This is a genomic window from Rhizobium sp. L43 (assembly GCF_002531725.1).
Classification (GTDB): Bacteria; Pseudomonadota; Alphaproteobacteria; order Rhizobiales; family Rhizobiaceae; genus Rhizobium.
This window is the reverse complement of the sequence record NZ_NWSQ01000007.1, coordinates 55988-171330: the sequence shown is the minus strand read 5'-3', so window position 1 is coordinate 171330 and position 115343 is coordinate 55988. Positions and strand designations below refer to the sequence as shown.

At 62.1% G+C, this 115343-nt stretch carries 101 protein-coding genes, 4 pseudogenes and 1 riboswitch (2 of these 106 running past the window's edge); of the genes and pseudogenes, 42 read left to right on the top strand and 63 right to left on the bottom strand.

The window, feature by feature from the left end; translation table 11 throughout:
- Positions 1–2325 carry the 5' portion of an adenylate/guanylate cyclase domain-containing protein gene (locus CO667_RS11465; protein ID WP_097618486.1) on the bottom strand. It extends 1203 nt beyond the left edge of the window, so 2325 of the gene's 3528 nt are visible here — the first part of the coding sequence; it begins with the start codon at positions 2323–2325; the stop codon falls past the left edge of the window.
- A gap of 157 nt (positions 2326–2482) precedes the next feature.
- Here CO667_RS11465 and CO667_RS11460 point away from each other — a divergent pair.
- Positions 2483–3113, top strand: a pseudogene (locus CO667_RS11460) (hypothetical protein).
- Between the two features lie 23 nt (positions 3114–3136).
- Here CO667_RS11460 and CO667_RS11455 read toward each other — a convergent pair.
- Positions 3137–4054, bottom strand: a complete 918-nt coding sequence (locus CO667_RS11455; protein WP_097618567.1) for a DMT family transporter — start codon at positions 4052–4054, stop codon at positions 3137–3139.
- 74 nt (positions 4055–4128) lie between these two features.
- Between CO667_RS11455 and CO667_RS11450 the strand changes: the two genes are divergently transcribed.
- Positions 4129–5058 (top strand): LysR family transcriptional regulator, encoded by a 930-nt coding sequence (locus CO667_RS11450; RefSeq protein ID WP_097618485.1) that lies wholly within the window; start codon positions 4129–4131, stop codon positions 5056–5058.
- Between the two features lie 68 nt (positions 5059–5126).
- Here the strand turns inward: CO667_RS11450 and CO667_RS11445 are convergent, their stop codons facing one another.
- Both CO667_RS11445 and CO667_RS11440 read right to left on the bottom strand, forming a co-directional pair.
- A complete protein-coding gene (locus CO667_RS11445; protein WP_097618566.1) occupies positions 5127–5594 on the bottom strand; it encodes a GNAT family N-acetyltransferase in 468 nt (155 codons plus the stop codon).
- A gap of 180 nt (positions 5595–5774) precedes the next feature.
- Positions 5775–6296 (bottom strand): DUF992 domain-containing protein, encoded by a 522-nt coding sequence (locus tag CO667_RS11440; RefSeq protein ID WP_097618484.1) that lies wholly within the window; start codon positions 6294–6296, stop codon positions 5775–5777.
- A 346-nt stretch (positions 6297–6642) separates the two neighbouring features.
- On the opposite strand from CO667_RS11440, the pseudogene CO667_RS11435 reads away from it, so the two are divergent.
- Positions 6643–6885 (top strand): annotated as a pseudogene (locus tag CO667_RS11435) (EF-hand domain-containing protein); the annotation flags it as partial.
- A 124-nt stretch (positions 6886–7009) separates the two neighbouring features.
- Here the strand turns inward: CO667_RS11435 and CO667_RS11430 are convergent.
- The 4 genes and pseudogenes from CO667_RS11430 to CO667_RS11415 all read right to left on the bottom strand — a co-directional run bounded on the left by CO667_RS11430 (position 7010) and on the right by CO667_RS11415 (position 10082).
- Positions 7010–7174, bottom strand: a complete 165-nt coding sequence (locus CO667_RS11430) for a DUF1328 domain-containing protein (protein ID WP_028756510.1) — start codon at positions 7172–7174, stop codon at positions 7010–7012.
- Between the two features lie 101 nt (positions 7175–7275).
- A pseudogene (locus CO667_RS11425) lies at positions 7276–7864 on the bottom strand (hypothetical protein).
- A 103-nt stretch (positions 7865–7967) separates the two neighbouring features.
- Positions 7968–8360, bottom strand: coding sequence for a VOC family protein (locus tag CO667_RS11420; protein ID WP_097618482.1), 393 nt, complete (start codon positions 8358–8360; stop codon positions 7968–7970).
- A 99-nt stretch (positions 8361–8459) separates the two neighbouring features.
- Entirely contained in the window at positions 8460–10082 is a 1623-nt protein-coding gene (locus CO667_RS11415) for an ABC-F family ATP-binding cassette domain-containing protein (protein WP_097618481.1), read from the bottom strand.
- Positions 10083–10226: 144 nt separating this feature from the next.
- Here CO667_RS11415 and CO667_RS11410 point away from each other — a divergent pair, with 144 nt between their 5' ends.
- Positions 10227–10556, top strand: a complete 330-nt coding sequence (locus CO667_RS11410) for a DUF6665 family protein (RefSeq protein WP_097618565.1) — start codon at positions 10227–10229, stop codon at positions 10554–10556.
- Between the two features lie 110 nt (positions 10557–10666).
- Positions 10667–11536, top strand: coding sequence for an aldose 1-epimerase family protein (locus tag CO667_RS11405; protein ID WP_097618480.1), 870 nt, complete (start codon positions 10667–10669; stop codon positions 11534–11536).
- A gap of 39 nt (positions 11537–11575) precedes the next feature.
- Here the strand turns inward: CO667_RS11405 and CO667_RS11400 are convergent, their stop codons facing one another.
- Together CO667_RS11400 and CO667_RS11395 are read right to left on the bottom strand one after the other, a co-directional pair.
- Entirely contained in the window at positions 11576–13165 is a 1590-nt protein-coding gene (locus tag CO667_RS11400) for a DHA2 family efflux MFS transporter permease subunit (RefSeq protein WP_097618479.1), read from the bottom strand.
- A gap of 24 nt (positions 13166–13189) precedes the next feature.
- Complete coding sequence (locus tag CO667_RS11395; protein ID WP_097618478.1) at positions 13190–14374, bottom strand: HlyD family secretion protein; 1185 nt, start codon at positions 14372–14374, stop codon at positions 13190–13192.
- Between the two features lie 133 nt (positions 14375–14507).
- On the opposite strand from CO667_RS11395, the gene CO667_RS11390 reads away from it, so the two are divergent.
- Positions 14508–15155, top strand: coding sequence for a TetR/AcrR family transcriptional regulator (locus CO667_RS11390; protein WP_097618477.1), 648 nt, complete (start codon positions 14508–14510; stop codon positions 15153–15155).
- A gap of 268 nt (positions 15156–15423) precedes the next feature.
- On the opposite strand, the gene uxuA is transcribed toward CO667_RS11390, so the two are convergent.
- Both uxuA and CO667_RS11380 read right to left on the bottom strand, forming a co-directional pair.
- Positions 15424–16611, bottom strand: a complete 1188-nt coding sequence (uxuA, locus tag CO667_RS11385) for a mannonate dehydratase (RefSeq protein ID WP_097618476.1) — start codon at positions 16609–16611, stop codon at positions 15424–15426.
- 45 nt (positions 16612–16656) lie between these two features.
- On the bottom strand, positions 16657–17376 hold the full coding sequence (locus CO667_RS11380) for a GntR family transcriptional regulator (protein ID WP_097618475.1): 720 nt from the start codon (positions 17374–17376) through the stop codon (positions 16657–16659).
- Positions 17377–17524: 148 nt separating this feature from the next.
- On the opposite strand from CO667_RS11380, the gene CO667_RS11375 reads away from it, so the two are divergent.
- From CO667_RS11375 to CO667_RS11365, 3 genes are all read left to right on the top strand, one after another.
- Entirely contained in the window at positions 17525–17956 is a 432-nt protein-coding gene (locus CO667_RS11375) for a DUF2934 domain-containing protein (protein ID WP_179874115.1), read from the top strand.
- A 35-nt stretch (positions 17957–17991) separates the two neighbouring features.
- Entirely contained in the window at positions 17992–18243 is a 252-nt protein-coding gene (locus CO667_RS11370) for a hypothetical protein (RefSeq protein ID WP_097618473.1), read from the top strand.
- Between the two features lie 381 nt (positions 18244–18624).
- A complete protein-coding gene (locus CO667_RS11365; RefSeq protein WP_097618472.1) occupies positions 18625–19899 on the top strand; it encodes an O-antigen ligase family protein in 1275 nt (424 codons plus the stop codon).
- Positions 19900–19989: 90 nt separating this feature from the next.
- Here CO667_RS11365 and CO667_RS11360 read toward each other — a convergent pair whose 3' ends face one another.
- From CO667_RS11360 to CO667_RS11325, 8 genes are all read right to left on the bottom strand, one after another.
- On the bottom strand, positions 19990–21984 hold the full coding sequence (locus CO667_RS11360) for a nucleoside-diphosphate sugar epimerase/dehydratase (protein ID WP_097618471.1): 1995 nt from the start codon (positions 21982–21984) through the stop codon (positions 19990–19992).
- A gap of 122 nt (positions 21985–22106) precedes the next feature.
- A complete protein-coding gene (locus tag CO667_RS11355; RefSeq protein ID WP_097618470.1) occupies positions 22107–22673 on the bottom strand; it encodes a sugar transferase in 567 nt (188 codons plus the stop codon).
- Positions 22674–22843: 170 nt separating this feature from the next.
- Positions 22844–24214: a plasmid replication protein RepC gene (gene repC / locus CO667_RS11350; protein WP_143540713.1), complete on the bottom strand. Its 1371-nt coding sequence runs from the start codon at positions 24212–24214 to the stop codon at positions 22844–22846.
- A gap of 149 nt (positions 24215–24363) precedes the next feature.
- Positions 24364–25416: a plasmid partitioning protein RepB gene (gene repB, locus CO667_RS11345; protein ID WP_097618469.1), complete on the bottom strand. Its 1053-nt coding sequence runs from the start codon at positions 25414–25416 to the stop codon at positions 24364–24366.
- Between the two features lie 42 nt (positions 25417–25458).
- The gene (gene repA, locus CO667_RS11340) at positions 25459–26673 is read right to left on the bottom strand and encodes a plasmid partitioning protein RepA (RefSeq protein WP_097618468.1); all 1215 of its coding nucleotides are present in this window, start codon (positions 26671–26673) and stop codon (positions 25459–25461) included.
- Positions 26674–26981: 308 nt separating this feature from the next.
- The gene (locus CO667_RS11335) at positions 26982–27221 is read right to left on the bottom strand and encodes a hypothetical protein (protein WP_097618467.1); all 240 of its coding nucleotides are present in this window, start codon (positions 27219–27221) and stop codon (positions 26982–26984) included.
- A 131-nt stretch (positions 27222–27352) separates the two neighbouring features.
- Positions 27353–29302, bottom strand: coding sequence for an SARP family transcriptional regulator (locus tag CO667_RS11330; RefSeq protein WP_097618466.1), 1950 nt, complete (start codon positions 29300–29302; stop codon positions 27353–27355).
- A gap of 26 nt (positions 29303–29328) precedes the next feature.
- Positions 29329–29790, bottom strand: coding sequence for a helix-turn-helix domain-containing protein (locus tag CO667_RS11325; protein WP_097618465.1), 462 nt, complete (start codon positions 29788–29790; stop codon positions 29329–29331).
- A gap of 357 nt (positions 29791–30147) precedes the next feature.
- On the opposite strand from CO667_RS11325, the gene CO667_RS11320 reads away from it, so the two are divergent.
- The 5 genes from CO667_RS11320 to CO667_RS11300 all read left to right on the top strand — a co-directional run bounded on the left by CO667_RS11320 (position 30148) and on the right by CO667_RS11300 (position 35146).
- Positions 30148–31350 (top strand): MFS transporter, encoded by a 1203-nt coding sequence (locus CO667_RS11320; RefSeq protein ID WP_097618464.1) that lies wholly within the window; start codon positions 30148–30150, stop codon positions 31348–31350.
- A 342-nt stretch (positions 31351–31692) separates the two neighbouring features.
- Positions 31693–32253, top strand: coding sequence for an FMN reductase (gene msuE, locus CO667_RS11315; protein WP_097618463.1), 561 nt, complete (start codon positions 31693–31695; stop codon positions 32251–32253).
- 244 nt (positions 32254–32497) lie between these two features.
- Positions 32498–33337, top strand: a complete 840-nt coding sequence (locus tag CO667_RS11310) for a MetQ/NlpA family lipoprotein (RefSeq protein ID WP_097618462.1) — start codon at positions 32498–32500, stop codon at positions 33335–33337.
- An 89-nt stretch (positions 33338–33426) separates the two neighbouring features.
- On the top strand, positions 33427–34512 hold the full coding sequence (locus CO667_RS11305; RefSeq protein ID WP_097618461.1) for a methionine ABC transporter ATP-binding protein: 1086 nt from the start codon (positions 33427–33429) through the stop codon (positions 34510–34512).
- Positions 34493–35146 (top strand): methionine ABC transporter permease, encoded by a 654-nt coding sequence (locus tag CO667_RS11300; RefSeq protein ID WP_097618460.1) that lies wholly within the window; start codon positions 34493–34495, stop codon positions 35144–35146. The genes CO667_RS11305 and CO667_RS11300 overlap by 20 nt, the downstream gene beginning before the upstream one ends.
- A 1-nt stretch (position 35147) precedes the next feature.
- Here CO667_RS11300 and CO667_RS11295 read toward each other — a convergent pair whose 3' ends face one another.
- Positions 35148–36506: an LLM class flavin-dependent oxidoreductase gene (locus tag CO667_RS11295; RefSeq protein WP_097618459.1), complete on the bottom strand. Its 1359-nt coding sequence runs from the start codon at positions 36504–36506 to the stop codon at positions 35148–35150.
- A gap of 98 nt (positions 36507–36604) precedes the next feature.
- Between CO667_RS11295 and scpA the strand changes: the two genes are divergently transcribed.
- Positions 36605–38743 (top strand): methylmalonyl-CoA mutase, encoded by a 2139-nt coding sequence (gene scpA, locus CO667_RS11290; RefSeq protein ID WP_097618458.1) that lies wholly within the window; start codon positions 36605–36607, stop codon positions 38741–38743.
- A gap of 81 nt (positions 38744–38824) precedes the next feature.
- Here scpA and CO667_RS11285 read toward each other — a convergent pair whose 3' ends face one another.
- Positions 38825–39985: a fumarylacetoacetate hydrolase family protein gene (locus CO667_RS11285; protein WP_097618457.1), complete on the bottom strand. Its 1161-nt coding sequence runs from the start codon at positions 39983–39985 to the stop codon at positions 38825–38827.
- Between the two features lie 368 nt (positions 39986–40353).
- Between CO667_RS11285 and CO667_RS11275 the strand changes: the two genes are divergently transcribed.
- From CO667_RS11275 to CO667_RS11265, 3 genes are read left to right on the top strand one after another with little or no spacing between them, the layout of a single operon-like run.
- Positions 40354–41364 (top strand): Gfo/Idh/MocA family oxidoreductase, encoded by a 1011-nt coding sequence (locus CO667_RS11275; protein ID WP_097618455.1) that lies wholly within the window; start codon positions 40354–40356, stop codon positions 41362–41364.
- A gap of 10 nt (positions 41365–41374) precedes the next feature.
- On the top strand, positions 41375–42460 hold the full coding sequence (locus CO667_RS11270) for a Gfo/Idh/MocA family oxidoreductase (RefSeq protein ID WP_097618454.1): 1086 nt from the start codon (positions 41375–41377) through the stop codon (positions 42458–42460).
- A 19-nt stretch (positions 42461–42479) separates the two neighbouring features.
- Complete coding sequence (locus CO667_RS11265; RefSeq protein WP_097618453.1) at positions 42480–42890, top strand: VOC family protein; 411 nt, start codon at positions 42480–42482, stop codon at positions 42888–42890.
- Positions 42891–43132: 242 nt separating this feature from the next.
- Here the strand turns inward: CO667_RS11265 and CO667_RS11255 are convergent.
- The 9 genes and pseudogenes from CO667_RS11255 to CO667_RS11215 form a co-directional block, all read right to left on the bottom strand.
- A pseudogene (locus CO667_RS11255) lies at positions 43133–43365 on the bottom strand (amidohydrolase); the annotation flags it as partial.
- A 4-nt stretch (positions 43366–43369) separates the two neighbouring features.
- Entirely contained in the window at positions 43370–43723 is a 354-nt protein-coding gene (locus CO667_RS11250) for a cupin domain-containing protein (protein WP_097618451.1), read from the bottom strand.
- On the bottom strand, positions 43716–44384 hold the full coding sequence (locus CO667_RS11245) for a cysteine hydrolase (RefSeq protein ID WP_097618450.1): 669 nt from the start codon (positions 44382–44384) through the stop codon (positions 43716–43718). The genes CO667_RS11250 and CO667_RS11245 overlap by 8 nt, the downstream gene beginning before the upstream one ends.
- Complete coding sequence (locus CO667_RS11240) at positions 44384–45934, bottom strand: ABC transporter ATP-binding protein (protein ID WP_097618449.1); 1551 nt, start codon at positions 45932–45934, stop codon at positions 44384–44386. Before CO667_RS11240 ends, CO667_RS11245 begins: the two co-directional genes overlap by 1 nt.
- Entirely contained in the window at positions 45931–46632 is a 702-nt protein-coding gene (locus tag CO667_RS11235; protein WP_097618448.1) for an isochorismatase family cysteine hydrolase, read from the bottom strand. The genes CO667_RS11240 and CO667_RS11235 overlap by 4 nt, the downstream gene beginning before the upstream one ends.
- 11 nt (positions 46633–46643) lie before the next feature.
- The gene (locus tag CO667_RS11230) at positions 46644–47660 is read right to left on the bottom strand and encodes a formamidase (RefSeq protein WP_097618447.1); all 1017 of its coding nucleotides are present in this window, start codon (positions 47658–47660) and stop codon (positions 46644–46646) included.
- Positions 47661–47672: 12 nt separating this feature from the next.
- Positions 47673–48599, bottom strand: a complete 927-nt coding sequence (locus CO667_RS11225) for an ABC transporter permease (protein ID WP_097618446.1) — start codon at positions 48597–48599, stop codon at positions 47673–47675.
- A complete protein-coding gene (locus tag CO667_RS11220) occupies positions 48599–49726 on the bottom strand; it encodes an ABC transporter permease (protein ID WP_097618445.1) in 1128 nt (375 codons plus the stop codon). Before CO667_RS11220 ends, CO667_RS11225 begins: the two co-directional genes overlap by 1 nt.
- 20 nt (positions 49727–49746) lie before the next feature.
- Positions 49747–50874 (bottom strand): BMP family ABC transporter substrate-binding protein, encoded by a 1128-nt coding sequence (locus tag CO667_RS11215; RefSeq protein WP_097618444.1) that lies wholly within the window; start codon positions 50872–50874, stop codon positions 49747–49749.
- Positions 50875–51211: 337 nt separating this feature from the next.
- Here CO667_RS11215 and CO667_RS11205 point away from each other — a divergent pair, with 337 nt between their 5' ends.
- Complete coding sequence (locus tag CO667_RS11205) at positions 51212–51886, top strand: GntR family transcriptional regulator (RefSeq protein WP_097618443.1); 675 nt, start codon at positions 51212–51214, stop codon at positions 51884–51886.
- Positions 51887–52155: 269 nt separating this feature from the next.
- Here the strand turns inward: CO667_RS11205 and atzF are convergent, their stop codons facing one another.
- The 8 genes from atzF to CO667_RS11165 all read right to left on the bottom strand — a co-directional run bounded on the left by atzF (position 52156) and on the right by CO667_RS11165 (position 63076).
- Complete coding sequence (gene atzF, locus CO667_RS11200; RefSeq protein WP_097618442.1) at positions 52156–53967, bottom strand: allophanate hydrolase; 1812 nt, start codon at positions 53965–53967, stop codon at positions 52156–52158.
- 3 nt (positions 53968–53970) lie between these two features.
- Positions 53971–57510 (bottom strand): urea carboxylase, encoded by a 3540-nt coding sequence (uca, locus tag CO667_RS11195; RefSeq protein WP_097618441.1) that lies wholly within the window; start codon positions 57508–57510, stop codon positions 53971–53973.
- 3 nt (positions 57511–57513) lie between these two features.
- Positions 57514–58164, bottom strand: coding sequence for an urea amidolyase associated protein UAAP2 (locus CO667_RS11190; RefSeq protein ID WP_097618440.1), 651 nt, complete (start codon positions 58162–58164; stop codon positions 57514–57516).
- Between the two features lie 12 nt (positions 58165–58176).
- Positions 58177–58998, bottom strand: coding sequence for an urea amidolyase associated protein UAAP1 (locus tag CO667_RS11185; RefSeq protein ID WP_097618439.1), 822 nt, complete (start codon positions 58996–58998; stop codon positions 58177–58179).
- Positions 58995–59825: an ABC transporter ATP-binding protein gene (locus tag CO667_RS11180; protein ID WP_097618438.1), complete on the bottom strand. Its 831-nt coding sequence runs from the start codon at positions 59823–59825 to the stop codon at positions 58995–58997. Before CO667_RS11180 ends, CO667_RS11185 begins: the two co-directional genes overlap by 4 nt.
- On the bottom strand, positions 59822–60640 hold the full coding sequence (locus CO667_RS11175; RefSeq protein WP_097618437.1) for an ABC transporter permease subunit: 819 nt from the start codon (positions 60638–60640) through the stop codon (positions 59822–59824). Before CO667_RS11175 ends, CO667_RS11180 begins: the two co-directional genes overlap by 4 nt.
- Before the next feature lie 63 nt (positions 60641–60703).
- Positions 60704–61777, bottom strand: coding sequence for a putative urea ABC transporter substrate-binding protein (locus CO667_RS11170; RefSeq protein WP_097618436.1), 1074 nt, complete (start codon positions 61775–61777; stop codon positions 60704–60706).
- Positions 61778–61851: 74 nt separating this feature from the next.
- A riboswitch (guanidine-I (ykkC/yxkD leader) is annotated at positions 61852–61960 on the bottom strand.
- Positions 61961–62158: 198 nt separating this feature from the next.
- Positions 62159–63076, bottom strand: a complete 918-nt coding sequence (locus tag CO667_RS11165) for a helix-turn-helix domain-containing protein (RefSeq protein ID WP_097618435.1) — start codon at positions 63074–63076, stop codon at positions 62159–62161.
- Positions 63077–63162: 86 nt separating this feature from the next.
- On the opposite strand from CO667_RS11165, the gene CO667_RS11160 reads away from it, so the two are divergent.
- The 5 genes from CO667_RS11160 (at position 63163) to CO667_RS11140 (ending at position 69353) form a co-directional block, all read left to right on the top strand.
- Entirely contained in the window at positions 63163–64437 is a 1275-nt protein-coding gene (locus CO667_RS11160) for an extracellular solute-binding protein (protein ID WP_097618434.1), read from the top strand.
- A gap of 86 nt (positions 64438–64523) precedes the next feature.
- Positions 64524–65384: a sugar ABC transporter permease gene (locus CO667_RS11155; protein ID WP_097618433.1), complete on the top strand. Its 861-nt coding sequence runs from the start codon at positions 64524–64526 to the stop codon at positions 65382–65384.
- Positions 65381–66217 carry a carbohydrate ABC transporter permease gene (locus CO667_RS11150; protein WP_097618432.1) on the top strand — a complete coding sequence of 279 codons (837 nt, stop codon included), beginning with the start codon at positions 65381–65383 and terminating at the stop codon, positions 66215–66217. Before CO667_RS11155 ends, CO667_RS11150 begins: the two co-directional genes overlap by 4 nt.
- A 12-nt stretch (positions 66218–66229) precedes the next feature.
- Positions 66230–67312 carry a sn-glycerol-3-phosphate ABC transporter ATP-binding protein UgpC gene (gene ugpC / locus CO667_RS11145; RefSeq protein WP_097618431.1) on the top strand — a complete coding sequence of 361 codons (1083 nt, stop codon included), beginning with the start codon at positions 66230–66232 and terminating at the stop codon, positions 67310–67312.
- Positions 67313–67349: 37 nt separating this feature from the next.
- Complete coding sequence (locus CO667_RS11140) at positions 67350–69353, top strand: aldo/keto reductase (RefSeq protein WP_097618430.1); 2004 nt, start codon at positions 67350–67352, stop codon at positions 69351–69353.
- 156 nt (positions 69354–69509) lie between these two features.
- Here the strand turns inward: CO667_RS11140 and cydX are convergent, their stop codons facing one another.
- The 8 genes from cydX to CO667_RS34755 all read right to left on the bottom strand — a co-directional run bounded on the left by cydX (position 69510) and on the right by CO667_RS34755 (position 77667).
- Positions 69510–69632 carry a cytochrome bd-I oxidase subunit CydX gene (gene cydX, locus CO667_RS11135; protein ID WP_018069319.1) on the bottom strand — a complete coding sequence of 41 codons (123 nt, stop codon included), beginning with the start codon at positions 69630–69632 and terminating at the stop codon, positions 69510–69512.
- A gap of 13 nt (positions 69633–69645) precedes the next feature.
- The gene (gene cydB / locus CO667_RS11130; protein WP_097618429.1) at positions 69646–70800 is read right to left on the bottom strand and encodes a cytochrome d ubiquinol oxidase subunit II; all 1155 of its coding nucleotides are present in this window, start codon (positions 70798–70800) and stop codon (positions 69646–69648) included.
- Positions 70801–70806: 6 nt separating this feature from the next.
- Positions 70807–72387 carry a cytochrome ubiquinol oxidase subunit I gene (locus tag CO667_RS11125; protein WP_097618428.1) on the bottom strand — a complete coding sequence of 527 codons (1581 nt, stop codon included), beginning with the start codon at positions 72385–72387 and terminating at the stop codon, positions 70807–70809.
- Positions 72388–72463: 76 nt separating this feature from the next.
- Positions 72464–74152: an ATP-binding cassette domain-containing protein gene (locus tag CO667_RS11120; RefSeq protein WP_097618427.1), complete on the bottom strand. Its 1689-nt coding sequence runs from the start codon at positions 74150–74152 to the stop codon at positions 72464–72466.
- Entirely contained in the window at positions 74149–75888 is a 1740-nt protein-coding gene (gene cydD, locus CO667_RS11115; RefSeq protein WP_097618426.1) for a thiol reductant ABC exporter subunit CydD, read from the bottom strand. The genes CO667_RS11120 and cydD overlap by 4 nt, the downstream gene beginning before the upstream one ends.
- Before the next feature lie 4 nt (positions 75889–75892).
- Positions 75893–76471 carry a GbsR/MarR family transcriptional regulator gene (locus CO667_RS11110; RefSeq protein WP_097618425.1) on the bottom strand — a complete coding sequence of 193 codons (579 nt, stop codon included), beginning with the start codon at positions 76469–76471 and terminating at the stop codon, positions 75893–75895.
- Between the two features lie 297 nt (positions 76472–76768).
- Positions 76769–77368 carry a HupE/UreJ family protein gene (locus CO667_RS11105; protein WP_097618424.1) on the bottom strand — a complete coding sequence of 200 codons (600 nt, stop codon included), beginning with the start codon at positions 77366–77368 and terminating at the stop codon, positions 76769–76771.
- A 98-nt stretch (positions 77369–77466) separates the two neighbouring features.
- Entirely contained in the window at positions 77467–77667 is a 201-nt protein-coding gene (locus CO667_RS34755; protein WP_143540712.1) for a hypothetical protein, read from the bottom strand.
- Between CO667_RS34755 and CO667_RS11100 the strand changes: the two genes are divergently transcribed.
- Positions 77666–78697, top strand: coding sequence for a hydroxyacid dehydrogenase (locus CO667_RS11100; protein WP_097618564.1), 1032 nt, complete (start codon positions 77666–77668; stop codon positions 78695–78697). The genes CO667_RS34755 and CO667_RS11100 overlap by 2 nt on opposite strands.
- 82 nt (positions 78698–78779) lie before the next feature.
- Here CO667_RS11100 and CO667_RS11095 read toward each other — a convergent pair whose 3' ends face one another.
- Complete coding sequence (locus CO667_RS11095; RefSeq protein ID WP_097618423.1) at positions 78780–79781, bottom strand: Tim44 domain-containing protein; 1002 nt, start codon at positions 79779–79781, stop codon at positions 78780–78782.
- 98 nt (positions 79782–79879) lie between these two features.
- A complete protein-coding gene (locus CO667_RS11090) occupies positions 79880–80338 on the bottom strand; it encodes a YbaK/EbsC family protein (RefSeq protein WP_097618563.1) in 459 nt (152 codons plus the stop codon).
- Between the two features lie 906 nt (positions 80339–81244).
- Here CO667_RS11090 and CO667_RS11085 point away from each other — a divergent pair.
- The 7 genes from CO667_RS11085 (at position 81245) to CO667_RS11055 (ending at position 88430) form a co-directional block, all read left to right on the top strand.
- The gene (locus CO667_RS11085) at positions 81245–82591 is read left to right on the top strand and encodes an extracellular solute-binding protein (protein ID WP_097618422.1); all 1347 of its coding nucleotides are present in this window, start codon (positions 81245–81247) and stop codon (positions 82589–82591) included.
- 61 nt (positions 82592–82652) lie between these two features.
- Positions 82653–83954, top strand: a complete 1302-nt coding sequence (locus CO667_RS11080) for an ABC transporter permease subunit (protein WP_097618421.1) — start codon at positions 82653–82655, stop codon at positions 83952–83954.
- A 2-nt stretch (positions 83955–83956) separates the two neighbouring features.
- Positions 83957–84799 (top strand): carbohydrate ABC transporter permease, encoded by an 843-nt coding sequence (locus CO667_RS11075; protein ID WP_097618420.1) that lies wholly within the window; start codon positions 83957–83959, stop codon positions 84797–84799.
- On the top strand, positions 84799–85854 hold the full coding sequence (locus tag CO667_RS11070; protein ID WP_097618419.1) for an ABC transporter ATP-binding protein: 1056 nt from the start codon (positions 84799–84801) through the stop codon (positions 85852–85854). Before CO667_RS11075 ends, CO667_RS11070 begins: the two co-directional genes overlap by 1 nt.
- The gene (locus tag CO667_RS11065; protein WP_097618418.1) at positions 85854–86633 is read left to right on the top strand and encodes a glycerophosphodiester phosphodiesterase; all 780 of its coding nucleotides are present in this window, start codon (positions 85854–85856) and stop codon (positions 86631–86633) included. Before CO667_RS11070 ends, CO667_RS11065 begins: the two co-directional genes overlap by 1 nt.
- Positions 86617–87621, top strand: coding sequence for a LacI family DNA-binding transcriptional regulator (locus CO667_RS11060; RefSeq protein ID WP_097618417.1), 1005 nt, complete (start codon positions 86617–86619; stop codon positions 87619–87621). Before CO667_RS11065 ends, CO667_RS11060 begins: the two co-directional genes overlap by 17 nt.
- Positions 87621–88430: an inositol monophosphatase family protein gene (locus CO667_RS11055; protein WP_097618416.1), complete on the top strand. Its 810-nt coding sequence runs from the start codon at positions 87621–87623 to the stop codon at positions 88428–88430. Before CO667_RS11060 ends, CO667_RS11055 begins: the two co-directional genes overlap by 1 nt.
- 52 nt (positions 88431–88482) lie before the next feature.
- Here CO667_RS11055 and CO667_RS11050 read toward each other — a convergent pair whose 3' ends face one another.
- The 11 genes from CO667_RS11050 to CO667_RS11000 all read right to left on the bottom strand — a co-directional run bounded on the left by CO667_RS11050 (position 88483) and on the right by CO667_RS11000 (position 101530).
- Positions 88483–90138 (bottom strand): diguanylate cyclase, encoded by a 1656-nt coding sequence (locus CO667_RS11050; protein ID WP_097618415.1) that lies wholly within the window; start codon positions 90136–90138, stop codon positions 88483–88485.
- A gap of 125 nt (positions 90139–90263) precedes the next feature.
- Positions 90264–91127: a glycerophosphodiester phosphodiesterase family protein gene (locus tag CO667_RS11045; protein WP_179874114.1), complete on the bottom strand. Its 864-nt coding sequence runs from the start codon at positions 91125–91127 to the stop codon at positions 90264–90266.
- A gap of 69 nt (positions 91128–91196) precedes the next feature.
- On the bottom strand, positions 91197–92291 hold the full coding sequence (locus tag CO667_RS11040) for an aminotransferase class V-fold PLP-dependent enzyme (RefSeq protein WP_097618413.1): 1095 nt from the start codon (positions 92289–92291) through the stop codon (positions 91197–91199).
- Between the two features lie 11 nt (positions 92292–92302).
- Entirely contained in the window at positions 92303–93085 is a 783-nt protein-coding gene (locus CO667_RS11035; RefSeq protein WP_097618412.1) for an ATP-binding cassette domain-containing protein, read from the bottom strand.
- Positions 93082–93876, bottom strand: a complete 795-nt coding sequence (locus CO667_RS11030) for an ABC transporter ATP-binding protein (RefSeq protein WP_097618411.1) — start codon at positions 93874–93876, stop codon at positions 93082–93084. The genes CO667_RS11035 and CO667_RS11030 overlap by 4 nt, the downstream gene beginning before the upstream one ends.
- A complete protein-coding gene (locus tag CO667_RS11025) occupies positions 93873–94706 on the bottom strand; it encodes an ABC transporter permease (protein ID WP_097618410.1) in 834 nt (277 codons plus the stop codon). The genes CO667_RS11030 and CO667_RS11025 overlap by 4 nt, the downstream gene beginning before the upstream one ends.
- Positions 94703–95692 carry an ABC transporter permease gene (locus tag CO667_RS11020; protein WP_097618409.1) on the bottom strand — a complete coding sequence of 330 codons (990 nt, stop codon included), beginning with the start codon at positions 95690–95692 and terminating at the stop codon, positions 94703–94705. Before CO667_RS11020 ends, CO667_RS11025 begins: the two co-directional genes overlap by 4 nt.
- 40 nt (positions 95693–95732) lie before the next feature.
- Entirely contained in the window at positions 95733–97343 is a 1611-nt protein-coding gene (locus CO667_RS11015) for an ABC transporter substrate-binding protein (RefSeq protein WP_097618408.1), read from the bottom strand.
- 229 nt (positions 97344–97572) lie between these two features.
- Positions 97573–98970, bottom strand: a complete 1398-nt coding sequence (locus CO667_RS11010) for an LLM class flavin-dependent oxidoreductase (RefSeq protein WP_097618407.1) — start codon at positions 98968–98970, stop codon at positions 97573–97575.
- A 17-nt stretch (positions 98971–98987) separates the two neighbouring features.
- Positions 98988–100049: an ABC transporter permease gene (locus CO667_RS11005; RefSeq protein ID WP_097618406.1), complete on the bottom strand. Its 1062-nt coding sequence runs from the start codon at positions 100047–100049 to the stop codon at positions 98988–98990.
- Complete coding sequence (locus tag CO667_RS11000) at positions 100046–101530, bottom strand: sugar ABC transporter ATP-binding protein (protein WP_097618405.1); 1485 nt, start codon at positions 101528–101530, stop codon at positions 100046–100048. The genes CO667_RS11005 and CO667_RS11000 overlap by 4 nt, the downstream gene beginning before the upstream one ends.
- Before the next feature lie 235 nt (positions 101531–101765).
- On the opposite strand from CO667_RS11000, the gene CO667_RS10995 reads away from it, so the two are divergent.
- Both CO667_RS10995 and CO667_RS10990 read left to right on the top strand, forming a co-directional pair.
- Positions 101766–102812, top strand: coding sequence for a substrate-binding domain-containing protein (locus CO667_RS10995; RefSeq protein ID WP_097618404.1), 1047 nt, complete (start codon positions 101766–101768; stop codon positions 102810–102812).
- 77 nt (positions 102813–102889) lie between these two features.
- Positions 102890–104098: an acyl-CoA dehydrogenase family protein gene (locus CO667_RS10990; protein WP_097618403.1), complete on the top strand. Its 1209-nt coding sequence runs from the start codon at positions 102890–102892 to the stop codon at positions 104096–104098.
- Between the two features lie 267 nt (positions 104099–104365).
- Here the strand turns inward: CO667_RS10990 and CO667_RS10985 are convergent, their stop codons facing one another.
- The gene (locus tag CO667_RS10985; RefSeq protein ID WP_097618402.1) at positions 104366–105583 is read right to left on the bottom strand and encodes an SfnB family sulfur acquisition oxidoreductase; all 1218 of its coding nucleotides are present in this window, start codon (positions 105581–105583) and stop codon (positions 104366–104368) included.
- 322 nt (positions 105584–105905) lie between these two features.
- Here CO667_RS10985 and CO667_RS10980 point away from each other — a divergent pair, with 322 nt between their 5' ends.
- Positions 105906–107240, top strand: a complete 1335-nt coding sequence (locus CO667_RS10980) for an LLM class flavin-dependent oxidoreductase (RefSeq protein ID WP_097618401.1) — start codon at positions 105906–105908, stop codon at positions 107238–107240.
- A 45-nt stretch (positions 107241–107285) separates the two neighbouring features.
- On the opposite strand, the gene CO667_RS10975 is transcribed toward CO667_RS10980, so the two are convergent.
- Positions 107286–107543: a type II toxin-antitoxin system Phd/YefM family antitoxin gene (locus CO667_RS10975; RefSeq protein WP_097618400.1), complete on the bottom strand. Its 258-nt coding sequence runs from the start codon at positions 107541–107543 to the stop codon at positions 107286–107288.
- Between the two features lie 41 nt (positions 107544–107584).
- Complete coding sequence (locus CO667_RS10970) at positions 107585–108628, bottom strand: substrate-binding domain-containing protein (protein ID WP_097618399.1); 1044 nt, start codon at positions 108626–108628, stop codon at positions 107585–107587.
- A 134-nt stretch (positions 108629–108762) separates the two neighbouring features.
- On the opposite strand from CO667_RS10970, the gene CO667_RS10965 reads away from it, so the two are divergent.
- The 7 genes from CO667_RS10965 to CO667_RS10935 form a co-directional block, all read left to right on the top strand.
- A complete protein-coding gene (locus tag CO667_RS10965) occupies positions 108763–109797 on the top strand; it encodes a Gfo/Idh/MocA family oxidoreductase (protein ID WP_097618398.1) in 1035 nt (344 codons plus the stop codon).
- Positions 109798–109808: 11 nt separating this feature from the next.
- Positions 109809–110711, top strand: coding sequence for a sugar phosphate isomerase/epimerase (locus tag CO667_RS10960; RefSeq protein WP_097618397.1), 903 nt, complete (start codon positions 109809–109811; stop codon positions 110709–110711).
- Positions 110712–110773: 62 nt separating this feature from the next.
- On the top strand, positions 110774–112006 hold the full coding sequence (locus CO667_RS10955; protein WP_097618396.1) for a sugar ABC transporter substrate-binding protein: 1233 nt from the start codon (positions 110774–110776) through the stop codon (positions 112004–112006).
- Between the two features lie 171 nt (positions 112007–112177).
- Positions 112178–113080, top strand: coding sequence for a sugar ABC transporter permease (locus CO667_RS10950; protein WP_097618395.1), 903 nt, complete (start codon positions 112178–112180; stop codon positions 113078–113080).
- A complete protein-coding gene (locus CO667_RS10945; RefSeq protein WP_097618394.1) occupies positions 113077–113904 on the top strand; it encodes a carbohydrate ABC transporter permease in 828 nt (275 codons plus the stop codon). The genes CO667_RS10950 and CO667_RS10945 overlap by 4 nt, the downstream gene beginning before the upstream one ends.
- Positions 113901–114971 (top strand): ABC transporter ATP-binding protein, encoded by a 1071-nt coding sequence (locus tag CO667_RS10940; RefSeq protein ID WP_097618393.1) that lies wholly within the window; start codon positions 113901–113903, stop codon positions 114969–114971. The genes CO667_RS10945 and CO667_RS10940 overlap by 4 nt, the downstream gene beginning before the upstream one ends.
- 109 nt (positions 114972–115080) lie before the next feature.
- Positions 115081–115343, top strand: the beginning of a protein-coding gene (locus CO667_RS10935) for an inositol monophosphatase family protein (protein WP_097618392.1). 571 nt of this gene lie beyond the right edge of the window; the window shows 263 of its 834 coding nt (coding positions 1–263); its start codon is at positions 115081–115083; the stop codon falls past the right edge of the window.

Here is a 115343-nt window from a genome sequence, read left to right as displayed (position 1 = left end):
GAATTTGGAGCCGTCAAGACCAATCACCGCGCGAACAAAGGCTTGGGTGTCGGCCGCTTTGCGTGCCAGTGGGGCGGCCAGCCGGTATTTTGCCAGCGAATCCGTCATGCGACCCGCAGCGAACAGAGCGTCGCCGAGTTTCAGGATCGCGGTGAGCAGGTCCCTTTGCCGCTCCGTTCCTTCAGGCAACTGCTCTGCGATTGCCAAGGCGTTCTGGAAATGGTCGACCGCTTCGTAGTTGGCTGATCGTGCGAGGGCGCGTTCTCCAGCCTTCATCCAGTAGGGAAGCGCGAGCTCGATCCGTTGCGCTTTCTCGTAGTGCTGGGCGATGAGCTCGGGCTGCGTGGCAGCGACACCGTCATACTGTTCGACGAGTACCTTGGCGATCTTCTCGTGGAAATGCCGCCGGCGCCGGTTGAGGAGCGATTGGTAGGCCGCATCCTGAATGAGCGCATGTCGAAAAACGAGAGCATCGTGCAAGACGCCGCCTTCGACGACGATTTGGCTGGACTCGAGCTGGTTCAGCGCCTTCTCGAGCGCCCGGTCGTCGACGCCTGCGATCTTCGAAAGAAGGCCGCGATCGAATTCCCTGCCTATGACGGCGGCAATTTGCGCGATTTCCTTGGCGGTCGTCGCCAAATGATCGAGACGTGTCATCAGCGAGCCTTGCAGGCTATCCGGGATCTCTGCGTTGAGCAACGACGGTTTTCCGTTCTCCACGACCGAGCGGGTCAACTCCTCGACGAACAGCGGCACTCCGTCCGTTCGCTCTGCAATCCTTTCGGCGAGCTGTTCGGGAATGCCGGAAGCCATGGATTCGATCAGCTCGCGCATCTGCTGCTTGGTCAGGCGCCCAACGGAGAGCGTCGTCGCCTGTGCCAGTCCGCTTGCCCAGGCCGCGCTCCATTCCGGTCGGTGGGTCACAACGACAAGGGCGGCGGCGCCGTGAAGCCGGCTGACGAGTTCTCTCAGCACCTCGCTGGTGGACGGGTCCATCCAGTGTGCATCCTCGAAAACCATGAGCACCGGTGCGATCCTGGCGGCAAGCAGCAAACGGTTCGCCAATGTGCGAACGAGCAGTTCCTTGCGCTGGTGGGCGGAAAGATCCGGCGGCCTGAACTCGTCGCCGACGTCGAGCGAAAGCAGCTCGGCATAGATCGCGCCAACTTCGGAAGGATTTTCGCCGTAGCGGCGAACAAGGGTTAGAAACTTTTCGACGCGCGTGTTGCGGGCATCTGCCGGCGAAAACGACGCGACCCGGCTCAGCCGCTCGACGATCGGGTAAAAGGCCGAGGTAACGTGATAGGGTGAACATTGCAATCGAATGAGTTCATGCTGTGACCCTTGCAGACGCTCTTCGAAAGCATCGATAAGGCGCGATTTCCCAATACCGGCCTCCCCCGACAGGAAGACCGCCTGGCCTTGCCCGGCCTTTGCCAACTCCCACCGTTCGAGCAGCAGGCCGATCTCACTGACGCGGCCGACAAATTTCGAAAGTCCGCTGGCATGCGCGGCTTCGAAACGGCTATCCACATCTCGCTGACCTTGGACTTCGAACAGCGCAATGGGCGAAGTGAAGCCTTTGAGCTCCCGCGTGCCGAGGCTCTCGATTTCGAACGACTGCCCGGCGAGGCGGCGGGTGCTGTCGGAGACCACGATCTGGCCTGGAGCGGCCGCAGCCTGCAGGCGTGCGGCGAGGTTGGGAGTGTCTCCCGCGATCGATGCGCGTTCCTTCGCGCTGCCGTCGGTGTCGCCAACGACCACGCGCCCGGATGCGATGCCGATGCGAGCCTTCAATTGCTGCGCGTTGGGCGACTGCAGGGCGTCAACGGCGGCCATCGCCTGGAGGCCGGCCCGGATTGAACGCTCTGCATGATCCTCGTAGGCCATCGGCCATCCGAAATAGGCAAGCACGCCATCTCCGAGATATTTGGCGACGTAGCCGCCGAAGCGCGTAACCGCGCCGGCGACGCTATCCTGATAACGGCGGGTCAACTCGTGCATGTCTTCCGGGTCTAGCTGCGCTGATAGCGCTGTCGATCCGACCAGGTCGCAGAAGAGCACGCTAAGCAGTCGCCGGTCAGCCCCAGCTTCGGATACGGCCTCGGTAGGGGCCGACGCAGGAGGCTGTTCGTCGGGACCTTGATGCGCAAGCCGGTCTATAGCAGCCAGAATAATCTTCCGGTGCCCAAGCGAGACGCCGAGCTCATGGAGGTCGGATTCAGCAAGGTGAGGGAGCGCTCTCAGATCGACGTCATTCTCGACGAAAGCGTCGGCGTACTTGCCGAGACCGAGTTGACCTAGCCAATCCTCAATCGTCTGCATCGACGTTGATCCCGCTTTACCGTTCTCAAAAATACCATGAACGGCGGCGTCGTACCACGCTGTGGCGCAGGAGCTGCTTGTTTTGGCGAGGATCGACGAGGTCAGTGTATAAACGTGATCGTTGACTGGGCTGCGCCTTGATCCCATCTCTTTGCGCATGGCGAAAAACAAGAACAATGACACTCCTGGACTGGTCGAAACGTGGCGCTACCGCCCGCGGCCACTCTAGGGTCTTCAGTGCGCGCCAAGGGAATCCTCTTGGAAATCCGTGCGCGTCTCCCGTCGTTCATCCGAAAATCGCTCGACATCCGCGGGACGGTTTCACGCTGACAATGCCTGAAAGCATGAGGAGCGAGTTTCGTCATGCCTCGGCAGTCATTGCGAAATCGATCGAAGGCATCGAAAGCCTGCCGGTCATCCCGCGCGAAATCGAGGACATCCTCACGATCTCAACGACCGAGAGACGTCGCTGGCTGGAGGACGGCCGCCTGCCCAGCGCCGGGACGCGAACGGTGAAGCTTCGGGGGCGCGCCAGGCAGATCACCTTCCACGTCTTCGAACCACGGATGGTCGAGGATCTGCTCGACCGGGGCGCTGTCGAAGAGTGGCGTGAAGAGGACACCGCGGCCGCCACAGACAACAGGCGCAGGGCGGCCTACAAGGCGAAGCTGACGCGTTCACTGACGAAGATCAGCAAGGCGACCGCGGCACCGCAAGACCTCACCGAGGAAGCGTCCGCAAAGCTGCGGGGTTGGGAAGAATTTCGGCGGGACGGACTGCTCCGCTAGGTCTAGAGCCTGCGAATTTATGGCTATCCCTTCCGCATCACATTGACGACGAGCACGCCGAGGATCGCCAGGACGCCGCCGGCCGCACCCAGCACCGTCGGCGTCTCGCCGAGCCGGACGAAGCCGATCAGCGTTGCGACCGGCGGAACGCCGTAGAGAAAATTCGAAGCGCGCGCGGCCGTCAGCCGCTTCAATGCGATCGCCCAGGTGAGGTAGCCGATCGCTGTCGGGAAGATGACGAGATAGGCAACGCCCCAGTTCACGTCAGCCGGTGCGGTCGCTAGCGCCTGGATCGTCGCCGGAATGGCCGGGAACAGCGGCACGGAGCCGATCAGCAGGATCCAGGCGGTGACGGCAAGTGCCGGCAGCCGCCCGAGCAGCGGCTTTTGCAGCACGCTGGCGATAGCCGAGCAGAGCGCCGCGCCAAGGATCATGACCGCATTCGGATCGAGCTTGAAGCCATCATCGGAGGCAACCGCAATCAGCGCCACGCCGCCGAAGGAAACCGCCGTGCCAACCCAGCCCCAGCGGCCGAAGCGCTCGCCGAGCGCGAATGTGGCGATGAGGGCGGTGAAGACAGGCATGGTGTTGATGATGAAACTCGCCGGCCCTGCCGCAACGGTCTGCTCTCCCGTGTTCAACAGCACCGCATAAGCGGCGATGAAGAGCACGGCGGCAACGGAAAGGCGGAAGAAATCTCGTTTTTCCGGCATCGGCCGATAGATGGTGAGGTAGACGAGGGCGATGGCGCCGGCTGCGACATAACGCGCCGTCGCCAGTTCGATCGGTGTCAGCGGTCCGAGACAGATGCGGATGACCACGAAAGAGGACGCCCAGAAGAGGATGGTGACGATGATCGCCGCAAAGGCCACCAGATCGAACCTGCCCTGCTCCTTCGCCGAAACCGGTGTGCTTGCCGCCATACTCATTTTCACCTCCATCCGTGCTTGCGCACAATGGCTTAAGCCTTCGATGCGTGCTTGAAAAGCATCGTAATCGATGATCAAATGTGCCTATGGTTCACAGCTCGCCCGTGCTTCCGCCGCTCGACACGCTCGAGACCTTTGCCCGCGCCGCCCGACTCGGATCGTTTTCGGCCGCGGCCGAGGAAAGCGGCATCACTCATGGCGCGGTGTCGCGGCAGGTCTCGCGCTTGGAGCGCTGGATGGGTGTGCGCCTGTTTGCCCGCGAGGCCCGCGGTGTGCGCCTGACGCCGGAGGGTATGCGGTTTTTCGCGCGGGCGGAGGAAGCGCTTGCGCTGCTCGGCAATAGCGGTGAACGCTGGCTGCCCCGGCCCAACAAAGCGGTGGTGCGCCTTTCGGTGACGCCGTCCGTCGCCTCCTTGTGGCTGTTTCAGCGCCTGGCGAAGCTCGAAGGAAACGAGCTGCATGTCGAATTGACGCTGGAACATCGGCTGGCGGATTTCGGCGAAGGCACCGATCTCGCCATTCGCTGCGGCAAGGGGCCGTGGGCCGGCGTGCGCGCCCTGCCGCTGTGGCAGGAGAAGTCGTTTCCGATCGCAGCCCCGGCGCTGGCGGAGCGGCTCGGGCAGCGCTCCGATGCCCTTTCGCTGCTCGATCTGCCGATCCTCCACGATTCGAATATCGAAGGCTGGCGCCGCTGGCTTTCCCGCGAGGGCGTCGATTATACGCCGCGTGGCCAGGACCGGCGCTTCGAGGACTACAATCTGGTAATCGATGCCTGTGCGCAGGGTCTCGGCATCGCGCTCGCCCGCCCGCCCCTATCGGATGCGGCGCTGGCAGCCGGGCGCGTCGTCGCCGTGTCGGAGCGGACGCTCGACCATCATGTGGCCTTTCACCTGATCCGGCCGGACGACGCGCTCAGAAGCCCGGCCATCGAATTTGCCGGCCGCTTCCTGCGCGAGGCCGGCCATGACGAGGCGACGATCGCCGCCTTTACCGCGCCCGGCCGGGCGAAAGCATAGGCGGCGAAGGCAGCGGCAGCATTCTAAGAACCTGACTCTCTCTGATCCAGGCGCGGCCGAACCAGTCGCTACTGCGTTGGGAACGTCAGGCGCATTTCCTTCGCCAGTTCGAAACCGACAGTGCGATAGACGGGTTCGCCGGCATCCGAGGCATGGAGTACAGCGGTCGTGCAGCCGATCGATTTCAGATAGTCGATCGCCTTGCTGGTCAGCGCCTGCGCGATGCCGCGCTGGCGGAAGGCGTCCACAACATAGACGGACCAGATATAACCGTGCAGCCGGTGTTCTTCCCGAATGACTTCGGGAAACGGCGATTGGTGCAGTTGGCAGGATACGGAACCGGCGATCTCACCGTCGAGGACGGCGAGGAACGTGGTCAGACGGCGCTCCTCGCGGCCGCTCCTGATGAAAGACAATATCCGCGCCGCCGCATCCGGCCGGTAGTGCTCCGGTGGTGTGCCGTAGCTGTCCCAGATCTTCAAATAGTGCCCCACAAGGACCTCGTCCTCGCCGGGCGTTGCCATGCGAATATCCATCATCTCAATCCGGCTAATACGTCCAGCAGAAACGCTCAGCGTTTTGCGTAAGACAAAGAGATAGAGCATTTCCATGGCGCGAATAAAACGGAAATGTTCTCGGCATGCGAGGATGAGAAATCGCGTCTCGGATGAGGTGACGCCCCCGCCGCGGCGCGGCAGGGAGCGTCAAAAGACATGTCAATTCGCTGACGTCAGCGTCATCGATGCGCTGCCGGCGGCAACGTTGAGACCGAGCTGGCCGGTCAGGCTGACCGTCTGCAGATGGATCGAGCCCGAGGTGCCGCCGACCAGAAGATTGGCGCCGACGCCGGCACCGAGTGTCGCTTCGGCGGTGGCGCCGACATAGAGGCCGGCGAGCGACCCGCGGTGATAACCGGCGGTCGGCGCGAACACGGCCCAGATCAACCGGCTGCGTGTGGTGAAGCCGAGGTCGATGCCGAGCTTTCTCACTTCGCCGGTATACCGATCGGAAAGCTCATTACCGACGGTCGACTGGAAAATGCAATCGGCCTCCTTGGATGAACCGAGCACATAACCCGTGCCGCCGCCGATATCGCAGGTGAGGTAACCGATCTTCACACCATTGCGCAGGTCCGGCTCTTCATAGGTCCTGGTGACGGGGTCGGCGGCATTGACCGCCCCCGCGCCGATGAGGCTCAACGATACCGCGGCAAATGCCGTCGCAAAAGTCTTATTCATAAGTGTCTCCTTCTCAAATCGTGACGGGAGCAAAATACCCGGCTACTCGCCACCAGATTCGGCTACAGATAACGGACGGAACCGCAAAACGATCCCGAACCGGCATCCTTTTCGCATCGCCTGTCGAAGCGCATGGGAGGGCACAAGCGACAAGCATGCCTACGGTTCAGCCCCATTGGGACATTTCGAAGGCACTAATTCGCGTCATCCGGTTATTTCATGATCTTGTCAGGAATGGTTGCCGGAAAGGCACGATCCCGCTTGCCGCCGTCTTTCCGGACGAATGGCCGGCGCTTATTGCCTAGGCGATCGATGAACGCACAGGTTGCCACGCGGTCTCTGTAGCAATGCCAGCAAGACGGTCGATCGCGCGGAATACGAAACTTTCATGGGCACGGCCTTCGGAAGTCTCGACAAGAACAAGGACGGCAGTCTGCAATCCGACGAAACGGTTTAAATCCTGACAGTCGAGCAATTCACGCTGACCGACGCCAATCACAACGGCCGCATCAGCCGGAGCGAATTCATGCAGCGGGTCATGGCGGATTTCGCGACAGCCGACCACGATCGCGACGGAAGCCTTCAGTGACGGAGACGTCAAACCGGATGCGACATAAAAACCCGGCAATATCTTGAACCGCCCCCGAAGGTTGACGTCCAACGTTCGGAAGCCGGTTCGATTTCGCCGGGTTTTTATACTTGGTCTATGCGCACTATACTTTTCGCATCAGGCGCATGACGATCGATACGACGAATAGCACCAGGAAAATAAAGAACAAAACCTGGGCAATGGAAGCTGAAGCCCCTGCTATACCGCCAAATCCGAGGACGCCGGCAATCAAGGCTACAACGAGAAACACCAGAGCGTAATAAAGCATCGCAATCTCCTTTTACGTTGCTGCGGAGATAACGGAGGCTACCGCCATTTGGTTCCCTGCCCCTCTCACGGCCGGCACATGCGACGTCGCAGCGGCTTTGTTCAGCCGAAATGCAAGGCGCCTCTATACATTCTGTCGCCTTCATTCGGCTCGGGAGGCTCGGCCGCATCGAGATAGGCCTTGAGCGGTCCGGTCAGTACGAACCAGATGCTTGCTCCCAGCATGAAACAGGCTCCGACTGGATCGTCGATGCGGGCGATGAAGGGTAGGCAGGCGGAGGCGAACAGGACGATGATCCGCACCGACCACTCCGCCTCACGTTTGGCGATGGCGCGCGCCCTCAACGACTTGTATTCCCGGGCGCCATAACCGTCTCCCCTCGCCTTCACCGCCGAAAGCAGTTTTCGTACTGAGGGCAGCGCCAGCATGATCAGTGCGGCAACACTGAGCGCGAAGGGGCTGCCAGCCATGACCTGACCGCTTGCGATCAGGAGAAAGGAGAGCACGACGAGATTCCATGTCGGCTCCAGCAGCTCCGGCGGTTGCCGCGTGCGGATGTGCCAGCCCCGCAGCAAGCCCGCCGCGCCATGCAGCAGCGGCTGATCGATGTAACGATTGATCCAGTCCATGCCGATGCGCCCGCCCGATTGTCTGAAGAGGGCTCCGAACACCACGGAATTTGGTCATCATCGTGGCGATGACCGCCGAATCCGTTCTTTGCGCGAACGAAACTTGCCGAGGCGCATCACAGTCGCAAAATCTGAAGGCGACCTCAGAACGCGGCGACACCAGCTTAGCGCAATTCCTGCGCGACCTCCCAGACATGGCCCGATGGATCCGCAAAGGCTGCCGTGCGGCGGCCCCAGGGACGATCGATCGGACCATTGAGCAACGTGACCCCGAGTTTGCGCAATTCGGCGCAAACCGCATCGACGTCATCGACCTTGATCGTCAGCAGGACGCGCGCGCCGGAACCGAGGGCTGACACCGCCGAAGGTTCGACCAGCTGAGGCGCCTGGGTGGCATCGAGCAGATTGATCATTGTTCCCGAGAATTTCAGAACGGAGGATACCGCGTCCTGATAGACGACGTCGGGCGCAAAGACCTTTTGGTAGAACGCTTTGGCCTCGTCGATATCATCGACGAACAGGGTGACGACTTCGATCCGATCCAACTGCATGGGCATTCATCCTCCGTTGCTTCGAGTGGCCAACCGATATCGCTGGTCGGCTCTTCACTGGTCGTTTCGACGCTGACGGTTTCGACATGCCGGGCAAAAAACCGGTCAGCTTCGCAGACCAGGCGCTTCCTGGCCGGTGCGCGCCACATATTCGGTATAGCCGCCGCCGTATTGATGGATGCCGTCGGGCGTCAGTTCCAGCACCCGGTTGGAAAGTGCCGCCAGGAAATGCCGGTCGTGCGAGACGAACAGCATGGTGCCCTCATATTGCGAGAGCGCCTTGATCAGCATCTCCTTGGTGTCGAGGTCGAGATGGTTCGTCGGCTCGTCGAGCACGAGCAGGTTCGGCGGGTCGAACAGCATCATCGCCATGACGAGGCGCGCCTTCTCGCCGCCCGAAAGCACACGGCACCGCTTTTCGACATCGTCGCCGGAAAAGCCGAAACATCCGGCGAGCGCCCGCAAAGGCCCCTGCCCTGCCTGGGGAAACCGGTCTTCCAGCGATTGGAAGACGGTGTGCTCACCGTCGAGAATATCCATGGCGTGCTGGGCGAAGTAACCCATCTTGACGCTGGCGCCGAGCGCGACACTGCCTTGGTCAGGCTCGGCGGTGCCGGTCACCAGCTTCAGCAGCGTCGACTTGCCGGCGCCGTTGATACCCATAATGCACCAGCGCTCCCGCCGCCGCACCATGAAGTCCAGCCCCTCATAGATGCTTCGGCTGCCGTATTTCTTATGCACGTTCTTCAGGCTGACCACATCCTCACCGGAGCGCGGCGCCGGCTGGAATTCGAAGGCGACCGACTGCCGGCGCTTGGGCGGCTCGACTCGGTCGATCTTCTCCAATTTCTTCACGCGGCTCTGCACCTGCGAGGCATGGGAGGCGCGCGCCTTGAACCGCTCGATGAACTTGATTTCCTTGGCGAGCATCGCCTGCTGGCGCTCGAACTGGGCCTGCTGCTGCTTTTCGTTCTGCGCCCGCTGCTGCTCATAAAATTCGTAGTCGCCGGAATAGGCCGTCAGCGTGCCGGCGTCGATTTCGATGATCTTGTTGACGATGCGGTTCATGAATTCGCGGTCGTGCGAAGTCATCAGCAGCGCGCCCTCATAGCCCTTCAGGAATTCTTCCAGCCAGATCAGGCTTTCGAGATCCAGATGGTTGCTCGGTTCGTCGAGCAGCATGACGTCGGGACGCGCCAGCAGAATGCGGGCAAGCGCCACACGCATCTTCCAGCCGCCCGACAGCGCGCCGACGTCGCCGTCCATCATCTCCTGGCTGAAGCTTAAGCCGGCGAGCACTTCGCGGGCCCGGCCTTCGAGCGCATAACCGTCCAGTTCCTCGTAGCGCGCCTGCACTTCGCCGTAGCGCTCGATGATCTCCTCCATGTCGTCGGCCCTCTCGGGGTCGGCCATGGCGGCTTCGAGCTCCCGCAACTCGGCGGCAACGATGCTGACCGGGCCGGCGCCGTTCATCACCTCGGCAACGGCGCTGTGGCCCGCCATCTCGCCGACGTCCTGGTTGAAGTAGCCGATGGTAACGCCCTTTTCACAGGAGACCTGGCCTTCGTCGGGCTGCTCCTCGCCGTTGATCATCCGGAAGATCGTCGTCTTGCCGGCGCCGTTCGGGCCGACGAGGCCGATCTTCTCGCCTCTGTTAAGGGCTGCCGACGCCTCGATGAAGAGGATCCGGTGGCTGAGCTGCTTGCTGATATTTTCGATACGAATCATGATGCGCGCTGGGTCTAGGGGGAAAGGTTTCGGCGCCCTTATGCCACGCATGGAAATGCCGGGATAGGCCCGTTTCGAACCCTCTCGATCTGTCGAGCCGGATTGGCTAAGATCGTGGCCTACGCCGACAAGGAATTCGTGCCAATGAGCGTTCGTCCGCCGCAGTCCTTCAGACAATCCCAGCAGGATAGAAACGGCTTCAACGTCCTCGAATACGAGCTGATGTCTGAACGCGCCGATTCACTCGGGCGTCACGGGCTGAAGGTGGAGGCGGCGCTCGCCGACCTGAAGGCCTGGACTCCCGAGCGCCAGAGTGCCGAGGAGCGCGAGCGGCTTCTCAATGAAGCGTCCGACGCCGTCTGGGCATTCTTCATCCAGCGCGAGATCTGCGGGCTGCGCAACAATCGCGATGCCATTCAGCGCTACGGCATCCCGAATGAAGTGATCGCAAGATTGGGCGCGATGCGAAAATAGCCTCCGCCCAAGCTTTGATCACCGCCACCACGGCCCTTCCACCTATTGGCTGGAAATCCCCGGTGCGGAAAGGTATGGCTTGATACCAACCAGTGCGAAAGGGAATTGCGATGCCAACCTTAATCCGGATCGGCAATCAGGACCTCACCGTCGACATCTCTCCCCTCGGCGCCGAGATGCAGGCGCTCACATCAAGCGACGGACGCTCCTGGTTGTGGACGGGCGACGCAGCCTTCTGGACCGGGCGGTCCCCGATCCTGTTTCCGATCGTCGGCAAGGCGCCTGACGACAAGATCGCGATCGACGGCACGGTCTATCCGATGGCCCAGCATGGCTTTGCCCGCCGCAGCGAATTCGCGCTTGCCGCATCCACCGAGACGATGTGCCGGTTCGAACTGGTTGCTTCGGAGGCGACGCGGGCGGTCTATCCGTTCGAGTTCCAGCTGGCCGTCGTGCATGCGGTCGAGGGCCGCGCCTTGACGGTGACGGCGGAGGTCACCAATCGCGATCAGAAGCCGATGCCGTTCGGCCTCGGATTCCATTCGGCTTTCGCCTGGCCGCTGCCAGGTGCTTCCGGGCGCGACCATATCGTGACGCTCGACAATGAAGGCGAGCCGGCGCTTGTGCGGCTGGCGGGCGGCCTGATCAACCCGGTGCCTCTGCCCTCACCGTTTGATGCCGGCCGTCTGGTGCTGGATCATACGATGTTCGAACAGGATGCGATGATTTTCCCGAAGGATGCCGGCGAAGGTTTAACTTATGGCGCCGAAGGCGGACCGGCCATGCAGTTCCGTTTCGAAAACCTGCCCAATCTTGCGCTCTGGACCAAGCCGGGTGCGCCCTTCCTCTGCATCGAGCCCTGGCATGGAACGGCCGCGGAAGCTGGAGGGTCGAGCGAGTTGTCGGCGCGGCCGTCCACCACGATCCTGGCGCCGGGTGCGGTGGCCCGCTTCGCCTTTACGGTCGAAATTCCGCAATGAAGAAAGCGCTCGCCGGGAAGCCGGGCGAGCGCTTCTGTTTCAGTGGGCGCCGGCGCCACCACCGGCCCGCGGTTTTTGGGTGAGCAGCAGGGCGACGGCTGCAATGGCAAGAACTACGCCGATGACGGCGAAAGTATCGCTGAAGCCCATGATCAAAGCCTGGCGTTTGACGACCTGTCCCAGCGCCACGACTGCCTTCTGGGCTGCGACGGCATGGTCGGAGACGCCGTGCGACAGGAAGTAGCCGGTCAGCTGGTCGAGGCGGTTGCGGACTTCGTCGCGGCCGAGCGTCACCGACTGACCGATGATGTTGGAGTGGAACTGCTCGCGTTTGGTCAGCACCGTGCCGAGCGTTGCCGTGCCGACCGCCCCACCGAGATTGCGCAGCATGTTGGTGAGCCCCGAGGCGGCGGCCGCATCTGATGGCGCAATGCCGGCCGTGGTGATGGCGGTGATCGGCGTCAGCACCAAAGCTTGGCCGATGGCGCGGACGATATTCGGAATCCAGAACTGATCGCCGGCATTGTCAGCCGACAGCATGATGTTCATGAAACAGCTGATCGCAAAGATCGAGATGCCGAGGAAACCGATGTAACGGGCATCGAAGCGCTTCATCAAAACCGGGACGAGCGGGATGAGCAGGAGCTGCGGCAGGCCGGTCCAGGCCAGCACGTTGCCGATCTGCTCGGCATTATAGCGCTGCACCTGGCCGAGATATTGCGGCAGGATATAGACCGTGCCGAAGAGCGCGACGCCGACGAGCACGTTGACCAGCACGCCGATACCGAAATTGCGCTGCGTCAGCAGGCGAAGCTTGACCAATGGTTTCTTCACCGTCAGCTCGATCCAGATGAAGGCGACGAGAAAGACGAAGGCGACGATGCTGAGCTTGATGATGAAGCGCGACGAGAACCAGTCGTCCTTGTTGCCTTCTTCCAGCACGGTCTGCAGCGCCGAGAGGCCGATTGCCATAGTAAAGATACCGGCCCAGTCGCCTTCCTTCAGAAGATGAAGCTGCATCGGCTGCTTCTCCAGCGTCAGTGCGAGAGCCGCCGCCATAATGAGGCTCGGGATCGTGTTGATGAAGAAGATCGTCTGCCAACCGTAATTCTCGGTCAGGTAGCCGCCGATCGTCGGGCCGATGGCCGGAGCGAAGGTCACCGAAAGCGCGAAGATGGCGAGGCCGAGCGGCTGCTGCGGCTTCGGCAGCTTGGTCAGGACCATGGTGAAGGCCATCGGGATCAGCACGCCGCCGGCAAAGCCCTGCAGGCCGCGCAGCAGGATCATCGTGCCGAGATCATGGGCAAAGGCACAGGCCATCGAGAAGAGTGGGAACAGGACTGAGTTGACGAGGATATAGCGGCGGAACGAGAAGACGTTGCTGAAATAGGCTGTCAGCGGAATGACGACGATCTCGCCGATCAGGTAGGATGTCGAGATCCAGGCGCCGTTGTCGACGCCCGTTCCGATGCCGCCCTCGATATCGAGGAGGGAGGCGTTGGTGATCTGGATGTTGAGGATCGCCATGAAGGCGCCGATCATGCCGGCGAGAACGGCGATCCAGTCTCTGGTGCTTGCCCCGGCTCTTGGCTGCGGAACGGCGATTGCAGTTGCTGTGATGGTGGACATGACACGAACTCCTCGTCCCCCGGCCTAGCTGCGGTCGTTCTTGGTATCGATGCTCGGCTGGACGGACATGCCCGGGCGCAGATCGCCATTTGCGGCGGCGTCGCCGTCGAGCACGATCCTGACCGGAATGCGCTGGACGACCTTGGTGAAATTGCCGGTAGCATTGTCAGGCGGCAGTAGCGCGAACTCCTGGCCGCTCGCCGGCGCAAGGCTGTCGACATGGCCGTGATAGGTGCGGCCGGGGAACATATCGACCTCGATATCGACAGGCTGGCCGGCCCGGACATCGGTCAGCTGCGTTTCCTTGTAGTTGGCGATGACATAGGCAGCCGTCGTCGGCACGACCGACATCAACTGGGTGCCGGTCTGGACATATTGACCGACGCGCAGCGTCCGGTTGCCGACGGTGCCGTCGACAGGGGCTGATATCGTCGCATAGGAGAGGTTCAGCTCAGCCTGATGCTGAACGGCCTGGCTGCGGGCAAGTGCCGCCTTCGCCTGGGCAAGCTCGGCGTTGAGAAGATCGACCTGCTTGACGGCAGCGTCGAGCGAGGCGCTGTCGCGGACGATCGTGGCTTGGGCGGCAGCGATCTGCGAGGCGGCCTGCTGCGCCGTCTGGACCGGGGCATAACCGCTGGTGGCAAGGTTCGAATAGCGCTTGTTGTTCTGCTCGGCGAACGTCTCGTTGGCGCGATCGACGTCGACCGTCGCGCGGGCAGCGGCGATCGTCGATTGCTGGATATCGAGTGAAGCCTGCTTGGCGTTGACGGTGGCTTCCGCGGCGGCGACATCAGCCTTGGCCTGATCGAGAGCCGCCTTGAAGTCGCGGTCGTCGATCCGGGCAAGCGGCTGGCCGGCCTTGACGGTCTCGTTGTCCATGACGAGGACCTCGGCGAGATAACCGGAGACCTTGGGGGCAATCGTGCTGTTGTCGGCCTTCACATAGGCATCGTCAGTTGAGATATGGAAGCGCCCGACCGTCCAGTAATCATGGCCGTAATAGGCGCCGGCGGCGATCAGCACGAGTGCTGTGGCGCCGAGAAGCAGAGAGCGGCCGCCACGCTTGCGGGCGGGCTTTTCCTCGGCAATGGGAGCGGCAGCCTCGGCGATGCGCGGCGGTTGGCCGGCGTCCAGGTTGGCTGGGGCAGCTTCGGCAACAGTTTCGGGAGCAGCGTTGTTGTTGAGGGCATGCAGCGTCTTGATGGTCATTGTCTCTCTCCGGATGACGGTCGCCGTCTCTTGGGCTGCGGCCTCTGAAGTCAGGTGATCCAATTTAGGAAACTTGATATTTTCCAAAATATGCTCTATAAAATGGAAGTCAATGGGAATTTGGAAAATAACGATGGTCCAAAATCAACAAATCGAGAAGAGGCCGAGAGGCAGGCCGCAGATCCGCTGTGACGACGACACCAGGGGCCTGATCGTCAAGGCGGCGAACAGCCAGTTTCACGAGAATGGCTACGCGGCGGCAAGCATCGCCACGATCGCCCAGGAGGCTGGGGTTTCCACAAAGACCCTCTACCGGCTGTTCCCGACCAAGGCCGATCTCTTCGCCAGCGTGATCTCCGAACGTATCCTCGGTTTCCTGCTTGCGCTCGATCCGGCAACGCTCGCCACTGCCGATCTCAGGGAAGGATTGGAGCGCATGCTGATGGCTTACGGCATGCTGTCGCTGTCGGAGGATACGGTCACCATCATGCGCCTCGTCATCGGCGAGTCGGATCGCTTTCCGGAGATCGCCACGTCCTTCTACGAACAGGCGATTCTGCGTACCAATGAGCTGATGGAGGACTGGCTGCGCCGGCAGGTTGAGCGCGGCCTCATTGCGCTCGACGATCCGCATCTAGCCTGCGGCATGCTGCGCGGCATGATGGCCATGGAGCCGCAGCGCGCGGCGATCCTGCGTCAGGAGCCGCCGCCGACGATCGAGGTGATCCAGACGCGGGCGAAGATGTGCGCCGATCTTTTTCTGAAGGGTTGCGCACTCTGAAGCATCGCTCGGGCTTCAGAGTGGGGTGGTTTTTGTTTACGGGCGCGGCTTGCTCCCCCTTCTTCCCCCAGCTGGGAGAAGATGTCCGAAGCGCAGATGAGGGGGCGAGCGACGATAGGAGCGAGTGCGCTGAGCGCAAGCGAAGCGCAATATTGAGCGGTGTGCCGTGTGGCCCCCTCATCGCCTCGCTATCGCTCCGGCACTTCTCCCCGCTGGGGAGAAGAGATTCGTGGCGGCGCCTTGCCCCTCCTCAACCAAAGACAACACCTCAGGTCGGCGGGGCGCCCAGCGCATGCAGGATGCCGCGGAGTTCGGCGAGGCCGCGCATGCGGCCGATGGCCGGGTAGCCTGGGGTGACGACCTTGTCGAGATCGTCGAGCATACGGTGGCCATGGTCCGAGCGGAAGACGATCGTGTCTTCGGGGCCGCGGCGGCGGTCTTCGGCAACCAGCTCGCTTAGAACGGCAACCATATCGACGTCGCCTTCCAGATGGGCGCTTTCATGGAACGTCCGGCCATCGCCTTCACGCGTCGTGGCGCGCAGATGGGCAAAGTGGATGCGCGAAGCGAAGCGCCGGGCGATCGCCGGCAGGTCGTTTTCGGCGCGTACGCCGAGGCTGCCGGTGCAATAACACATGCCGTTCGCCGCCGACGGCACCGCATCGAAGAGAGCGGCATAATCATCGGCCGTCGAGGCAATGCGCGGCAGGCCGAACAGCGAACGCGGCGGATCGTCGGGATGCAGCGTCAGCTTGACGCCGCGAGCTTCGGCGGCCGGGGTCACCGCCTCCAGGAATTCGATCAGGTGCCGGCGCAGCCTTGCCGCATCGATGCCGCTATAGGCCACCAGTTTGTCCCGGAAGGCCGGAATGGTGAGAGGTTCGGTGGTCGAGCCGGGCAGAGCCGAAGTGATGATCCGGGTGATGTCGGCGATCTCGTCGTCCGACATGGCTTCGAAGACGATACGCGCCCGCTCGCGGTCTTCCGCGGAATAGTGCTGCGCCGCATCCGGCCGTTCCAGAATGAAGAGGTCGAAGGCGGCGAAGCGCTCATGATCGAAGCGCATGGCAGTCGCACCCGTCGGCGTCACGAAATCGAGTTCGGTGCGGGTCCAGTCGACAACAGGCATGAAATTATAGCAGACAATCGGGATGCCGCAGGCGGCGACCGCCTCGAGGCTGGCGATCCACGCCTCGATTTCGGCCTTCGCCTCCCCGCCCTTGCGCTTGACGGCGTCAGGGATCGGGATGCTCTCGACCACCGACCAGACGAGGGCCGAACGGTCGCCGGGTGTCGTCTCGATCAGCGACTGGCGCTCGCGCACTTCCTTTTCCGTCCAGGCCCTGCCGATCGGCACCTGATGCAGCGAAGAGACGATGTTGGTCGCACCCGTCTGACGGACATCATCCAGCGTCACCGGCGCTTCCGGCCCGAACCATCTCCAACCTTGCCGCATTCTTCTTCCTTCTCTCGCCTTTTCGTTTCGTGTTCGGTCCTGCCGTCAGCAGAAATAATCGGGGTAGCGCGAGCGCAGCTCGTCGACATCGGGAATGACGGCGCTCAAGTGATGGATCATCGCGTTTCGGGCCGCCGTCGCATCATGGGCGGCAAGCGCATCGCGGATGATCCTATGTTCGTGCACCACATTATCCATCCGCGCCAGCACCGGTAGCGTCAGCCGCCGCGCCCGGTCGATCTGCACCTTGACCGTTTTCAGAATCGTCCAGATTCCGGGATAGCCCGATATCTGTGCGATCGCCTCGTGAAAGGCCTCGTCTTCCTCATGGAAGCTCGAGGTATTGCCGGTCGCGGCATGCGACCGCTGGCGGGCGATGATCGCATCGAGGCGAGCAATGTCTGCAACGGTGGCGATCAGGGCCGCAGTCTCGACGGTCGTGCCTTCGAGCGCCTTGCGCACGACGACCGCCTCGGGGATCGCCGAAACCGGCACGCGCGACACGACGGTGCCCGACTGCGGGTAAATGTCGACCAGTCCGCCTTCGGAAAGCCTGAGCAGCGCTTCACGCACCGGCGTGCGGCTGACGCCGAAATCGTCGGCAATACGCTTTTCCTGCAACAGCATGCCAGGCGGCATCCGCAGCGACACGATATTGGCATGCAGGCGTTCATAGATGGCGCCGGCCGTGGTGACACGACGCAGCCTGCCAATCTCCGGCGAGGCCGGGACGGCCAAAACTTCGGTTTCTGATGCCTGCCGCATAAGGATACCAGCACAATGAGATTTTGAGGCATACTAGTATACCAGTTATTCCACGTTGCCAACGCGGGAAGCCCAGATCTTCGCATCAAGTCACTCTCGTTTGGAACTTAGATCGGCCGAATTGGTTGAAATCCCCAAGGAGACGTTCATGAAAAACCCGGCACGACGCAAGACAAACGAAACCACGGCCGGCAGCGCCCGGCCGGAATTTTCATCTGCCGCGGACGGACGCGGACAGAAGACGGCTCGGCGCGCCGTGAACGAAATCGACGGACAGAATGGCGGATCGCCGGCAGCCACCCGCGAGGAGAAGATCCGGAAAAGGGCATATTCCCTGTGGGAAAAGGAAGGCAGGCCAGAAGGCCAGCACCGGCATCATTGGAGCCAGGCTGAGCATGAACTCGAGGCCCAAGAATTCGAGGCCCGAGAACTCGATTCACGGGGCGAGACCGGCAATCCTCCAAATCTCGCGGCACTGCGAGAGGCCTCGCGCCAACATACCGACGCATTCCTCGTCAAAACCGATCTCGAAGATGCCGATCAACGCGAAGCCTCCCCCGGCACGCGCGAGCAACGTTGAACTCCGCCCCAAGCCATCTCAGGAAAGGTCCCGACATGACCGACAAACAAAACTTGAACGCCGGATTTACCGGAACACCGGCTGAGCAGCCGGAGGGATTGACCAAAGCGGCAAAGTCGGCGGCCGATGGGGTGACGCGTGAGGTCTACGCAGTTGCCTCCGGCGTTCGCGCTCACCCGCACACTGCAAGCGCATTGTTGCTCGGCACCGGCATTCTGGCATTCGGCCTCGGTTATCTCCTCGGTCGATCATCGACCGAAAGTATGACAGGCCGATATTGGCGATAGCGGTGACATTCAAGGAGCGGCTCGCCGAATTAAACATCTGTGGCGCCCCCCAGCGGTCGTCTCGACGCGGCCTATCGCATCATTTCGTCAGTGCTTCGCAGCCGCCCTTCGATCCCCGGGCGTGACACCGCGCTCGGCGAGCTCCTGCCAAAAACACTTGCTCGACGATCAAACCTGCGAGCTAAACCTGCACCTCAGACGTGTTTACTGCTGAAGCTGGCCTTGTGTCGCATCCCGTCCTTTCATAGAACCACGTCCGTCCGAAGATCCTGTTGCTGGAATACCACGACGGATAAAGCCATAGATTGCACGCAATCCCCGGCTTGACAGCCGTGACCACGATCCTTAGCGAGACGGCATCGGCATGGTCAGGATCGGCAAGTGAAATACCTCAGACAACTGAAGATGGTACTGCTTCATCCCGACAGTGGGGCGGGAAGCGCACGCGATCGAACCAACCGCATGGCGGTCTTTGTCTTTGCAATCCTTCCCGGACTTTCGCCGAACTTTAACTCGTTCATCCTTCTGGCATCGATGGTGTGGGGCATCTACTGTCTGGCGACAGGCCGGCTTGCCTTGAACCTGTCGAGATCCGACCGGGTGGTTACCATCGGCATGTCGATCTACCCGCTGGTGATGATCGCAAGCATATTCATCAATCCGCCCTACTCCGAAGAACTGGACTGGATATTCCGGCTGCTGCCGTTCTTTTCGGTCTGGCTGATATTGCCGCGAATGCGCCAATCTCCCGATGGCAGCCTCGTGCCGCTGTTTATCCTCGGCGCCGGTATCGGCATGATCATTACCTTCCTCTTTAGTCTGCTGCAGATCCTGTTTCTGATGGAGAGGGCAGAGGCGGGGACCTCGAACGCTGCACTGCTGGGCGTGATTGGCGTTCTTTTCGGCGGTATTGCGCTTCTGAACGTTCAATCACCCAAGAGTGTCGAGCAAAGAATTGCCATACTGGGATATGCTGCCGGTCTGGGCTGCGTCCTGCTTTCCGGAACGCGCTCGGCCTGGCTGGTCATACCCATTCATATCGTCATCTTTCTCTGGTACTTCCGCAAACACAGCTTCCATCTGAGTTTGCGCAGCCTCGCCATCACCGGCTCTTTGCTGTTTGCCGGGCTGATTGCTCTCGGCAGCGGCCAAATCCTCCATCGCATCGAGGCGCTGCAGGAAAATATGGCATCGCTCGAACGCAGCGACGGCGAAGTCACGTCGCTGAGTGCGCGGTTCGCTCTGTACAAGGGTGCCGTATCGGCGATCAGCAAGGACCCGTTGACAGGGTATGGCCCGCAAAACCGGATGGCTTCGGTGCTGGCAGAGCTGCCCGATAGCATAAGGCCGCAACTGACCTATTCGCATGTCCACAATGGTTTTCTCACCGCAGGAATCGACGCCGGCATTTTCGGCATTGCAGCGCTTTCGATGATGCTCGCCACACCCGTGATAGGCGCGTGGAGAAAGGAAGCTGGGCCGGGCCGGGACTTAGCCATTGCGCTCGCTCTGCTGCTTGTCAGCAGCTATGTCATAACCGGCAGCTTTGGCATCATGTTCAATCAGAAGGCCTTGGATCCGATCTTTGCCTATCTGGTCGCCCTTATTTGCGTGGATCGCGGCAGCACAGGCTTTGCGCCCGTTGTTCGCAACTGACGTTTGGCACCAAGAGCATGATGCCGAAAGTATGAGCGGTTTTCGAACGAGATCCTGGTCTATTGAATTCAGCGCAGGATGATCGATGTCTCAGGCGGCTGTATTGGTTTCGGCGCCGGTGAAAGCGAGATCCGAGACCTCACCCGTTGACGAATAGCCGGAAACAAGCTCCGCCAATGTCGCACGTGCGGCGAGCATATCGTTCCGAGCCAATGCGGCATTGAGCGCGTTGAGCTTTTTCAAAAGCTCCGGCCACAATAAGAAATCTTCACGCGCTTTCATGATCCGGGGATGTTCGGTTGTTTCCGGATTGTCCCCGATCAGCAGTTCTTCATAGAGCTTCTCGCCGGGCCTGAGACCGGTAACGGAAAGCTCGATATCCCCCTCGGGGTTGTTCTCGTCGCGGACGGCCAACCCGGAAAGCTCCACCATCTTGCGGGCAAGATCGGCAATGCGAACCGGCTCTCCCATATCGAGCAGGAACACATCGCCGCCCTCGGCCATCGCGCCTGCCTGTATGACGAGCTGCGAGGCTTCCGAAATCGTCATGAAATAGCGGGTTATGTTGGGATGCGTCAGCGTAACGGGGCCGCCGTCCTTGATCTGCTGCCTGAAAAGCGGCACGACGGACCCGGAGGAGCCGAGGACATTTCCGAAGCGGACCATGGAAAAATTCGTTCGTATTCTGTCGGTCGTCAGGTCTGCTGCAAGCGCCTGCAGAACCATCTCCGCCAGCCTCTTGCTGGCGCCCATCACATTTGTCGGTCGCACGGCCTTATCCGTGCTGATCAGCACGAAATTCGAGACGCCGCATTTATGCGCCGCGCGGGCGGTGACCAGCGTCCCCATGACATTGTTCTTGATGCCTTCCACGGCATTATGTTCGACAAGGGGCACATGCTTGTAGGCGGCGGCATGATAGAGCGTCTGCGGTCGCCAGCTCTGCATGATATGCTCCATGCGATCCTGATCGCGGACGGAACAGAGGATCGGTACGATCTGCAGATTTTCATGTTCGTACAGTTCGGCGAGCTTCCGCAATTCGGCATCGATATTGTAAAGCGCAAACTCGTTCTGATCGAGGAGGATCAGACTGGAAGGCTCGTTGCGCAGGATCTGCCGGCATAACTCGCCGCCGATCGAACCGCCCGCACCCGTGACCATCACCACCTTGTTGCGCATTGCCTTGTCGAGCAGTTCCTGCCGCGGCGCGACCGCTTCCCTGCCCAACAGATCTTCGATCTCCAGCTCACGAATGTCGGAAACGGCGACTCGTCCCTGAGCGAGCGCCGTGAGGTCCGGCAATGTGCGAACATTCACCCTGGCTTTGCGGATATGCTCCAGTATTTCGTTGCGCCGCTGCCGCGATGCCGATGGAAGAGCAAGAAGCACATTGTGCACCCCAAGCGCTTCGGTAAGCACCGGAAGATCCGAGGGGTCGTAGATCGGCAAGCCACCCATGACGCCGCCCTTGAGGCGCGGATCATCATCCAGATAGCCGACGACATTGAGTTCGGCACTGTTGACCAAGGCAGCGGCCAGTTGCCGGCCGGCCTTCCCTGCCCCATAGATCAGCACCTTCGCGAGGGTATTTTTGTGAAGGATCCGCTGGTAGGCATCCCCGAGCCAGTAGCGGATACCTATTCTCGACAGACCGATCCCAATCAGCAGCAGGAAGGGCTGGAGAATACCGACGGTTCTCGGAACACCCGGGACGCTGAGCGCCGTAAATATCGTCATGAAGGCGAAGCCGTAGATCGCAATCGCCTTCAGAACAGTAATGAAAGCAGCGAGATTGGCGTAACGGAAGATCGCCCGATACATGCCCATGACGATGAAGATCGGAAGTGCCATGCACAACGACACGAGGACCGGCAGCCACTGGACGCCGGTCAGCACCGTCCATTCGTTCAGCCGGAAGCAATAGGCCAGCCAGATCGTCAGAACACAAAAGCTGGAATCCACCAGCAAAGCCAGAGCGCGTTTGGCAACCCGCGGCATCGCCAGCAAAGGGGCGACGAGCGCTTGCATCGGCACTAAGAACCATCCTGAGCGCCGTGTCTCAGAGGGAGAATTTTCAGGCATTGCTTACCAGCGTCTCGCAGATCAACAGACAACCACCTTCTTGTCGCTTTCTGCAATGAGCGCAACTGAAATAATCGGAAATCAAGGTCTTCCGCACCGCTTATCTATCAGAAGTAGGTAGCTTAATGCCGTATTCCCTTCCGGCGTATGACCTTCTCTGCGGTCAGAAACAGGATGCGCATGTCGAAGCCGAATGAACGCCGCTCGAGATATTCGACGTCGAATTTCACCTTCTCCGGAATCGGCAACTCGTCGCGGCCGTTGATCTGCGCCCACCCCGTCAATCCGGGCAGGAGCGTGTCGACGCCATGGGCCGTCCGCAACTCTATCAGATCATCCTGATTGTAGAGCGCCGGCCGGGGGCCGACGAAACTCATTTTCCCCTTGAGAATACACCAGAGTTGCGGCAGCTCGTCGAGGCTGGATTTGCGCAGAAACGAGCCGATGGGGGTCAAAAACCGGTCCGGATTTTCGAGCAGATGCGTAGCGACCGTCGGCGTGTCGACGCGCATGCTGCGGAATTTCGGCATCAGGAAGATCTGATTGAAACGGCCGACACGTTTTGACCAATAGAGGATCGGTCCCGGCGAGGTAAGGCGGACGCAAAGAGCGACAATAAGGATGGGAACAAGCAGGATTACCGACGCAACGACAGCCAGAAAAAAATCCACCGCCCGTTTCAACCCCATCTTCCGCAGCTCTTCCCTTGCCTCGCCATCGCCCTGCCGTATCGTCAAAACGCGTTTCGCGTCAACTGCAGGATATCGTGATTTCTCTATAGTCGGGCTTGGCTGATCACCGATCTGTCCCTTGTATGCGCGGTATCTAACCCCGTGATCTCAAAGCGAGAAGCCCCCAATCAGAAGTTATCTCCCCCTTCATTTCCGTTACATTTCATTAACCATGACAGTTTCGTTTGGAAAGATTGCGAAGGTAGCTTCATCCTGTCTTGCCTCTCTGCGGCATTGGTCCGGGCAAGGGCCATCAGCATCGGTCCGATAGCAAATTCCCCTCTTTCGGCACGGCGTGTCAGATCGCGGAGATAACCGCCGGCGGAGTTGATGTGCCCTGCCCTTTCGAGGACACAGGCGATGACGGTGGCGGCATTTTCGGGCCCCATGACCTCGCAGGCCTGCTCATAGGCCGACGGGCTGACGCCGAGCATCGAACGGACGACCACGGCCGCCGCCATCAGATCGCGCCAAGTGCCGACCGAGCCCTGGGGTCCATAGGCAGCGATCTCAGGGCAGGCCTGCAGCACCAGCCCCAGCGGGAAGGATTTCAGCGCGCTATTGGCAGCGGAGGCAGATCTTGCGGCTGGGACATGCCCGTTCTCCTCTTCATTTTTCCCTCCTCGGCCTATCGGCTCGGCCCGATCTGCCGATCGATCATCCACTGTCGCGCCCTGCTTCGGTTCGAAGCTTGGTTCAAGTTCAGTAATGGAATGTGGGTTTGAATTCTGTATGTGCCGCTCAGAATGTTGGGCATTGCCGCTTTGATTTTGAGTTTTAACCTGCATTTCCAATTGATTGACGATCTCCTCGCGCAGCATCTCCAATTCGCCGAGCGCCGCGGCGACCTGTTCGGCGGACGGCGACCGCGGCAACCGCTCAACGACATCGCGGAAATGCAGATGGATCCTGCTCCAATCGCCGGCAGCACCCTCCTCCAATGCCATCTCGATGAGCTTGGCGACGTCGCGCCGGCAAAGCGTCAGGCGCTCTCTGAGCCGTTGCAGATGCAATCGTTCCGCGGCCACTTCCGCTGCCAGCCGCTCGATCTCCTCGGCGCGCGCAAGCAGCGGCGCCAGCGAGAAACCGAATGCCTCGCGGAGTTCGCCGCCCTGCTCCTTGCGGGCGTAACGCTTGCCGTTCGGGCTGTCCTTGCGGATCAGCAGCCCGACTTCGATCAGCGTCGCCAGGTGGCGGCGGATCGTCTGCTCCGCCATTCCATGGGCGCGCAAGGAGAGCTGTGCATTGGACGGAAACACCACAAGCCCGTTGTCCTCGGAGATCTCTCCCTTCGGATAAAAGCTCAGCAAGGCGTTCAGGATGGCGAGCGCCCGATCGGTGACCCCGAGCATCGGCCTAGCCTCGCACAGAGCACGATAGAGCTTCCATTTGTCAATTGATTGGCCGGGCTCGATTTTTCGAGCCGACGCTTGGCTTGCCAACATGCCAAGCGTCATCGGCCGCCGCCCAAAGGGCGTCGTCACACTTCCGCTTTCCATTTTCTTTGCCTTCTTCAAGGCAAAAGATCACGGCTCACCAAATTCGGTGCCAAAGACTCTTGACTATGATTCGCGGAAATGTGATTCTCTGGGTGTCTAGATCAGAGAGGGCTTCCGCGACGGCAACGTTCGGGGGCCTTTTCTTTTGCTTATTGATCTCCGTTCTTCGTCAAATCCTGTGTCTTCTCGAACGCCTCGTAGAGGCGATCCAGATTGCTGGCGATATAGGCTCCAAAGGCCGACGCCTTTTCCGCCTTTAGCGCGATGGTGAACTGTTTCCCGTCATCCTTGATCTTCGCCTTGACCGCGCCGTCCTTGCGCTGCCAAGCGCGAGCTGCGGGCTGAAGCGCGGCTAGGGATGCCGCCGACTGTTGCCTCCTGCCGATGAAGGCGACCAGCATATCGAAGCGGGCATCGGGCTCCGCCGTCTCGAATTCCGCCGATCTGCTGAACTCGATCGCCCGAGCGGAGATGTTTTCGGTCTCGAATTTTACCGAAAGATCGTGCCAACGGTCGCGGCCGGTGGTCTTTGCCGCACCGATCGCCGTCAGGACTTCGGCTGGGATCCGCTTGGTGACGGACAGCATCTTGGAAACCGTCGTCTTGTCGGCGCTGAGCGCCGACATGATCGTTTCCCTGTCGAAACCCAACCTGTCGAGTTTGTCGGCGAACATCGTCCTCTCGATGAAGGAGAGATCGGCGCGCGCCGAATTCTCCTGGCCCTGCGCGATGACGTGGTCGCGATCGTCGAGCTTCTTGACCACGGCGCGGACAGATCTGCCGAGTTCTTTGGCGGCCCGGGCGCGACGGTGACCGAAGGCGATCTGATAGCGGCCGTCCTTCTCAGGATGCGGGCGAACGAGGATCGGCGAATCCTGGCCACGCAGGCGGATCGCCTCGACCAATTCGCGAAACTGTTCGTCGGTATGGGCGAGCCGGTCCGTCACGAAGGAATCTTCGATCAAGGCAGGGTCGAGATCAATCACCGTCTCACCGGTCGCCAGCTTCTCTTCGATCACTTTGGCCGCATCCGCCTTAGCAGCCAGCGCATCGATACTGCGTGTGACGGCACCGAGAGCGCCGATCCCCTTATAGGTGATCTGCTGTCTCTCGTCCCTATGGAGGGCTTCGTCCTCATTGTTTACCGCAGTAAACTTCTTGGAATCGTCCATCAGGCCGGAAAGCAGATTCTTACGCGCCATCAGCCCGCTCCTTGCCTCGGTTTACCGCAGTAAACTTCTCGCTCATTTCCGCCCCCAGGCCTTGTGAATGAGATCGCCGATCTCATTGTTGACGGCATCCATCGCCTCCATGGCGCGGTCATAGGTGGCGCGGGTAAACTGGCTCCGCTCGACCTCGTAAAGCGTCTGATTGGTCATCGCCGCATCGGAGATCGCCACGCTGCGCAACATCGGATTGGTCAGCACATGGTTTTTGAACATCGAGCGCATGAAGGCGACCATCTGCGTCTGAGGCCCGTCCTGCGGATCGTAGCGAGTCACGAGATAACGCAGCCAGTCGAGGTTCATGTCGCCGCCGGCGCCTTTCAGCGTATTCAGCACCTCGCCGAGCATCTGCAGGAACTGGCACATCGACATGACATCGAGCATCTGGGGATGAACGGTGATCAGAACCGCCGTTGCGCCGCAAATGGCGCTCATCGTCAAAAATCCGAGCTGGGGAGGGCAGTCGATGATAACGACATCGTAATCGTCGGCGACCGAGGACAGCGCCTCGTCCAGCCGCGCGAAGAAGACGCGCCCATAGTCGCCGGCCTTGCCTTGAGCAAGCACGCGCGGCGTATCATGCTCGAATTCCATCAGCTCGAGATTGCCCGGCACCAGATGCAAGTTCGGGAAATTCGTCGGCCGGATGATCTCTCTGAGCGGCCGCCGCTGATCGTCATAGCGGATGGCGGCGTAGAGCGTCTCATTCTCGTTGACGTCGAACTCAGGCTGAAAGCCGTGGATGGCAGAGAGAGACGCCTGCGGGTCGAGGTCGACGGCAAGGACACGGTGACCGGTCAAGGCAAGGTGCTGGGCAAGATGCGCGGCACTCGTCGTCTTGCCGCTGCCGCCCTTGAAATTGACGACGGCGACGACCTGCAGATGCTCATTGCCGCGGCGATGGCGCATATAATGTGTTCCGGCGCGGGCATTGTGCTCCAGAAAGCTACGCATCTCCTCCATCTGCTCCGCCGTATAGGATCGACGGCCCGACGGTGTGACCTGAGGAAGGGCACCCTTGCCTTCCAGCGACAGATTGCGAAGATAGCCGCTGGTCACGCCGAGAAAACGCGCCACTTCGGCAAGCTGAAATTCCCGCAGTCCCTTCAGCGCGCGCGGCGGGAACATTTCGAGCCGATGCTGCTTCAGCTTGTCGGATAGTTCCTGTGCCTGACCAATGATCAACTGGTCGACATCGGAAATTGCTTTTTCTATCTGCGGTGCCATATTCATGGAAATCTCGAAAATGCGATTTAAAAGCCCTGCGAGCTTTGAAAGCGCATTTAGCGCCGATTCTGGAAGAGTGGCAAGGCAAATAGGGTTAACAAGACCCTACCGCTGGGTTGTCCAATCTTTTTCAAAGGCTTGGACATGCCGCCGGGGGCGCTGTCAGCGCGCCAAACCACGATTTACCGGCCGAATCGGCGAAACAGGACCGCATCGGCAGCATAGCCGATCGGAAAAGCGGGAATGGAAATATCGATATGTGCCGGTTGCCTGAGGTGGACCGGCAACGGCGAGGCGCCGACAGCGACGGCCGCTCAGTGCCGCGTGCCGAGCAGGTAACCGTCCTGGCCGCTTTCTTGGGAAAAGGACACGCCGCTTCTGTCGAGGTCCTGCAGCAGGGCGCCGAGCGCCAGGTCCAGGCAATAGGCAGAGAATTCGGCGTTCAGGTCTCTGGCGTTTTCTCTGGCATAGGCGACCAGCCTGGCGAGCGATACCAGCTCCTTGAGCTCTTCGTCACTTTTCGGTGTGAGCGTTGCTTCGGCGGCGTCGTGCATCTTTGGAATTCCCCGGCTTCTCTTGCCGGCGCATGCCGACAGAGCAAAGGCAGCTTAATCCTCTTGAGCGAAAGACGCGCGTGACAGAGGCGTGACAGCATTTGTCGGCTTACACTTTTCGGCGTCAGACTTCAGAAACCGGCCCGGCGCAACGCCTCGCGATACTGCTCCTTCTGCCATTGCTCCTTGAAGGGAACGACGGAAAGCCATTTGTCGACATCGAAATCCGGATAGATCTCGCGCACCTTGCGCATATAGATACGCGCGTTTTTCATATCGCCGAGCATGGCCCAGCAGGCAGCCGAAAGCCGGTCTGCCGGCGTGCGGTCGTCCATCAGGGAAATCTGCTCGAGCGCCTCGGTATAATGACCGAGGGCGAAATTCGCGCCGGCTGCCGTCCATAGATAGTCGGTCGGGCTCAGCGGGTTGAGTGAGATGGCCCGCTCGATCTTGGCCAATGCATCGGCAGGGCGCGACGCATGGACGAGCGTATCGGCATAACTCGCAATACCGTCGGCATAATGCGGGCTCAGCTCTTCCGCGAGCTTCAACGCCAGGACGCTTTCATCAATGTCCCCGAGATAAAGTTTGGCAACGCCGAGCTCACGAAAGCCGGCTGCAAACGAAGGATCGGCGACGATCGCCCGGTTTGCGTAGTCCTCCGCCAGTCCGAGCAACTCGCTGTCGCCGCGCGCCGTCAGCAGCCACTCGACGAGAAACGTGCGCGACAATCCGCTTAGCGCAGGAGCGAAATGTGCGCTGTGTTGAAGCGCCTCGCGGAAGGCCTTTCGGGAGCGGCGCACATCGGGGAGGGCAAGCCGCTTCACATCCCTCAGACCGAGAAGGTAGCTGTGATAGGCGGCCGAATTGCCCTCGAAGGAATCGCGCATGGTTTCATGCCGGCGGACCTGCCCGGCCAGCTCTCTGGCGATCCGCCGGGCGATGTCGCGCCGGTGGCTTATCAATTCGTATTTCTCGAGGCTGAAACGCTCGGCCCAGATGACCTCATCGCTGCCGGCATGAATCAGCTGGACAAAGAGCGTGGGGACGCCCGCATGATCGGTCAGCCTCGTGTCGAGAACATAGGAAATCGAATGACGCTGGATCAGTTCGGCCTTGTCGGCATTGCGTGCGATCCGATCGGCCGTATGGGGCGCCACCACCGAAACCGTATTCAGCGCGCAAAGACCGATGGTCACGTCCTCGATCAGCGCTCCGGAGAGCATCGGCAGGACACCGACCGCATCCGTTCCGCCCGGCGGCAGCAGCACCAGACGGGGCAGGGGACCGGGAATTCGAACGCCGCCGTCGCTCAGCGGCACCGCAGCGCTTTGCGGCGGTTGGCCGCCGGCAAAGATTTTGCGGATCTCTCCCAGCGCCTGGACGTCGAGGCCGATATCGAATGCGCTTCCCAGCTCATGCTTGTTCGTCTCGAAAAGCCGGCGCGCTTTCTCCAGCTGTCCCTCGGACTCGTAGGCCTCGAGAAGGATACGACGAATGTTCTCGTCATCCGGCGCCTCGCGGAAAATTCTGAGCGCCGCCTCCTTGATCAGGCTGACATCTTCTCGCGACCTCGCCGTCGGCAGCGCCGTCTTCAGCGCATCCACCAGAACTGCCATGTGCCTGTCGCGCTGGCCGGCGATCCATTGCCGGGTACTGACGCTTTGGTCGGCGAGCCCCGCCAGGAAATCCTGGCGAAGGATCGCAACCAGCCGCCGCAGCTTGCCAAGTGCGCCTTCGCCGCCGGGGTTGGCGAGTTCGGAGAGATCATCGACAAATGCTTCCGGCCTGACCCGCGCACCGGTCGCCGTGAAGACCAGAAGCTCGGTGCCGAGCTCGGCCTGGCGCGCCTGAATGCGCGATATGGTCTTGCGCAGATTGGCCATGATGTCGGAATTGTCATGGCTGTCCCACAAGAACCGCGCAAGCGCCGAGCGCGGATATTCACTCCCGGCCCCATCTCGCAGATCACGGTCCAGCAGATAACAAATTGCCAGCAGGCCCTTTTCCGGGAACGCCGCTGGTTGCCCGGCCGGGTCGAGCAACCGCAACTCACCAAATGACTCGAGCCTGAGCTTCATGCGGATATTGCCTGCCGACTGCCTGACTATTCTCCGAGCGGAAGGGTGATATCTGCAACGGCGCGCGCGCCCCATGTTACACCGCGGCTTTCCGCCTGCGCCATCGCATTCACCAGTGCGATGATCGTTTCACGGACATTCCGGTCGGCGATCTTCAGAAAGGCGCGATTGAGCACCAATCCCTCTTTCGTTCGCAGGAATTCGGCGACCGGATCGGTATTTGCGGGCAGATCCAGCCCTTGCAACGTCAACGGCTCGGAATTTTCCTGTTCAAAGAAGAAGCTCGGCGACGTGTGAAGCACATCGGCGATTCGCTGCAGACGGCTCGCGCCGATGCGGTTGATGCCCTTCTCGTATTTCTGAACCTGCTGAAAGGTCACGCCGATTTGCTCGGCAAGCCGTTCCTGGCTCATTCCGAGCAACTGCCGACGCATTCTTATGCGCGCTCCGACATAGCCGTCTATTGCATTCGGTGTCTTGACATTCATCGCGTGTTTTCAGCCTCGATCGCATTTTCAATCAGCGCAGCTGTAGTATCCCCCGCCGCGGTTTTCCATGGTTGTTTTCACATGTCATACTATATGTGCAATGATCGCAGCTAACTGTGGTATGAAAGCCCCCGTCCGGCAAGAGGCCAAGCCGGGCAGGAATCAACGGCAAAAGAGCAAATCGAACAAAAGCCGTACCGATCCTGATGAAACTGGGCTGTGATTGCCCGCCGGCTTACGCTAAATGCATTTTAGCGACCGTCGCTTGATCATCTTCCCCAGCCCCGATCGCCCCGAAATCCATCGAATAAAGCGACGCGGCACGGCAACCAACCGGGCCGTCCAGGAGGAATGTCCATGGCAACCGTTGCCGAGCGCGCGCCCCGTTTCGAAAAAACAACGATGTCAATCCTGGTGGCGGTCAGCTTCTGCCACATGCTGAATGACATCATGCAGTCGCTGCTCGCCTCGCTCTATCCGCTGTTCAAGGCGAATTACGATCTCAGTTTCGTGCAGATCGGCCTTCTGACCATGACGTTCCAGGTCACCGCTTCGCTGCTGCAGCCGCTGGTCGGCATCGTCACCGACCGCTGGCCGATGCCCTATTCACTGCCGGTCGGCATGGCGAGCACCTTCTGCGGCCTGATCCTGCTCGGCAATGCCGGCAGTTTCGAGCTGCTGCTCGTTGCCGCCAGCCTGATCGGCTTCGGTTCGGCCGTCTTCCATCCGGAATCCTCGCGCGTCGCCCGCCTTGCCTCCGGCGGCCGCCACGGTTTCGCGCAGTCGTTTTTCCAGGTCGGCGGTAATGCCGGCCAGGCGATCGGTCCGTTGCTCGCCGCCTTCATCGTGTTGCCGCTCGGCCAGCACAGCGTCTCCTGGTTCGCCGCCATCGCCATGGTCGGCATGGTCGTGTTGAGCTGGGTGGGCAATTGGTATATCGGCCACAGGCGTGAGAATGCCAGCAAGCCGGCCGTGAGCCGGATCCTGCCGCTGCCGCAGAACAGGGTCGTGTGGGCGCTCGCGATCCTCGTGCTGCTGACCGCGACAAAGAACGTCTACATGGCGAGCGTGTCGAGCTACTTTACCTTCTATGTCATCGACAAGTTCGAACTTGGCGTGCAGCAGGCGCAGCTGATGCTCTTCCTCTTCCTCGGCTCGGTCGCCGTCGGCACTTTCCTCGGTGGGCCGATCGGCGATCGCTTCGGCGCCCGTTTCGTCATCTGGTTCTCGATCCTCGGCGTCATTCCTTTCGCACTGCTGCTGCCCTATGCCAACCTCTTCTGGACGGGCGTGCTCAGCGTCGTCATCGGCCTGATCTTCGCTTCGGCCTTCTCGGCGATCGTCGTCTTCGCACAGGAACTGGTGCCCGGCCGCGTCGGGCTGATTGCCGGCGTCTTTTTCGGCTTTGCTTTCGGGGCAGGGGGGCTGGGTGCAGCACTGCTCGGCGATTTCGCCGACACCCACGGCATCGACTTCGTCTATCGCATCTGCTCCTACCTGCCGCTGCTCGGTCTCCTGACGGTCTTCCTGCCGCGCATCCCCAAGCCGAAATCGGTCTAGAGCAATTCCAGGAAAAGTGCAGAGCGGTTTTCCCAGGCAAAGCGCGAAGCGCTTTTGCCGGGAATTGCGTAAAAACAAAACTTAGAGCGGTTCTCCGATTCCGTGAAAAGCTGAACCGCTCTAGGTCGGTCGCCTGCAGACGATACATCGAGCCCGGAATCCCTCGGATATTCCGGGCTCGACGCATCATGCGGTTTCGCACGTCGCTATCGCGACAGGCACGAACGTATTTTTCTCCTCATATGGGGAAGAGGGATCACCATTCCTTTAATCCACTATTTTTATAGATAATATTCGTCGGAGAATGACATCGGTTTCGACACGATATTGGAAGGAAATGGCATGTCTGCTCACAAACTGGTCGGCCTTGCGGGTAGCTTCAACCGCCCCTCGAAGACCTTCGCGCTCGTCGAAAACGTCGCCGGTCTCGCCGGCGAGAAATACGGCTTCGACAACACCATCTACGACCTGACCGATGTCGGCCCCTCGCTTGGCCAGGCGCTGCGGCGTGACGATCTCGACAGCCGCGCCAAGGACGTCATCGACGACATCGTCAATGCCGATGTGCTGGTCATCGGCGCGCCGACTTACAAGGGCAGTTATCCCGGCCTCTTCAAGCATCTGATCGACCTGATCGACCCGCATGAGCTGCGCGCCAAGCCGATCATCATCACCGCAACCGGCGGCGGCGACCGGCACGCGCTGATGGTCGAGCATCAGCTGCGCCCGCTCTTCGGCTTCTTCATGTCTCACACGCTGCCGACGGCCGTCTACGCTTCCGACCGCGACTTTACCGATTACCGGGTCTCATCCGAACAGCTTTCCAAGCGGATCGGGGAAGTCATCGGCGAGCTCTCGGCCTTCTTTCCCAGCCGGAATCAAGCGCTTATCGCTGCCGAGTAAGGAGTGTCGTAATAGGCTTGAAACGGCGCCGCTAAGGCGCCGTTTTCGTTTTTGGGCCGCCCTTCTCACATCGTCATAGTTCACAAATTTGATGGAAATTTATCCTGCCGATACCAATGGCAGGGCAAGAGTTTTTCCGACCCTTCCTCCACATCGGACATTCGTGCTTCGCTACCGATGCGCGCATTTGCCATGATCAGCCTGGTCGGGGCGCATGGCCCCACTCAGTCAGACGGGATAAAAAATGACCAAGAACAAAAATCTTCACGGCTTCCACCTTTCGCGCCGCGCGGCTCTTGCCGCCATCGCCGTTTCCGCTGCTACACTCTTTGCCTTCGCAGCGCCTGCTCCTTCCTTTGCCGAGGACAAGTCGATCAAGGTCGGCATCATGGCCGGCGAGGAGGAGGACATCTGGCGCGTGGTCGCCAGCGAGGCGGCCAAGAAGGGTCTCAAGATCGAGACCGTTATTTTCAACGATTATACGCAGCCGAACGAAGCGCTGGAGCGCGGCGAGGTCGACGCCAATGCCTTCCAGCATCAGCCCTATCTCGACAACCAGATCAAACAGCATGGCTACCATATCGCTCGCGTCGGCTATACCGGCGTCTGGCCGATCGGCCTCTATACCAAGAAATACAAGTCCGTCGCCGAAATCCCCGCAGGCGCCGTCATCGGCGTACCGAACGATCCCTCGAATGAAGGCCGGGCGCTGCGTGTTCTCCAGAACGAAGGCCTGATCAAATTGAAAGACGGCACCGGCATTCTCGCGACCGTTGCCGACGTCACCGACAATCCGAAGAAGCTCGAAATCAAGGAGCTCGATGCCGGCATCGTCGGCCGGTCGATCGATGATCTGGATGCCGGTGTCGTCAACACCGACTGGGCGCTGAAGAGCGGTCTTTCGCCGGCCGAGCGCATTGCGCAGGAGCCGGTCGCCGACAATCCGTACCGCAACTTCATCGCCGTCAAGGACGACAACAAGGACGCCGACTGGGTCAAGACGCTTGTGTCTTCCTATCAGAACGAGACCGTCAAGGCGGAATTCGACAAGGTCTACAAGGGGACGGGTCTCAGCGCCTATTGATCCGAGGCAGGGCGGGGGTTAAGGCCTGCCGAGAGGCGGTCCGGGCGTTCCTTGCCCGGGCCGCCTTCAGTGTTTGTAAGGAAAAGCATATGAATTCCTTTGTTTCCACCACAGCGATCGAGACGCAGCCGCAAGCGGCGGCCGAAGAAGTGGTGAGGCTGACCGACGTGAAGCGGCGGTTCGGGGCCACGCCGGCACTCGACGGTATTTCGCTGACAGTGAAGAGGGGTGAGATCCTCGGCATCATCGGCCGCAGCGGCGCCGGCAAATCGACGCTGATCCGCTGCCTGAACGGCCTGGAGCGCGCCGACAGCGGCGAGATCCTGATCGAAGGCCGCGATATCACCAGGCTTCAGGAACAGGATTTGCAGCCCTTGCGTCGCCGCATCGGCATGATCTTCCAGCATTTCAACCTGCTATCGGCCAAGACCGTCGAGGAGAATGTCGCGCTGCCGCTGAAGATCGAGGGCGTCGCCAAGAACGAGCGCTTGAAACGGGCGCATGAGCTGCTCGATCTCGTCGGTCTTGCCGACAAGGCGAAAGCCTATCCCTCATCGCTGTCCGGCGGCCAGAAACAGCGGGTCGGAATCGCCCGGGCGCTGGCGGCACGCCCGGCACTGCTGTTGTCCGACGAGGCGACATCGGCGCTCGATCCGGAAACAACCCGGTCGATCCTGGCGCTGCTTAGGGATATCAACCGCAAGCTCGGCCTGACCATTCTGCTGATCACCCATGAGATGGAAGTGGTGCGCGGCATTGCCGATCGCGTCGCCGTCATCGATGCCGGGCGGATCGTCGAGGAAGGGCAGGTCTGGTCGGTCTTCGCCAACCCGCAGGCTGATATCACCGGGAGCCTGCTCGGCAGCATCCGCCCGCAGCTTCCCGATCACATCGCCGGACGGCTGTCGGCAACGATAGGAAGCGAGGCGATCCTCAGCGTCGATCTCGCTGGACCTGAAGCGCAAGGTGCGCTGTTTGCCGAACTCTCGGCGGAGCTGCCGCATTCTTTCCGCCTCGTCCATGGCGGCATCGACCACATCCAGAACCAGCCGGTGGCGCGGTTCTTCATCGCCGTTCCCGCACGCGATCCCGCGCTTGCCGGAAAGGTCGAACAATTCCTGACGGCCCGGTCCGCCCGGGTGGAGGTGCTTGGTTATGACACCGATTATGCTTGAACTGCTGATCCGCTCCCTCTGGGAGACGATCCTGATGACCGTCGCCTCGGGAGTGATCTCGCTCCTCGCCGGCCTGCCGCTCGGCCTTGCCCTTGTTGTCACGGCACGCGGCGGCATCGCTGAAAACCTCTGGATCAACCGCGGGCTCGGCGCCGTCATCAACGGCTTCCGCTCGGTGCCTTTCATCATCCTGCTCGTGGCGCTGATTCCGCTGACGCGGCTGATCGTCGGCACCGCGCTCGGCACCTGGGCGGCCATCGTGCCGCTCGCCATCGCCGCGACCCCCTATTACGCCCGCATCGCCGAAGTGTCGCTGCGTGAGGTCGACCGCGGGCTGATCGATGCAGTGCGCGCCATGGGCGGCAACCGGTGGACGATCATCCGCGAGGTGCTGGTGCCCGAAGCGCTGCCCGGCATCGTCGCCGGTTTCACCGTCACGCTGGTGACACTGATCGGCGCTTCGGCGATGGCCGGCGCTATCGGCGCCGGCGGCCTCGGCGATCTTGCCATCCGCTATGGCTATCAGCGCTTCGAAACCAGCGTGATGATCGCGGTGGTGGCCGTGCTCATCGTCCTCGTCTGCGGCATTCAGTGGTTTGGCGACCGGCTCGTCGCCAAACTGGACCGGAGATAAATCAGCGGCGGAAGCGCGCGGCGGGATGAGCGGCGGGCAACCTGCCGTTCCCGCCGCCAAACAGCTTCCGCCGCAGCGGCCCTTCCGCATAGTCCGCCTTGAACAGGCCGCGTTCCTGCAGCACCGGCACCACCAAGTCGACGAAATCACGCAGGCTCTCCGGCGCCACCGTCCGCGCCAGGTTGAAGCCGTCGATATCGCCCTCTTCGATCCATGTCTGGAGATGATCGGCGATCTGCTCCGGCGCGCCCACGATCGGCTTCATCCGACTGCCGAGGACCATCTGGTCGATGATCTCCCGCTTCGTCACCGGCTTTGCCGCTTGCTTGGTGATGGCCGCAAGCGCCGACTGATTGGCATTGGTCGAATTCTGGTCGATGACATCGTCCAGACCGTACTTGGAAAAATCGATGCCGACAGAAGCCGAATAATGCGCAAGCGAGGCCTCGACGCTGGCATGGCGGCGATAATCCTCCAGCTTCTCCTGCGCTTGCCTCTCCGTCCGTCCGACGACGACAGTGATCAGGCTCAGGATCTTCAATGCATCGGCGCCGCGGCCGAATTCCGCCGCCTTCGCCCGCAGCGCATCGACGATCGGCCTCACCACCCGGGGGGTCGGGCCGGCGAGGAAGACGCATTCGGCGTGGCGGGCGGCAAAGTCCTGACCACGTGCCGAGGCGCCGGCCTGGAAGAGCAGGGGCGTGCGCTGTGGAGAAGGTTCGGAGAGATGCATGCCCTCCATCCGGTAATATTTGCCGTCATGACGGAACGTCCGCACTTTGGAGGGATCGGCATAGACGCCGCCCGCCTTGTCGCGCAACACCGCATCGTCATCCCAGCTGCCTTCCCAGAGCTTGTAGACGATCTCGAGATATTCCTCGGCTGCGTCATAACGCGCATCATGATCCGGCAGCCTGTCGAAACCCATGCTTCGGGCCGCACTATCGAGATAGCCGGTGACGATGTTCCAGCCGATCCGCCCCTTGGTCAGGTGATCGAGCGTCGACATGCGCCGCGCCAGCAGGAAGGGCGGCTCGTAGGTGGTGTTGACGGTGACACCGAAACCTAAGTGTTTGGTGACGTAAGCCATCGCCGAAATCGGGATCAACGGATCATTGACGGGAATCTGCGCCGCCGCCCCGATCACCGGCGCCGGGCTGCCCTTATAGACGTCATAGACACCGACGATATCGGCGAGGAAGATGCCGTCCAGCTTGCCGCGCTCGGCGGTCGCGGCAAACTCCGTCCAATAGTCGAGATCGGTATAATGCACCGACCGGTCGCGCGGATGCGTCCACAGGCCGTGGTTGATATGCCCGACGCAATTCATGTCGAAGGCATAGATCTGCATTGTCTTCATCGGACGGGTCCAGAGCTGGGAATAAAAATCAAGGATTTGTATCGCACGGCGATCCTGTGAAATGGTAGGGTGCGGACGAAATAAGCCGGAGGAAAGGCATGACGAAAAAGACGCTGTCGGATTGGGCGGAACTGGCGCAGAAGGAATTGCGCGCCTCGTCCGAAACGCTGACCTGGCAAACTCCGGAAGGCATTGCCGTCAAGCCGCTTTATACGGCCGAGGATATCGAAAGCGCCGAGCACCTCGGCTCGCTTCCCGGTTTTTCACCCTTCACCCGCGGCCCGCGCGCCACCATGTATGCCGGCCGGCCCTGGACGATCCGCCAATATGCCGGCTTCTCGACGGCAGAGGAATCAAACGCTTTCTATCGCCGCAACCTGGCCGCCGGCCAGAAGGGCCTGTCGGTCGCCTTCGATCTCGCCACCCATCGCGGTTATGACAGCGACCATCCCCGCGTCGAAGGCGATGTCGGCAAGGCCGGTGTGGCGATCGACAGCGTCGAAGACATGAAAATCCTGTTCGACGGCATTCCGCTCGGCGACATGTCGGTGTCGATGACCATGAACGGCGCCGTCATCCCGATCCTCGCTTCCTTCATCGTCGCTGGCGAGGAGCAGGGCGTCCCGCGGGCCGAGCTCTCCGGCACCATTCAGAACGACATCCTCAAGGAGTTCATGGTCCGCAACACCTATATCTACCCGCCGGAACCCTCGATGCGGATCGTTGCCGACATCATCGAATATACGGCAAAGGAGATGCCGAAATTCAACTCGATCTCGATCTCCGGCTATCACATGCAGGAGGCCGGCGCGACGCTCACGCAGGAACTCGCCTTCACGCTGGCCGACGGCCGCGAATATGTCAGGGCGGCAATCGCCAAGGGCCTCAATGTCGATGATTTCGCCGGAAGGCTCTCCTTCTTCTTCGCGATCGGCATGAATTTCTTCATGGAGGCGGCGAAACTCCGCGCCGCCCGGCTGCTGTGGAGCCGGATCATGGAGGAGTTCCAACCGAAAAAGGCGTCCTCGCTGATGCTGCGCACCCATTGCCAGACGTCGGGCGTCTCGCTGCAGGAACAGGATCCCTATAACAACATTATCCGTACCGCCTTCGAGGCGATGTCGGCCGTGCTCGGCGGCACGCAGTCGCTGCACACCAATTCCTTCGACGAGGCGATCGCGCTGCCGACGGAATTTTCCGCCCGCATCGCCCGCAATACACAGCTCATCCTCCAGCATGAGACCGGCGTTACCAAGGTGGTCGATCCGCTCGCCGGCTCCTATTACGTCGAAAGCCTGACGAAGGAGCTTGCCGACAAGGCCTGGGCGCTGATCGAGGAGGTGGAAGCGCTCGGCGGCATGACCAAGGCCGTCAATGACGGCCTGCCGAAACGGCTGATCGAGGAAGCGGCGGCGCGCCGTCAGGCGGCTGTCGACAAGGGCGAGGAGGTCATCGTCGGCGTCAACCGCTACAGGCTCGACAACGAACAACCGATCGACATTCTGGAAATCGACAACAGCGCGGTGCGCACCGCGCAGATCAGACGAATCGAGGACACCAAGCGCCGCCGCGATGGCAACGCCGTGCGCGAGACGCTTGCCGCCCTGGCGGAGATCGCCCGGAGCGGCAAGGGCAACCTGCTGGAAGCCGCCATCGAGGCGGCCCGGGCCCGAGCCACGGTCGGCGAGATATCGGATGCCATGCGCGAAGCCTTCGGCGACCATGCCGCGACACCTGAGGTCATCACCGGCGTCTATGGCGAGGCCTATGACAACGAGCCGGAACTCGCCGTCCTCAAGGGACGCATGACGGAGGTGACGGAAGCGATGGGGCACCGGCCGAAGATCATGGTCGCCAAGCTCGGCCAGGATGGGCACGACCGGGGCGCCAAGGTGATCGCCTCGGCTTTCGGGGATATCGGCTTCGATGTGCTCGCCGGTCCGCTATTCCAGACGCCCGACGAGGCTGTCGAGATGGCACTCAGCGAAAAGGTCAATGTCGTCGGCGTCTCGTCGTTGGCGGCAGGTCACAGGACGCTGCTGCCGCAGCTGATCGACAGGCTGAGGGAAAAGGGCGGTGACGAGATCATCGTCGTCTGCGGCGGCGTTATTCCCCGGCAGGACTATGAATTCCTGCACGAACACGGCGTTGCCGCCGTGTTCGGGCCGGGGACAAACGTTCTCGAGGCGGCAAACTCCGTCCTCGACCTATTGCAGGGCAGGCGGCGAAACCAATAGCTCATAACATCTGCGCAATTCCCGGCAAAAGCGTTTCACGCTTTGCCTGGCAAAACCGCCGCGCACTTTTGCTGGAATTGCTTAGAGCAGCCCGCGCTTCGCGAGGCTGCGCATCAGCGCCGAAATGCCGAAGGTCCAGGGCAGGCATTCGGTGGAGAGCCGCACGGTGTTGACGAGCGCGCCGAGCCCCGCCGAGGAGATCTCGACGACATCGCCGATCTTGTGGGTGAAACCCTGTTTTGGGGCGTCTCGATCCTTAGTCGGCGCAAACAGCGTGCCGAGAAAGAGCATGAAACCATCGGGATACTGATGATGGGCGCCGACCGTCTGTTTGACGAGATCGGTCGGGTCGCGGCTGATCTGCGCCATCGAACTCTTGCCGTGCAGCACGAATCCATCCTGCCCTGACACCTTCAGGTCGAGTTCGGCCCTGCGCACATCATCCAGACCGTAACCGGCATCGAACAGGCGGATGAAGGGGCCGATCGCGCAGGAGGCGTTGTTGTCCTTGGCCTTGCCGAGCAGCAGCGCCGAGCGGCCCTCGACGTCGCGCAGATTGACGTCGTTGCCGAGCGTCGCTCCCTTGATCTCGCCGCGGCTGTTGACCGCGAGCACGATTTCGGGCTCGGGATTGTTCCAGGTCGAGATCGGATGCAGGCCGACATCCGCACCCCAGCCGACCGAGGAGAGCACCGGCGCCTTGGTAAAGACTTCGGCATCGGGGCCGATGCCGACCTCGAGATATTGCGACCACATGCCCTCGTCGATCAGCGCCTGCTTGACCTTGGCGGCCTCGGGCGAACCGGCCTTGAGATTGGTGAGGCTGCCGCCGATCAGCGTGCTGACGCGCTCGCGGATCGAGGCGGCACGCTCCGGATTGCCGGCGGCTTTCTCCTCGATGACGCGCTCGATCATCGACTGGGCGAAGGTGACACCGCAGGCCTTGACCGCCTGCAGATCGGCGGGCGCAAGCAGAAAGGGATGTGCCTCTTCCGGCGCTCCGGTGCTGTTGGCGGCGATCTCTTCCAGTGAGCCGATGACCTTGCCGCTTGCAGCACGGACGAAGCCGGCGGCATCCTGTCTCTCGAGCAGGGCGCTCAGCGTCGGGGCCTCGCGCGAGGTAATGTCGATCAGCACTCCCTCCCGAAGCGTTACGACACTCGGCCCGGCAACCTCGGGATTCCAGACGCGGCCGACAAAAAGACCACCCGAAGCGGCGGCATCGAGAAGGGGATGAGACATGGTGATCTTCCGTCACAGGCGAGCGGGGAGCGCTCTTTTGAAAATTGCGGGGTGTTGCCGCCCTCCAGCCCGGCGGCCGCCGAAATCGATCACATTCATCGAGATGGGGCAAGACGCGTTGGGGAAAAAGACTTTCGCCCGATCGGATCGAGCCGCCGCCATCGGGGAAATTCCAATCGCCGAAAAGCCTGCAAAATAACTATTTAGATACAAAATAATCGTTGTATTTCATACATTTAATTTGCAACACGGGCAATTTCACCCCTGATCTTACCTTGACAGGCGCCAGCTTTCGTTATCTGTTTTGCCCGACATGGAGATGCCGGCGTCAGCCGGGCTTAAGAAAATCCCGGGAGGATGTTGCAGCGATGTTGAGATTTGCCGTCGTCGGAATCGACCATGGGCATACGTTCGATCACGTGAAGGGCTTGCTCGCCTCGGGCGGCGAGTTCGTCGGCTATTGCCCTCAGACCTCGGTGCCGGCATTGCGCGAGGCCTTCGAGAAGACCTATCCCAATGCACCGCAGATCGACCGGGAGAAGCTGTTCGATGATCCGTCGATCGACGTCATCTGCATTGCGGCGATCCCGCGCGACCGCGCCGGCCTTGCCATCCGCGCGATGAAGGCGGGCAAGGACGTGATGACCGACAAGCCCGGTGTGACGACCTTCGCCCAGCTCGAGGACGTCAAGCGCACCGTCGCCGAGACCGGCAAGATCTTCTCGATCTGCTTTTCCGAACGCCACTGCGTGCGCTCCGCCGTCAAGGCCGGCAAGCTCGTCGCCGACGGCGCGATCGGCAAGGTCATCCAGACGGTTGGTGTCGGCCCCCACCGGCTGCAACTGCCGACGCGGCCCGACTGGTTTTTCGATCCCGAAGCCTTCGGTGGCATCATCGTCGATATCGCCTCGCATCAGGTCGACCAGTTTCTGTTCTATACCGGCTCGACCACAGGCGAGGTCGTCGCCAGCTCGATCGGCAATTTCGGTATGCCCGACAAGCCCGCCTTCGAGGATTTCGGCGAGGTGCTTCTGCGCTCGGACAAGGCGGCTGGCTATGTCCGCGTCGACTGGTTCACGCCGGAGGCGTTGCCGACCTGGGGTGACGGACGCCTGACCATCCTCGGCACCGAAGGCTATATCGAGCTGCGCAAATATATCGACATCGCCGGCCGCCCGGGCAAGGATCACCTTTTCCTGGTCAACGGCAAGGAAATGACCCACATCGATTGCAGCGGCGAAAAGCTCGATTATTTCGACGCTTTCACCGCCGATGTCGGCAACCGCACACAGACGGCGATGACGCAGGATCACGTTTTCGAAGTCTGCCGCCTTTCGCTCGAAGCCCAGACGAAAGCCGCGCGCATCGGCGCTCGCTGAGGAGGATATCATGACCAGGAAATTGCGCGTCGGCGTCATCGGCGCAGGCATTGCCGCGCGGCATCTGGCCGGCTTCGGCTGGAACAAGGATCTCTTCGAAGTTCCCGTGCTCTGCTCGCTCGATGAGGAGCGCGGCAGGGCGCTGTGCGAGGAATACGGCATTGCCGAATACACGCAGGATGCGGATTCGCTGTTTGCCCGCGACGATCTCGATATCATCGACATTTCGACGCCGCCGAGTTCGCATTTCGAGCTCTGCCGCAAGGGCATTGTGTCAGGCAAACATGTGATCTGCGAAAAGCCGCTTTTCGGCTCGATCGCCGAGGTCGACGAGATGGAAAGCATTCTTGCCCGTTTCCCCGGCAGGAAGCTGATGCCGATCTTCCAGTACCGCTACGGCTCCGGCCTGCAGAAGCTGAAGCTGCTGATCGAAAGCGGCCTCGCCGGCAAGCCGTTCCTGACGACGATCGAAACCCATTGGTGGCGCGGCCCGGACTATTATGCCGTGCCGTGGCGCGGCAAATGGGCAACCGAACTGGGCGGCGGCCTTCTCGGCCACGCCATCCACGCCCATGACATGCTGAATTATGTGCACGGCCCCTGCGCCGAGGTGTTTTCCTACGGCGCGACGCTGGTCAATCCGATTGAGGTCGAGGATACGGCAGCCCTTTCGGTGAAGATGCAGAACGGCTCGCTGGCGACGCTGTCGATGACGCTCGGTTCGCGCAAGGAAATCTCGCGGCTGCGCTTCTGCTTCAACGACCTTGTCGCCGAAAGCATCATCGAACCCTATACGATGGGCCGTGATCCGTGGACGTTCGTCGCCGGGACAGAGGAGCATCAGGCGCGGATCGACGCAGCACTCGCCGCCTATGTGCCCGGCGAGGATGGCTACACCCGTCAGTTCGAGCTCTTCCACAAGGCGATCGTCGAGGACACCGACCCACCGGTGACGCTGCAAGATGCCCGCAACTCGCTGGAGCTGGTGACAGCGGCCTATTTCTCGCAGCGCACCGGCCGGCCGACGCCGATGCCGATCGCCGCCGATCATCCGCTCTATCGCTCCTGGCTTCCCGAAGAAGAACGCGGCGTCTGAGCAGCGGAAGGGCTCTCCCATGCTGAAATCCTTCGAGCATGTCGGCATGACGGTCGGCGACATGGACCGTGCCATCGATTTCTACTGCGGCCTGCTTGGCCTCAGCCTCGTGCTGCGCAAGACGATGGCGAATGGCATGCAGGTGGCGTTCCTCGACGCAGGCGGCGGCATGCTGGAGGTGTTTGCCCCGCCCGGCGGCGTATCGAGGGCGGTCGACGTGCCTGAAGATACAGCCGGCGTCCGGCACCTCACCTTCCATTTCGACAATGTCGACGAGGCCTTCGCCCGCTTCGAACAGGCAGGCGTCGAGATCAAGGAGCGGCCGCGCTTCGCCGTTCACTCCGAGATGCTGAACAAGATCGCCTTCGTTCGCGATCCCGACGGCATCATCGTCGAGCTTGCCGAACGCTCTCAGAGCCGCCAGGGCTGACACAGGTGCTGCCGATCGCTTCGCTGCGGGCGGTCAGACCGTCCCGCAGCAGATCGATCAGGCGCCGGATGAGCTTTGCCGCCATCGAAGGCTCTTCTCAGCTCGCCAACTTGGCGCTGATATAGTTGCGCCAGCCGCCAAGCGCGGTAATTTCCTCGGCACCCTTCATCCCATGGGCGTCGGCGATGCAGCCCAGCCCCGCGATGATCTGCGGGAGAATGTAGCCTTCATACCCCGGCCTCTCACTGATGCCATTGGACGAGCGGCTGATAGTAATGCGGCTGCCGCATGACAACAGGATCCTTTCGCCGGACAATGTTCGTCGATACGGCGTATCGAGATTGGTGGTGTCGACGGTTGCCGCGGCAATCCCTTCCTCGTCCAGGATTGCCGTTTCCTGGCACGAAAAGGCAAAGGAATCCGGCCCGAACACTTCACTCTTGCCCAGGTATCCCCGCGCCGCACGCGCGATGTCGGGTTCAGGCAATTTCCTCTTCGAGCATTTTCACGGGTCGGTCCCACTGGATAAGCACGATACAGCCGGTATCGCTCCAGACCGAGTGTTCGCTGCCCGGCGCATTGACGATATAACTGCCGCTGATGTAATCGCCCGTCTCGTCGGATTGAACGCCATCGAGCACCAGGATGGTCTCGAGCCCCTCGTGGCGATGGCGGGGAACAGAGGCGCCGGGCTCATATTTCAACAGCGCCACGCCCGGCTGATCGGCCTCGAAAGGGCGGATCCAGTGAATGGTGACAGCATCGCGGAAAGGGCCGAATTCCAGCTCCTTCCAGCCGCCTGACGTCAGGCGTTCGCGGGTCGTTTCAGGCATGAGCGATGCTTTCCAGAATGTCGTCGACATGGGCGGTCCAGCCGACGATCGCGCCCTGGGCGCGGATCATGGCGATGGCGGCGGCTTTGAATTCGGGGAAATAACTTTCCGTCGCCTCCTCGGCGAGCAGGCATTCATAGCCGCGGTCGTTCGCTTCGCGCATCGTCGTCTGTACGCAGACTTCGGTGGTGACACCGGCAAAGACGAGCTGCTTAATGCCCTTCTGCTGCAACACGGTGCCGAGGTCGGTCGCGTAGAAGGCGCCCTTGCCAGGTTTTTCGATGACGACTTCGCCCTTCACCGGAGCAAGTTCCGGAAGAATTGCCGTGCCGGGTTCGCCCGAGATCAGGATGCGGCCCATTGGGCCTTGGTCGCCGATCCTGAGCGCAGGATTGCCGCGGTCGCGTTTGGCCGGCGGCAGGTCGGAGAGATCCGGGCGGTGGCACTCCATCGTATGGATCACAGGCAGGCCGGCATTGCGGAAGCCCTGGATGAGGCGTTTGACGTCAGGCACGATCCTGGTGATACGGCTGACGTCGTTGCCGAGGCTGGCGCCGAAACCGCCCGGCTCGGCGAAATCGCGCTGCATGTCGATGACGATGAGGGCGAGTTCATCATGCTTCACCGGAAAGGCGAAGGGTTCGGCCTTGATCTTCGCCATCAATGATGCCCCGCCATGTGGGCGCCGATCACGCCGATATCGGCCGAGCGCGCCGGTGTCTCGTAAACCAGCTTGCCTTCCGAAATGACCATGATGCGGTCGGACATCTCGAGCAGTTCATCGAGGTCTTCGGAAAGCAGCAGCACGGCGGCACCCAGATTGCGTGCCTTCATGATGCGGGCGCGGATTTCGGCAACGGCCGAGAAATCGAGGCCGAAACAGGGGTTCGAGACGATCAGCAGATCCACCTCGCCCGTCAGTTCGCGGGCGAGCACCGCCCGCTGCACGTTGCCGCCCGAAAGTGCTGCGATCGGCGAGGCGGAAGAGGCCGTCTTGACCTTGAAGTCGGAGATCAGTGCCGACGCCCGCTTCTTCATGCTGCCCTTGTTCAGCCAGATCGCGTCCTTGCCGTCCAGCTTCAAGTCGAAGGTGCGGAACGCAAGGTTCTCGCTCACGGTCATCTTGGGCGCGCAGGCATTCTGCAACGGTTCTTCGGGGATGAAACGCACCCTGTTCTTGCGGGTCTCTTCACGAGTGGCGCCGTAAGCCTCGCCATTGACCATGACCTCGCCGCTATCGGTCGGGCGCTGGCCGGCCAGGATTTCCGTCAGCTCCTTCTGGCCGTTGCCGGATATGCCGGCGATGCCGACGATCTCGCCGGAGCGGACCGTCAGCGCGTCGATCTCGATCGTCTTCAGGCCGGAGCGATCCGGAGCTTTCACCTGGGTTACAGTGAGCACGGATTTGGCCGCTTCCGCCACCGGCAGACGGCTGTCGAGCTCGGCGAGCTTGACGTCGCCAATCATCATCCCCGCCATCTCGGTGGTGGAGAGCTCGCCGACCTTGCCGGTGCCGACCAGCTTGCCGCGCCGCAGGATCGAGACGGCATCAGCGAACTTCGTCACCTCGTGGAACTTGTGGGAGATCATCAGCACCGTGAGTTCGCCGCGCTCGGTCATGCCGCGGACGATGTCGAGCATCTCATCGGCTTCGGCGGGCGTCAGCACGGAGGTCGGCTCGTCGAGCACGAGGAAGGAGCGGCCGAGATAGAGCTGCTTGACGATTTCGAGCTTCTGTTTTTCGCCGGCCGCAAGCTCGCTCACCGGCCTGTCGAGCGGGATCTTGAACGGCATGCGTTCCATGAAGCCCGCCAGATCCTTGCGTTCCCTGGCCCAGTTGATCACCGCGGGCACTTCGGTACGGCTGATGACCAGGTTTTCCGCGCCGGTGAGCGAGGGAACCAGTGTGAAATGCTGGTAGACCATGCCGAGTCCATAGGCCGCGGCATCCTTGGGCGAGGCGACCGCCACCTCGCGGCCGTCGACCGACAGCGAGCCTGACGTTGCGTGATAGAAACCCATGATGCATTTGACGAGTGTCGACTTGCCGGCGCCGTTTTCGCCGAGAAGCGCGTGAAAAGAGCCGGCCGGAACGGCGATCGAGACGTCGTCGAGCGCTGTGAACGAGCCGAAGCGCATGGTCATGCCGAGCGTATCGATGCCGACCGCCTTGCCGGCCTGGGGGAGGGGCGTGTCGCGAACGGTGCTCATGGCAGCTGGCTCACAAACGTTTCGGAATTGGAGACGGAGCCGAAGACGCCGCCCTGCATCTTCACCATCTTGATGGCGGCGAGGTGGTTTCCGTAGTCGGTCGCACCACAGCAATCCTCCAGCAGCAGGCATTCGTAGCCGCGGTCGTTCGCCTCGCGCATCGTCGTCGAGACGCAGACATCGGTGGTGATCCCCGTGAGGATAATGTTTTCGATGCGCTTCTGGTTGAGGATGAGTTCGAGATCGGTGGCGCAGAACGAACCCTTGCCGGGCTTGTCGATGATCGTCTCGCCTTCGATCGGATAGAGTTCGGGGATGATGTCCCAGCCGGCTTCGCCACGCGTCAGGATGCGGCCGCAGGGGCCGGCATCGCCGATGCCGGCGCCGATCCGCTGCGAGCGCCAGCGTTTGTTGGCCGGCAGATCGGCGAGATCGGGGCGGTGGCCCTCGCGGGTGTGGATGATGTGGTAACCCTTGGCCCGCATGGCGGCCAGAACACGTTTGATGGGCTCGATCGGCGCCTGCACCAGCGACAGGTCGTAGCCCATATGGTCGACATAGCCGCCCTTGCCGCAGAAGTCGGTCTGCATGTCGATGATGATGAGGGCGGTGTTATCAGGCCTCAGAGCGCCGTTATAGGGCCACGGATACGGATCGGCGTCGATAAAATGCCCTTTGGTTTCGACCATCGCGTCCATCATTCTCTCTCCTATTCCGCGGCAGGTTTGAGGGGTTCGCCGTAACGGCGCATCGGCTTGTCAAATCCGCAGGACGTGCCATCCTTGACCTTTATCTCGTCTTCCCACGGCAGGCGGTATTTGCCGGCGACAAGGTCGTGCATGTAGGTGTAGGGCGCATCCTGGGCGCCGCCGGCAACGGCGACATAGCCGCGATGACCGAACTGGTAGATATTGTTCTCTACACCCCAGCCGAGCCGGGCCTCGCGCACGAGATCAGGACGCACCGCGGCGGTGATGATCTCGTTGACGCGGCCGGAGGTGCCGTGGGCGATGATCGTGCCGTCGAAATTGCAGATCATGCCTTCACCCATGGAATCGAAGGTGCCGTCCGAGCCGCACATGCAAACGTTGGCCGTGACCATCAGGTTGCAGAAGGCGTTGGCCTGGTTGGTAAAACGCCAGGCATCGCGGATCGGCGCCGTGTAGCCGGCGGTGCGGATCATGATTTCGGCGCCCTTGTAGGCGCATTCGCGCGTCATCTCCGGGAACATGCCGTCATGGCAGATGATCAGCGCGAGCTTGGCGCCCCGCGGGCCCTCGATGACAGGGATGCCAAGGTCGCCGGGCTCCCAGGGCTCGACGGGGATCCAGGGATGCATCTTGCGGTAATAGAGCTTCAACTCGCCCTGATCGTCGATGACGATGCCGGAATTGTAGGGCATGCCGCCGGGATTGAGCTCCATGATCGAGAAGCAGCCCCAGATCCGGTTGTCCCTGCAGGCCTGCTTGAAGGCTGCGACCTCCGGCCCGTCGAGCGTGCACATGATCTCCGGATTGATGTCCATGGAAAGGCCATGCAGCGCGTATTCGGGAAAGACGACGAGGTCCATGCCCGGCTGATTGCGCCGCGCTTTGGCCACCAGATCGACAATCATCTGCGTCTGCTTTGCCAGGTCCTCTTTGGTGACGGTCACCGGCAGCTGGAGCTGCACCAGGCCGATACCGACGCCGTGTTCGGATTTGTTGAGACCGCCAAGTCCGTTCATCGGAAGGCTCCGTTATTTCGTGAGCGACAGCGCACCCGGCGCACCGGCGAGCGAGCGGGTGGGCGAGGAGGTGGCGATCAGGATGATGAGGGTGAGCACGTACGGCGCGGCGTAAAAAAGGTAGTAGCCTTGTGTGACGCCGACCGATTGCAGCGCCGGGCCGAGCGCGCCGGCGCCGCCGAAAAGCAGGGCAGCGAGAAAGCAGCCGATCGGATTCCAGCGAGCGAAAATGACGAGAGCCACCGCCATCAGGCCCTGACCCGAAGAGATGCCTTCGTTCCACGAGCCCGGATAGTAGAGCGAGAGATAGGCGCCGCCGATTGCCGCCAGCGAACCGCCCACTGCCGTTGCCAGCAACCGAACCCGGTCCGGGTGGATGCCCATGGCCCGGGCCGCGTCGGTGCTGTCGCCGACGACGCGCAGGATCAGGCCGATGCGGGTGTTCTTGAAGGCCCAGAACAGGAAGAGGGCAAGAGCCGCGCCGATGAAGAACAGCACGTTGATATTGAGCGCCGCCTGGACCTGCGGAGTGCTCGACCAGCCGCCGAGCGGGATCGAGGGCAGTTTCGGCGCTACCGGTTGGATGAAGGATTTGCCGAGGAAGAACGCCATGCCGAGACCGAACTGCATCATGGCGATGCCGATGGCGATGTCGTTGACCTTGGGGAATTTGCAGATCCAGCCGTGGATGAGGCCGAAGATCGCGCCCGCCACCATTGCGGCGAGCACGCCGAGGGTCGGCGAGCCGGTCATGACGGCCACCGCATAGGCCGTCATGGCGCCGAAGACCAGCGTGCCTTCGAGGCCGAGATTGATGCGGCCGGAGCGTTCGGTGATCGTCTCGCCGAGGCTGACGAAGATGAAGGGGGTGGAAACGCGGATGGCGCCGGCGAAGATCGCCAGCGGCACGCCCCAGATGCCGATGCCTGTCTCTTCCATCAGAGGCTCCCTTTCCAGAGGTCGGGATTGAAGATCTTGAAGCGGCCGTAGAAGGTCTCGCAGAAGAGAATGACGATGAAGAGCGTCCCCTGCAGCACCAGAACCGTCGCATCCGGCAGGCCCATACGCCGCTGGATGAGGCCGCCCGAGGCGTCGATGCCGCCGAGCAGGATCGCCACCGGAATGATCGCCAGCGGATTGTGCCTGGCGAGGAAGGCGACGAGGATACCGGTATAACCGTAGCCGGCGGCAAGCGAGGCGTTGGCACTTCCCTGCACCGCCGCCACTTCGATCATGCCCGCCAGACCGGCAAAGCTGCCGGCAAGCGCCGTAAATCCCGCAATCAGCTTGCCGACCGGCAGCCCCTGGATCTGGGCGGCGCGCACGTTGCCGCCGGCGATGCGGGCGGCAAAACCATAGCTCGTCGCCTCGATCACGATCCAGGAGAGCATGCAGGCGAGGATACCGATGACGAGGCCCCAATGCACGTCCATGCCTGGAATATTGCCGAGCATATATTCCGCCGGCAGCGGCCTGGTCGACGGCTTGTTGAGGCTTGCCGGATCGCGTAGCAGCCCTTCGACGAACTGGTTCATCAGGGCGATGGCGATATAGGAGAGCAGCAGCGACGAAATGGTTTCATTGACGCCGCGATAATGGCGCAGGAAGCCGGCAAGGCCGATCCAGATGCCGCCGACCACCATGGCAGCGATTGCCATCAGAATGAGGGTGAGGAAAACAGGCGCGGTGCCGGCGAGCGGCAGAGCCATGGCTGCGGCGGCAACGCCGCCCAGCACGACCGCTCCTTCCCCGCCGATGATGACGAGGCCGAGACGGGCGGGCAGGGCGACGCAGAGTGCCGTCAGGAGAAGGGGTGCGGCACGACTTAAGCTGTTCTGCACCGAGAACCAGCTGCCGAAGCCGCCGGTATACATCAGTAGGAAGAGGGTGGCCGGCGACTTGCCGACCGCCAGGATGAAGAGGGAGAAGAGCGCAAGACCGATCAGGATGGCCGCAAGGCCGATGACAACAGGCTCGGCTCGCCGCGCGATCCATTCGAGGACGGGGCGCAGCGAAGCTGGTTTTTCCACGATGGCTATTGCGGGATCATTGGCCTCAATGGTCATGGCGCTTCTCCCTTCGTGGTTTACGCTGTGGACCCGACCACGCCCTCGACCAGATAATTCATGCTCTCAAGCTCGATCGCGTCTTCGGCGTAGCTCTTGTCGGCAGCAACGACCGTGTCGCCCTTATTGTCCTTCAACGGACCCTTGAAGACCGAGAAGCCGCCCTTCATCATCTCTGCCTGCGTGGTTTCGAAGGCCTTGCGGCCCTCCGCGGACACGGCGGGGCCGAGCGCGCTCATCTTCACGAAGCCGTCCTTCAGGCCGCCACGCACGAAGTTGCCGAGCTTTTCGCCGGCCTGCGCCTTCTTGACGAAGTCGCTGTAGACGTTACCCCAGGCCCATTCGGCGCCGGTGAGGTACTTTTCGGGAGCAAGCGGGCTCTGGTTGGCGTGATAGCCGCAGACGAAGGCGCCGCGGCCAGCAGCCGTTTCGACGACCACTTTGGGGCTGTCGACGTGGCAGGTGATGACGTCGGCGCCCTGGTCGACCAGCGCATTGGTGGCCTCGGCCTCCTTGACGGCGAGCGACCATTCGCCGGTGAAGATCACCTGGCAGGTGATACCAGGATCGACCGTGCGTGCGCCGAGCAGGAAGGCATTGATATTCTGCAGAACCTGCGGGATCGGCTTGGCGGCGACGAAGCCGATCTTCTTGCTCTTCGTCGCATGGCCGGCGGCGATGCCGTTCAGATACTGGCCCTGGAAGATATAGCCGAAGTAGGAGCCCGTATTGGCCGGGTTCTTGCCTTCCTGCCAGAGGCCGCCGCAATGGCGGAACTGGATGTCGGGATGTTTAGCGGCCACGGCCAGCATGTGTGGGTCGAAGTAGCCGAACGAGGTCGGAAAGAGCAGGGTCGCGCCATCCAGGTTGATCATGGATTCCATCGTCTTCTGGACGTCGACGGTCTCCGGCACGTTCTCTTCTTCGACCAGTGTCACACCAGGCATCGCCTTGATGACGGCCGCACCTTCAGCATGCGCCTGGTTGTAGCCGTAGTCGTCCTTGGGGCCGACATAGATGAAGCCGACGGTCAGCGCGGATTGGGCTGCTGCAGAGGAGCCGATCAGGCCGGGCATGGCGCCGGCGAGCGCACCGGCAGCGGAAGCCTGGAGGAAATTGCGGCGGTTCATGGAAAGGAGTTTGGTCATCGGAATGCTCCTTGCGGCGCTGGGCCGGTTGCGAACGGTACAGAAAAGTGCATGCAATGCATGTGCCATAAACTAATCTATTGTTTTTTATAGTTTATCCATCACGGCAAGATTTGCTTGTTGCAAAGTGCATGCAGATTGATCGAATCCTTGCGCAAAAAGTAATCAATAGATATTTCTTGTTCATTGTTACTGCGCGGCTTGCATAAAGGCGGCTTGCCTGAGGTGCTTGTGCATCAGAAAGCGAAAATTTAACAATATCTTCGCCACTAGATTTGACTTAACGAGTCTCGACCCGCATCTGTATGCAGAATGTTGACGTGAGCAGATTCATATCGTGAAGCAGACTAGGCGCAGAGAAGTGATCCGTACCGGAACCACCGTCGAACAGATGGTGCGAGCGATTGCCGACATGATCGTCACGGGTGAAATCCTGCCGGGTGCGAAGCTGGACGAGGTATCGCTCGCGGTTCGTTTCGACGTTTCGCGCACGCCGGTACGCGAGGCTCTGCGTGAGCTGGGCGCCATGGGATTGATTGCGCGCGAGCCAAACCGCAGTGCCCTCGTTACCAACGTCACCGAGGCCTATCTGCATTCGATGTTCGAGGCGATGGCGGAGCTTGAAGCAATCTGCGCCCGGCTCGCGGCTGAGCGCATGACGGTCGATGAGCGGCGCGCGCTGGAGTTGGCGCATCTGGCATCAGTAAGGCTCGTGCGTGCCGGCGCGGAAGAGGAATATTCGGCTCACAACACCGAATTCCATACCCGACTTTATCGCGGCGCGCATAATGATCATGTCTTCGAGATGGTGACGCAGACGCGGGCGCGGCTCGCGCCTTTTCGGCGGGCGCAGTTCCGTCTGCCCGGGCGTCTGGCAAAATCTTATGAGGAGCACGGCCGGATCGTGACCGCGATCATGCGTGCGGATGCCGCGGCTGCGGGGCAGGCGGCATATTCTCATGTGGAAATTGTCAGCGATGCCAGCGCGGTATTTGCAGCGGCCGGAGAGTAACGAGGACACGGCGCCAAAAATCAGGCGCCGCTAGAGCGGTTCAGCTTTTAACGGAAGCTAGAACCGCTCTATCCCTTTGTTTTTACGCAATTCCGGACGAAAAAGCGCGCGCCGCCCCGGTACGGCCTCGTCACGTGATCCTGCGGCGAAGGGTTTGACCGATGGTCAATCACCTTCTTGCGCGACCGAACCGGCGGGCGTCGCTTCGTGCTTCAAGGCCCGCAAGTATCGCCAGGAGGATCTTTTTGAGATGATACTTCATACTCATTTCATTTCGGGATTCTTTGATCCGTGACGTAGGCGCGCCAGCCTCCCAATTCAGTGATTTCACGCGCGCCTTCGATTGCATGAGCCTCGCAGAGAAAACCTGAAATTTGGGAACCGTCATCGAGCGTTACCTTGCCTATCCCGAGCGGCGCCGGGATGTTCTGGACAAAGCGCCCGAAAGCTTCCGCGGGGACTTTCCAAACCTCAACTTCGAGGCCTTTGCCGTCAAAGCCGGGCTCTCGGATCAGGCCTGGCTTCGGCGGGACTGTATCGGGCAGAACGAAAAGGCGGTAATCCGGTGCAGTACGGCAGGATTTGATGCGCCTGCCGCCCGGTCGGGTCAGTTCGTGGTTGAGAGGCATGCCAGTAAGATGCGCCCCAACGACGACGATCGGCACCAAGCCGTCATCGGCCTGCGGCACGCGGCTTGCTTCGGGTATTGCCGCCAGACGGTCCTTGCCCATTCCTGCATTCAAGGTGCGATGCATGGCGTCGGCGAAGGGAGCAAGGGCGTCATCGGCAAAGGCGGAGCCGATTAGAGTGATACCGGCCGGGAGATGACCGTCGGCGTCGAAGCCAGCCGGGACGGCGATCGCCGCGCAATCGAGCAGATTGACGAAGTTGGTGTACCGGCCGAAATGGCCGTTTTTCACAATCGGATCCGCCATCATTTCTTCGACTGTATAAGTGGTCGGCGAGGTCGGCAGCAGAAGCACGTCGGCCTTTTCCCATTCGGCCTCGGTCTTGCGGCGCAGTTCCTCCAGCCGGTAGCGGCCGTTGAACGCCTCGACCGCGGTCTTGCCCTTGGCGCCTTCGATGATCACCCGCACCGTCGGGTCGAAATCAGCTGAGTTCGTGGCAAGGAAGGTCTCGACCGCCGCCAGACGCTCGGCGACCCACGGCCCGTCATAGAGAAGGGCGGCGGCCTCGCGGAATGGCGCGTAATCGAACGGCACGATGGTCGCGCCGAGCCCTCTGGCCCGCTCGATCGCCTGGTCGTAGAGCGCCTCCACCTCCTTGTCGCCGAAGAATTCCCGCTCCGCTCCGTCGAGCACACCGATGCGCAGACCGGAGGCGGGCAAGCTGGCGGGAACCGCCTTGCGCGAAAACGGATCGGCGGCATCGAAGCCCTCCATCACCTTGCGGATTGCGACGCCGTCGCCGACCGTTGGGGCAAAGACGGTGACGACGTCGACGCTGCGGCAGGCAGGCACAACCCCGACATTGGGCACCAGTCCGGGTGTCGGTTTGATGCCGACGAGATTGTTGAAAGCCGCCGGCACGCGACCAGAGCCGGCCGTGTCCGTGCCGAGCGCGAAGCTGGCCAAGCCCGAGGCGACAGCAATCGCCGAGCCGGAGCTCGAGCCGCCCGACACATAGTTCTTGTCGAAGACCGAGCGCGGTGCTCCGTAGGGTGAGCGTGTACCGTTGAGACCGGTCGCAAACTGGTCGAGATTGGTCTTTCCGATGACGATTGCGCCTGCAGCCCGCAGTCTCGCAACGACAGTTGCGTCCTTCTCTGGGTGGTAGGAAAAGGCAGGGCAGGCAGCCGTCGTCGGCAGGCCCGCCACGTCGATATTGTCCTTGACGGCGAAGGGAATGCCCCAAAGCGGCAAGCTATTCGGTTCCGGTGCGCGCATCATCAAGGCGCGCACTTCGGCCCGCAATATGTCGTCAGGTGTCGGCGTGATGAAGATAGCGGGATCCGTCGAGGCGGCCCGACGGGCAATGACGATCTCGATGATGTCGAGCGGGCTTTTGCCTGCCTCATAGGCTTCGCTAAGGCTGGTCAGATCAAGAATGGTCGGCAGCATGGGTCAGCACTCCTCCAGAACAACAATGATATCGCCCGCTTTGACGTTTCTCCCCGGCCCGACGCGCAGGTCGCGGACGCGGCCTGCCGCATAGGCGGTGACATTGATTTCCATTTTCATCGATTCGATGATGGCGAGTGTATCCCCGGCCGCAACCGGGGCGCCCGGCTCGACCAGCAATTTCCAGATATTGCCGGGCACGGCGCTGGCAACCCCGAAGCAGCCGTCGGGAATATCCCCGTCCGGACTGTCGCCCGTGCCTTCGTCGGTGACGAAGCTGTCGAGTCCGGCTTCCTTCCAGCGCTGGCGCTCGGCCTCGAAGGCGGCCTGCTGCATCGTCTTGAAACGGCCGATCGATGCCGCGTTCGCCTGCAACTCCTTCTCATAGGCGGCATAGGAGAATTCCGTCTCCTCGATCCGGATGGGATAGCCGCCATGCGGGAAGGCGGCGCGCGCCTCCGTCAGCTCCTGATTGCTGACGGGGAAGAAACGGATCTGGTCGAAGAAGTTGAGCAGCCAGGGTTTTCCCCTGGCAAAGGCCGGTGTCTCCCGCCAGGTGTTCCAGACCTGGATGGTGCGACCGAAGAGCTGATAGCCGCCCGGTCCCTCCATGCCGTAGATGCACATATAGGCGCCGCCGATGCCGACGGCGTTCTCCGGCGTCCAGGTACGGGCGGGATTGTATTTCGTCGTCACCAGGCGATGGCGTGGATCCGTCGGGGTCGCAACCGGTGCACCGAGATAGACGTCGCCGAGACCCAGCACGAGGTAGCTTGCATCAAAGACGATATCGCGGACGGCCTGTTCGTCGGGAAGACCGTTGATGCGACGGATGAACTCGATGTTATCGGGGCACCAGGGTGCATTCGGACGCACGAGCTCCTGATATTTGCGCATGGCAAGCTCCGCATCCGGATCGTTCCAGGAGAGCGGCAGATGCACGATGCGGCTCGGCACCGTAACCTCCTGGGCTGCCGGGAGCGTCGCCTCGATCTCGGAGAGCAGCCCCAGCAAGCGCCGGCGCGTCAGCTGCGTGCCGTCATAGTGGATCTGCAGCGTGCGGATGCCGGGAGTGAGGTCGACGATGCCGGGAAGGCGGGCGTCGACGACTGCCTGCATCAGCAGATGCACCCGCAGCCGCAGCGCGATATCGAGCGTCATCGGCCCATATTCGACGAGCAGATTGTCGTCGCCCTGGCGGCGATAGACGACCGAGACCGGACCGTCCTCGCTGATGCCGACGATCGGCGAACCCGTCTCCTCCGCGACCCGCCGCACCGCCGGCCCGGCGATCGGGTCTTCCGGCCGTGCCACGGCATGGAAACGGATGCGGTCGCCGGGCTTGAACTGGCCCATCTTCCACTGCTCGTCGCGGGCAATCACCGCCGGGCAGACGAAGCCGCCAAGGCTCGGACCATCCGGACCGAGAATGATCGGCATGTCGCCGGTGAAATCGATCGCTCCGATCGCATAGGCATTGTCGTGCAGGTTGGAGGGGTGCAGCCCCGCTTCGCCGCCATCCCTACGCGCCCATTGCGGGGCGGGACCGATGAGGCGAACGCCGGTGCGGGCGCTGTTGAAATGCACCTCATAAGCTGTCGAAAACAGCGTCTCGATATCGCCATCCTCGAAGAAGTCGGGCGCGCCATGCGGGCCATAGACGACGCCGACTTCCCATTCGCGCGTCAAGGCGGCGGGGTCCGTCGCGGGCCTTATCGGTTCGGCCGGTGTCTGGCGGGCAAAATGCAGCACATGCCCTGTCTTCAGCGTGCCGGTGGCGTTGCCGCCGAACTGGCCGAGGCCGAAGGTCGCCCGCGAGCCCAGCACGACGGGCGCGGCAAAACCGCCGGCGACGGCGAGATAGGCGCGCTGCCCCGCCCCTTCGATCGTTCCGATCGACAAAACCTGACCGGAGCGGATCAACACCGGCGTGTCGTGCGGCAACCTTGTGCCGTCGCATGTCATCGTCATGCAGGCACCGGCAAGGGCGATCGTCTGATCGGCATAAAACCGCAGCGTCGGGCCGGAAACCGTCAGCTCCAGCGCAGCCGTCACATCGGCATTGCCGACGAGGCGGTTGGCATGGCGGAAGGAGCGCTCGTCCATCGGCCCGCTCGGCGGCACGCCGACATGCCAGAGGCCGAGCCGGCCTGGCAGTTCCTGGATGCTCGACTGCGCGCCGGGCGTGAGAATCTCGACGACATCGGGAACGAAGGCGAAGTCGCGCAGCGCCGTCGTCGCCACCTTGGCGCCGGCAAGCAGTTCGGAAGCGGCGATGGTTCTGAGATAATCGAGATTGGTCTCGATGCCCGATATCGATGTCGCCGCAAGCGCTGGCTTCAGCTTCTCGATCGCCGCTGGCCGGTCTTCCGCCGCCACGATCAGCTTGGCGAGCATCGGGTCATAGAAGGGCGTCACCTCGGTTCCGGTCTCGATCCAGCCGTCGACGCGGGCGTTGTCCGGGAATACGACCTCGGTCAGCAGGCCGGCACTCGGGCGGAAGTCGGCATGCGGCATCTCGGCATAGATGCGCATTTCGATCGCCGCACCTTTCGGCGTCAGGGCTTCAGCGCCCGAGAGCACGTCTTCGCCTGCCGCCTGCCGGATCATCCATTCGACGAGATCGATACCGAAGACGGCTTCCGTAACGGGATGTTCGACTTGAAGCCGGGTATTGACCTCGAGGAAATAGAATTCCTCGCGCTGGGGATCGTAGATGAATTCGACGGTGCCGGCCGATTCATAGGAGACCGAGCGTCCCAGATCGACCGCTGCCTTGTGCAGCCGCGCCCTTGTCTCCGCGGAAAGGCCAGGCGCAGGCGTCTCCTCGACGACCTTCTGGTTTCGCCGCTGCAGCGAGCAGTCGCGTTCGCCGAGCGCGATCACTCTGCCTTTGCCGTCGCCAAAAATCTGCACCTCGACATGACGCGCTTCGGCAACGAAACGCTCGATATAGACGCGCGCGTCGCCGAAGCTGGCGCGGGCGGTTCGCTGCACGCTTTCGAACGAGGCCGTGAGGCCTGCCGCATCGGCGCAGAGCTGCATGCCGATGCCGCCGCCGCCGGCTGTGCTCTTGAGCATGACGGGATAACCAACGGTCTCGGCCGCCGAAAGTGCCTCCTCGACGCTCTGCAAGAGGTCAGTGCCGGGCAGCAGCGGCACGCCGCTCGCTTTCGCCAGTTCGCGCGCCGTGTGCTTCAGGCCGAAGGCCGACAGATGCTCCGGGCGCGGGCCGATGAAGGCGATACCTTCGGCGGCGAGCCGCTCGGCAAAACCGATATTTTCCGAGAGGAAGCCATAGCCCGGATGCACGGCCTCAGCCCCCGTCGCCTTGCAGGCGGCGATGACGGCATCGACGTCGAGATAGCTCTCGGCGGCAGGCGCCGGGCCGAGGCGCACGGCCTCGTCGGCGGTCAGCGCCGGCTTCGAAAACCGATCGGCATCGGAATAGACGGCGACCGAGGCGATGCCCATCTTCTTCAATGTACGGATGACCCGGACAGCGATTTCGCCGCGATTGGCGATAAGGACCTTGGTGAACATCGCTCAGTCCTCGCCGTCCCAGATCAGCACCCGGATCGGCGTCGGATCGAAGCTGTTGCAGGGATTGTTGATCTGCGGGCAATTGGAGATGACGCAGAGCACGTCCATTTCCGCCACCAGTTCGACATAGTCGCCTGGTGCGGAGATACCGTCGACGATGGTCATCTCGCCGTTCGGCTTGATCGGCACGTTCATGAAGAAATTGATGTTCGGCACGATGTCACGCTTGCTCATGCCGTGCTTGGTCACCTCCAGCACGAAATTGTCGCGGCAGGCATGCAAATATTTAGTGCCATGGCCGAAGCGCACGGTATTGCTCTCGCACGAGCAAGCGCCGGCGGATGTATCGTGCCGGCCGCAGCTGTCGGCCGTCATGACCAGCATGACGTTGCCTTCGTTCGAGATGATCTTCGTGCCGGTGCCGATATAGGCGCCAGCTTGCGCCCGCATCGTATCCTGATTGGAATAACGCTCGGCAAAATCATCGGCGCGATAAAACAGCGTATCGATCGCCTGCTGGCCGTAGCTGTCCTCGATGCGGATCGTCTGGCCCTTGCGCACGATACCGGACCACGGCGCTTCGGCCGCAATGAAATGATCCTGCACGGCATTTTCGAGGCTGCGCGAAGCTGAAGTCTTGATGAAATCGGTCATCACAATCCCTCCTCAGGCTAGCATCGCGGCGTTGTTCTCGAAACCGCGAAGGGCTTCGGCGGTCGCCGTGCGCGAGAGATCGTCGGCTGCGGGCGCGGGCGCGCGAAAGCGCGTGACGATCACCGGCTTCGGCGCATAGACCGGATCGGGATCGAGCGGATGCGGGCAATTCGAGAGGCCGACGATCATGTCCATCTCGGCGCGCAGCTCGGCATAATCGCCGCTGTTGGAGAGCTTGCCACGCCAATGGAAACCGCCGTCGTCGTCGACGCGGATGGGAGCGAAGAGATTGAGAATCCCCGGGATGTCGCGCCTGGCGAGACCGAGCTTGCCGGCGACGAGCACGAGATTGTCACGGGTGTTGCGCGTCTTGCCGCCGGGATATTTGGCCGCGTTCGACGCTGCCGTCGAGCCGCCCATCAGGCAGTCATGGGCGCCGGAACTGTCCTCGATCAGCGAAAACATCACCCTGCCCATATCCGAGAAGATGACCCGGCCCTTGCCGAGCGCCGTCGTCCACTGCACCTTGACCGTATCGACGAGATTCAGCCGCTCGCTGGTGTCGGCGGCGTTCCAGGCGATGAGCGCCACGGTCGATCCGCCTTCGCCCTGATCGATGCGGAGCGCCTCGCCGCGCTTCAGCGCGGTCGACCAGTACCAGCCGCCGGGGATGGTCTCCTGATGGATGATTGCAGCCGCATCGATTGCGGGGGCGGGCAGGGGGCTCGGCGCCGGCAAGGCCTTCGGCGCAAATTCCAGCCCCTTCTTCTGATGTTCCTCGTAACGCTGCCGGTTGGCAGCGATCTCCTCGGGCGAACGTCTGACATGCATCATGGTTTTTCTCCTGACGGACTGGAAGCCGGGTCGTCCCGGCGAAGGCCCAGAGAAATGACCGGGCCGTCCCGGTCGGGGCTGAAGACGGACGGCGCGCCGGCGAGCCTCGGCGGCCAGATGGAAATGTCCTTGGTGATCGTCGCGCCGTAGCGCTCCTTTTCCTCCGGGCGGTCGCGCTTGCGCTCGAAGGCGACGACGCGCGTCGCCAGCGTGAAGGCCTCCCGCATGTCGTGCGTCACCATGACGACGGTCATCTGCGTTTCGTGCCAGAGGCGCTTCATCAGAGTGTGGATCTCGGCGCGGATGCCGGGGTCGAGTGCGCCGAAGGGCTCGTCGAGCAACAGCACCTTCGGCTTCATGATCAGGGCCTGGGCCAGCGCCAGGCGCTGCTGCATGCCGCCTGACAGTTGCGCCGGATATTTGTCCTCGGCACCGGAAAGGCCGACTTCGGCAATCAGCCGCCGCGCCTCGTCAATAGCGTTGCGGCGGGCGGCGCCGAAAAGCTTGGCCTTGTAGCGGGAAGCGGAAAATTCCCGGCCGAGCAGCACATTGCCGAGCACGGTCAGATGCGGGAAGACGGAATAGCGCTGGAAGACGACGCCGCGGTCCGGCCCCGGCTCCTGCGGCAGCGTTTCGCCGTCGAGCCTGATCATGCCTCGCGTCGGCCGCTCCTGGCCGAGCAGCATGCGCAGGAAGGTCGACTTGCCGCAGCCGGACGGGCCGACAAGGGCGACGAAAGCGCGGGAGGCGACGGTCAGCGACACGTCCTCGAGCACGATCTGGTCGCCATATTCCTTCCAGACCTTTTCGATCACCAATTCGCTCATGCCTGCTTCTCCAGTTCAGACCAGGGGAAGACAGCGATGCGGATGCGATCGAGGATGTAGTTCATGACCACGGCGAGCAGCGTGATCCAGACGACATAGGGAAAGATGATGTCCATCGAGAGATAACGGCGGACGAGAAAGATGCGGTAGCCGAGGCCGGAATCCGACGAGATCGCCTCGGCCGCGATCAGGAACAGCCAGGCCGGGCCGAGCTGAAGCCTGAGGCAGGTGATCAGCCGCGGCAGGATCTGCGGCAGCACGACGCGAAGGCCGATCTGCCAGGAGGAGCCGCCGAGCGTTTCAGCCTTGACGATCTGTTCGCGCGGCAGCTCCAGCGCCTTCAGCGCAAGATCGCGGATCATCGTCGGCGCAACACCGATAACGATGAGCGCGATCTTGGAGGCTTCGCCGAGCCCCATGGCGATGAAGAGGATCGGCAGCAGCGCCAGCGGCGGCACCATCGAGATGACGGCGACGAAGGGGGAAAGCAGTGCCCTGAGATAAGGCAGCATGCCGATCAGCATGCCGATGATGAGCGCGGTGATCGTGGAGATGCCGAGGCCGGCAAGCAGCCGTATCAGGCTTGCGCCCGTATCGGACCAGAGCAGATATTCGCCGGTGCGCGGATCGGCAATGAAGGCCAGGCGGTCGATCGCATCGGCAAAACCGGCAAGACCGGGCAGCAGCTTGTCATTGGCATTTTCCGCCAGCCGTGCCGTCGAGCCGAAGGTGTAAGCAACGATCAGCAGCACGAAGGGCAGCAGCGTCAGGGCAAGCTGCGCGCCCCGGCTCGGCCTCGTATTGATCCAGCGCATGAGAGAAGCTCCGCTGATGAAGGATGGCGGCGCGGGCAAGCCGCGCCGCTGCTTAAACATCGCTCAGAGCGAACCGTCGGCGGCGTCCTTCATGTAGGTCTCGGTGAAGCGCAGCTTGACGTTGTCTGTGTCGCCCAGAACCTTGCCGTCGGGCATTTCGATGCCGATGACGTCGGCGGACGGCGCACCATTGCCGAGCAGGCCCTTTTCGAACAGGAAGTTGCGGACGAGATCCATCGTCTTCGGCAGGCTGCCCGACGCCGTGAAAGCGACGGCATCGGCCGGCTTGGAAAACAGCTTGGTGGCTGCAAGCTGGGATTCGAAACCCTTGAGATCGGTGCCCGATGCTTGGCCCATCGCCTCGCGCGCAGCTTTGCCGTCGGCGCTGTCGGCAGTCAGCAGTGCCGCGGTTTCATACCAGATGCCGGCCAGCGCCTTGCCGAAATTCGGATTGTCCTTCAGCACGCCTGTGTTGGCGACCATCAGGTCAATAATTTCGCCCGGCACCTCAGAGCTGTCGAAGACTTTCTTGGCTGTGGGATCCTCGAGAATGGTCGAGACCAGCGGGTTCCAGGTGACAACCGCGGTCACGTCAGCCGTCTTGTAGGCGGCAACCATATCGGCATCGGAGGTGTTGACCACCTTGACGTCGCGCTCGGTCAGCTTGATGCTTTCGAGCGCGCGGGCCAGCAGATAGTGCGAGACGGAAAATTCGACGAGATTGACGTTCTGTCCCTTGATATCGGCAAGGCTCGCCTTGTCCTTGAGGATGACGGCATCATTGCCGTTCGAGAAATCGCCGACGATGACCGCTGTCGTATCGACGCCGCCGGCAGCCGGGATCGACAGGCCGTCCATATTGGTCAACGTCACGGCATCGAAGGCGCCTGCCGTATACTGGTTCATCGATTCGACGTAGTCGTTGAACTGGGTGACCTCGATCTTGATGCCGTATTTGTCGGCCCATTTCTTGACGATGCCGTGATCGGCGGCGTAGCCCCAGGGCATCCAGCCGACATAGATCGACCAGGCGACCTTGAAATCGGTCTTCTGTTCAGCTTTGGCGCTGGAGCCGAGCCCGAGCGCCAGGGACGCCGTCAGTGCGGTAATCGATAGGATCTTCGAAAAAGTCTGCATTGAAATTCCCCTTTTGCTTTTCTTCAAAAGGGATCGGCAATGACCATCGTGCCGCCAATCCCTTGGCTTACGAGGTCTCCCGGGTTTTTGTCCCGCCGTGCACCCGGCGGGATGTCTCCCACGCCGGTGGCAGCTCTCGGACCAGCCACGCCTTGCGACGCCGGAACCCTAGCCACCAACTCTGCAGATATCGAAGCAAAGGCCGTGCCAATTTATAAATTGTTGATTTCATTGGGCTGGCAACACCGCACTTTCCCCTGAACCCGAATAGCGCATGCACTTGCACAGAAAATGTGCGCATTCTGCCGTCGAGTTGGGCCTGATTATTCCTTGCTCAGAGACAACGGCAGTCGGCAGCGGAACTGGCAGAATGCTGCGGAACTAGTTCCGGAAGGCGCCGGCGGGGATCGTCGTCACCAGCCTTATGTCGCGGCGGAAGTCCGACGGCGACATGCCGGCGATGTGGCGGAAGGATTTGTTGAAGGCGCTGATCGAGCCGAAGCCGCTGTCCATCGCCACCTGCAGCACGTTGGCGCCCTCGCTCATCAGCATCGCCTGGGCGCGCGACAGCCGCAGCAGCGTCACATATTTGCTGAGCGTCATGCCGGTGGATCGCTTGAACAGATTCATCGCATATTTCGGATGCAGATCGGCGGCGCGGGCAATGTCGACCGAATCGATGTCCTGCAGAAAATTGACGGCGATAAAATCGCACATGCGCGCGACGCTGCGCGAGGAATGCAAATGCGGGTGATCGCCGTCGAGATTGACCGATGCCTGCGACGTCATCGAATAGGGTTCGAGCGCGATGCGCTCGATGCGCAGCAGCAATTCGTCCACAGCGTGCTGGGCCTTGGCGGAATCACCGGAGTTGGCATAGCGGAACCAGCGGGCGAAGTTGTCGATATCGGCGGCATCCGTTGCCGAAGTCAGCAGCGTCTCGCCCTTCATCAACCGGCTGGAAATGCTGATCGGCAGGCGCAGCCGGAAAAAATAGACGAGCGGCAGATGGGCCCCGGCATAGAGCGAATCGTCCGAGGATTCATCCATCTGATGTGGTTGGCCACCCCAGAAGAGGCACATTTCGCCGGCGTTCAGCCGGAATTCGTGGTCGCTCATGCGGTAGTGCACGCTGCCGCGAATCACATAATTGACCTCGACCTGCGCATGCCAGTGCGGCATGGCCATGACAGGCGGATGGGCGTGAAACATCTGCAGCGCTGTCGGCGAACCCTCGATGCTGCTTGCGCCGGGCTGATAGATTGCACGCGTACTGACCTTACTTTCCGCCAAATCCATGTTCCCTTTTTAGGAGACACCCGCTCCCTTGCAGATAGTCTAACCGCGTTCGTGAAAGATCGGCAATTGAAAAGGGAGGATTTTCAATGCGCTTCAAACTTCTCGCTGCGACCGCAGCGATCGCACTGCTCGCTACCGGCTCCGCATTCGCGCAGTCGGCCAATCTCACCATCTGGAGCTGGAATGTCGCCGCATCGGCATTGAAGTCCACGCTTCCGGGCTTCAACAAACAGTTTCCCGATATCAAGATCACCGTCGAGGACCTTGGAAACAGCCAGGTGTTCGACAAGACGCTGGCTGCCTGCGCTGCCGGCGGCGACGGCTTGCCCGACATCGTCAGCATCGAAAACTTCGAGGCTGAAATCTTCTGGAGCCGTTTTCCGGATTGCTTCGCCAATCTGAAGGAGCTCGGCTACACGCCCGAGATCCAGGCAAAATTCCCTGACTTCAAGCGCACCGAGCTCGAAGTCGGCGACGTCGCTTACGCCATGCCATGGGATTCCGGCCCTGTCGCCGTCTTTTACCGCCGCGACCTCTACGAAAAGGCCGGCGTCGATCCGAGCACGATCAGCACGTGGGACGATTTCATCGCCGCCGGCAAGAAGATTTCCGCCGCCAATCCCGGCGTCGTCATGGCCCAGGCCGACTTCAACGGCGACAGCGAATGGTTCCGCATGATCGCCAACGAACAGGGCTGCGGCTATTACTCGACCGATGGCCAGAATATCACCATCAACCAGCCGGCCTGCGTCGCCTCGCTGCAGAAGGTGAAGGAAATGAAGGACGCCGGCACGCTGACGGCGGCCAACTGGGACGAAAAGATCCAGGCGAATACGGCCGGCAAGGCCGCAAGCCAGCTGTACGGCGGCTGGTATGAGGGCACCGTGCGCTCGACCTCTCCCGATCTCAAGGGCAAGTGGGGCGTCTACAGGATGCCGAGCCTGACGGCTGACGGCCCGCATGCGGCCAATCTCGGCGGTTCGTCGCTCGCCATTTCGGCAACCTCCGCAAACAAGGAAGCCGCCTGGAAATTCGTCAACTATGCCCTCGGCACCAATGAGGGCCAGATCACCATGCTGAAGGAATTCGGTCTGGTCCCGTCGCTGCTTTCGGCCGAGAAGGATCCCTTCGTCAACGAACCGCAGCCTTATTGGGGTGGCCAGAAGGTCTGGGCCGATATTCTGGCGACGCTGCCGAAGATCGTGCCGAGCCGCGGCACCGCCTTCCAGAGCGATGCCGAAGCCATCTTCAAGGCAACGCAGACGAAGTTCTTCGCCGGCGGTTATCCCGATGCGAAGGCAGCCCTCGACGACGCCGCCAAGCAGATCGCTTCGGCGACCGGTCTTCCGATCGCGCAATGAATGACGACGCCGGGCGCTTCAGGCGCCCGGCTTCTGTCCGCCGCGAGGCGCCCGTTCATTCGCTCGTTTCGTGAGGAGGAGGCTCGATGCCATTCAGAACCCGGAGCGCCTATGCGTTCCTCGCTCCCTATCTGCTGGTCTTTGCCACCTTCTGGGTCTGGCCGATCATCGATTCATTCCTGATTTCCTTTCAGAACACCCGCATCAACCCGTGGAAATACAGTTTCCAGGCCAATTGGGGTCGGCTCTTCTACGACCCGGCCTTCTACAACGCTCTCTATAACACGCTGATTATCCTGGTGATTCAGGTGCCGGTCATGATCGCGCTTGCGACCGTCATGGCCGTGATGCTCAATTCGCCGCTATTGAAGGCGCGTCCACTCTTCCGCTTCGCCTTCTTCGCGCCTGTTGTCGTCGGCGAGGTCGCTTATGCCGCCGTGTTCCGGCTGATGTTCAGCCTCGATTTCGGCATCGTCAACAAGCTGATTTCCGCCACCGGCCTGAGCCCGATATCGTGGTTCGACAATGCCAATGCCGCCATGGCTCTGATCATTCTCGCCGTCACATGGCGCTGGGCCGGCTACAACGCCATCATCATCCTCGCCGGCCTGCAGTCGATTCCCGACGATGTCTACGAAGCGGCGACGCTCGACCGGGTGAGCAAGGTACAGCAGTTCTTTCATATCACCCTGCCCCTTCTGAAACCGATCATCCTCTTCTGCGTGGTGCTCTCGGTGATCGGCACCATGCAGCTCTTCACCGAGCCCTTCCTCATCACCAATCGCGGTGGTCCGGGCGGCGGCACGGAGACGCTCGGCCTCTTCCTCTACCGCCAGGGCTTTACCTCGCTGAACTTCGGCTATGCCTCGGCGATCGCCTATACGATGGCGGCCATTGCCGTGGTCATCTCGCTTCTCAACCTCTGGATCGGGAGGGATCCGAAATGAGATCCAAGTCGCAATCCCTTCTCATGCGCCAAATCGCGCTGCACGCCGCACTGGCGCCACTCGCGCTGATCTGGCTGTTTCCGCTGTGGATGATGTTGGTCTTCTCCACAATGCCCGACAACGCCATCTTCAGTCCCAACATCGTGCTCTGGCCATCGACCAATTTCGTCGAGAATTTCAAGAACCTGCAGGCCGATACCGATTTCATCGGAGCCATGGTGATCTCCATCGGCGTCGCGGTCATCTATACCGTGCTCTCGGTATTGCTGACCTCGATGGCGGGCTGGGCGCTGGCGCGCTACCGTTTCGTCGGCCGCTCCGTCGTCATCGCCATTATCCTCGGCACGATCACGCTGCCTTTCTCCGTGGTCGTCATCCCGCAATTCATCATGGTGGCGCGCGAATTCAAGCTAGCAAACACTTGGGTGGCGCTGATCGTGCCGCCGCTGTTCAATTCGCTCGGCGTGCTGTTCATGCGGCAGTCCTTCTCGATGATGCCGGGCGAACTTTTCGATGCGGCCCGCGTCGAAGGCGTCAAGGAGTGGCAGATCTTCCTGCGCATCGCTTTGCCGCTGGCGCGCCCGACCATGGCGGCACTGGCGATCATTCTCTTCCTCCACTCATGGAACAATTACCTCTGGCCGCTGCTGATCAATTCCAGACCGGGGATGATGACGGCACCAGTGGCATTGGGAACGCTGATCGGCCTCACCAAGGTCTCCTGGGGCGGTATCATGGCGGGAGCGGTGCTGCTGACGGCGCCGATCCTCGTCATCTTCGTGGCTCTCCAGCGCCATTTCATCGCCGGCATCGCCGCCGGCGCAATCAAGTAATCGGGAGGCCGCATGGCAGAGCTTTCACTCAGCAATATCGTCAAGCGCTTCGGCGGCTTTGAGATCATCCACGGCGCCAATCTGGAGGTGAAGGATGGCGAATTCGTCGTCTTCGTCGGCCCCTCCGGCTGCGGCAAGTCCACGCTGCTCAGGATGATCGCCGGTCTCGAGGATATCACCTCAGGCGAGCTGCAGATCGGCGGCAGGGTCGTCAATGACGTCGAGCCTGCCGATCGCGGCATCGCCATGGTGTTCCAATCCTATGCGCTCTATCCGCACCTGACTGTCGAGGAGAATTTGAACTTCGGCCTGCGGATGAACGGCAATCCGAAAGCCGACACTGAGCGGCGCGTGCGCCATGTCGCCGAGATCCTGCAGATCACCGAGCTGATGAAACGGCGGCCGAAGCAGCTTTCCGGCGGTCAGCGCCAGCGTGTCGCAATCGGCCGCGCCATCGTCCGCGAACCCGAGGTCTTTCTGTTCGACGAGCCTTTGTCGAACCTCGACGCCGAACTGCGGGTGCAGATGCGCGTCGAAATATCAAGGCTGCACAAGCAGCTCGGCACGACGATGATCTACGTCACCCACGACCAGACGGAAGCGATGACGCTTGCCGACAGGATCGTCGTGCTGCGCGCCGGCAATATCGAACAGATCGGCGCGCCGCTCGACCTTTACGACGATCCCGCCAACCAGTTCGTCGCCGGCTTCGTCGGCTCGCCGAAGATGAACTTTCTCAAGGCCGTCGTGGTCGAAGCGCAACCGGGCAGGGCGGTCATCGCGCTGGAAAGTGATGTCAACACCCGCCTGCCGCTGCCTGTCGCCGATCCGATCGAAGCCGGTGCGAAGGTGACGCTCGGCATCCGTCCCGAGCATTTCGTCGATGCCGGCGCGGGCGATGCCGATCTCACCGTCGCCATCGACGTTGCCGAACATCTCGGCAACACCAGCTACATCTACGCCGCCATAGGCCACGAGCAACTGATCATCGAGCGGCCGGAATCACGCACCGCTGGCAATCGCGAGACGCTGACCGTCGGCCTTCCCGCCAGCCGCACATTCCTTTTCGACGGCGCCGGCAAACGGCTTCGCTAAACCGCAATCCCAAGGCAGAAAGACGAAAGAGGTTTCCATGACTTCCGATCAACCGATCCGCTGGGGCATCATAGGCCCCGGCACCATCGCTCGCACCTTTGCCGATGGCGTCGCCCATTCACGTACCGGCAAACTGGTGGCGATCGCCACCCGCAATCCTTCCAAACCGGGACTTCAGGAAAACTTTCCCGGCGCCCGTATCGTCAACGGTTACGAGGCGCTGCTTTCCGACCCCGAGGTCGATGCGGTCTATATTTCCGTGCCCCATACCGGCCACGCCGAATGGGCGATCAAGGCCGCGCGCGCCGGCAAACATATCCTGGTGGAAAAGCCGATCGCGCTTTCGGCCTATGATGCCGAAGCCGTTTATTACGAAGCCAAGAAGGCCGGCGTCTTTGCCGGCGAGGCCTTCATGTACCGCGTGCATCCGCAGACGGAGAAGCTGGTCGAACTCATCAAGAGCGGCGTCATCGGCACCGTCCGGATCATCCGCTCGAGCTTCGGCTTCAACATGGGCAGCTATAGACCGGAACACCGGCTATTCGCCAACGATACCGCCGGCGGCGGCATTCTCGATGTCGGTGGCTACCCGGTCTCGATGGCAAGGCTGATATCAGGCGCCGCGGAAGGCAAAGCCTTCCTGGAACCGGAGAAGGTTTCGGGCGTCGCCCATCTCGGTGAGAGCGGCGTCGATGAATGGGCCTCCGCCGTGCTCAAATTCCCGAATGAGATCATCGCCGAAGTCTCCTGCTCGATCATGGCGCAGCAGGACAATGTTCTGCGCATCATCGGCTCCGAAGGCCGGATCGAGGTCGCCGACTTCTGGTTCGCCTCCGGCCACAAGGGCGGCGTCGGCAAGATCGAGATCTTCAAGGGCAGTAGCCGCGAGACCGTCGAGGTCAAAGAAGACCGCTGGCTCTATTCCTTCGAGGCCGACGCGGCGGGCGATGCGATCCGCGCCGGTAAGACGGAATTCAGCTCTCCCGGCATGAGCTGGGCAGATTCGATCGGAAACCTCAGGGTACTCGACCAGTGGCGCGCCTCGGTCGGGCTCGAATACGGTGTTGAGAAAGCAGCCAAGCGCACGGCCAACATTGCCGGCGGCACGGTCGCGCGTGGCAATAGCGTTCCGCAGCGTCAGATTCCCGGCATTTCCAAGCCCGCCTCGGTCGTCACACTCGGCTTCGAGTTCTTCCCGAACTTCGCTTCCGCTTCGCTGACGCTCGACGCTTTCTACGAAGCCGGCGGCAATGCCTTCGACACCGCCTTTGTCTACGGCGCCGGCAAGACGGAGGCGATCTTCGGCGACTGGCACACCAGCCGCAAGGTGCCGCGCGAGGAGATCGTGCTGATCGGCAAGGGCGCGCATTCGCCGCTCTGCTATCCCGATATGATCGCAAAGCAGCTCGACCAGTCGCTCGCCCGGCTGAAGACAGACTATGTCGACATCTATTTCATGCATCGCGACAATACCGACGTGCCCGTCGGCGAGTTCGTGGACGCCATGGATGCCGAGGTCAAGCGCGGCCGCATCCGCGGCATCTTCGGCGGTTCGAACTGGACGCGGGCGCGTTTCGACGAGGCGATCGCCTATGCCGAAAAATCAGGCAAGGCGGCACCGGCAGCGCTCTCCAACAACTTCTCGCTCGCCGAGATGCTCGATCCGATCTGGGCCGGTTGCGTCGCCGCTTCCGATGACGACTGGAAGAAGTGGCTGAACGAGAAACAGATCCCGAACTTTGCCTGGTCGAGCCAGGGTCGCGGCTTCTTTACCGACCGCGCCGGCCGCGACAAGCTAGATGATGAGGAGATCGTTCGGGTCTGGTATTCCGAGCGCAACTTCGGACGCCGCGACCGCGCCATCGAACTTGCCAACAAGCTCGGCCGCAATCCGATCCATATCGCGCTCGCCTATGTGATCGCCCAGCCTTTCCCGGTCATCCCGCTGATCGGGCCACGCACCGTCGCCGAGCTGGAAGACAGTCTCTCGGCGCTCGACATCCGGCTGACGCCTGAAGAGGTGAAGTGGCTGGAAGGCTGACGGACCCAGAACTGCCCCTCACCCTAGCCCTCTCCCCGCAAGCGGGGAGAAGGTGCCGGCAGGCGGATGAGGGGCTTGTGCCGAGGATGACGCCGAGTACAGGAGCGAGGCTGTTCCCAAATTGAGGGCGCGGTTCGAGCCGCGCCCTTTGCGTTTCTACTTGCGCAGCTCAGAAGCCTTTTTCCTGGCGGCGTCGTCCATCAGCTCATACCACATGGCATTGAGGACGGCGAAGGCGGCTGCCAGTGGCAGGCCGAGAATCCATGCGAAATACCACATCGTTTCGTCTCCCTCAGTAGGCGTGGCTGTTTTTGTCGGTGACGGACTTTTCGTCGACCTTGCCCCACAGAACCTTGTAGACCCAGGCCGTGTAGGCAAAGATGATCGGCAGGAAGATCACCGTCACCACCAGCATGATGAACAGCGTCATATGGCTGGAGGATGCATCCCAGACCGTCAGGCTCGATCGCGGATCGAGCGAGGAGGGCAGAATGAACGGGAACATCGACAGGCCGACCGTCGAGATGATGCCAAGGATCGCCACCTTGCTGAAGAGCAGCGTCATGACCTCGCGCTTTGCCCGCATGGCAATGAAGGCCAGTGCCGCGCCGACGAAGCCGAGCACGGGCGCGATGACCATCCAAGAATGGGCGGCGTAATTGGTCAGCCACGCGCCCCTCTCCAGCGCCACGGTCTTCAAAAGCGGGTTGGAGGGGCCGGTCGGGCTGATATCGCTGGTGATGCGATAGCCGCCGACGCCGATCCACAGGAAGAGGCCGCCGAGTGCGAAAAGCACGATGACGGCAAGAGCGGCGATACTGCCGTAGCTCCTGGCCCGCTCCGCGACCGGTCCGCTCGCCTTCAACACCAGCCAGGCCGCCCCGTGCATCATCAGCATCGCCAGGGAAAGCAGGCCGCAAAGCAGCGCATAGGGGTTGAGCAGGGCGAAGAACGAGCCTTCGTAGAAGATCCGCATGTCGTCGGCAAAGCGGAAGGGCACGCCCTGCAGCACATTGCCGACGGCAACGCCGAAGATCAGCGACGGCACGAAACCGCCGATGAAGAGCGCCCAGTCCCAGCCGTTGCGCCAGCGGGCGCTTTCCCGCTTCGACCGGTATTTGAAACCGACCGGGCGCAGGATGAGCGCGAAGAGGATCGCGAACATCGCCAAATAGAAGCCCGAGAAGGAGACCGCATAAAGCGGCGGCCAGGCGGCGAAGATGGCGCCGCCGCCGAGGATCAGCCAGACTTGGTTGCCTTCCCAGGTGGCGCCGATCGTGTTGATCGCCACCCGCCGTTCCGTATCGGTCCTGGCGACGAAGGGCAGAAGCGTGCCGACGCCGAGATCGAAGCCGCCCGTCGTCGCAAAGGCGATCAGCAGCACGCCGAGCAACAGCCACCAGATGAGGCGCAAGGTTTCATAGTCGATGAGTTCGTGAAGGATCATGGCAGGTCACTCCGCGGCCGGGACGAGGGTTTCGGAAATCAGAACGGCTTCCGGCTCGTCGTCCGGTTCCGGTCCCTGTCTGATCGCCTTGATCATCAGGCTCATCTCGATGACGATCAGCACTGTATAAAGTGCGCCAAAACCGATGATGGTCAGAAGCACGGTGCTGGCGCCGAGGCTGGAGACGGCGGCGGCCGTCGGCAGAACGCCTTCGATCACCCAGGGCTGGCGGCCGAACTCGGCGACGACCCAGCCGAGTTCGATGGCGACCCAGGGCAGCGGGATCGCCAGCACGGCGATCCGCAGCAGCAGCGGATATTTGTCGAGATGGCGACGCGCCGACAGCCAGAAGAAGGTGGCGGTCAAAAGGATGAAGAACATGCCGAGGCCGACCATGATGCGGAACGACCAGAAGAGCGTCGGCACATGCGGGATCGTGTCACGCGCGGCCTTTACGATCTGCGCGTCGGTCGCCTGGCGCGGATCGTCGACATAGCGCTTCAGAAGAAGGGCATAACCGAGATCATGACCGAGATCCTCGAAGGAGCTGCGCACCTCCTGCGCCACCTGATCCTGCGCCGGCGCCGAACGGATCTGCATCAGCGCGTCGTAAGCCTTGATACCATCACGGATGCGGGTTTCGGCCTGCTGTTCGAGCTTGTCGATGCCGGGGATCTCGGTCGTCAGCGACCGCGTGCCGATCAGGCCCATGACCCAGGGAATATGCACGGCAAAATGCGTTTCGCGCGCTTCTTGATCCGGGAAGCCGAAAGCGGTAAAGGCGGCCGGCGCCGGCTCGGTCTTCCACATGCCTTCGATGGCGGCGAGCTTCATCTTCTGGTTCTCGGTGGCGAGATAACCGCTCTCGTCGCCGAGCACGACGACAGAGAGTGCCGAGGCGAGGCCGAAGGAGGCGGCAACCGTCATCGAGCGCTTGGCAAGCTCGATGTGCCGGCCCTTGAGGACGTACCAGGCCGAGACGCCGAGCACGAAGATCGAGGCGCAGACATAACCTGCCGACACCGTATGGACGAATTTCGCCTGGGCGACCGGATTGAAGACCACGTCGAAGAAGCTTGTGATTTCCATGCGCATCGTCTGCGGGTTGAGCGCCGATCCCACGGGGTTCTGCATCCAGCCATTGGCAATCAGGATCCAGAGGGCCGAAAAATTCGAGCCGAGCGCCACCGCCCAGGTCGCGACGAGATGGCCGACCTTCGACAGCTTGTCCCAACCGAAGAAGAACAGGCCGACGAAGGTCGCCTCGAGGAAGAAGGCCATCAGGCCTTCGATCGCCAGCGGCGCCCCGAAGATGTCGCCGACATAATAGCTGTAATAGCTCCAGTTCATGCCGAACTGGAATTCCATGACGATGCCGGTGGCGACGCCGATCACGAAGTTTATGCCGAACAGCGTGCCCCAGAATTTCGTCATCTGCCGCCAGATCTGGCGGCCGGTCATGACATAGACGGTTTCCATGATCGCCAGAAGCACGGACAGGCCGAGCGTCAAGGGCACGAACAGGAAGTGGTAAAGCGCCGTCAGCGCGAATTGGAAGCGCGAAAGTGCTACGATATCTAGTTCCATTGTCTTTCTCCCACGGTCCCACCGGGTACGGAGCCTCCCAAGCACCGGCCGGCGCCTGAGGGGCATGCGGTCCTGCTCAATCCGGCCGAAGCCGGTCGAGCGCCTTTTCGAACGCCGCCTCTCCGCGGCGCGAAATCTCTGAAATGCGGCCGCCTTCGATGACGGCGATGCGGTCTGCGATGGCAGCCTCGCGGCGGATATGCGTTGCAATCACCAGCGAGCGGCCCGCCGCCATGGCCGACAGTCGACAGAGCACGTCGCGGGCAGTGGCGCCGTCGAGGCCCTCTGTGGGTTCATCGAGCAGCCAGAGCGGCGTGTCGCGCAGGAAGAGCCGGGCAAGCGCCAGCCGGCGCGACTGGCCGCCGGAAAGGCCGAGTCCGCCTTCGCCGAGCGGCGTATCGATCCCCCGCGGCATGCCCTCGACATCGGCAAGCAGGCCGGCGGCGGCGAGCGCGTCACGAAGACGGGCTTCGCTTGCATCCGGGTTGGCAAGAGCGAGATTGCCGCGCAGGCTGTCCTCGAACAGTTCCGTCCGCTGCGTCAGCACGGTCGCCGTTACCGCGGCGATGCTTCCCATTCTTGCGGGCAGTTCGCCGGAAAGCATAACAACCAGGCTCGACTTGCCGGCGCCGCTGCTGCCGATGACGGCCAGGCGCTCGCCCTGCTGGAGCGTGAGTTCGATGCCCTGGAGTGCCGGCACGGCGGAATTTTCATGGAAGGCTGACACATCAGCCAGTGAGAAAGCGTATCCCGGCAACGGCACCGCCAATGGTTCGGGTGCGGCCGAAATGGTCAGCCGTGGCGCGATACGCCTTGCCGCAAGCAGCGTCCTGCCGAGTTCCAGGGCGCCGCGACGAAGTGCGGCGAAGGGTTCGACTGCCGCAAAGGCGACGAGCAGGCCGAGGGCCGCGACAGGAGGGCTGATCACCTTCGTTTCCGCAAGCGCGGCGACGGCAAGCAGCGACGCCGTCAACAGCAGGGTGGAGACGAGGCCGAAGCCGAATGTCAGGCCGGTTTCGACACGGTTCAGCCGATCGTCGGCGCGGCCGGCATAGCCGTCGGCTGTCATGATCGCGTGTCTCTGCGCGGCAAGTCTGCCGGCCATCAGCAGATCGGTCTGGCCGGCGACGAGATCGATCGTCCGCGACCGCAGCGCCTCGATACCATGGGCGCGCCGGCGGGCATGTTTGCGCGCCGCCCGGCCGGCGATCAAAGGCAGACCGAGCCCGGCGCCCGCGAGAAAAAGGCCGAAGGACAGGCCGAACACGGGATGCATCAACCCCAGTGCGAGGCTTGCCGCCAGCGCTGCGCCGATCGCCACCGCAGCCGGCACGAGAATGCGCAAATAGAGGGAATCGAGCGCATCGATATCGGCCGTCAGCCGGAAGAGCAACCTTGCCGGGCGATGCAGGAGCGCGCGCGCCGCGCCCGGTTCGGCAAAACCGCGAAACAGCCTTTCGCGCAGGGCAGCGAGCACGCTAAGCGTTGCGTCATGGGTCGCCAGCCTTTCGCCGTAGCGCGCGGCCGTACGGACAATGGCGAGCAGGCGGATGCCGGCTGACGGCGCAAAGACGTCGAAGGTGATGGCGGCGATCGAAAGGCCGGCAAGCGAGGTGGCGGTGATGAACCAGCCGGACAGGCCGAGCAGGGCGATGCCCGCCGTCGCCGTCGCTGCCGACAGTGCTGCGCCGAGCAGCAGCGCGCGCCGGCGCTCGGCAAGGAACAGACGCAGGATCGGCTTGAGGTCTGCAGCAAACATACTCATTCGGCGGCCTCCCGGACGATAATGTCGGCGTCGACGCGCACCGTGCGATGCATGCGGGCGGCCAGCAGCGGATCATGGGTGGCGACGATCAAAGTGCGGCCCCTGGCAAGTGAAAGCAGGCTCTCGGTAACCTCGGCGGCGGTGCCGGCGTCGAGATGCGCGGTCGGCTCGTCGGCGAGGATGATCCGCAGATGCGGATTGCAGGCCGCACGCGCAATCGCCAGCCGCAGCGCCTCGCCGCCGGAGAGCCCGATACCGCTCTCGCCGAGTGGCCGGCTGCCATAGGCGTCGGCCACCTTTCCAAGTCTCGCCGCGGCGAGCGCATTGGTGACATCATCGTGTGTTTTGCCGGGTCTGCCGAGCGAAATATTGCCTGTGATGGTGCCGGCAAAGATATGCGGCCTCTGGCCGATCCACGCCATGCCGCTGCGCAGCACCGCGGCGCTGTCACCCGCAAGCTCGACGCCGCCGATGACGATGCGGCCGCCGGTGCAGGGCGCCAGTCCTGACATCAACGAAAGAAGCGTCGATTTGCCGGAGCCGCTGGCGCCGAGCAGCGCCAGATGTTCGCCGGCGGCGATATCGAGGTTGAAACCGTCGAGGACCAGCGGTTCGTCGGCGGCGTAGCGAAAGGCGAGATTTTCAAGGAAAATGGCCGGTGCTTCGGCGACCGCAGGGACCGTAGCTTCGGTCGATCCCCGGATCGGCAAACCGCCTGCAGCCAGAGCATCCAGCGCTTTCAGCGCCGCTTCACCGGCCGCCCGATCGTGCCAGACGGCCGAGAGTTCGCGCAGCGGCTCGAAGAAGGCCGGCGCCAGCAGCAGGATGAACAGGCCTTCGGTCAGGTCGAGCCGGCCGACCCAGGTGCCGAAGCGGATCTCGCCGAGCAGGCTGAAGCCGACATAGACGGCGATCATCGCCACGCCGAGGGCGGCGAAAAGCTCGAGCACGGCCGAGGAGAGAAAGGCGATTTTCAACACCGCCATGGTGCGCACGCGCAGCGACTCCGCTTCCGAACGCAGCCGCAGGGCGGTTGCATCCACCGCATCGAGCGCGCGGATCGTCGCCAACCCACGCAGCCGATCGAGCAGGAAGCCGTTGAGGCCGCCGGTCGCAACGAGTTGTTTTTCGCTGGCCGCCTGGGCACGCCAGCCGATCAGCGCCATGAAAATGGGGATCAGCGGCGCGGCGAACAGCAGAACCAGCGCAGCGATCCAGGAGACCGGAAGGATGAAGGCGAGGATGACGAGCGGCACAAGGCTCGCCTTCACACGCGCCGGATGGAAACGGGCGAAATAGGGCACGATGAGTTCGGCCTGCTCGCCGATGAGGCTGGCGGCCTTGCCGGAGGCCGGCCGGTTGCGATCGATCGGCGACGACAGGGAAAGTGCGGCGACGGCGGCCTGCCGCCTGCGGCTGAGCTCGGCGCGCGCGATATGAAAGGCGAGGCGGCCGCCGCCAGCGTCGAGACAGCTTCTTGCCAATCCGAGGACGAGGATGCCGAGGGCTGGCCAGACAACGTCCTGCGGTCCGCCGCTATCGGCGATGCGGCCGACCGAGACGGCCAGCAATCCGGCCTGCGGAATCCAGGCCGCGGCGGCCAATGCTTGCAGCATCGCCGCTCGGCGCAGCCCGCCTTTCGTCTCATCCGGGCCGGTGATGGACGAGTCGGCATCGCCGTCCGGCGCCGGCTCGGTCTCCCCCCTGTCCTTCGCGTCGAAGAAAGCAGTGCCCATGGCGCTAACTCTTGTTCGCAGGATTCGGCCGGCGGCTGCGGCCGAGCGAGATGACCCGGTCCTTGGCCTCCAGAAGCTTGGTCACTTTCGCGCCAAGCGAGAGTAGCGTTGCAAGCCTTTCCGTTTCAAGTTGTTTTACGTCTTCATACCAATGCGTCAGCTGTTCGATCAGCGTGTGCATCTCGCTCATGCGCGCCTGCGCATGCCGCTCGGCGTCGCTGGCCGGCCGCTGCATCAGGATCTCCCGCAGGACCGACAGCGTCGGATCGACTTCGCGCTTCTTTCGCTCCTCGGCAAGTGTGCGCAATATGAGCCAGACATCATCCGGCGTGGTGAAGAAATCCCGGCGGTCGTCCGGCTTGTGTTTGAGAAGGACGAGGTTCCAGGCCTGCAATTCACGCAGGCTCATCGACACATTGGAGCGCGAAATGCCGAGCGAATCGGCGATCTCCTCGGCGCAGATCGGCGCGGGCGAGACGTAGAGCAAGGCATAGATCTGGCCGACCGTGCGGTTGATTCCCCAGCGGGAGCCCATTTCGCCGAAATGGAGAACGAAGGACTGGACGAGAGGCGGAAGGTTCATGGTCATTTCCGTTGCGTCTGTGATTTCAGTAATTTCTGAAATCACTATAGCGACATTTGCGACCCGCCGACAATCGGCAAGGCGGCCCTGCGTCGATTTGGATGTCCGTTCGTTGGTCGTAAGCCGGATATAACAGGACGCGACACGGCCGGATTTGACTTGGATCAACTCCGCAACATTTCGCAGCCATGACGCAGAAACGCCCGGCAATGCGATGCGCGCATGCCGAGCGTTCTGGTGTGACTGTGATGACTAGCTAGCGGCGTTTACGCACGCCGCCGATGATATCGAGGCGGCTCAGATCAAGCCGGCCAGGATGCCGACGCCTGATATGGCGGCGATGCCGCCAGCCGCGCGCGCCACGAAAACGCCCTGACGTTCACCGATGCGGCCGATGACGTAACCAAGGGCAAGGCCTGTGACGTGCAGCAGCGCGGTCGCGGCCATGAAACCGGCGGCATAGGCCGCGCCGGCGGCATTTTCCGGCATTTCGGCGCCGTGCGCATGCCCGTGGACGATCGCAAAGAGGCCGACAATACCGAGCGCTGCGGCGAGCGGCGCCTTGATGTTGAGCGCAACGATAGCGCCGAGGACGACGACGGAAAGCGCGATGCCCAATTCAACGAAGGGAAGAGCGATGCCGGCAGCGCCGACGACGCCGCCGAGCGCCATGACAAGAACGAAGGTCGTCGGCACGAGCCAGGTGGCGCGGCCGCCGAGTTGAAATGCGAAAATACCGACCATCACCATGGCGAGGACATGATCGAGGCCAGAGATCGGATGGGCAAAGCCATGGCTGAAACCGGCAGCTTCGCCGATGGCGGGATGGGCATAGGCGACGGCTGGAAGCGCTACGGCAGCCAAAGCCAGCAGGACGCTCTTGAGTGCTGAATTCATTGCTCATTCCCTCGTGAGTTTTCGAATATCCTACGGCCGCCGAACACAGGCACGGTTCCAAGTCGCGCGCATCACGCTAGTTCAAAGAATTCGCGCCGTCAACGAAAATGCCATGAAATACCGAGCCAATTCAATTGCTTATCTGATAGGCAGATGCCGCTTTCGATAGCGTCTCCCAGACCCGAGCGCGCCCCAAGTTTTTTATAGTTCTTTTCTGCAAACTGGAAACGATCCCGCGCAGCGGCTATCAATCGTCCGGCGGAGATGGCGCAAGCCGCCGCGATGGAGGAGATGCCCATGACGAACACCGAACGGCCGCTGGCAATCAGCGCCCCCGAGCCGCGCACGCTCGACCTAATCTTCACGGACATGGCGCGCGCCGAACTGCATGCGAAATACGAGATCGTCGAGGCCGATCCAGAGAGTATCGCCGGGCTCGGTGACGAGATCCTCGGCAAGGCGCGCTACATCATCGGCCAGCCGCCGCTTTCGGCGGAAACGCTGGCGAGAATGCCGGCCTTGCGCTCGATCCTCAACGTCGAAAGCAACCTTCTCAACAACATGCCCTATGAGGTGCTGTTCCAGCGCGGCATCCATGTGGTGACCACAGGCCAGGTCTTTGCCGAGCCGGTCGCCGAAATCGGTCTCGGCTTCGCCCTGGCCTTGGCCCGCGGCATCGTCGACGCAGATGTCGATTTTCGCCAAGGCAACGAACTCTGGGGCGGGGAGGGCAATGTGAGTGCGCGGCTGATCGCCGGCTCCGAGATCGGCATTGTCGGCTTCGGCGATCTCGGCAAGGCGCTGCGCCGGCTGCTCTCCGGCTTCAGGGCGCGCATCCGGGTGTTCGATCCCTGGCTGCCGCAATCGATCCTCGAGGAAAACGGCGTCGAGCCGGCAAGCCTGGAGGATGTGCTGACGAAGAGCGATTTCATCTTCGTCGTCGCCGCCGTCACCAGCGAGAACAGGGGATTTCTCGGCACCGACGCCTTCGCCAGCATGCGCAAGGGCGCGGCCTTTATCCTGCTCAGCCGCGCCGATGTCGTCGATTTCGATGCGCTGATGGCGGCCGTCTCGTCCGGCCATATCGTCGCGGCGAGCGACGTCTACCCGCAAGAGCCTCTGTCAGCCGACCATCCGGTGCGCAACCTGAAAGGCTTCATCCGCTCGGCACACCGGGCCGGCGCCCTCGACAGCGCCTTCAAGAAGATGGGCGACATGGTGCTCGAAGACATGGAACTGATGGATCGCGGCCTGCCGCCGATGCGCTGCAAGCGGGCGGAACGCGAAACGGTTTCCCGTATGCGTTCCAAACCGGTCGCAGTGAATTAAAGCATGTCGCGCAAAGTGTGCAGCGGTTTTGATACAACGACATGCGTAAAAACAAAGATCTAAAGCAGGAGAGGCGCGCCGCTCAGGCGGCGCGCTGCTCGGAGCCTTGGATTGCGGCGAGCTTCCAGTCGGCGCTCGGCTTGCGCACGAAGGTCCATACCTCGGTGCTTTCGCTCGGGTGACGATCGTTGCCGGAAACGATCCGGCCGCTGTCGCGTTCGACCATGGCATCGATCGAGGAATAGCGCATCGCGAGCGTCGCATATTCCTGACCATCTTCGCGCCAGGCCTCGGCAATATCGCCCTGCAGCAGCTTGACGTCGGAGACGCGGTTGCGCACGCCGTTGGTGGCGTTTTCGCCGAGTTCCTCGGCAAGATAGGACATCGCCTCAGGCGTCGTCAGGCGCCGCAACGTGCCGTAATCCTCGGCACCGTAAGCGGTCTGAACGCCGGTCAGCAGTTCCTCGAATTGGTCGAGATCGGCCTGCGCCAGCCCGATCTCGTCGCTCGGGCGGTTGCCGCGCGAGGACGAACCCGCACCCGAACCGATCGCCGGGATCTGGAAGGACGAGTTGCCGGCAGGCGACATGCCGTAGGACTGGGCGTAGGATCGGCTCTGGCCGCCGGTGCCGTAGGACGGCTGGCGGCGGTTGGCGAAATAACGCATGGCGAGCATGACGGCGCCGCCGATCAACGCGATCTGAAGCAGCATGCCGAGGAAGCCGAAGCCGCCGCCGAAACCATGGCCGAGCAGCATGCCGAGAAGGCCGCCGGCGATCAGGCCGCCGATCATCGAACGGCCGAAGCCGCCGAAGAGACCGGGGCGCTGGGTGCCGAAGGGCTGCTGGGCGGCAGCAGGTGCCGTGGTCTGCGGACGCGGCGTCATCGACCGTTCGATCGGTGCTGCGGTCCCGGGCGCGGTGCTGGTGACCGGCGGAGCCTGGAAGGTGCGCGTGCCACGGCTTCCGAAACCGCTGCTGCCGGCCCGGCGCGCTTCTGCATTGTGAAGGGAAGCAAAAACGGTAGCGCTCGTCAGAGCGGCAATGGCCGCAAACTTGGCAAAACGCGAAACGGCACCCGGCATTCCTGATCTCCTGTCATGCGCAATCACGGCATGTCGGGAGATAATATAGGTACTGTTTCTCAGGTGTGAAGTTCTTCAGCTCCAATTCCGCCATACGCCTACTGGCAGACGTCGACCCAGCTGGCGCCGGTCAGCTCGGCCAGCCGTCCGGTTTCGATGCGCACGGCCGAATTCGTCGAGCCGGCCGCCGGCACAACTTCATCGAAACGTTTCAGCGAGATGTCGCAATAGATCGGCAGCGGCGAGGGCAGGCCGAAAGGGCAGACGCCGCCGACCGGATGGCTGGTGACCGCCACCACCTCTTCTGCGTCGAGCATGCGCCCCTTGGCTCCGAACGTGTCCTTGAACTTGCGATTGTCGAGCCGTGCCATGCCGCCGGCAACGACCAGCATCATCTGCTCGCCGACCCGCAGACAGATCGTCTTGGCGATCTGGGCGGGCTCGACGCCGTGGGCTTCGGCGGCAAGCGCTACCGTCGAGGAGCTCTCGGCGGTTTCGATGATTTCGATATCGGGTGCATGGGCGCGGAAGAAGGCGCGGACGGATTCAAGGCTCATGAATGGACGTGCAAAAACGATGATCGGAGGATGCCGGATGCGATGGATACTGAAATCCAAGTATAATTCCGTAACTTAAAATTCCAGCTATTTCAATCAAAGCGTGGCTCGGCCGCCGAAGCCGGCCGGGATGACTTTGCCTTGAAACCATCCCGGCCGGATATTCCCCAACATCGGCGAGGAAGCCGATCTATGCATCTGATAAAGCGAGGTCGCGGCGCAGCCATGATGGAAAGGAGTCCAAGCTGGTTACCATGCGACGACGTTTCCGCCGGGCAATGATGGTTGCGACGAGAATCTCTCGAAAGCTAAATCGCGAGCAAAGCTCGCTCATGGATGTCGCCAAGCTCTCGCCGGCATGCTGATTGTTCATGATCAATCGCGGTCAGAATTCTGAACCGCCCTTCTTTCAAGCCTGAAGAGCGCAACGCCATGTCGCGCGGACGTCGCCGTGCCAAAACGCTGCGTGCGAAACGGATGCCGTCTTCGGATGGTGAAGCTTGAAGGTCTCGGACTGAATCGAGGGTAGGGAGCTTCGGAAGCCTATACCAAAGAGGCGTTGGACGAGGAAATATCTGTCATTGCACGCCTCCATTGTTGGTCGATTGCAACACTACCAATAGCTGATTGGGAAAACGGAGGCAAGGGGCACCTCATTCAGGCCTTCAAGATCGCCATCGATGCTGATTTTCACCCAGAAGCGATATCGCCTTTGCATCGGCAATTGACCACATCGAGAACATCGTCATAATAATTTTGCACACGTGCTCAATTTTGTCATTCGGCCGTTACATCAAACCCCTAGAGCGGACATCGTCACGTTTTCGTGGGGTTTCGGAGCGGCCATCATCAGCAGTGCTGACCCGCCAAGAGGCTTCACGCTGCTCTTCCAGGGAGACGAAGAAGATGACCATTTTGCCGACACTGAAATCCCTCACCATCGCAGCCGCCATCCTAGCCTCGACCTCTGCAATTGCGCTTGCCAAGGACGTTCACATCAGCGTCTGGGCCGGCGGCACCGGCCCGAACGACGTCTACCGCCTCGACGCCATCGAGATCGCAGCCCAGCAGTTGCAGCGTGAAGCCGCGCTGAAGGGCGAAGACCTGAAGATCACCGTCGAGAAGAAGCCCTATTCGGCCTGGGAGGACTTCAAGCAGGCGCTGACCCTTGCCGCCGAAGCCAAGACCGCCCCGAACATCGTCGTCAGCGGCCATGAAGACATCGCGCCATGGTCGCAGGCAGGCCTCATCGTTCCGATCGAGGATTACGTCGATCTCGACTCCTGGCCACTCAGCGACATCTATGAAAACCTGCTGAAGATCGCTTCCTACAACGGCACCGTCTACGGCATCCCGCAGGATGCCGAATCCCGCCCCATGTTCTTCTGGAAGCCTTACATGAAGGCGATCGGTTACAGCGACGCCGATCTGGATGCGCTGCCGCAGAGTGTTCAGGATGGCAAGTACACCATGAAGAACGTGCTTGAAGACGCCAAGAAGATGCAGGACAAGGGCCTCGTCCAGCCCGGCTACGGCTTTTATCCGCGCACCAGCAACGGTCCCGACTACTGGCAGTTCTACACCTCGTTCGGCGGCACGATGGAAGAAGACGGCAAGCTCGTCTTCGACAAGGCCGCGATGACCCGAACCTATCAGTTCTTCGCCGATGCCGTGAAGGCAGGCGTCACCAAGAAGAACCACATCGGCATGCCGGGCGACCAGTGGTGGAAGGAAGTCGCCACCGGCAAGGCCGGCATCTGGGACGCCGGCACCTGGCACTATGCCCGCCTCGTCAACCAGGAAGGCCTCAAGGACTTCTTCGGCAACGTGATCTTCACGCTGATCCCCGCCGGCGAAGGCGGCAAGGCCAACACGCTGACCCACCCGCTCGTCTACCTCCTGACCGCAGGTCACGACCAGGAAGACACCGAGATCGCCGCTCAACTGGTCAAGATCGCCTCCGAGCCGCGCACCAATGCGCTGCATGCGGTCAAATCAGCCCATCTCGGCATCTCCAAATCGGAATCCACCGTCGACTTCTACGCGGCCGACCGCTGGACCCGCGAAGCCACCGAGCGGCTGCTGCCACATGCCAATGCGATGCCGAACAATTCCGATTTCGGCAAATATTGGAACATCATGTGGAAGAACCTCGAAGCATCCTGGACCGGCGCCAAGACCGTGGACGCCGCAGTCGGTGATGCCGAGAGCGAGCTGAAGAGCACACTCGGCGACAAGATCGTCATCCGCTAAGATCGACTCTTCCGGGCGGCGGCAACCCGCCGCCCGGTCGGTTCGCGATGAGGGGGCTTCCATGAAATCGTCCAGAACGCTCGGACTGGTGATGATTGCGCCTGCGGCGATCATGATCGTCCTGTTCTTCCTGATGCCGGTGGTTCTGACGGCGGTCTTCTCGATGACCAACATGACGACTGCGACCGGCATATCAGGCGGTGTCTACCAGATCGCACCCAACTCCCTGATCGCGCTGAAATCGGCGATACCCGACATCGCTGCCGAGATGGCCGAACCGCGCTACACGATCGACGAGGCCGGCCTCACGGCCGTCGAGGGCCTCGGAATGGCGCCGGGGATTGCCGCGGAATTGCGCGCCAAACATATGGGCGAGGTCTTCCCGGCACGCCGCGACGTTGAGCGCATGATCAAGGATCTCACTGAGCGACCTTCGACACGCGAGGTCAAGCAGATCTCCGAACAGTTCAACCGCTCCGTCCTCAACACCCGCTTCGACAGCAAGGAGCAGCTGTTTTCGGCGCTGGACAGTCTGGGTTTCGCCCTGACGCCGGAGCAGAAGGAAACCGTCGCCAAGACCACCTATACCGGCTGGACCTGGACGACCGACAATTTCTCACGCATGGCCAGTTCGCCCGACATGGCGCGTGTGCTTTTCAATACCGTCCTCTACGTCGCACTGGTGCTGATGCTCTTCAACGTCGGTTATGCGCTGCTGCTCGCCATCTGGACGCATTACATGCCGCCGACGCCGGCCTCGATCTTCCGCGGCATCTGGCTCCTGCCGCGCATCACGCCCGTCGTCATCTACGTCATGCTGTGGAAGTGGCTCGCCTGGGACAGCGGCTTCATTTCGATCCTGATGGGCAAGTTCGGCTACCCCCCGAAGAACTACCTGCTCGATACCGCCTATAATGCCTGGTTCTTCGTGGTGCTGATCAACGGCTTCATCGGCGCCTCGATGGGCATGCTGGTGTTCTCCTCGGCGATGAAGGCTATTCCGAAGAGCCAGTTCTATGCGAGCGAGGTCGACGGCGCCTCGCGCTGGCAGCAGATCCGTTACATCATCCTGCCGCAGATGCGCTGGCCGATCCTCTTCGTCACCTGCTATCAGACCTTGTCGCTGCTTGCCTCCTTCAATGAAATCCTGCTCGCCACCAATGGCGGGCCGGGCAACGCGACCGAGGTCTGGGCGCTGTCTGCCTATCACACCGCGCTCAGGAACTATGCCGGCAATCTCGAATACGGGCTGGGTGCCGCCATGGCGCTGGTGCTCGTGGTCATCGGCGTGGCGCTGTCGCTCCTCTATCTGCGCGTCTTCAACTACGGCACGCTTGTCGCCAAGCCCCTGATCGAGGATTGACCATGGCCGAACGCTCGCAGCCCTCGGCAAATTACCGTAGCTGGCCTGTCCTGACGGCGCTGACCATCGTCAGCCTGCCGCTGCTGCTGATGTATGTCTATCTCTTCCTCGACACCGTGACGGTGAAGCAGCCGGATGCCTTGTTGCCCTCCGGCTTGACGCTCAATCACTGGCGTTTCCTGTGGCAGACGACGGCGGGCAAGGCGAACATCTGGCAGGTGACGGTGAATACGCTGCTCTTTGCAACCTGCACCACCAGCGTCGTGCTGATCGTCTCGTCGATGGCGGGCTATGTGCTGTCACGGCTGAACGTGCCGGCACGCGGCTTCTTCCTTGCCGGCGTCATGGTGCTGCATGCCTTCCCGTCGGTGACGCTGATTATCGCCATCTTCATCGTGCTGCAGATGGTCGGGCTCTACAATTCGTTGATCGGCGTCATCCTGGTGAAGGCGGCGATCGACCTGCCGCTCGGCATCTGGCTGATGAAAGGTTTCTACGACACCGTGCCCTGGGAAATCGAAATGGCCGGCGTCGTCGACGGCGCCTCGCGTTTCCGCGTCTGGCGCAGCCTGGTGCTGCCGCAGGTCAAGCCCGGCATCATGGCGCTCGGCCTGTTCTCCTTCCTCGCCGGATGGGGCGAATTCATCCTGCCGCAGGTGCTGGCGCCGGGCAATCAGGTGCAGGTGCTGTCGGTCTATCTCGCCGGCTTCCTCGCTGACGACAACAATTACGATTTCAACATGTTCAAGGCAGTCGGCCTCTTCTACCTCATTCCGGTGCTGATCGCTTACGCTCTTTTCAACAAATACCTCATGAACATCTACGGCGGCGGGAGCAAAGGCTGATGCGCATCCTCCTCGACAATTTCTCGAAGAGCTTCGGCTCCACCAAGGTCATCGAGAATATGCAGCTCGAAGTCGGCGACGGCGAGATGCTGGCGCTGCTCGGCCCGTCCGGCTGCGGCAAATCGACGACGCTTTTTGCGGTCTGCGGCATTCACCGGCCGACCGGCGGACGCATCCTCTTCGGCGATCGCGACGTCACCGACCTGCCGAGCCAGGCCCGCAATGTCGGCGTCGTCTTCCAGTCCTATGCGCTCTACCCGCACATGACGGTTGCCGAAAACATCGGCTTTCCCCTGAAGGTGAAGGGCGTCAACGCCGCCGACATCCGCAAGGAGGTCGACAAGATCGCGGCTCTCGTCCAGATCGGCAATCTGATGGGCCGCCGGCCGGCCGAGCTTTCCGGCGGCCAGCAGCAACGCGTGGCGCTGGCGCGCGCACTGATCCGCAAGCCCGACGTGCTGCTGCTCGACGAACCGCTCGCCAATCTCGACGCCAAGCTGCGCCTCGAAATGCGCTCGGAAATCCGCCGCCTGCAGCGCGAGACCGGCATCACCGCCATCCTCGTCACCCATGACCAGGTGGAGGCGATGAGCATGTGCGACCGCATCGCCATCATGAAGGAAGGCGAGATCGTCCAGATCGCCACGCCGGCCGAAATGTACAATGACCCGAAGACCGCCTTCGTCGCCGGCTTCCTCGGCAACCCGCCGATCTCCTTCCTGCGCGGCATCGCCGACAACGGCGCTTTCGCAATCCCGGAAAGCGAAATCCGAGTCCCTTTGCCCGATACCGTCGCTGCCGCCGAGGGCACCAGGCTGATGCTCGGCGTCCGGCCGGAGCATTTCACCCCGGCTGGCGATGTCGTCGTCTCCGGCAAGGTCACCTTCGCCGAAACGCAAGGCCGCGAGAACCTCTACGACGTGGCGCTTGCCGGCGGGCCGCTGCTGCGCTCGATCCAGCCGGTGCGCAGCGATATCCATGTCGGCGACGATGTCCGCTGGGCGATCGACAGCCGCGGCGTGTTCGTCTTCGACGAAAACGGCAGGAGGCTCTGATGACCCGCGATTTCTCGGCATTTTTCGAGCGTTACGGCTGGCCGTCGGCCAAGGGTCGGCTGCCCTTCTGCATCGGCCACCGCGGCGCCAGCGGCCATGAACGCGAAAACACCATCGCCGCTTTCCGCCGCGCTGCCGAACTCGGCGCTGAGATGTGGGAGCTTGATACGCAGCTGACCCGCGACGGCGTCGTCGTCGTCTCGCATGACGACCATCTGGAACGGGTGTTCGGTATCGACCGCCGCATATCCGAAATGACGGCCGCCGAGCTTGCCGGGCTCGACGGCGTCGACGTGCCAAGTTTTTCGGAGGTCGCCGCTCTCGGCCGCGAGACCGGGACCGGTCTCTATGTCGAACTCAAGGCGCCCGGGACCGGCCTGCGCTGCTGGCGCCATCTTGCCGAGATGAACCAGCGTTTCGCCTGTCTCGGCTCCTTCGATACGGCCCAGGTGCGCGAACTCCGCGACGCGGGCTCAGACTTCCCGCTCTCGGTGCTGATCCGCGTCGGCCACGATCCGCATGCGCTCGGCGACGAGGCCGGCGCCGATATCCTGCATCTCTGCTGGGAGAGGGCGGGCGAACGCCCGCAGGATCTGGTGACCGAGGCGCTGACGCGTCGCGCCTTCGAGGCGGGCCGCGAGATCGTGCTCTGGCACGAGGAGCGGCCGGCCGTTCTCGATGACATCATGAAACTGCCGGTTCTCGGCATCTGCACGGATCTGCCCGATCTGATGCGGCCGTCGGCAGAGAGGGATAAAGCAGTTGGCAGACAGGGATAAGGGACCGCGCAAGGTAACCTCCTTCGACGTGGCGCGGGTCGCCGGCGTCTCGCGCGCCGCCGTGTCGCGCGCCTTCACCCCGGATGCCAGCGTCTCGTCGAAGACGCGCGAGAAGGTCTTTGAGGCCGCCAAGGAATTGGGCTATCGGGTGAACTATCTTGCCCGAAGCCTTACCAATAAACGCTCCGATCTGGTCGGCGTCGTCGCCGCCGGTCTCGACAATCCGTTCCGGACACTGCAGATCGAGAATCTGGCAAGAGTGCTGATCGCCCGCAATTTCCGCCCCATCCTGCTGCCGACGTCGCAGGAGGCGGATACCTCGACCGTCATCGGCCAGCTGCTGCATTACGCCGTCTCAGGCGTCATCGTCACCTCGGACGCGCCGCCGACCGAGATTTGCGAGCAATGTGCGGCCGAAGGCGTGCCGATCGTGCTGATCAACAAGGGCAACGATATCCCCTTCGTCGACCGCATCATCTCCGACGATCGCATGGCCGGCCATCTCGCCGCCACCCACCTGATCGACAGCGGCGCGCGAAAGCCAGCCGTGATGGCGGCTCCCGCCATATCCTATACGGCGCGGCGGCGCAGCGAAGCCTTCGTCGCACGCTGCAAGCAGCTCGGGGTCGAAGCGCAGATGCTGCAGGTCAGGATCAACGATTACCGGAGCGGCTATGATGCGGCAGCCGAACTTGCCGCAGCCGGCATCGACGGGCTGTTCTGCGCCAACGACTATATGGCCTGCGGCGTGGTCGACCGCGTCATGCAGGGCCGCAGCCGTGATGATGCGCCGCCGCTCTCCATCATCGGTCATGACGACATTCCCCAGGCGAGCTGGACCGCCTACGACCTCACCACCATCCGCCAACCCTGCGACCTCCAGGCCGAACAGACCGTCGACCTGCTGATGAGCCGGATGGCCGAACCTGATCTGACGGCGCGCGTCGAATTCACGCCGGTGACACTGATAAGAAGAAGGACGGCCTGATGAGTTCCGCATTCGATACCGCTGCCATCCGCGCACGCTCACAGGTGGCGATCTCAGTCGCCCTCGAGGTCGGACGGGAAGCGGCCCGGTTTCGGCGCGACTCGAACCCCGGTACCCTCGCCGTCGAGAACAAGGGACTACAGGATTTCGTCACCATCGCCGACAGGCGGGCCGAGCAGGCGATCCGCGACGGGCTCATCTCGCGCTTTCCCGATGATACCTTCATGGGCGAGGAGAGCGGCGGAGGATCGGGCGGGACCGGCACCTGGGTTGTCGATCCGATCGACGGCACGACCAACTATATCAGGGGCTTCCGTCACTGGGGCGTCTCGATCGCCTTCGTCGCCGGCGGCACGGTCGAGATCGGCGTGGTCTACGATGCCACCGAGGACAAGGTCTTTCACGCCATCCGCGGCGGCGGGGCCTTCAAGGACGGGCTTCCGGTCCATGCGGCTGCGACCGCCGATCCGGCCCATGCGCTCGTTATTCTCGGTCATTCCCGCAAGACTGGCTTCGACGACCATCTGGCGCTCTTGCGGCGGCTCCACGAACGCGGCATGGACTACCGCCGCACGGGCGCGGCCGCCATCGACCTCGTTCGTGTCGCCGAGGGCGCGGCCGATCTCTATTACGAGCGCCATCTCAACGCCTGGGACATGCTCGCCGGTGCGCTGATCGCCAAAGAGGCCGGCGCAATGGTGGCGATGCCTGATGTCGACAGACTGCTTGCTGAGGGCGGACCCGTCATCGCCCACGCGCCGGGGCTTGCCGGCGAATTCGCATTCATCCTCGACATCGCGGGGCTATAAATCCGCTCGATTGACGAAACCGCGAGCTTTGTCCGCAAGCTGCGGAACGCCGTTACGCCACAACGCGATTGCGACCGGTCTTTTTCGCCGTATAGAGATTCTGATCGGCGATCGCCAAAATCCTGTCCGGAGAATTGGCAGACAGGGTGCTGGCGACACCGCTGCTGATCGTCACGCGCAGCCCGTTGCAGATCTCCGACCAGTCCCATTGTTCAACCGCCAAGCGCAACCTCTCGCAGACATCGGTGGCACCTCGCGGAGCGCCGGCGAGCAGGACGACGAACTCCTCACCGCCAAAGCGGATCGCCTGATCGGTAATCCGCAGTTGGTTGCGCAATATGGTTCCGATGGCGCTCAGAACCTGGTCGCCGATCATGTGAGAGAAGTTGTCGTTGACCGATTTGAAGTGATCGACATCCAGCATCGCAATGGAATAGGGACGCTTCTCGGTCGTCAGCTCCTTAAAGCGGCTGTCGAGATATTTGCGATTATAAAGCCCGGTCAGCGCGTCGAGATAGACGGCATTGGCAAGGATATCGGTTTCTTCCTGCAATTTCTGATAGGAGGCCTCCAGCGTATCGGCGCGCTTCGACTCCGTTTCGGCAACTTCCTTAAGCCGCTTGGTTTCATAGTAGATTTCGGCCAGACGTGCGCGCTGCTGGGTTCTCTCGGCACTGTTCTGCAGATAGGCTTGGTGGTATTTCTTATGAGCCTCCAGCGCCAGATCGAACTGCCCCAACCCTTCATGAGCCTGCGACAGATAAAAATAGATCTGGATATAGGAATCGAAACTTCCGCCCTCGCCGATCAGCTCCATCGCCTCGAGCAGCAGCGACAGGGCGTCGGCGAATTTTCCGTAATTGATGTAGATCTGACCCAAGGTGTAGAGATATTGCTGCCGGTCCCTGACATAGCTGTTCTCTTGAAATAGCTGATAGCGGTCCATGCACTGGAGAGCCTTCTCGTGCTCGCCCAGGTGGCTGTAGTAATCGGCGTTGTTGCCGAGACAAATGCGAGCAGCCCAGCTGTCGCCGGTCTCGATGGCGATGTCGAGCGCCTGTTCGGTCAGTTCCAGCGCCCGGATCAGCATCCGGTGTCCTTCCTCCGGTTTGCCGAGCGCTTGCGCAATATATCCGCCTTCCGAATGAGCGCCGCCGAGATTGACGAGCCACCAGCATTCATAGGTTTTGTCACCGATCGATCTGGCGAGTTCGACGGATCTCTCGCTCATCAAGATCGCCCGGTCAGGCTGCTTGTTGTACCAGAAGATAATGCCAATGACGTTGGTCGCCAGGCTTTGCGCTTTCGCGTCTGCAGCCCTTTCGGCCAGATCAAGCGCGCGGGTCGCTTCTTCGATCGCTTCCTCCGGCAAGCCCAATTCCAAGAGCAGCCATCCGAAATAGGCCCGGGCATAGGCCTCCTGCCTGGGCTCCGCGTGTAATTTCCAGAAGTCTACCGCCCGCCGGACATGCGTCAGTCCAAGTTCGGCCTTGCCGATCTGAAAACAGTACCAGGCGATGTCGGTGTCGCATCGCGCAGCGAGCCAATCGTCGCCCCGCGCCTTGGCATCGGCCAGTATTTCACCGGCCAGTGTGAGGGCCTCGAGCGAACGGCCTGTACACCCAAGATGCCACGCCTGCTGTAAGCTGGAATTTGCTTGTTGAGTAATTTCTACAGTATCAACAGCTTGCATATCGAACACCAACATTTGTCTGTCGGCATATGGATAACATCAGAAGTTTAAAATGATGCAAATTGTACAAAACCTCCGACAAGCCCGGAAATAGGGTATCGAAAGCCGCTCACACGTTTCGGCAGCATGTGCCAAGGCGGTTAATCCGCCATGCGGCGGCCCCAGGCCCGTTCGGTCGCCGGCGCCTCGTCGGTCGTGATCTGGTCCGGCTTCAGCGCCATCAGCGCCTGGAAGTTCCGCCATTCCTCTTCGTTGAAGCCAGCCTCCCGATCCCTGAGGGTAAAGGTCCAGGCATCGACGCGTTTGCCTTCGTCATGGCAGAGCCCGATCATGTCGAGACCTCCATTGGCGGCATCAAGAATCAGCGGCCAGTGGAGATAGACCGTGTCCGGTTCGGTCGGGCCGCGCAGGTCGGCGCGCAATTCCGTCTCGACCGCCTCCCAGCCGCTGGCCTGCCTGATATCGTAGAGCTTGTCTGTGGGATCGATGCCGCGCAGGAGATGCGGCAGCTTCTCCTTGACCGCGACGATGAGGTCGAGACTGCCGCCGCTGACGATCACCGAGGCGGCGATATCGCGGAAGTGCGCGGCAAGATGCTCGATACCTTTGGCGCCGATCGCCTCATAATCGTCCTTCATGTCGAATTGCAGCAGCGCGGCCGGATGCGTCGATTGCATCATGGCGGCGAGATCTTCGCTGAGGATCAGCGGCCGGTCGCCCTCCTGCATCCTGAGATCGCTGAGGTCGCCCATGCTCTTTTCGGCGATCGGTCCATGACCGGTCGTTTCACCGTCGAGGTCCTCGTCGTGCAGGACGACGAAACCGCCATCGGCGCGCACCCGCAGATCGAGCTCCATCGAGGCGCCTGCGGCAAATCCCTCCGCCATCACCTCGGCGGAGAACAGCGGATCGGCAAATCGTTTGCGCAGCCGGTGCCATTTCAGGCGGGTGCGATGCCCCTCATGCGAAATCTCCAGGCCCTGCGCATCCAGCAATCTCGTCATCTGCACCAAGTCTCCGTGATGCCACTCTCCTGCCTTGACGAGCCGTGTTTATCAAGGGCCGAATACGGTTCAGCGGCTGTAGGCCGCGGATATTGCCTCCGCAGCGGCGGCGATATCGCAGGGATGGCCGGCCTGCCTCAGGGCCGCGCCATAGGCCACGACATTCGAGAGCACCGCCTGGAACGAGGTGCGCGGACCTGTGTGGTTCAGCCGCACGAGACGGGCCGGCGCGGTTCCGACGGCGTCGGTCAGCTCGACGCCCAACCGTCCGGCGGCTGCGATCAGTGCAGCCGGCGCCAGCGCCTGCGGCACCGGAACCGCCGTCACCAGGTTCGAAGCCTTTGCTGCCGGCACCCAAGCCGGGGCGCCGAGTGCGGTTAGCCCCGCCCGTGTCGCCGATGCCGCCAGCGCATGGCGCGCGACGATATTCTCCAGGCCTTCGGCCTCGATGCGGTCGAGGGCGATCTCCAGCGCGAAAAATTCCAGCGGCGCCGGCGTTCCCGGCAGGCTCCGTCGGCCATTGTCGACCCATGATTTCAGGTCGGCCAGCGACAAGATCGAATCGCGCGGTGCGCCATCTCGGAGAATGAGATTCCAGGCGCTAGGGCTGACCGAGAGTGCAGACAGACCGGCCGGGCCGCCGAGCGCCTTCTGTGGGCCGATCACCGCGATGTCGATGCCGAGCTCGTCAACATCGAACTCATGGCCACCGATGGAGGCGACCGCATCAACGACGGTGACGATGCCGCGGGCGCGGGCAAGCGCCAATATCTCCGGCAGGGGGTTAAGGATACCGCTCGCGGATTCCGCGTGAACCAGAGCGAGCGCATCGATGCGACCAGCCGCGTCAAGTGCTTTGGCCACGGCTTCGATTTCGACCGGCAGGCCGGGTTCGGCGACAAGATCCCTGACCGTCACACCGCCCCGCCGCAGCCATTGCCCGAACCAGCTGCCATAGGGGCTGGTGACGATGTTGAGTGCCGTAAGGCCGGGGCGCGCCAGGCTGACGGCGGCCGCTTCCAGCGCCACCACCGCCTCGGCCTGCACCAGCACTATATCGTTGCGGCTGCGCAAGATGCCGCCGATCCTGTCGGCAAGGAGGGCGTAGCGCTCCGCGGGATAGGAGGGCACGCCATGCAGGGGATTCCAACCAAGATCGGACATGGATACTTCCTTCAGCAGGGATCGGTCACGAGACGGGGGACGGCGGCAACGAGCGCACGGGCGGCATCGGATTGCGGCGCGGCAACGACCGTCGCTGCCGGACCGGTTTCGACGATCCGCCCGCCATCCATGACGGCGATGCGGTGGGAAACGGCGCGGACCACGGCAAGATCGTGTGAAATGAACAGACAGGCAATGCCCTGTTCTTTCTGCAGATCGACCAGGAGTTCGAGAATCCTGCCGCGCACGGTCACATCGAGCGCGGAGACCGCTTCGTCGAGCACCAGCAGCGAGGGCCGTGTCGCAATCGCTCGGGCGATCGCCACACGCTGCCGCTGGCCGCCGGAGAGCGCACGGACCGGCCGGCCGGCATAATCGGCAGACAGGCCGACACGTTCGAGCAGCGTGGCGATCTCGTCGCGGCGGCGGTCTTTCGCGACGACGCTGTGAATGCGAAGCGGATCGTCGAGCACGGCGCCAACGCTCGCCAGCGGATTGAAGGCCGCGAGCGGGTCCTGGAACACCATCTGCATGCGCGCCCGCCGGCGACGGAGGGAGGCGCCGTTCAGAGCAAGCCAATCCTCTCCCTCGAAGCGGACCGAGCCGGCATCGGCGCTGAGAAGCCGCAACAGGATGCGCGACAGCGTCGATTTCCCGCTGCCGGAAGCGCCGACGAGACCGAGCGTTTCCCCAGGCGCGATCGTCAGCGACACGTTGTCGAGAGCGGCAACCCGGCGTCCCGCGGAAGAAAACCCTTTCGACAAGTTTTCGACGGAAAGCAGCACATCGTTCATGGCAGTACCTCCGCGATCAGCGGTGGTGTCGCGAGGTCGCGGTGGCTGGCGATCAGGGCGGCGGCATAGTCGCTTTTCGGCGCCGAAAGCACCGAACGGACAGGGCCTGCCTCGACCAGCCTCGCATTGCGGAAAACGGCGATGCGATCGACGAAACCGGAGGCAAGCGCGATGTCGTGGGTGATGAAAAGCAGCGTCATGCCGTCCTCGCGCACCAGCCCGTCGAGCAGGCGGACGATCTCGGCCTGAACGACGACGTCGAGCGCGCTGGTCGCCTCGTCGGCGATCAGCAGCGCAGGCCTTGCGGCGATGGCCGCGGCGATCGCCACGCGCTGGCGCTGCCCGCCGGATAGCTGGTGCGGGAAGGCCTGTACCACCTTGTCGGGCTGCGGTATCCGAACCCGCTCGAGCAATTCCTCAGCCCTGATATAGGCCTGTTTCCAGCTGAGACCGAGATGGCGCTTGGCGCCCTCGGCGATCTGCTCGCCGATCGTCAGGACCGGGTTGAGGCTGGAGCCTGGATCCTGGAAGACGAAGCCGAAATCGCGGCCCGGGCGGGGCGGATGAGCAAGCCCGGGCCAGAGCATCTCGCCGCCGACTGTCGCTTCCTCCGGCAGCAGGTCGGCAAGGGCGCGGGCGAGCGTGCTCTTGCCCGAACCGCTTTCGCCGATGATCGCCAGTCTTTCGCCGGCGACGATATCGAGATCGATCCCATCGAGCGCGGCCGCACCGTTCCTGCCGCGCCCGTAGGTTACCGAGAGCTGCCGGAGGCTGCAGAAAATGCCGCTCATGCCGCCCTCACGCCGTCGTCGCCAAGCGCCTTGGCGAGACCTTCGCTGAACAGATGAACGCCGAGCACGGTAATGGCCAGTGTCGCGCCCGGTATGACGGAGAGATAGGATGCCGAACGCAGCACGCTGCGTCCCTCGGCAATCATCGAACCCCAGGTGGCGATGTTGGGGTTGCCGAGGCCGAGGAAGGAAAGCGCCGCCTCGGTGAGAACAGCACCGGCGACGATGGTGGCGGATAGCGCCAGCACCGGCGGCAGCGCGTTCGGCAGGATTTCCCGGAAGGCGATCTCGGCCGGATGCATGCCGATCACCCTTGCCGAGGCGACATAATCCTGTTCGCGGATCGCCAGCACCTGCGCCCGCGTCAACCGCGCCGGATCGGCCCAGGTTCCGAGCGCAATGGCAAGGACGACGACAGGCGTCGACACCCCGATCGTGCTGACGAAGGCGAGCGCCAGCAGGAAGCCCGGCACGATCTGGAAAGCGTCGACCACCCGCATCAGCGCCTCGTCGACGAGCCCGCCGGCAAAACCCGCCGCCATACCGACGAAGACGCCGAGGATCATGGCCGAAAACGCCGCCGCAAGGCCGATGGTCAGCGAGGTCCGCGCGCCATACATGAGGCCGGCCAGGACGTCGCGGCCGAGACGGTCGGTGCCGAGCGGAAAAGCCGGATCGGTGAACGGCGCCAGCAGGGCTCGACCGGCAATTCTCAACGGATCACCCGGCGAAACGACGGGAGCGAGCAGCCCGGCCGAAATCAGGATGAGAAGGATCGTAAGTCCGATCGCACCTTCCGGCGTGCGCAGCAGGCGCCGCAGCCAGCTCATATGCCGCCCTCCGACGCGCCGATGCGCGGGTCGAGCGCGGCATAGACGAGATCGACGAGAAAATTGACCGCGATGACAAGGACGGCGCTGGTGACGATAATGCCCATCAACAGCGGTGCATCGCGGCCATTGACCGCTTCCTGCGCCAGCCGCCCGAAACCCGGGATCGCAAAGACGCTCTCGATCACCACGCTGCCGCCGAGCATCGCCGACGATTGCAGCCCGAGCATGGTGACGAGCGGCAGCAGCGCATTGCGCGCCACGTGGCGCAGCACGATCCGGCTGCGCGACAGGCCTTTGGCGCGGGCGAAGAGCACGAAGTCGAGCTTCCACGCCTCGGCCATGCCAGCACGCATCACCCGCAGGAACAAGGCGAGATAGATCAGGGCGAGCGCGCCGACCGGCAAAACCAGATGATCCGCAATGTCCAACGCGCGGGCAAAACCTGTCTTGCCGGAAGCGATCGTCTCGACGCCGGCGATCGGAAACCAGCGCAGCTTCACCGAAAAGGCAATGCTCAGAACCAAGCCAAGCCAGAAGCTCGGAATGGCATAGACGATCAGCGAGCCGATCGACAGCAATCGGTCGCGAAAGCTTCCCGGCCGCGCCCCGGCAAGAATGCCGAGCGCCGAGCCGAGACCGAAGGACAGCGCCGTCGCGCTGCCCATCAGCAGCAACGTGTTGGGCAGGCGTTCTGTGATGAGCGCGCCGACCGGCCTGCCGAAGGCGACCGACCAGCCGAGATCGAAGCGTGCGAGTGAGGAAAGATAGAGCCAGAGGCGCGCAAACATCGATTGGTCGAGGCCGTAGCTCTCGCGTAGCGATTGCCTAAGGGCGGCATCGCCGCCGCCGATCGAGCCAAGATAGGCGTCGACGGCGTCGCCCGAGGCGGATTCGAGCAGGAAAAAGGTGAAGATCACCACGATCAGCAGCACCGGAATGCTGCTGATCGCCCTGCGCCTCAGGAGGATGATGGCTCGTTTCACGCCGGACAGGGCCTCTGGAAGAGAATTGCCGCCGATTCTATCACGATTGCAGCGCGGTATCGCCCCAGTTCGAGACCGCCCAGCGCGGATTGTCCGCGACGTTCAGCACGGTATCGCGCGCGACGGTGATGAACCCCCATTCCGCGACGTTGATCAGCGGCAGATCGGCGACGACGAGCTGCTGGAACTTGCGGTAGAGATCGGTGCGCGCCGCCGTGTCGACCGTCTCGGAGGCCTGTTTGATGATCTTGTCGAGCTCCGGATTGGCGTAGCCGCCCTGGTTGGAGAAGGGCACGCCGGCTGGTGTCCCGGACTGGACGAGAATGGTGGTGGAGATCGCCGGATCGCCGCGGAAGACCGGCGGACCGACGGCAAGGTCGAAATCGTGGTCGGTATAAACAGCCTTCTGGTGCGCGGCCGCATCGGCATTGACGATCTCGGCATCGATGCCGATCACGGCAAGCGCCTGGCGAAGGTAATCGCCGAACTGGCGGGTCTCGTTGAAATAGGGCGCGGGGCGGAGTTTCAGCGTGAAGCGGTTGCCATCAGGCCCTTGTTTATACCCGGCCTTGTCGAGAATATCGTTGGCAGCGGCGGGGTCGAACGCATAGGTCGCGACATCGGATGTATAGAATTCCGGCGCATTCTTCGGCACCGGGCCGGTCGAAGCAGTGGCGTAACCGAGGAAGATCGTATCGACCACGAATTTCTTGTCGATTGCCTGGGCGATCGCCTGACGCACCCGGAGATCGGCCAACTCCTTGCGGCGGTGATTGATCTCGACGATGAGCTGGTAGGTCAGGGCCTCGTAGCCCTTCGAGATCACCTTGATGCCGTCGACCTTGGAGATGCGGTCGAGATCGGCGAGCGGCACCGCCGAAAAGGCGGCAAGCTGGATTTCCTCTGCTTCGAGTGCGGCACCCGCCGCCTCGCGATCCGGCAGCACGCGGAAGACGATCTCGTCGAGTTTCGGCTGCTCCTTGTCCCAGTAAGTCTCATTGCGCGTCAGCCGGTAATATTCGCCGGGCTTGTGTTCGGCGAACTTGAACGGCCCGGTGCCGACAAGCGTGTTGTTGGCCGGATTGGTGGCGATATCGCTGCCGTCGAAAATGTGTTTGGCGACGACGCTTGTCACAACAGGCAGCGCGTTGCGGATCAGCTGGAACGGCGTCGGCTTGGAGAAACGGAAGACGGCGGTGTAATCGTCAGGCGTATCGACGGCTTCGAGATTGGCGAAGACCAGGCGGCCGAGATTCTGCAGCGGCTTCCAGATGTTGAGCGCCGAGAAGGCGACATCGACTGATGTAAACGGCTTGCCGTCGTGCCAGGTGACGCCATCGCGCAGCTTGAAGGTGACGGAAAGGCCGTCGGCCGAGCCCTCCCAGGAGGTGGCAAGCCGCGGCGCAAGCCCGTCCTTGCCATCGAACGACGCTTCGGCGAGCGGCTCGATCACCTTGCTCGCAACGAAGAAGACACCGTTCGAGGCGACGATCGCAGGATTGAGGTTCTTCGGCTCGGAATCGGCCGCAACGATCAGCCGTCCGCCGGCGGGCGCCGTCTGTGCAAGCGCTTGCCGGGCGAGCGCCGTCGAGGCAAGGAGCAGGGCGGTGCCCTTCATCAGCGTGCGCCGCGAGATAGATAGTACGGTCATGACCCCTCCTGATCGGTGAAATTTCCAGAGCCTATATTCAGGTCGAAACACCGATTGTCATAGAGATTAAATTCGAATGATCTGGCTCCGCGAGACATTTTTTGTCACCCAGAGCGCCGCGCGTCCAACAGGACGCGCTAAGGACGCTCTGTCACTTTGATTGGCGCATAATCCTCCCTAAAAATCGGATCCGATTTTTAGGGAGGATTATGCGCCGGTCATTATTCGCTCAGCCGCTGGCGGCGACGCGGGTAGGCTCGCCGAAGAGATTGCGATAGGCCGCACCCGGATGCGGCGCGGCAAGCCGCGGCCCCGCTCCCCCGAGCTTTTCGCGCAGCGTTCCCTTGGTATAGTCCGTCTTGTAGACGCCGCGCTTCTGCAGTTCCGGCACCAGCAGATCGACGGCATCCTCGAAACTCTCCGGCGTCACGGCATAGGCGAGATTGAAGCCGTCGACATCGGTATCCTCGATCCATTCCTGCATCAGGTCGGCGACCGTCTGCGGCGAGCCGACGAAAACCGGGCCGAAACCGCCGACGCCGACCCAGTCGGCCATTTCGCGCACCGTCCATTCCTTGGTGGGATCGATGGTCGTGAAGGTCTCGACAGCCGATTGCACCGCATTGGTATGGCGGTGGCGGAGCACCTCGTCCGGCCCGAACTGGCCGAAATCGATGCCGGTCCAGCCGGAGATCAGTGTCAGCGCACCCTCGAAGGAGGCATATTTGCGGTATTCGTTGAATTTCCGCTGCGCACCCGCATCCGTTTCGCCGAGGACCACGGTCTGCAGGTTGAAGGCGAGGATTTCGCGCGGATTGCGGCCGATACGTTCGGCCGCCTCGCGGACATTGGCGACGTAGCGCTTCAGCACCGCCTTCGACGGGGAGGCGACGAAGATGCATTCGGCATGGGCGCCGGCGAAATCCTTGCCGCGGCTGGAGGCGCCGGCTTGGTAGAGCACCGGGGTGCGCTGCGGCGAGGGTTCGCTCAAGTGAATGCCGGGCACGTTGAAATGCTTGCCGGCATGGCGGATCGGATGGACTTTTTCCGGATGGGTGAAGATGCCGCTTTCGCGGTCACGGACGACGGCGCCATCCTCCCAGCTTCCCTCCCAGAGTTTGTAGCAGACCTCGAGATATTCCTCGGCAAGATCGTAGCGATCGTCATGCTTGGTCTGCGCGGGCTGGCCGATATTGAGCGCGCCGCTGTTGAGATAGGAGGTGACGATATTCCAGCCGACGCGGCCCTTGGTCAGATGGTCGAGGGTCGAGATGCGGCGGGCGAAGGTGTAGGGATGCTCGAAGGAGAGCGATGCCGTCAGGCCGAAGCCGAGATGCTCGGTCTCGTAGGACATGGTCGGGATCAGCTGCAGCGGATCGTTGACCGGCACCTGTGCGGAATGGCGAAGTGCGGCATCGACATTGCCGTTCAGCACGTCGTAGACGCCGAGCACGTCGGCAATGAACAGGCCGTCGAACTTGCCGCGCTCCAGCGTCTTTGCCAGATGCACCCAGTAGTCGAGATCCTTGTAGGTCCAGGATTTGTCGCGCGGATGGCGCCAGAGCCCCGGCGACTGGTGTCCGACGCAATTCATATCGAAGGCGTTCAGCCTGATTTCGCGGGTCATGTCTTTCCTCCTTGGAATTAGGGATTGCTGCGGCCGAGGCCGTAGGTCAGCGCCAAGGCTCCGACGAGCACGGCGCCTTTGACGAAATCCTGGGTGTAATAGGGGGCATTCAGCATGGTGAGACCGTTCAACAGCACGCCGACAAAGACAGCGCCGGCAATGGTGCCGAGCACGTTCGGACGCCTGAGATTGAGGACGGCGAAACCGATCAGCGCGGCGGCGACCGAATCCATCAGCAACGAGCCGCCGGAAGAGACATCGCCACGCCCGACGCGGGCAGCGATGACGATGCCGCCGAGCGAGGCCAGCGTGCCCGAAATGACATAGGCGAGCGTCTTCAACCGGACGGTGGATGCGCCGGCAAGCCGGGTCGCGACCTCGTTGCCGCCGGTGGCAAACAGCAGCCGGCCGATGCGGGTGCGCTCGGTCAGGATGAAGAGGAGAACGGCAACAGCGGCCATCAGCACCACGGAGACCGGCAGGGTGCCGAAGATGCTATAGCGGCCGATCAGCAGAAAGGCCGGGTCGTAGGCGCCGGTCGCCTTCGACCCATCAGGCAGCGTGAGGCCGGCCGAGATCGATCGACCGGCCGTCGGGATCAACTGCAGGCCGGAGAGCAGAAACATCATCGCCAGCGTCGCCAGGAGATCCGGCACCTTCAGGCGGACGATCAGGAAAGCATTGACGAGACCGATCAGGGCGCCGAAGGCGAGCACCAGCGGCACCGTCGCATAGGCATCGAGGTGCCAGACGATCATCGCATAACTCGCCGCCATCACGCTCGATGCGGCGACCGCGCCGATCGACAGGTCGAAACCGCCGACAGCCAGCGTGACGGTGACGCCGGCGCCGAGGATGGCGACGACGGACACTGCCTGCAGGATGCTCATCAGATTGGCGATATTGATGAAGGCGGGCTCGGCGATGGTGAAGCCGACGACGAGAGCAGCCAGCAGGATGAACACCGCGCCTGCCCGGAGGAACGCTCCGAGGGCGGCAAGACGGCTGCTGCTTGATTGCGGCAATGCCTTTAGCCGGCCGCTTGCCTGTGGAAGAGTGTCGTCGTCGATCGTGGTCATGCGGATATTCCCTGGATTGCGGAGGCAAGGGCGGCTCCGTCTGCCGCGGGCCTCAACACGTGGTGGTCGATGACGAGAATGCGGTCGGCCACTTCATAGGCCTCCTCCGGGTCGGAGGTCGCAATCAGCGTCGCCCGGTCGGTGCGGGCCCGGATCGCCCGGATGATGTCGTGACGGGCGCCGACATCGACACCCTGGAAAGGTTCGTCGAGCAGCAGCAGCCGGCTCGGCTCCGCCTCCCAACGGGCGATCACCGCCTTCTGCTGGTTGCCGCCGGAGAGCGACCAGATAGAGGCGAGGGGACCGGCGGCCTTGATGCCGAGACGGGCGATCGCCTGCTCGGCCTCGCGTCGCTCGCGGCCGCCAACCAGGAAACCGCTGGGATACCATTTGCCAAGATGCGGCAGGCTGATCGTCGCCGACAGCGAATGGCCGGGCCATGCCGGCGGCATCAGCGAGGAACGATGCCGGTCTTCGGCCGCCATGGCGACACCCGCGGCAATCGCTTCGGCCGCACTTTTCGGCCGGTAAGGCCGGCCGTCGAGGAACATCGCGCCCCGGCTAAGCGCCGTCACGCCGAAGATCGCCTGGAACAGCCGGCTCTTGCCGGCGCCGAGCACGCCGGTCACCGCCACCACCTCGCCCTCATGCAATGAGAGATCGAAGGACGCAGCTTCAGGGAGCAGGCTGATATCGCGCATCTCGAAAATCGCCGGGCCGGCCGCCGGCCGCGCATCCGGCCACGCCGCATCCAGTCTGCGGCCGATCATCGTCTCGATGGCTGTGGAAAAATCGATCGGCCGCGCGAAGGTGCCGACGACGCGGCCGCCGCGCATGACGAGCGCGCGGTCGGCGATCGCTTCGAGATCGGCGGTGCGGTGCGAGATATAGAGGATCGCCAGGCCCCGCTTGCGCAGGCTGAGAAGAATGTCGAAAAGGCGGCGGCTTTCCTCTCCGGAAAGGCTCGCCGTCGGCTCGTCGAGGATGAGCAGATCGGCGCGGTTGGCAAGCGCCCGGGCAATCGCCACCAGTTGCCGGTCGGCACTGCTGAGTTCGCCGAAATCACGATCGAGCGGCAGGTTGAAGCCGGCGGCATCGAGCATTGACTGCGCGGCACGGCGGATGCCGGCGCGCGAGACGAAGAAGGGCATGCTGCGGTCGGCGAACCGGTTGAGCAGCAGGGCATCGGCAACGGTCAGGCCGGCCGCCCCGACGAGGTCCGTCGACTGATGCACCGTGACGACACCGGCCCTTGCCGCTTCGGCCGGACTGCGCGGCGCAAAGGGGCGGCCATCAAGACTGACCGTGCCGCCATCGGCCGGAAGCACGCCGGAAAGGATCTTGACCAGCGTCGATTTGCCGGCGCCGTTTGCCCCCATCAGCGCCACGATCTCACCGCGCTCCATCGAAAGATCAGCACCGGCAAGCGCCCGGGTCGACCCGAAACTGCGGGTGATGTTTTCAATGTGAAGAAGCGGCATCGATCATGTCCGGGACTGCATTCGTATCAGGAGTGTGCCCTGTCCGGGCGGTCGAACTCCAGGCACGCCTTTCCCTCGCAAACTGTCCTCGCGAAACAAAGAATCTCCCGTAGCCCGTAAAATCGGATCATTTACTCTACTAAAAACATAGAGATTATATCTAAATAATCCGATGCGTCGCGAGGGCTGCCAGACCTGTCAGACGACGCTTTCGTTTGCTAGAAGGAACGCGACGATGAAATCCCTCGCACGGCTTGCACTGTCTGCCGCCGTCATTCCGTTCATTTTCATTCAAGGCGCAAAAGCCGACGGCCTGTCCGGCGCTCCTGCCCCTTTCGACAAGGGCGGCGTCAAGGTGGCGCTGATCAGCTACATCTCGGCCGGCGACTTCTTCCAGGCTTACCAGGCGGGTGCAGAAGCCCAGGCCAAGGCGCTCGATATCGACCTGCGCATCTTTCCCGGCCGGCAGGACGCCGCCGAGCAGCGCGAGCAGATCCTGCAGGCGATCAATCTCGGCGTCTCCGGCATCGTCATCGACCACGGCCTGCCGGAATCGCTCGGCGACGTCGTGCAGCAGGCGCTCGACAAGGGCATCAAGGTCGTGGCCTTCGACGTCAACCTCAACAACCCCAAGATCCCGCAAGTCGAACAGAGCGACCACGAGCTTGCCTCGCTGGCGCTCGAACAGGTGGTGAAGGACAACGGCAACAGCTTCAACGCCGGTTATGTCTATGTCGCGGGCTTTGCGCCGCTCGACCGCCGCAACGAGGTCTGGGACAAATTCAAGTCGGACAATAAGGGCGTGGTCGAAAAGGCCCGCTTCGGCAATGTCAGCGACACGACGGCGACCTCGACCGCCGACCAGGCGAAGGCCGCGCTCACCGCCAATCCCGATATATCGGTCGTCTTCGCCCCCTATGACGAATTCGCCCGCGGCGTGAAGCTCGCCGCCAACGACCTCGGCATTTCAGCTAAGCTGAAGATCTATTCGGCCGACGTCTCTACGGCCGATATCCAGGAAATCACCGAGGAGGGTAGCCCCTGGGTTGCGACCGTCGCGACCAATCCGGCCGTCGTCGGCGCCGTTTCCATCCGCGCCGCCGCCCTTGAAATCGCCGGCCAGACGGTTCCCCGAGAGATTACCGTGAAGCCGACGCTTCTGACGCAGGAGAGCCTGCGCGCGGCTGGCGTCAAGACGATCGAGGACCTGGCTGCAAAGATCCCGGCCTTCAGCACGAGCGATGCGGCAACCGCGACCTGGATTCCGGACAAGCTTTTCTGAGGAGGTCGCCCTCGATCCTTCCGGCGGGAGCGTCAAGCTTCCGCCGGATCATCTTTTGGAGAATTGGAGTTTCGCCCATGAGCCAGTCCCATGTCGTCTTCGCGGCCAGCCGCAACCCGACGCGAGAAGACCTCTTTGCCCGTGCCGAAGAGATCTCTGCCGACCTTTCCAGGCGCGCCGCAGACCTCGACCGCGAAGGTCGCCCGCCACTTGCCGAGATCATCAAGCTGAAAAATGCCGGGCTGCTCAATGCGCTGCATCCCCGCGAGATCGGCGGCGGCGGCCTCGATTGGGTCGACGGGCTGAGGCTGGTGCGCATTCTCGCCCGCGGCGAGAGCTCAATCGGCCAGCTGCTCGGCTACCACTATGTGAACAGCCAGTACATCTATTGGGCGCTCGATGCCGCACGCGCCCATGCGCTGGGCAGCGATACCGTCGCCAGGAACCTCTATTGGGGTGCGGCCGTCAATCCGCGCGATCCCGGGCTGGTGCTCACCCGTCGCGGCAACGGCTATGTGCTGAACGGGCGCAAATCCTTCTCGACGGCGGCGCGGGTCTCCGACTATATCAACGCCAATGCGACGCTCGACGACAAGATCGCCGGCTTCGCCGTGCCGACCAATCGCCCCGGCTATATCGCCAATGACGACTGGGACAATATCGGCCAGCGCCTGTCCGACAGCGGCAGTGTGGAGTTCCGCGACTTTCCCGTCTACGAGGAGGATTTCGTCGGCGCGCCGGCTGCACCCGATGTGGCGCCGCCGGTGCTGTCGACCTTCAACACGCCGTTCATCCAACTGGTCTTCGTCAATTTCTATCTCGGCACCGCGGAAGGCGCGCTGCAGGCGGCCGTCGATTACGTCCGCAACACGACCCGGCCATGGATCACCTCGGGTGTCGAGCGGGCGGCGGATGATCCCTATATTCTCGAACGCGTCGGTGAATTCACCGCGGCGCTAAAAGCCTCGGCGGCTCTTGCCGACAGCGCGGCGGCCGCCGTGCAGGCGGGTCTTGCCCGCGGCCGCGACGTGACGGCCCGCGAGCGCGGCGAGGCGGCAGCGGAAGCCTACACCGCCAAGGTGCACGCCACCCACGTCTCGCTCGACATCACCTCGCGCGTCTTCGAGCTGACGGGCGCGCGCTCAACGGCCGACAAATACCGCTTCGACCGGTTCTGGCGCAATGTCCGCACCCATACGCTGCACGATCCCGTTTTCTACAAGGCGAGGGAAGTCGGCGAATTCGTGCTGAACGACAAGATACCGGAGGTCAGTCTCTATAGCTGAGGCGGCTACCTTTCATCGAAAGCAAAAACCCCACCGCCCGCGATGGATCAGTTTGTCGATAACCTCTCCTCCGTCATGCTCGGCCTTGTGCCGAGCATCTGACCACGGCAATTTCCTAGCAGGAAACCATCTATTTTCAGATACTTAATTGGGCATACGCAGATCCTCGGCACAAGGCCGAGGATGACGTCACGGGTTTTGCAGTGGTTTGTCAGCAACCTGTACCCACCGCCAGCACCGGCAGTGGTTTTTGGAAACGGCTGAAACTTAGAGCGCGCCGTTCTTCGGCGGCGTTACCCCGTTCAGATGGTAGTTGCCGACGACGTGATATTTCCAGCGCACGGGATCGTGCAGCGTGTGGGTGCGGGCATTGCGCCAGTGGCGGTCGAGATTGAGGCCTGTTTGTACCGACGAGGTTCCGGCAAGCTCGAACAGCGTATTCGCCGCTTCGATCGCCACCTCTGTCGTCAGCACCTTGGCGGCAGCAACCGCCAGTGTGGCCGCGATCACCTTTTCCTCCGTCGTCTCGACCTGTGCGGCATCGACCTTGTGGCCGGCGCGCTCCACGAGAGCGGTTGCCGCTTCCAGCCGAATGGCGATCTGGCCGACCTTGGCGATCGTCAGCGGGTCGTCGGAGGCGCGGTCAAGACCGCTGTCCATCCACGGGCGCGATTTCGTCCTGACGAACTCAAGTGTTTCGGCGAAGGCCGCCCGCGCGATCCCGAGATCGACGCCGGCATGGATGATCTGGCCGACGGAGCCGATCGTCGTCGGCCGCTCGAAACCCTTGTGATGGAAGACCACGGAATCGGCGCTGACATAGACATTGTCGAGGATCGTCGTGCCGCTGCCGGTGGTGCGCTGGCCAAAACCGTCCCAGTCGTCGACGATCTCGACACCTTCGGTGCCCTTCGGCACAAAGGCCATGGTCAGCCGATCCTCCGGATCGAGCGCGAAGATGGTGATCCAGTCGGCGAAGAGGACGCCGGTCGAATAGAATTTGCGGCCGTTGATCCGATAACCCGGACCGTCGCGGGTGATGCGCGTATTGTAGTGGCCGACCGTCTTGGTGCCGCGCTCGGAGAGCGCATTGCCGAAACGATCGCCGGCCAGCACGCGGCCAAAGAAATAGCGCTGCTGCTCCTCGCCGCCGTCGGTTCTGAGCGCTTCGAGGATATAGAAATGGTTCTGCGGGATCTGGCCGATCGAACCGTCCGCCTCAGACAGGATCGCGGTGATCTCGGCCAGCACGGCGTTGGAGACGTCAAGCCCGCCATATTGCGCCGGCACGGTGATCGCCAGAAGGCCGGACTGGGCGAGAAGATCAAGTTCGCCAAATGGCAGGATCCGGTCGGCGTCGCGCTCGGCGGCGCGTGCGGCAAATTGCGCCGCCAGTCTGCGGGCGGTGGCGATCGCCTCATCATCGCTGCCGATACGGTCGGCCACGGGCCGGATCTGATCTGCTTGCCTCAGCACGGTGTTCATCGATGTCTCCAATTCTGACGAGCCTATCGGTGAAAGAAATTACGCGTCGAGATAAGAGCACAAATTCTATAGATGCGATGGAAAATGAAAAGTGTTTGCTTATCAGGCTTCGACCGGCGCGATTAGTGTCGCGGTCCGACACTCGTGCGACGAAGTCGCCTGGGAGGCGATAAAATTCCTGCCCAGAACTGACGCTCCCGGTCTCGTTTTAACTACGGCGACCTCCTACGTAACCGATGTTAGGTGCGTCACCGCGCCGGTTGCAGAAAGAACGCCCAATGCGGGGCAGGGCGGCCGCCTTGCCCGATCCATGAGGAAAGTCATGACCCCACGGCAGTTGCGCCTCGGCGCCTTCATGCGTCCCGTCAGCCTGCATACCGGCGCCTGGCGCTATCCCGGTTCCTATCCCGACGCCAATTTCAATTTCGCCCATCTGAAGTCCTTCGCGCAGGCGTTGGAGCGGGCGAAATTCGACGCCTTCTTCATGGCCGATCATCTTGCCGTACTCAACATGCCGGTCGAGGCCCTGAGGCGCAGCCATACCGTCACATCTTTCGAGCCCTTCACGCTGCTCTCGGCGCTGGCAGCGGTGACGGAGCGTATCGGCCTTGTCGCTACCGCTTCCACCACCTTCGACGAGCCCTATCACATCGCCCGGCGTTTCGCCTCGCTCGATCATATCAGCGGCGGCCGCGCCGGCTGGAACATCGTCACCACGTCGAACCCAGACGCCGCTCTCAACTTCGGGCTGGACGAACATGTGGAACATGGCGAGCGTTATCACCGGGCGCGGGAATTCTACGATGTCGTCACCGGCCTCTGGGACAGTTTCGCCGACGACGCCTTCATCCGCGACCGGGAGAGCGGCCTGTTCTTCGATCCGGAAAAGATGCATGTGCTCGGCCACAAGGGCGAGGAACTGAGCGTCCGCGGGCCGCTCAACATCGCCCGGCCGCCGCAGGGATGGCCCGTCATCGTCCAGGCCGGCCAGTCCGATCCCGGCCGCCAGCTTGCCGCCGAGACCGCCGAGATGGTCTTCTGTTCGCCGCGCGATCTTGCCGCCGGCAAGGCGCTTTATGCCGATATCAAGGGTCGCATGGAAGCCATCGGCCGCAACCGTGACCATCTGAAGATCCTGCCCGCCGCCTTCATCATCGTCGGCGACAGCATCGACGAGGCACGCGCCAAACGCGCCACGCTCGACAGCCTGGTGCATTACGACAGCGCCATCGCTTCGCTTTCGATCGCACTCGGCCATGACGCTTCGGGCTTCGATCCCGACGCGCCGCTGCCGGCTGATATTCCCGACACCAATGCCAGTAAGACCGGCCGCGCCCAGGTGCTGAAGCTTGCCGCCGAAGAAAATCTGACGGTACGTCAGTTGGCGCAGCGCTACGGCGGCTATGCTGGCCTCGCCTTCGTCGGCACGCCGGCCAGCATCGCCGACGATATGGAACGCTGGCTGGACGAGGAAGGCTCGGACGGTTTCAACGTCGTCTTCCCCTATCTGCCGCAGGGTCTCACCGACGTCACCGAACGGCTGGTTCCCGAATTGCAGCGCCGCGGCCTGTTCCGCAGCGAATACGAGGGCACGACGCTGCGCGAACATCTCGGATTGCCGCGGCCGGAGAACCGGTTTTTTCCGGCCGGTGCGTAGGACGCTGCGGGCAGTCCCCGCGCGGCAAGACGATACAAGTAGCCTTCAGAATTCGACGGTCCTGTTGTCGAAGCCCAGCCGCGCGGGTTCGAATTCCCTCTCATCAACGGAGGGATCGCGCAATGCCTCAAACAGCGTCTTCGGCGTCCAGTTCACCTGAAATTCGGCATAGCTGACAAGGACATAGGCCGCTTCGCCGCGATCAGTGATCACCACCGGCCGCTCGCTCGCTTCCTTCTTCGCCTTGCTCGGATTCCGGTTGAAGGCTGCGCCGGTCATGAAGGACATTTTCATCGAAACCATCCACTCTCCATCAAGCAGGGACTATATCCAACCTGCCACCTTCAGACCATGGCCCCAACATCGAACGCATCGCTTTCGCCCGGCATCAGTTCGAGGGGCCAGATGATGTTGCGCTCGCCTCCCGGATAGAAATCTCGATAGGCTGGCATGTTGGCGAGAAGCATCCGGCCCAGATCGACGCCGAGATCGTAGAGCGAGATGCGGAAGCAGGTCAGCGACGGCTGCAGAAACCGGGCGCGCGGGGCATCACGAAAGCCGATCACCGCAAGATCGCGGCCAGGCATGACGCCCGATTCCATCAGGCGGCGGTAAAGGCCGATCGCCATCAGCTCATAGATCAGGATCACCGCCGTCGGCCGCTCTTCGAGCAGCAGCAATTCATGGGCTGCCTGATAGCCACCCTGTTCGCTCGACTTGACGTGGATGACAAGTGCCGGGTCGAAGGCAATATCGTGCCGCTCGAGCGCGCGGCGATAGCTTTCGACAAAGAGATAACCGAGATTGGCCTCGCTCGACGGCGCGGTGATCGCAATCCGACGGTGGCCGCGCGCAGTCAGCCGTTCGACGGCGTGATCGGCCACGCCCTCGAAATCGAGATCGATCCATGGAAAATTGGCGGCTGAAAGGCTGCGGCCGAGCGCCACAAAGGGGATCTTCGCCCGCGACAGAAAGTCGATGCGCCGGTCGACGCGCTGCGTATCCGAGATGATCATCGCATCGACGATACGCCGCGCCACCATCCGCTTCAAATATTCGTGCGGGTCCTCATCGCTCGGGCAGGGCAGCATCACGAGGTCGAGCTTGTGGCGGGCAAAGACGCTCTGCAGACCGCTGGTGACGCCGAGGAAGAAGTTGTCGGCATTCTCGACCGTCTCCTTGCTGGATTCGATCATCAACCCGATGACCTTCGTCTCTCCCTGCCGCAGGCTCCGCCCAGACTGGTTCGCGACATAGCCGAGCTCCTCGGCCGCAGCCAGCACGCGCCGGCGGGTTTCCTCGTTGACATCGGGCTTGCCGTTCAGCGCGCGCGAGACCGTGCCGATCGAAATATCCAGGTGTTCGGCAAGCTGGCGAATCCCCTTCATCGACTGCGATTTTCCTTCAGTCTGCAATTTCGCATTTCGCCTCTATTGACACGACAAAATGTTTCCGCATACATTCGTAAACGTTTACGGAGTGCGTGTCACTAGGAGTTGACGCCATTCCCTCGGAGGAAATCGTGAAATTCAGTGCCATTCTGTGCGGGTGCGGAGCTATGTCCAAAGGTTGGTTGCGCGCCATCGCTTCCAACCCTCTGCTGGCCGATTCCATCACCATCGTCGGCCTCGTCGACCTGAACCGGGAGACGGCGGAAAAGCTTGCCGCGGAGTTCGGCCTTGAAGGCGCCGTCATCGGTTCGGACCTGTCCGACGTCATCGCGGCCACTAAGGCCGACTTGGTCTTCGACATCGTCATTCCGGCCGCACGCTACGACGTCGTTTCCAGCGCACTCAAGGCCGGCTGCCACGTGCTCAGCGAAAAGCCGATGGCGGCCTCGCTTGCCGAGGGCGCCGCGCTTATCGATCTCGCCGCAGAGACCGGCCGGATTCACGCCGTCATCCAGAACCGCCGCTTCATATCGGGGGTCAGGCGCCTGCGCCGCTTCGTCGACAGCGGCGCGATCGGCGAATTGACCGGCATCCATTGCGACTTCTTCCTCGCCCCGCATTTCGGCGGCTTCCGCGAAGAGATGGACAACGTCCTGCTTCTCGACATGGCGATCCACACCTTCGATGCCGCCCGTTACGTCGCCGACCGGAAGCCACTTGCCGTCTATTGCGTCGAGCGCAATCCGAAGGGTTCCTGGTACCGGCACGGCGCTTCGGCCAATGCCATCTTTGAATTTTCCGACGACATCGTCTTCACCTATCGCGGTTCCTGGTGCGCCGAAGGCGAGCGCACCAGTTGGGAAAGCCAGTGGCGTCTGGTCGGCTCGAACGGAATGCTCACCTGGGACGGCGAAGAGAGTTTCAAGGCGACTATTGCCGGCGAAGAGCCCGGCCTCTTGCGTGGCTCTGCCTCCGTAAACGTTCCCGGTCCGGAACATGACGAGGAGACCCACGGCCATGCCAGCGTTATCGCCGATTTCGTAGCGGCGATCCGCACCGGCAAACAGCCGGAGACGGTCAATTCCGACAATATCCGAAGCCTCGCCATGGTCTTCGGCGCGATCGAAAGCGCCAAGACCGGCCGGCGCATCGAAATTTCAGCATAGGATCAAGTGACGTGAGCAACCCTGCAAAATCCATTCGCATCGGCACCATGGTCAGCGGCAACAAGGGCGATGCCGCCGCACGTATCGGCGAGATCGCCGACCTGGGCTTCGAAAGCTTCGAGCCCTTCTTCTGGCAGACGACCAAGGGGCAGAATCTCGCCGAGCTCGGCAAGCGCTGCCTCGATGCGATCGGCGACCGCGACATCACCATCTCGACTCTCGGCATGTTCGGCAATCCGCTGGAAGAAACCGAAATCGACCTCGAGACGCTGCAAGGCTGGAAGGACTGCATCGACAACGCCCATCATTTCGGCGCAACCTGCATCGCCGGCTTCACCGGCCGCGTCCGCGGCAAGCCGCTGACCGACAGCCTGCCGCGCTACAAGCAAGTCTGGAGCGAGCTTGCCAAGCGGGCCGCCGACAAGGGCATCAAGATCGCCTTCGAAAACTGCGCCATGGACGGCAATTGGGCCACCGGCGACTGGAACATCGCCCACAATCCCGATGCCTGGGAACTCATCTTCAACGAGACGCCTGATGATAATATCGGGCTGGAATGGGAACCGTGCCATCAGATGGTCTATCTGATCGATCCCCTACCGCAGATCCGCAAATGGGCGCACAAGTTCTTCCATGTCCACGGCAAGGACGCAACCATCCGCTGGGAGGTCATCAAGGAGCACGGCATCTTCGGCAAGGAGAAGTTCGTCTTCATGCGCACGCCGGGCTTCGGCGACAGCAACTGGACCGACATCATTTCCGAGCTGCGCCTGGCCGGCTGGTCGGGCTCGATCGATATCGAAGGCTGGCACGACCCAGTCTATCGCGACGCGCTCGAAATGACCGGCCAGGTCTATGCGCTCAACCACCTCAAGCATGCCCGGGGCGGCGAATTCGTCGTCGATCCGGCCTGATGATATCGTTTCCGGCAAGGAGGAATTGCCGGAAACGGGGATAACCACAAAGGAGGAGAACCATGGCTATCCGCAAATATGCAATTCTGGGCGCTCTGGCGCTTGCAGGCGCCTCGCTGTTCGGTCTTTCGGCCAAGGCCGAAGATGTCACGCTGACGCTCTGGTCGCTTGATAAGGACACCCAGCCGGCGCCGAACCTCGTCAAGGAGTTCAACGCCCAGAACAACGGCATCAAGATCGAATATAGGCTGATCCAGTTCGACGACGTCGTCACCGAGGCGATGCGCGCCTACGCCACCGGCCAGGCGCCCGACATCATCGCCGTCGACAATCCGGAGCATGCGCTGTTCTCGTCGCGCGGCGCCTTCCTCGATCTCACCGACATGATCGCCAAGTCGACCGTCATCAAGCCAGACAATTATTTCCCCGGGCCGCTGAAATCGGTCGAGTGGGACGGCAAGTATTTTGGCGTGCCGAAGGCGACCAACACGATCGCGCTTTACTACAACAAGGACTTGTTCAAGGCGAAGGGTCTCGATCCGAACAAGCCACCGCAGACATGGGACGAGCTCGTCGAGGATGCACGCAAGCTGACCGACCCCGCCAAGAACGTCTACGGTCTCGCTTTCTCGGCCAAGGCCAATGAGGAGGGCACCTTCCAGTTCCTGCCCTGGGCCCAGATGGGTGGCGGCAGCTATGAGCATATCAATGCCGATGGTGCGGTGAAGGCGCTCGGGATCTGGAAGACGATCATGGACGAGAAGCTTGCTTCTCCCGATACGCTGACGCGCGGCCAGTGGGATTCCACAGGCACCTTCAACTCAGGCAATGCGGCAATGGCGATCTCGGGCCCCTGGGAGCTCGACCGCATGACCCAGGAAGCGAAATTCGACTGGGGCGTCACCCTGCTTCCGGTTCCGAAGGAAGGGGCTGAACGCTCCTCGGCCATGGGCGACTTCAACTGGGCGATCTTCGCCACCAGCAAACATCCGGCCGAAGCCTTCAAGGCGCTCGAATATTTCGCCTCGCAGGACGACAAGATGTTCAAGAACTTCGGCCAGCTTCCGGCCCGTTCCGACATCTCGATCCCCGAGACCGGCCAGCCGCTGAAGGATGCAGCCCTCAAGGTCTTCCTCGAACAGCTGAAATACGCCAAGCCGCGCGGCCCGCATCCGCAATGGCCGAAGATCTCCAAGGCGATTCAGGACGCCATCCAGGCGGCACTGACCGGCCAGATGAGCCCGAAGGACGCGCTCGATCAGGCCGCGGACAAGATCAAGGCGGTCTTAGGCTGATCATTAGCTGAGAACGAGCCGCTTGCTCCTCTTCTCCCCGATGGGGAGAAGGGGAAACCTCGCAACGGATCATCCACCGATGGCATAGTAGCCATCAAACCATTTCCTCCCGGCAGGGGCCGTCTTCCGCATCATGCGCCAGGCGGCCCCGTTCGGAGTATCGGAGGACCCATGAAGAGGATGTTGATGAGCGTCAGGGACGGCCGCGGTTTCGATATCGTGCTCGTCGCTTTCCCGCTCGGCTTTCTGTTCCTGATGGCGGGGCTGCCGCTGATCTACAATGTCGTGATGAGCTTCCAGGAGGTCGACATGTTCAGCCTCGGGACCTTCTCGCGTCCCTTCGTCGGCTTCAAGAATTACACCGACCTCTTCGCGCAGCCGGAAACGCTGCCGATCCTCTACAACACCTTCATCTTCGTCACCGGCTCCATCGCCGGCCAGTTCCTGATCGGCTTCGGCCTGGCGCTGTTCTTCTGGGTCAATTTTCCCGGCGCCTCGTGGATGCGCGGCCTGTTTCTCGTCTCCTGGGTGATGCCCGGCCTCGTCGTCGGCGCCATCTGGAACTGGATTCTCTCGGGCGATTTCGGCGTGCTGAACTTCATCCTCAGGGAAAGCGGCGTCATCTCCGGCAACATCTTCTGGCGCTCGGACCCGCATTATTCGCTCTATGCCGTGATCATTGCCAATATCTGGCTCGGCACCTCGTTCAACATGATCCTGCTGTCCGTCGGTCTTGCCGGCATCCCGGCCGATCTCTACGAAGCGGCCGAACTCGACGGAGCCAATGTCTGGCAGCGCTTCTGGACGATCACGCTGCCGATGATGCGTTCGACCATCGGCGCCATCATCGCGCTCGGCCTGATCTTCACCCTGCAGCAATTCGATCTTTTCGCCGCGATCACCTCGGGCGGACCGAACAATTCGTCGAATGTCACGCAATACTGGGCCTGGGATCTCTCCTTCCGGCAATACGACTTCGCCAAGGGCGCAACGATCTCGGTCATCATGATCGTCTTCGTCATGTTCGCGTCCGTCGTCTATGTCCGGTCCACACGCCACGAGGTGCGCGGATGAATACGACGAACCGCGATCGCCTGATGCTCGTAATCTCGGTCGTCATGGCGGCGATCTATCTCTTCCCGCTCTACTGGATGTATGTCACCGCGCTGAAAAGCGGCTCGGAGATGTTCGCCACGCCGCCGAGCTTCTGGCCTTCAGCGCCGCAATGGGGCACCTATGCCCATGTCTGGGAAAGCCGCGACATGGGCCGTTATCTCTGGAACTCGCTGGTCATCGCGCTCGGCTCCATGGCGCTCATCACCCTGCTCGGGGTCGGCTGCGCCTATGTGCTCGCCAGATACCGCAATGTCTGGGTGGATGTCGGCCTCTTTCTCATCCTCATGCTGCAGGTTCTGCCGGCCTCGCTGATGATCACACCGATCTTCGTCGGCTTTTCGCAGATCGGCATGCTGAACTATCCGCGCCTTGCCGTCATCATCGCTGTCGCGGCAAAGAGCATGCCCTTCTTCGTCATCCTGGTGCGCGCCACATTCATGAGCGTTCCCCAGGAACTGGAGGAGGCGGCCCTGGTCGACGGCAATTCCCGTGTCGGCGCTTTCTTCAACATCGTCCTGCCGCTTGCCCGCAATGGCATTCTGGTCAGCGCCATCCTGATCTTCATGCAGGCCTTCGGCGAATTCGTCTATTCGAAGTCGATGATCCAGGCTGTCGACCTTCAGCCGGCCAGCGTCGGTCTCAATTCCTTCATGGGGCCGAACACCAACGAGTGGAACAACATCATGGCCTACGCCACGATGTATGTGACGCCGATCCTTGCCATTTTCGTTCTCTTGCAGCGCCGCATCGTGTCCGGCCTCACCTCTGGAGCCCTCAAATGACCACGCAGATCGAGCTCAGAGGCGTCAACAAATATTACGGCGCCTTCCATGCCCTGAAGAATATCGACCTTTCGATCGCCAAGGGCACCTTTGTCGCGCTCGTCGGCCCGTCGGGCTGCGGCAAGTCCACGCTGCTGCGCTCGCTTGCCGGCCTCGAAAGCATTTCCACAGGCGATCTCAGGATCGCCGGCGAGCTGATGAACGGCGTGCCGCCGCGCAAGCGCGACGTCGCCATGGTGTTCCAGTCCTATGCGCTCTATCCGCATATGACGGTCGAGGAAAACCTGACCTACAGCCTGCGCATCCGCGGCATCGCCAAGGCGGAGGCCAAGAAGGCCGCCGAGGACGTGGCGGCGACGACAGGTCTCTCGCATCTCCTCAAGCGCTATCCGCGGGAGCTTTCCGGCGGCCAGCGCCAGCGTGTCGCCATGAGCCGCGCCATCATCCGCCACCCCAAGGCCTTCCTGTTCGACGAGCCACTGTCCAATCTCGATGCCGCGCTGCGCGTTCACATGCGCAAGGAAATCCGGTCGCTGCACGACCGGCTGCACGCAACCTTCGTCTACGTCACGCACGACCAGGTCGAAGCGATGACGATGGCCGACCATGTGGTGGTGATGCGCGACGGCGTCATCGAACAACAGGGCGCGCCGCTCGACCTCTACGACCGGCCGGCAAACCGCTTCGTTGCCGGCTTCATCGGTTCGCCGGCGATGAATTTCATTCCGGCGATCGCTGCGGAAGACGGCAGGAGCCTGATCCTGGATTTCGGCACGGTGAAGCAAAAGCTGGCGATATCCCGCACCATCGAGCCGGGCCGCAAGCTCATCGCCGGCATCCGGCCGGAGCATATCGGCGTCGTCGAGCCCGGGCATGGCAGTTTCGATGTGCCGATCGCCTTCGTCGAATCCACCGGTTCGTCGACCTTCATCGTCGCCGAGACCCAGCCGGAACTGACGATCGTCGAGACGCGGCGCGACAGGGTCAAGGCGGGAGACACGATCGGCGTGTCGGTCGATCCGGACCAGATCCATCTCTTTGACGCCGCGACCGACCGCTTGCTATAGATCATCGGACCGGGGCCGTAGGCAGGTTCATAAAACCATCATCGGCCTCTGCGAAGGGATTGGCTCCGCACGATTCATTCCGTCCATCAGCAGCATCCGGATTTTCTTCATGGCATCCTCCCCGATTTCTGCGCGTCTTTCCCCGACCGCCTCGTCCCGCCTCGTCGTGCTTGCCGAAACGGTGTTGAAGGCGGGCGAAACCGCGCGGGGCTCGCTGCGCCGGCGGACATCGGCAGAAATGCTCGCCAAGGCGCCGCGCGACTATCAGACCGAAATCGATGTCGCCGTCGAGAGGATCATCGTCGGCGAGATGGCGAAAGCCTTCCCGGACTACGCCATCCAGGGCGAGGAAGCCGTCGGCAACCGCACGGC

What these genes read in the sequence shown, in the direction of transcription:
- CO667_RS10945 (WP_097618394.1), top strand. Translation starts at nt 113,077, where the DNA reads ATGAATACGACGAACCGCGATCGCCTGATGCTCGTAATCTCGGTCGTC.
- scpA (WP_097618458.1), top strand. Translation starts at nt 36,605, where the DNA reads ATGACGAAAAAGACGCTGTCGGATTGGGCGGAACTGGCGCAGAAGGAA.
- CO667_RS11045 (WP_179874114.1), bottom strand. Translation starts at nt 91,127, where the DNA reads ATGACGAGATTGCTGGATGCGCAGGGCCTGGAGATTTCGCATGAGGGG.
- CO667_RS11105 (WP_097618424.1), bottom strand. Translation starts at nt 77,368, where the DNA reads ATGAATTCAGCACTCAAGAGCGTCCTGCTGGCTTTGGCTGCCGTAGCG.
- CO667_RS11155 (WP_097618433.1), top strand. Translation starts at nt 64,524, where the DNA reads ATGCCATTCAGAACCCGGAGCGCCTATGCGTTCCTCGCTCCCTATCTG.
- CO667_RS11110 (WP_097618425.1), bottom strand. Translation starts at nt 76,471, where the DNA reads ATGAACCTTCCGCCTCTCGTCCAGTCCTTCGTTCTCCATTTCGGCGAA.
- CO667_RS34755 (WP_143540712.1), bottom strand. Translation starts at nt 77,667, where the DNA reads ATGGGCATCTCCTCCATCGCGGCGGCTTGCGCCATCTCCGCCGGACGA.
- CO667_RS10950 (WP_097618395.1), top strand. Translation starts at nt 112,178, where the DNA reads ATGAAGAGGATGTTGATGAGCGTCAGGGACGGCCGCGGTTTCGATATC.
- CO667_RS11300 (WP_097618460.1), top strand. Translation starts at nt 34,493, where the DNA reads ATGACACCGATTATGCTTGAACTGCTGATCCGCTCCCTCTGGGAGACG.
- CO667_RS11100 (WP_097618564.1), top strand. Translation starts at nt 77,666, where the DNA reads ATGACGAACACCGAACGGCCGCTGGCAATCAGCGCCCCCGAGCCGCGC.
- CO667_RS11440 (WP_097618484.1), bottom strand. Translation starts at nt 6,296, where the DNA reads ATGAATAAGACTTTTGCGACGGCATTTGCCGCGGTATCGTTGAGCCTC.
- CO667_RS11000 (WP_097618405.1), bottom strand. Translation starts at nt 101,530, where the DNA reads ATGCCGCTTCTTCACATTGAAAACATCACCCGCAGTTTCGGGTCGACC.
- CO667_RS11230 (WP_097618447.1), bottom strand. Translation starts at nt 47,660, where the DNA reads ATGAACGGACTTGGCGGTCTCAACAAATCCGAACACGGCGTCGGTATC.
- CO667_RS11455 (WP_097618567.1), bottom strand. Translation starts at nt 4,054, where the DNA reads ATGGAGGTGAAAATGAGTATGGCGGCAAGCACACCGGTTTCGGCGAAG.
- CO667_RS11175 (WP_097618437.1), bottom strand. Translation starts at nt 60,640, where the DNA reads ATGCGCTGGATCAATACGAGGCCGAGCCGGGGCGCGCAGCTTGCCCTG.
- CO667_RS11420 (WP_097618482.1), bottom strand. Translation starts at nt 8,360, where the DNA reads ATGCCCATGCAGTTGGATCGGATCGAAGTCGTCACCCTGTTCGTCGAT.
- uxuA (WP_097618476.1), bottom strand. Translation starts at nt 16,611, where the DNA reads ATGCGGCAAGGTTGGAGATGGTTCGGGCCGGAAGCGCCGGTGACGCTG.
- CO667_RS11215 (WP_097618444.1), bottom strand. Translation starts at nt 50,874, where the DNA reads ATGACCAAACTCCTTTCCATGAACCGCCGCAATTTCCTCCAGGCTTCC.
- CO667_RS11015 (WP_097618408.1), bottom strand. Translation starts at nt 97,343, where the DNA reads ATGACCGTACTATCTATCTCGCGGCGCACGCTGATGAAGGGCACCGCC.
- CO667_RS11450 (WP_097618485.1), top strand. Translation starts at nt 4,129, where the DNA reads ATGGTTCACAGCTCGCCCGTGCTTCCGCCGCTCGACACGCTCGAGACC.
- ugpC (WP_097618431.1), top strand. Translation starts at nt 66,230, where the DNA reads ATGGCAGAGCTTTCACTCAGCAATATCGTCAAGCGCTTCGGCGGCTTT.
- CO667_RS11070 (WP_097618419.1), top strand. Translation starts at nt 84,799, where the DNA reads ATGCGCATCCTCCTCGACAATTTCTCGAAGAGCTTCGGCTCCACCAAG.
- CO667_RS11430 (WP_028756510.1), bottom strand. Translation starts at nt 7,174, where the DNA reads ATGCTTTATTACGCTCTGGTGTTTCTCGTTGTAGCCTTGATTGCCGGC.
- CO667_RS11185 (WP_097618439.1), bottom strand. Translation starts at nt 58,998, where the DNA reads ATGATGCATGTCAGACGTTCGCCCGAGGAGATCGCTGCCAACCGGCAG.
- CO667_RS11405 (WP_097618480.1), top strand. Translation starts at nt 10,667, where the DNA reads ATGCCAACCTTAATCCGGATCGGCAATCAGGACCTCACCGTCGACATC.
- CO667_RS11030 (WP_097618411.1), bottom strand. Translation starts at nt 93,876, where the DNA reads ATGAGCGGCATTTTCTGCAGCCTCCGGCAGCTCTCGGTAACCTACGGG.
- CO667_RS11225 (WP_097618446.1), bottom strand. Translation starts at nt 48,599, where the DNA reads ATGGAAGAGACAGGCATCGGCATCTGGGGCGTGCCGCTGGCGATCTTC.
- CO667_RS11410 (WP_097618565.1), top strand. Translation starts at nt 10,227, where the DNA reads ATGAGCGTTCGTCCGCCGCAGTCCTTCAGACAATCCCAGCAGGATAGA.
- CO667_RS11395 (WP_097618478.1), bottom strand. Translation starts at nt 14,374, where the DNA reads ATGACCATCAAGACGCTGCATGCCCTCAACAACAACGCTGCTCCCGAA.
- uca (WP_097618441.1), bottom strand. Translation starts at nt 57,510, where the DNA reads ATGTTCACCAAGGTCCTTATCGCCAATCGCGGCGAAATCGCTGTCCGG.
- CO667_RS11050 (WP_097618415.1), bottom strand. Translation starts at nt 90,138, where the DNA reads ATGTTGGTGTTCGATATGCAAGCTGTTGATACTGTAGAAATTACTCAA.
- CO667_RS11025 (WP_097618410.1), bottom strand. Translation starts at nt 94,706, where the DNA reads ATGAGCTGGCTGCGGCGCCTGCTGCGCACGCCGGAAGGTGCGATCGGA.
- CO667_RS11245 (WP_097618450.1), bottom strand. Translation starts at nt 44,384, where the DNA reads ATGGCGAAGATCAAGGCCGAACCCTTCGCCTTTCCGGTGAAGCATGAT.
- CO667_RS11150 (WP_097618432.1), top strand. Translation starts at nt 65,381, where the DNA reads ATGAGATCCAAGTCGCAATCCCTTCTCATGCGCCAAATCGCGCTGCAC.
- CO667_RS11120 (WP_097618427.1), bottom strand. Translation starts at nt 74,152, where the DNA reads ATGAGTATGTTTGCTGCAGACCTCAAGCCGATCCTGCGTCTGTTCCTT.
- CO667_RS11380 (WP_097618475.1), bottom strand. Translation starts at nt 17,376, where the DNA reads ATGCGGCAGGCATCAGAAACCGAAGTTTTGGCCGTCCCGGCCTCGCCG.
- CO667_RS11285 (WP_097618457.1), bottom strand. Translation starts at nt 39,985, where the DNA reads ATGTCTCATCCCCTTCTCGATGCCGCCGCTTCGGGTGGTCTTTTTGTC.
- CO667_RS11065 (WP_097618418.1), top strand. Translation starts at nt 85,854, where the DNA reads ATGACCCGCGATTTCTCGGCATTTTTCGAGCGTTACGGCTGGCCGTCG.
- repA (WP_097618468.1), bottom strand. Translation starts at nt 26,673, where the DNA reads ATGAATATGGCACCGCAGATAGAAAAAGCAATTTCCGATGTCGACCAG.
- CO667_RS11355 (WP_097618470.1), bottom strand. Translation starts at nt 22,673, where the DNA reads ATGGGGTTGAAACGGGCGGTGGATTTTTTTCTGGCTGTCGTTGCGTCG.
- CO667_RS11055 (WP_097618416.1), top strand. Translation starts at nt 87,621, where the DNA reads ATGAGTTCCGCATTCGATACCGCTGCCATCCGCGCACGCTCACAGGTG.
- CO667_RS11320 (WP_097618464.1), top strand. Translation starts at nt 30,148, where the DNA reads ATGGCAACCGTTGCCGAGCGCGCGCCCCGTTTCGAAAAAACAACGATG.
- CO667_RS11140 (WP_097618430.1), top strand. Translation starts at nt 67,350, where the DNA reads ATGACTTCCGATCAACCGATCCGCTGGGGCATCATAGGCCCCGGCACC.
- cydX (WP_018069319.1), bottom strand. Translation starts at nt 69,632, where the DNA reads ATGTGGTATTTCGCATGGATTCTCGGCCTGCCACTGGCAGCCGCCTTC.
- CO667_RS11275 (WP_097618455.1), top strand. Translation starts at nt 40,354, where the DNA reads ATGTTGAGATTTGCCGTCGTCGGAATCGACCATGGGCATACGTTCGAT.
- CO667_RS11035 (WP_097618412.1), bottom strand. Translation starts at nt 93,085, where the DNA reads ATGAACGATGTGCTGCTTTCCGTCGAAAACTTGTCGAAAGGGTTTTCT.
- CO667_RS10970 (WP_097618399.1), bottom strand. Translation starts at nt 108,628, where the DNA reads ATGAAGGGGATTCGCCAGCTTGCCGAACACCTGGATATTTCGATCGGC.
- CO667_RS11180 (WP_097618438.1), bottom strand. Translation starts at nt 59,825, where the DNA reads ATGAGCGAATTGGTGATCGAAAAGGTCTGGAAGGAATATGGCGACCAG.
- CO667_RS11400 (WP_097618479.1), bottom strand. Translation starts at nt 13,165, where the DNA reads ATGTCCACCATCACAGCAACTGCAATCGCCGTTCCGCAGCCAAGAGCC.
- CO667_RS11075 (WP_097618420.1), top strand. Translation starts at nt 83,957, where the DNA reads ATGGCCGAACGCTCGCAGCCCTCGGCAAATTACCGTAGCTGGCCTGTC.
- CO667_RS11170 (WP_097618436.1), bottom strand. Translation starts at nt 61,777, where the DNA reads ATGCAGACTTTTTCGAAGATCCTATCGATTACCGCACTGACGGCGTCC.
- CO667_RS11005 (WP_097618406.1), bottom strand. Translation starts at nt 100,049, where the DNA reads ATGACCACGATCGACGACGACACTCTTCCACAGGCAAGCGGCCGGCTA.
- msuE (WP_097618463.1), top strand. Translation starts at nt 31,693, where the DNA reads ATGTCTGCTCACAAACTGGTCGGCCTTGCGGGTAGCTTCAACCGCCCC.
- CO667_RS11370 (WP_097618473.1), top strand. Translation starts at nt 17,992, where the DNA reads ATGACCGACAAACAAAACTTGAACGCCGGATTTACCGGAACACCGGCT.
- CO667_RS11415 (WP_097618481.1), bottom strand. Translation starts at nt 10,082, where the DNA reads ATGATTCGTATCGAAAATATCAGCAAGCAGCTCAGCCACCGGATCCTC.
- CO667_RS11235 (WP_097618448.1), bottom strand. Translation starts at nt 46,632, where the DNA reads ATGGACGCGATGGTCGAAACCAAAGGGCATTTTATCGACGCCGATCCG.
- repC (WP_143540713.1), bottom strand. Translation starts at nt 24,214, where the DNA reads ATGGAAAGCGGAAGTGTGACGACGCCCTTTGGGCGGCGGCCGATGACG.
- CO667_RS11265 (WP_097618453.1), top strand. Translation starts at nt 42,480, where the DNA reads ATGCTGAAATCCTTCGAGCATGTCGGCATGACGGTCGGCGACATGGAC.
- CO667_RS11165 (WP_097618435.1), bottom strand. Translation starts at nt 63,076, where the DNA reads ATGGATTTGGCGGAAAGTAAGGTCAGTACGCGTGCAATCTATCAGCCC.
- CO667_RS11270 (WP_097618454.1), top strand. Translation starts at nt 41,375, where the DNA reads ATGACCAGGAAATTGCGCGTCGGCGTCATCGGCGCAGGCATTGCCGCG.
- CO667_RS11240 (WP_097618449.1), bottom strand. Translation starts at nt 45,934, where the DNA reads ATGAGCACCGTTCGCGACACGCCCCTCCCCCAGGCCGGCAAGGCGGTC.
- CO667_RS10980 (WP_097618401.1), top strand. Translation starts at nt 105,906, where the DNA reads ATGACCCCACGGCAGTTGCGCCTCGGCGCCTTCATGCGTCCCGTCAGC.
- CO667_RS10985 (WP_097618402.1), bottom strand. Translation starts at nt 105,583, where the DNA reads ATGAACACCGTGCTGAGGCAAGCAGATCAGATCCGGCCCGTGGCCGAC.
- CO667_RS11375 (WP_179874115.1), top strand. Translation starts at nt 17,525, where the DNA reads ATGAAAAACCCGGCACGACGCAAGACAAACGAAACCACGGCCGGCAGC.
- CO667_RS11360 (WP_097618471.1), bottom strand. Translation starts at nt 21,984, where the DNA reads ATGCCTGAAAATTCTCCCTCTGAGACACGGCGCTCAGGATGGTTCTTA.
- CO667_RS11335 (WP_097618467.1), bottom strand. Translation starts at nt 27,221, where the DNA reads ATGCACGACGCCGCCGAAGCAACGCTCACACCGAAAAGTGACGAAGAG.
- CO667_RS11125 (WP_097618428.1), bottom strand. Translation starts at nt 72,387, where the DNA reads ATGGAACTAGATATCGTAGCACTTTCGCGCTTCCAATTCGCGCTGACG.
- CO667_RS11085 (WP_097618422.1), top strand. Translation starts at nt 81,245, where the DNA reads ATGACCATTTTGCCGACACTGAAATCCCTCACCATCGCAGCCGCCATC.
- CO667_RS11310 (WP_097618462.1), top strand. Translation starts at nt 32,498, where the DNA reads ATGACCAAGAACAAAAATCTTCACGGCTTCCACCTTTCGCGCCGCGCG.
- CO667_RS11040 (WP_097618413.1), bottom strand. Translation starts at nt 92,291, where the DNA reads ATGTCCGATCTTGGTTGGAATCCCCTGCATGGCGTGCCCTCCTATCCC.
- CO667_RS11080 (WP_097618421.1), top strand. Translation starts at nt 82,653, where the DNA reads ATGAAATCGTCCAGAACGCTCGGACTGGTGATGATTGCGCCTGCGGCG.
- repB (WP_097618469.1), bottom strand. Translation starts at nt 25,416, where the DNA reads ATGGCGCGTAAGAATCTGCTTTCCGGCCTGATGGACGATTCCAAGAAG.
- CO667_RS11390 (WP_097618477.1), top strand. Translation starts at nt 14,508, where the DNA reads ATGGTCCAAAATCAACAAATCGAGAAGAGGCCGAGAGGCAGGCCGCAG.
- CO667_RS11095 (WP_097618423.1), bottom strand. Translation starts at nt 79,781, where the DNA reads ATGCCGGGTGCCGTTTCGCGTTTTGCCAAGTTTGCGGCCATTGCCGCT.
- atzF (WP_097618442.1), bottom strand. Translation starts at nt 53,967, where the DNA reads ATGCTGCCGACCATTCTTGATCTGACCAGCCTTAGCGAAGCCTATGAG.
- CO667_RS10995 (WP_097618404.1), top strand. Translation starts at nt 101,766, where the DNA reads ATGAAATCCCTCGCACGGCTTGCACTGTCTGCCGCCGTCATTCCGTTC.
- CO667_RS11445 (WP_097618566.1), bottom strand. Translation starts at nt 5,594, where the DNA reads ATGGATATTCGCATGGCAACGCCCGGCGAGGACGAGGTCCTTGTGGGG.
- cydB (WP_097618429.1), bottom strand. Translation starts at nt 70,800, where the DNA reads ATGATCCTTCACGAACTCATCGACTATGAAACCTTGCGCCTCATCTGG.
- CO667_RS11190 (WP_097618440.1), bottom strand. Translation starts at nt 58,164, where the DNA reads ATGACCGATTTCATCAAGACTTCAGCTTCGCGCAGCCTCGAAAATGCC.
- CO667_RS11295 (WP_097618459.1), bottom strand. Translation starts at nt 36,506, where the DNA reads ATGAAGACAATGCAGATCTATGCCTTCGACATGAATTGCGTCGGGCAT.
- CO667_RS11160 (WP_097618434.1), top strand. Translation starts at nt 63,163, where the DNA reads ATGCGCTTCAAACTTCTCGCTGCGACCGCAGCGATCGCACTGCTCGCT.
- CO667_RS11010 (WP_097618407.1), bottom strand. Translation starts at nt 98,970, where the DNA reads ATGACCCGCGAAATCAGGCTGAACGCCTTCGATATGAATTGCGTCGGA.
- CO667_RS11090 (WP_097618563.1), bottom strand. Translation starts at nt 80,338, where the DNA reads ATGAGCCTTGAATCCGTCCGCGCCTTCTTCCGCGCCCATGCACCCGAT.
- CO667_RS10940 (WP_097618393.1), top strand. Translation starts at nt 113,901, where the DNA reads ATGACCACGCAGATCGAGCTCAGAGGCGTCAACAAATATTACGGCGCC.
- CO667_RS11250 (WP_097618451.1), bottom strand. Translation starts at nt 43,723, where the DNA reads ATGCCTGAAACGACCCGCGAACGCCTGACGTCAGGCGGCTGGAAGGAG.
- cydD (WP_097618426.1), bottom strand. Translation starts at nt 75,888, where the DNA reads ATGGGCACTGCTTTCTTCGACGCGAAGGACAGGGGGGAGACCGAGCCG.
- CO667_RS11325 (WP_097618465.1), bottom strand. Translation starts at nt 29,790, where the DNA reads ATGAATGTCAAGACACCGAATGCAATAGACGGCTATGTCGGAGCGCGC.
- CO667_RS10990 (WP_097618403.1), top strand. Translation starts at nt 102,890, where the DNA reads ATGAGCCAGTCCCATGTCGTCTTCGCGGCCAGCCGCAACCCGACGCGA.
- CO667_RS10975 (WP_097618400.1), bottom strand. Translation starts at nt 107,543, where the DNA reads ATGGTTTCGATGAAAATGTCCTTCATGACCGGCGCAGCCTTCAACCGG.
- CO667_RS11305 (WP_097618461.1), top strand. Translation starts at nt 33,427, where the DNA reads ATGAATTCCTTTGTTTCCACCACAGCGATCGAGACGCAGCCGCAAGCG.
- CO667_RS11220 (WP_097618445.1), bottom strand. Translation starts at nt 49,726, where the DNA reads ATGACCATTGAGGCCAATGATCCCGCAATAGCCATCGTGGAAAAACCA.
- CO667_RS11330 (WP_097618466.1), bottom strand. Translation starts at nt 29,302, where the DNA reads ATGAAGCTCAGGCTCGAGTCATTTGGTGAGTTGCGGTTGCTCGACCCG.
- CO667_RS10955 (WP_097618396.1), top strand. Translation starts at nt 110,774, where the DNA reads ATGGCTATCCGCAAATATGCAATTCTGGGCGCTCTGGCGCTTGCAGGC.